Origin of the sequence: Pseudomonas sp. EpS/L25, assembly GCF_001512295.1 — a bacterium.
Lineage (GTDB): Bacteria > Pseudomonadota > Gammaproteobacteria > Pseudomonadales > Pseudomonadaceae > Chryseomonas.
Genome location: NZ_LNUP01000011.1, coordinates 565,781 through 680,517 on the forward strand (window position 1 = coordinate 565,781; position 114,737 = coordinate 680,517).

Below are 114,737 nucleotides of genomic sequence, written 5' to 3' on the forward strand. Positions count from 1 at the left end.
TTACCGTGATGGCCGTCCGGGTAGACCGCATTGCGCCCATAGGCGAAGTCGGTCCACATGGAATCGGCCAGGAACTCATATTGCGGCGCCGCCGGCCAGTTCTCGAAGCGCAACGGGTGCTTTTCGTGGGTGCCCAGTACCTCCTGCAAGAAGACAATGTCCGCTGACACCGTCCGCACCGCCTCCCGCAACTCCGGCAAGATGAACTTGCGGTTGAATGAGGTGAAGCCCTTGTGCGTGTTGATGGTCAGGACCTTGAACGAAAAGCACCCGTTGCGCTTCGAGAACTGGCCGGCGGCGCCGCAATATGAGTTCCTGGCCGATTCCATGTGGACCGACTTCGCCTATGGGCGCAATGCGGTCTACCCGGACGGCCATCACGGTAATGCGGTGCTGTCGAAGTTTCCCATCGTCAGCTACGACAACTTCGACATTTCCATCGCCGGTCCGGAAAAACGCGGGATGCTGCATTGCGTCCTGCGGATTCCAGATCAGGCGCTGGACCTGCACGTGATCTGCGTGCACCTGGGATTGCGCGAAAAGCACCGGCAGATGCAGATGAAGCTGATCTGCGAGCACGTCCATTCCCTGCCCAGTGACGCCCCTGTCGTCGTGGCCGGGGACTTCAACGACTGGCGGCAGAAGGCCAACGATATCCTCGGCCAGGGTGCAGGCCTGGAAGAAGTGTTCATGAAGACCGCCGGGCGACTGCCCAAGACCTTTCCGGCCAAGCGCCCCCTGCTCTGCCTGGACCGCATCTACACACGCAACGTCAGCGTCGGACGCCCACAGGTGCTGGGCAATCAGCCGTGGTCGCACCTCTCCGACCACGCGCCCCTGGCTGCGGACTTCCACCTATGAACTTCGAATGGCGGGACGGAAACCGCATTGCCTTGCTGGAAAACGGCGAGGACTTCTTTCCCCGGGTCTTCGAGGCGATCCGCGCGGCCGAGCGCGAGGTCATCGTCGAGACCTTCATCCTCTTCTACGACAAGGTCGGCAAAGCGCTGCAGCAGGAATTGGTGGCCGCGGCCAAGCGCGGCGTCCAGGTGGACATCACCGTGGACGCCTATGGCTCCCCGGATCTGCCGCGGGACTTCATCGACGAGATGGTCCAGGCGGGCGTGCGTTTTCGCTACTACGATCCGCGGCCGCTGGTCATGGGCATGAGGACCAACCTCTTCCGTCGCCTGCACCGCAAGATCGTGGTGGTGGATGCGCGCCTGGGTTTCATCGGTGGCATCAACTATTCCGCCGAACACCTGGGGGATTTCGGGCCCGAGGCCAAGCAGGATTACGCCGTGGAAGTCGAAGGCCCCATCGTCGATGACATCCACCGCTTCGCCCGCGATGCGATCAACTCTCCCGAGGAAACCCACCGCTGGTGGGGCAAGCGCTCGCAGAAGCCGGCCGACAATCGTCACCCGGGCAACGCCCAGGCGTTGTTCGTCTATCGCGACAACGACCAGCACCGTGCCGACATCGAGCAGCACTATCTGGAGATGCTGCGCAACGCCAAGCGCGAAGTGGTCATCGCCAACGCCTACTTCTTCCCTGGCTATCGCCTGCTGCGCGAAATGCGCAATGCCGCCCAACGCGGTGTCCGGGTAGTGCTGATCGTCCAGGGCGAACCGGACATGGCCATCGTCAAGGTGGGCGCCCAGATGCTCTACAACTACCTGGTCAAGGCCGGTGTGGAGATTTACGAGTACTGCCTGCGGCCCCTGCACGGCAAGGTGGCGACCATGGACGAGCACTGGTCCACCGTGGGTTCGAGCAATCTCGATCCCCTGAGTCTGTCACTCAATCTCGAATGCAATCTGATCTTCCATGACCATGCCTTCAACCGTGAATTGCGTGGTCGGCTGGAAACCCTGATCCAGCATCACTGCGAGCACGTCGACAGCAGCAAGGTGCCCAAGCGCACCTATTGGCACCTGGCCAAGACGATGCTGGTCTTTCACTTCCTGCGCCACTTCCCCGCCTGGGTCGGCTGGCTGCCCGGTCACACCCCCAAGATCGAACTGGTGAGTCCGCCGGTGCAGCCCGAGCTCGAAACCCAGGACCGGGTCGATTCCTCGATCTCAAGGTATCCCCAACGATGAGCAGCCACAGCGACACCCTGGACCACGCCGATGCGGAGGCAGGCCAGCAGGCCGCCGACAAGCCGCAGAACAAAGGCTGGGTTCTGGCCAAGAAGATCCTGACCTGGGTGTTCCTGATCGCGGTGGTGGTGCTCTTGGTGATCTATGCCCGCAAGGTCGACTGGGGCGAAGTCTGGAAGGTCTTTACCGGCTACCAGTGGACCACCCTGGCCATGGCCGGCGGCCTCGTCGTGCTCTCGTACATCATGTACGGCTGCTACGACCTCATCGGCCGCGCCTACTGCGGGCACAAGCTGGTCAAGCGCCAGGTGTTCCTGGTGTCCTTCATCTGCTATGCCTTCACCCTCACCCTGAGTACCTGGGTCGGCGGCATCGGCATGAGGTATCGGCTGTATTCACGGCTAGGGCTCTCCAGCGGCACCATCACCCGCATCTTTTCCCTGAGCATCGCCACCAACTGGCTGGGCTATATCCTGCTGGCCGGGGGCATCTTCGTCAGTGGCGTGGTGGACATGCCCTCCAACTGGTTCGTGGGCGACACCACCCTGCGGCTGATCGGCGCCGGCCTGCTGGCCTTCATCGTCTTCTATCTGGCGGTCTGTACCTTCGCCAAACAACGCGAATGGACGGTACGCAAACAGCGTCTCGCCCTGCCCTCGCTACGCATGGCCTGTCTGCAGCTGCTGGTGTCCTCGATCAACTGGATGGCCATGGCCGCCATCGTCTATCTATTCCTCGGCCGCCAGGTGGACTACCTGCACGTATTGGGCGTATTGCTGCTGTCGAGTATCGCCATGGTGATCGTCCATATCCCCGCCGGGGTCGGCGTCCTGGAAACCGTGTTCATCGCCCTGCTGGCCAACGATGGCCTGTCCCAGGGCAAGATCATCGCCGCCCTGCTTGGCTATCGGACGCTGTATTTCATCATCCCGTTGCTGATCGCGGCGGTGCTCTACTTCGGCTTGGAAGGCCGCGCCAAGAAGCTCAAGGTAAGCAATGACCGGCGCGAAGAACGCAAGCAACAGGAAGCCAACAGCCACTGACGGCAATCAGCGATTGTTGGGTTGGTGCATTGAGATCAGCCGATAGAACTGCACCTTCCCGCCTTCGCTGGCAGGCCCCTCGGCGTCGCGCAGCCGGGCGCCAGCCTTGAAATACAGGTGGTGGCTGCTCCAGGCGCTGTCCAGCTGCAGACCTAGATCACCGGTACGAGAACCTGCGCCGTGGGCGCGCACGGTGAGGACGCCGTTGCGGGCCAGCTTGATGTCGTAACTGAAGCGACTGGCCAGCGGCAGGCGTTCCAACAGGATCACGTCCTTGGGGTTGTCGTCCGGACTTTCTCGCAGACGGGCGATCAGCTTGCCTAGCTCCTGGCCCTTGTCGGTCATCGCGCTGTCCACCTGGTAGACCAGTTGCAACAGGGCCTCGGCCGGTTTCAGCGGTGCACTGGACTGATCCTCGATCTGGCTGAGGATGACTTCGGGCCGCGAGGGCACCTGCTGCACGGCGGCCTCGGCCTGCAACAGGGCATCGGCCTCGCGATACTTCCAGGAATAGGCACTGCCGTCGGGCCGGGTTTCCCGCAGCTCGGTGGCGGGATAGTCGTAGAAGGCCTGCGGGGTGCCGGTGACCGGAACCCAGAACACCAGGGAACCGCCCTCACCCCGGTAGAGATAGAGGCTGCGGAAATTGCTGCTGTTCAGCTCGGCGGTGGTTACCTGGGCCACGGGCAAGGGCACAGGTACCGTCAGATTCCATTCGGCGAGATCGATCATGGGGTTCTCGGTTGCCAGACGCCTGACAAGCATCGCGCAGTTCGGCGATGCTGTCAGCGTGACGCGCCTGTCCCGGGCGCTTCTAGGGCGATCAGCCGTGTGGCTTGAACACCAGCAGGCCGAGTGGCGGCAACTGCAGGTTCAGCGACGCCGGCTGGCCATGGGCGGCAATTTCCTCGGCGGCAACGCCACCACCGTTGCCCAGGTTGGAGCCGCCGTAGCGCTCGGCATCGCTGTTGAAGATCTCCTGCCAGTGGCCCAGGGACGGCACGCCCACCCGGTAATCATGTCGTGGAACCGGGGTGAAGTTGGCGATCACCAGCAGCGGACGCTGCTGGGCATCCTTGCGTAGCCAGGCGAAGACGCTGTTGCCGTTGTCGTCGCCTACGACCCAGTCGAAGCCCTCGGGCAGGTGATCGCGCTGATGCAGGGCCGGTTCGTGGCGATAGAGATGGTTCAGATCCGCCAGCAACCGCTTCACGCCACTGTGGGTACCGTGTTCGAGCAGGAACCAGTCCAGCTCACGGTCATGGCTCCACTCCCGCCACTGGCCGAACTCGCAGCCCATGAACAGCAGCTTCTTGCCCGGATGGGTCCACATGAAGCTGAGGTAGTTACGCAGGTTGGCGAATTTCTGCCAGATGTCACCCGGCATCTTCTCTATCAACGAGCCCTTGCCGTGCACCACCTCGTCGTGGGAGATGGGCAGCACGAAACGCTCGGACCAGGCATAGACCAGGCCGAAGGTCATCTGGTGGTGGTGATACTGCCGATAGACCGGATCCTCTTCCACGTAGTGCAGGCTGTCGTGCATCCAGCCCATGTTCCACTTGAAGTCGAAGCCCAGCCCGCCTTCGCTCGTCGGTGCGCTGACGCCCGGCCAGGCGGTGGATTCCTCGGCGATGACCAGGGCACCGGGCGCCTCTTCGTGGACCACCTCGTTGAGGTGGCGCAGGAAGGCGATGGTCTCCAGGTTCTCACGCCCGCCATGGACATTGGGAATCCACTCGCCCTGCTTGCGCGAATAGTCGCGATAGAGCATGGATGCCACCGCATCCACCCGCAGGCCATCGATATGGAAGTGCTTCAGCCAATGCATGGCCGAGGCCAGCATGAAGCCATGCACCTCGTGACGACCCAGGTTGTAGATGTAGGTGTTCCAGTCCTGGTGGAAGCCCTCGTAGGGATGCTCGTATTCGTAGAGTGCAGTACCGTCGAAGCGGGCCAGGCCGTGTTCGTCGGTGGGGAAATGCGCCGGTACCCAATCGAGGATGACGCCGATGTCGGCCTGGTGGCAGGCGTCGACGAAGGCGGCGAAATCGGCCGGCGTGCCGAAGCGCGAGGTGGGCGCGAATTGGCCGAGCGGCTGGTAGCCCCAGGAGCCACTGAAGGGGTGCTCCATGATCGGCAGCAGCTCGATGTGGGTGAATCCCATCTCGCGGATGTAGGGAATCAGGTGCTGGGCGAGCTCGCGCCAATTGTAGAGACGGCCCTCATCGCCCCCCTCGCGACGCCAGGAGCCGGCATGCAGCTCATAGATGGACAGCGGCGCTTCCACGCCCTGGCGTTCGCGCCGATGGGCCATCCAGTCCTGGTCGTGCCAGGTGAAGGGCTTGTTGTCGGCCACCACGGACGCGGTGCGCGGCGGCAGCTCCGCGGCCAGCGCAATGGGATCGGCCTTGAGCGGTAGCACGCCGTGCTGGCCGAGGATCTCGTACTTGTAGGCGGTGCCGACCGGCAGGCGCGGGACGAACAGCTCCCAGACCCCGCTGTTGGCGCGCAGACGCATGGGCAGGCGGCGCCCATCCCAGGAGTTGAAGTCGCCCACCACCGATACCCGCCGGGCGTTGGGCGCCCAGACGGCGAAGCGCACGCCTTCCACCCCGTCGACCTGGCAGCGCTGGGCACCGAAGGTCTCGCCGAGGTTACGGTGGCGTCCTTCGTTGAACAGATAAAGATCGGTCTCGCCCAGCAGCAGGTCGAAGGAGTAGGGATCCTCGGTCTCCTGTACCCCGCTCGGCCAGCGGATGACCAGCTTGTAGGGCGCGGCGTAGTCCAGCCGCGCGATGAACAATCCGGGCACGCGCCCGGGCTGCATCTGGGCCAGGGAACGGCCGCTCATGCGGTCGACGAGTTCGACGCCCAGGGCGTTGGGCAGGAAGGCGCGGACGATCACCCCGTCGCCGTCGGCATGGGGGCCGAGGATGGCGAAGGGATTGCCGTGCTCGCCACGTGCCAGCGACTCGGCCTCCGCGGCCGAGAGCCGGGCGTCGTCCAGGGGGACGAAGGGGGCGGTGATGTGATCGGTCATGCGCGGGCTCCAGACAAGAGGGTCTCGACGATGGCAGCGACGCCACGTAGCGGAATGTTGATCCAGGTGGGTCGATTGGCGGCTTCGTAGCCTATCTCATACACCGCCTTTTCCAGGCAGTAGAGATCCAGCGCCGCCTGTTCGCCACGCTCGCCCCACTTGTGGCCGATATCGGCCGCAGCAGCGCGGTAGGCGTCCAGGAAGGCCGCGTAGGACGAGGTGCGATAGGTCTCCGCAGCCTGGGCCCGCAGGCGCAGGTGCTCTTCCGAGGTGTCGGCGCCGGCATTGCTGGATTGGGTGACCATGGCCGCCGCGTAGTCGAAGGAGCGCAGCACTCCGGCGACGTCCTTGTGCGGGCCGTACTTGCCGCGGCGCTCTTCCAGCGACCGCGCCGGCTCGCCTTCGAAGTCGATGAGGATGGCATCGTCCTGGGCCACCAGCACCTGACCCAGGTGCAAGTCGCCGTGGACACGGATACGCAACCCGCCGGCCACGTCCCCGGCCAGGGCTTCGATGCGCTTGGCCAGGGCGGCGCGCTTGCCGACCAGGCCTTCGAGCAGTTGCTGACTGGTGACATCCAGCTGGTCACGCATGCCTTGCAACGTATCCAGGGCACCGTCCACCTGCTGGCGGACCCGCTGCGCCAGGGCCTTGGCCGCCTTGGCATCCACCTTCTCGGGCGCGAAGGCCGGGTCACTGGTGGGCTGGGCCAGGACGAGATGCATCTCGCCGAGACGCTTGCCCAGGACCCCGGCGAAGGCGATGAGGTCGCCCATGGCGGTGAACTCGTTCTCCACTCCCGAGATACCACCGCTGAGCAGATCGCGGGTGACGCGATCCAGGGTATCCAGGCTCCATTTCCAGGCATCGCCCTGGTTGTGGATGTGCTCCTGCACCAGCATCAGCACATGGGGGGTGCCATCCGGCGCGATACGCTGGGCCACGGCATGGGTAGCGGCAATATTGGCGAACCCGGCCTGGGCCAGGAAGCGACCCATCTCCACCTCGGGATGGATGCCCGGTGCCACCTTGCGGATCAGCTTGAGCATCAGGTGATCGCCGACGATCAGCGAGCTGTTGGACTGCTCCACCCCCAGGTGCTTGATCTCGACCTCGGGATCCAGCGTGAAATCGGTGTCGTCGTAGACCTCGAAGCTCAGCTCACCCGCTGGCGAAGCGATCCTGGCGCCCTTGCGGAAGGCATCGAACACCCCGTGAACGAAGCTGGTGAGGGCGAAGGCATCGGTGACCAGGCCCACGCGCCGCACGTGGCGGATCCGCGAGATGGCCAGCTGGGTAGCCAGCGGACTGCAGTGCTGGTCTTCCTCGGCGAGGAAGCCGAGCGGCAGGGCATAGCGCTCCTCGCCCTTGGCGTTGGTCACCACCACTTCGCTGAACATCACCGGCAGCTTGGGCGTATTGATCTGGGCGGCGTAGTCCAGGCGCACGCTGGCGATGGCCTCGTCCTTGGAGCCGAACCAGCGACGCTTGGGCAGATAGACCGGCAGCACCTCTTCGAAGATGCGCCGCGGTTCGCCATCGAGCAGTTCCTGCAGGTTGCGCTTGATGACCACCGTCTGGTAGTCGGGCATCGGAGCCGGCGGCTCGGTGTGCCAGGCGGGCATCTGCTCGTTGCCGGCCAGGTAGAACCAGTAGAAGCCATAAGGCGGCAGGGTCAGCATGTAGGGCAGTTGGCCGATGGGCGGGAAGGCACTGCCGCCGATCATCTCCACCGGCACCTGGCCGACGAAGCTGGACAGGTCCAGCTCCACCGCCTGGGCGGCGCGGGAGACATTGGCGACGCAGAGAATGGTCTCGTGCTCGCCCTGGGCATTGGTGAAGTCCCGCAGGTAGGCCAGGATGCGCCTGTTGGTAGGCGACAGCATCTTCAGGGTGCCGCGGCCGAAGGCCTTCTGCTGCTTGCGCACGGCGAGCATGCGCCGCGTCCAGTTGAGCAGCGAGTGCGGATCGCGGGACTGGGCCTCGACGTTGATCGCCTGGTAGCCGTAGAGCGGGTCCATGATCGACGGCAATACCAGGCTGGCTGGATCGGCGCGAGAGAAGCCGCCGTTGCGGTCGACCGACCACTGCATCGGCGTCCGTACGCCGTCGCGGTCGCCCAGGTGGATGTTGTCACCCATGCCGATCTCGTCACCGTAGTACAGCGTCGGAGTGCCGGGCATGGACAGCAGCAGGCTGTTGAGCAGTTCGATGCGGCGACGGTCACGCTCCAGCAGCGGCGCCAGGCGCCGGCGGATGCCCAGGTTGATACGCGCGCGGCGGTCCGAGGCGTAGTAGTTCCAGAGATAGTCCCGTTCGCGGTCGGTCACCATCTCCAGGGTCAGTTCGTCGTGGTTGCGCAGGAAGATCGACCACTGGCAGTTCGGCGGGATTTCCGGGGTCTGGCGCAGGATGTCGGTGATGGGGAAGCGGTCTTCCTGGGCGATGGCCATGTACATGCGCGGCATCAGCGGGAAGTGGAAGGCCATGTGGCACTCGTCGCCATCGCCGAAGTACAGCTGGGTGTCTTCCGGCCACTGGTTGGCCTCGGCCAGCAGCATGCGGTCCGGGTAGTTGGCGTCGATTTCGGCACGGATCTGCTTGAGCACCGCATGGGTCTCGGGCAGGTTCTCGTTGTTGGTGCCGTCGCGCTCCACCAGGTAGGGAATGGCGTCCAGGCGCAGGCCATCGACGCCCATGTCCAGCCAGTACCTCATGATGGAGATGACCGCCTTCATGACCTGCGGATTGTCGAAGTTCAGATCCGGCTGGTGCGAATAGAAGCGGTGCCAGAAGTATTGGCCGGCGACCGGGTCCCAGGTCCAGTTGGACTTCTCGGTGTCGAGGAAGATGATGCGGGTGCCGTCGTACTTCTGGTCGTCATCGGACCAGACGTAGAAATTGCGCGCGGCCGAGCCCTTCTTGGCACGGCGGGCGCGCTGGAACCAGGGGTGCTGGTCGGAGGTATGGTTGATGACCAGCTCGGTGATCACCCGCAGACCCCGAGCGTGGGCCTCGGCGATGAAGCGCTTGGCATCGGCCATGGTGCCGTAGTCGGGGTGGATGCCGCGGTACTCGGCGATGTCGTAGCCATCGTCGCGGCGCGGGGACGGATAGAACGGCAGCAGCCAGATGGTGTTCACGCCCAGGCTGGCGATGTAGTCCAGCTTGTCGATCAGGCCGGGGAAATCGCCGATGCCGTCGTTGTTGGAGTCGAAGAAGGACTTCACGTGCACCTGGTAGATGACCGCGTCCTTGTACCACAGCGGATCGTCGATGAAGGCGGCAGGTTTGCGGGAACGAGCTTTATTGGGTTTTGCCATGTCGTCTGTTCCTTAACAGGGCGTTCGAATCGAAGGCATGCACCGGCCGCTCGGGCGGCTGGGGGTAAGAAGGAAGCCGGACGGCGCCAGCACAGGGCTCTGCCCTGCTCCACGCCGCCCGGTCCGCCTGGTCATAGCGTCAATGGGCCGGCTGGATGCGCCAGATGCCGAAGGGCATCGCGGGCTCCAGACGCGTCCATTGGGTCTTGCCGTGCCAGGCCCAGCGGTGGCCGGTCATCAGGTCCTCGCCGTGGGTGGTGGCGTGGTCGTCGAGCCCCAGCTCCCATAGGGGCAGCTCGAAATGACCTTCCTGGGCATTGAAGGGATCCAGGTTGATGGCGACCAGGACGAAGTTGCCCAGGTCGTCGGTACGCTTGCCGAAGTAGAGGATGTGGTCGTTCCAGCAGTTGTAGATCTTCAGTCCCAGGTGGGTCTGCAGAGCGGGGTTCTGCCGGCGGATACGGTTTAGCTGGGCGATCTCCGCCATGATGTTGCCTGGCGCGTAGAAGTCGCGCGGCCGCAGCTCGTACTTCTCCGAATCCAGGTACTCCTCCTTGCCCGGCGTGAGCGGCGCGCCCTCGCAGAGTTCGAAGCCGGCGTACATGCCCCAGAGACCGGAACCCATGGTGGCTAGGGCCGCGCGGATCAGGAAGCCGGGTCGGCCACTGGTCTGCAGGAAAGCCGGATTGATGTCCGGGGTGTTAACGAAGAAATTCGGCCGGTAGCAGTCGCGCAGCGGCGCCTCGTTGAGCTGGGTGAAGTATTCGGTCAGCTCGGCCTTGGTATTGCGCCAGGTGAAGTAGGTGTAGCTCTGGCTGTAGCCCACCTTGCCCAGGCGCGCCATCATCGCCGGCTTGGTGAAGGCTTCGGCGAGGAACATGACGTCGGCGTCACGGCCGCGGATATCGGCGATCAGCCATTCCCAGAACGGCAGCGGCTTGGTATGGGGGTTGTCGACGCGGAAGATCTTCACGCCCTGCTCCACCCAGTGCCAAACCACGTCTCGCAGCGCCAGCCAGAGGTCCGGGATGGCGTCCTTGGCATAGAAGTCGACGTTGACGATGTCCTGATACTTCTTCGGCGGATTCTCGGCGTAGCGCATGGAGCCGTCGGGCCGCCAGGAGAACCAGCCCGGATGTTCCTTGAGCCAGGGGTGATCGGGCGAGCACTGGATGGCGAAGTCCAGGGCAATCTCCAGGCCATGATCCGCAGCGGCAGCAACCAGGGCGCGGAAATCTTCGAGAGTGCCCAGCTCGGGATGCACGGCATCGTGACCGCCATCCGGGCTACCGATGGCATAGGGGCTGCCGGGCTGGTCGGCACCGGCGCCCAGGGTGTTGTTCTTGCCCTTGCGATGCGCCAGGCCGATCGGATGGATCGGCGGGAAATAGAGCACGTCGAAGCCCATGTCGCGTACGCGCGGCAATTCGCCAATGACATTGCGGAAGGTGCCATGGCGCTGGGGATCGTCGGTGATGGAACGAGGAAAGAGTTCGTACCAGCTGGCGAACTCGGCGCGCAGCCGTTCGATGTCCAGCGGGTACTCGATGCTATGGGTCAGGTGAACATAGGCATCCACCGGCGCCATGGCCTGGCTCGCCTCGCTAGCCAGCAGGACGGCGACCTTGTCACCCTCGCTGCCGGCCTGATCCAGGCGCTGCAACAGCGCTTCCAGCGGACCGCGCTGCTCGCCTTCGGCGCGGGACAGCGCCTGCTCCACATGGATACGCCCTTCCTGCAGTTCCAGGTTCAGCGGCACAGCGGCGGCATGCTTTTTCTCGATCTCGTAACGATAGGTACCCCAGACGTCCCACCAGGCCTGCACCACGAATTCATAGCGCCCCACTGACGGCGGCGTGAACTGCCCGCGCCAGAGGTCGTTGGTTTCCAGCACCAGCGGTGCCTGCTGCCAGTCCTCCTCGCCTTCGCGGCGCCAAAGGATGGCGGCGGCCAGCTTGTCGTGGCCATCGGCGAAGATCTTGGCGGTGACCTCGACGACCTTGCCGGCGATGCCCTTGGCCGCGAACTGTCCGTTGTCGACCGCCGGCGTGACCGCTTCGATGGCGATGCGCGGCGTCTGGGCAGCAGTAGCGGGATCAAGGGAAAGGGTGGAAAAAGAACCGGGGAGATCGGTGTTCGACATCGAGCCTGACTCCATCTTGAGACGCGTGAACGTTGGAACACGTGAAGGGACCGCAGCGCCATGACGCTGCGATCCTGATCATGATCCCGCTGCTGCCTGGCGCTATCCGGCCAATCCAAGCGCTTGGCGCTTTGGAACGCTCTGCCAAGGCTGCACAGCGGAAAGCCTGGCGCCGTCGGAAACGCCTTGGTCCAGCAGCCGCCTAAGCCCCTCACGAGACGGGCATGCGCGGGTGTGTCTGAAAGAGTCTGAGCCTTGGGGCTGAACAAAAGTTCAGCGTTCGGACAGTGGGTGACAATCCTCATTAATATCGATAAAAGCCGAAAAATCAGTAGCTTAGGCGATTTTATTAACGTCAATTATCCTACCTGGCACCGCCGCCGGGCATTTCTCGATGTATCACCAGCCGCATCTGTAGAACGAATGATTGCGTGATAATCGACCTGCAAAGAAGACGCTAAGCCTTTGATAATAAAGCTAAGGCGTATAGGGAAGATCACGCTTATGAGCGCTACGTCTGTAGGTATTGAGGATAATCTCCCGTGTCGCCGGGCTCACGGTCTTGCCTTCGAGGAAATCATCGATCTCGGCGTAGGTGATGCCAAAGGCGTCCTCGTCCGCCTTGCCTGGCGACAGGGACTCGAGGTCTGCGGTGGGCACCTTGTGCACCAGGGCATCCGGCGCCCCCAGCCATTCGGCAATGGCACGCACCCTGCGCTTGTTGAGGCCATGCAACGGAGTCAGGTCACAGGCGCCGTCGCCGAACTTGGTGTAGAAGCCCATCAGGGCTTCCGCCGCGTGATCGGTACCTATCACCAACCCACGCCGTGCACCCGCCACGGCGTACTGGGCGATCATGCGCTGGCGCGCCTTGATGTTGCCCAGGGTGAAGTCTTCGTGCAGCTCGTCGTCGAAGGCCACCCGCGCTTCCCGCACCGAGGCGAGCATGGCATCGCTGGCTGGCTTGATATTGACCGTGTGGGTCTCGTCGGGCTGGATGAATTGCAGGGCGCGCTGGGCATCCTCCTCGTCACGTTGCACGCCATAGGGCAGACGCATGGCGATGAATCTCAGCCGGGCATTGCCGCTCTCCTGCCGGGCGCGTTCCACGGCCAGTTGTGCCAGGCGACCGGCGGTAGAGGAATCCACCCCGCCACTGATGCCCAGCACGTAGCTTTCCTGGCGACTCTCGAGCAGGTAATCCTTAAGGAACAGGATGCGCCGCTCCGCCTCGCCGGCCGGATCGAAGTGCTCAGGTACCTGCAGGGCCTGGATGATGTCGCGCTGAAGGACGTCGTCGGTCATCGGGCATTCTCCTTGGATTCGCGTTCGAGACGTTGATGATAGGCCACCACGGCGCCCAGGCTGTGGCGTGCGGCAGCCAGCTGGACGGCTTCACGGTCGCCGGGGAAATGCCGAGTCTCGGCATAGAGCACGATGTCGTCACCGACCCGAAAGCCCCAGGCGAAGCAGACGGTTCCCGCCGGGATGCCGTCGGCATCGTCCGGGCCGGCCAGGCCGGTGTTGGCGATGGCGATCTGCGCCGGACTGTCGCGCAGCGCTCCTGCGGCCATCTCCCGGGCCACGGCTTCACTGGTGAGGTTGTAGCGCTCGATGGTTTCCGGCTTCACCCCCAGTAGGCGCTGCTTGGCCTCGGGGGAATAGACGACGTAGCCGGACTCGATGCAGCTGCCGCTGCCGGGGATCTCCGACAGCAGGCCGACAACCTTGCCCGCGGTGCAGGACTCCGCGGTGGTCAGTTGCAGTTCGCGGGTCTTGAGATAGTCCAGCATGGATTCGATATCGTTCATGGACGTCTTCCAACAGAGGGTCTTCACCCCCGTTGGAAGAGCGGCGTTTTGCGGAAGTTCGGTGCCTGCCGCCGCCGGATTTCCCAAGTCGGCCGGGGTGTCGATGTCCCGATGGATACCGGCATCCGCCACCTCCAGCTCTAGCACCGAATCCAGGCGCAGCAGCCGTTTCGCTCCCTCGTCGCCGCCGAGGGCAGTCAGCGCAGCGGCATAATTCCGACCAAAGAGCACCGGGTGTCCACGCCGTCCCCGATGAACCGGCACGACGATGCGCTCGGGCCGAAGGTGATCCAGCAACAGGTGCGCGGTAGTCGTCGTCACGAAGGGCATGTCACCCAGGGCGACCAGCCAGCCGGCGGCATTCCCGGTCGCCTGGACGGCCGCCGCCAGGCTGTCGCCCATGCCGGTAGTGGCCAGGCTCAGGACGTCCACGCCCTCCTCGCGGGCCAGCTCGGCCCGCCAGGGCGCAGCGGTGGATACCACCGCCAGGCACGGCAAGCCGGTGGCCTTCCAGGTTCTCAGGGTCGACCGCAGGACGCTCAGCCCAGGAGTCCCCGGTAGCAGCGCCTGGAGCTTGTCTCCCCCACCGGCGGCGCGAAAGCGCTGGCCCGCACCGGCGGCCAGGATCAGGACCTGGATCGCCGCCATGCTCAGGCGACCTGCTCCACCGCCATCAGGGCACGTTTCTTCTGGGTCAGGGCAATGCCGTTCTTGACCGCCACCACCTCGGCCAGCAACGACAAGGCGATTTCCGGCGGCGTATGGCTGCCGATGTGCAGGCCGATGGGCCCATGCAGGCGGTTGATGGCCGCCACCGGCAGCTCCAATTGCAGCAGTCTTTCGCGGCGCCTGTCGTTGTTGCGCAGCGACCCCAGGGCACCGACGTAGAAGGCGTCCGATTGCAGCGCCGTCAACAGCGCCAGGTCGTCCAGCCGCGGATCATGGGTCAGGGCCACCACGGCCGTGCGTTCGTCGGGGCGGATCGCCAGCACGGCATCGTCCGGCATGCCGGGGATGAAACGTGCCTGGCGCGAGGCCCAACCCAGGCGGAATTCCTCGCGGGGGTCGCAGACCAGCACCTCGAAATCGAGCATGGCGGCCATGTCGGCCACGTACAGCGAGAGCTGCCCGGCGCCGATCAGCAGCAGGCGCCAGCGCGGACCATGGACCAGGCGCAGCCGTCGGCCGTCCAACGAGACGGGCTCGTCCTGGGTCGCCGGAGAGATCCGCACCTCGCCGGTGGCCAGATCCAGCTCGCGCAACGCCAGCTCATGGTCGTCACAGCGCTGCAGCAACTGCGCCAGCCAGTGCCAGTCCTCGACGCGCTCCTGTACCAGGCGTAGGGTGCCGCCACAGGGCAGGCCGAAGCGTGCGGCTTCGTCGCCCGAGACGCCATAGGTGATGACCTCTGGGCGCTCACCGGCGAAGTGACCAGCGTGCAGACGGGCGATGAGATCGTCCTCGATGCAGCCACCGGACACCGAACCGCACACCTGGCCATCGTCCCTCAGCGCCAGCATCGCACCCGGCGGACGCGGCGAGCTGCCCCAGGTCTGCACCACGGTGAACAGGCTCACGCCCTGCCCGGCCTGGCGCCAGGCCAGGGCGGTGCGCAATACCTCTTGATCGACACTGTCCACGCCTTGCTCCTCTCTACCCTGCACCCGCGTTGGCGAAATCGCCGCTTCGGGGGTAGAACCCGACGGCGGAGCGGGGTTCCCTGAGGCGGAACCCCGAGGATCGCTGGCCTATCCATAGCAGACAACCCTCCTGGAGCACGCCCATGCCCCGTTCGATCTGGAAAGGCGCCGTCAGCTTCGGCCTGGTGCACATCCCCGTTTCCGTCGTTTCCGCGACCCGGCCCTCGGGGCTCGACTTCGACTGGCTGGACGACCGCAGCCTGGACCCGGTCGGCTACAAACGCATCAACAAGAGCACCGGCAAGGAAGTGCCCAGCGAACACATCGTCAAGGGCATCGAGCACGGCAAGGGCCAGTACGTGGTGCTCAGCGACGACGAGATCCACGGCGCCCTGCCCGAAGCGACCCGCACCATCGACATCCTCGCCTTCGTCGAGGCGCGGGAGATTTCCATCCTGCACTTCGAGAAGCCCTACTATCTGTCGCCGGACAAGAACGGCGAGAAGGTCTATGCCCTGCTGCGTGACACCCTGAGCGCCGCCGGCAAGGTCGGCGTGGCCAACCTGGTGATGCATACCAAGCAGCATCTCGCGGTGATCATGCCACTGGGCGATGCCCTGGTGCTGAACACCCTGCGCTGGGCCGACGAGGTCCGCTCCGCGGAAGACGTGGGCCTGGACGGCCTGGGCGCCAAGGTGACCAAGAAGGAAGTGGACATGGCCCAGCGCCTGGTGGACGACATGACCGAAAAATGGGACCCGGCCCAGTACCACGACACCTTCAAGGACAACGTCATGGCCCTAGTCGAGCGCAAGCTCAAGGACGGCAAGCTCGAAGCCGTCACCGCAGAGCCTGCGGCCGAGGACAGCGGTGCCGAGGTCATCGATCTCACCGAACTGCTCCAGCGCAGTCTGGGCGGCAAGGGCAAGGCATCGGCCAAGGGCAAGACCGCCAGCCGCGCCAGTACCAGCCGCCGTAGCTCGACCGCCAGCCGCCCACGCAAGGCCAAGTGAGGATCGCCGCCATGGCCCGTTCCACCAGCGAGTACAGCCGCAAGCGCAACTTCGCCATCACCGCCGAACCCCGCGACGATGGCAGCCCAGCCAGGCGCAAGGCCAAGGGCGGCGCAAGCTTCGTCATCCAGAAGCACGACGCCCGCAGACTGCACTACGACTTTCGCCTGGAACTGGATGGCACCCTCAAGAGCTGGGCGGTGCCCAAGGGGCCCAGCCTCGATCCCGGCGAGAAACGCCTGGCGGTGCAGGTGGAGGATCATCCCCTTGCCTACGGCAGCTTCGAAGGCAGCATACCCGAGGGCCAGTACGGTGCGGGCGACGTCATCGTCTGGGATCGCGGTGAATGGCAGGCCGAGGGTGACGCCACCGCGGCCTATGCGGCCGGCAAGCTCAAGTTCGAACTCCGGGGCGAGAAGCTCCACGGTCACTGGACCCTGGTTCGCACGCGCCTGAAGGGCAATGGCGACAAGACCCAGTGGCTGCTGATCAAGGAGCGCGACGACGAAGCACGAGACAGCGCCGACTACGAGGTCACCGTCGCCGAGCCCGACAGCGTGTTGAGCGACAAGACCCTGCCGCGCCTGGACACCGGCAGGAGAACCCAGACGGTCGCCAAGCCGGAGACCACCCAGGTGCCGGCTCGCAAGCGTACGGCCAAGGCGCGCAAGGCCAAGCCACCCGACAGCCTGGACGCCCAACTGGCGACCCTGGTCGACAGCCCACCTGCCGGAAACTGGCTGTACGAGGTGAAGTACGACGGCTATCGGCTGTTGGCTCGCATCGTGGACGGCGAAGTCCATCTCTTCACCCGCAGTGGCAACGACTGGACCACACGCCTACCCGAACAGGGCCAGGCCCTGGCCGCGCTAGGCCTGGAGAACGCCTGGCTGGACGGCGAGATCGTGGTGACCGACGAGCGTGGCGTTTCCCGTTTCCAGGCACTGCAGAACGCCTTCGAGACCGGCAAGGCCAGCCGTATCCACTATTACCTGTTCGACGTGCCCTATTTGAACGGTGCCGACCTGCGCGAGCTGCCGCTCGAACAACGTCGGGAACTGCTCGGCACGCTGCTGGAAGAACGCAATGACAGCGACCTGCTGCGCTTCTCCGAGGCCTTTGAGGTCCCGGCCGATCGCATCCTCGCCAGTGCCTGCGAACTGGGCCTGGAAGGCGTGATCGGCAAGCGTCTCGGCAGCCCCTATCGCTCCCGGCGTAACAAGGACTGGATCAAGCTCAAGTGCGCTCACCGCCAGGAGTTCGTCATCATCGGCTACACCCCGCCCAAGGGCGGTCGCCAGCACCTGGGCGCCCTGCTGGTGGCCCTGCATGACGACCAGGGGCGCCTGCGCTATGCCGGCAAGGTCGGAACCGGCTTCACGGCGGCGACCCTCGCGGAACTCCACGCACGCTTCCAGCCGCTCATCGTCGCCAAGCCGCCCGTAGCGAATCCGCCCAGGGGCGCTGCCTATCGCCAGGTGACCTGGCTCAAGCCCGAGCAGCTATGCGAGATCGCCTATGCCGAGCTGACCGAGGACCTTATCGTTCGCCAGGGCGTGTTCCATGGCCTGCGTGACGACAAGCCCGCCCGCGAGATCGGCCTCGAACGCGCCCAGCCGGCCCAGGCGGCCGAGCGACCTACCGCCTCCGCCAGGCGCAAATCCGCTGGCAGGCAGCAGGACGCCGAGGTGGCCGGCGTACGCATCAGCCATCCGCAGCGGGTCATCGACGAAGCCAGTGGTGCCAGCAAGCTGGATGTGGCGCGCTACTACGCGGCCGTGGCGGACTGGCTGCTGCCGCACCTGGCCAACCGGCCCGTAGCCCTGGTGCGCACGCCCGACGGCATCGCCGGCGAGCAGATATTCCAGAAGCACAAGCAAACCCTGGCAATTCCCCACATCCGCGAACTCGACCCCGCGCTGGACCCGGGCCATGCCCCCTTGATGGCCATCGACAGCCGCGATGCCCTCGTCGGCGCGGCCCAGATGGGCACGGTGGAGCTACATACCTGGAACGCCACCGCCGACCGTATCGAGCGGCCTGATCGCTTCATTCTTGATCTCGATCCCGATCCCAAGCTGCCTTGGGCGCGCCTGCTCGAGGCCACCCACCTGGTCCTGACCCTGCTCGACGAGCTGGACCTGCAAGCCTTCGTCAAGACCAGCGGCGGTCGTGGGCTGCACCTGGTGGTGCCCCTGGAACGTCGCCACGACTGGGATACCGTCAAGGCCTTCGCCCAGGCGGCGGCGCAGCATCTGGCCAATACCCTGCCCAAGGTCTTCGTCGCCAAGATGGGGGAACAGAATCGCCAGGGCCGCATCTTCGTCGACTACCTGCGCAATCGCCACGGCGCCACCACGGTCAGTGCCTTCTCGCTGCGCGCCCGCCCGCATCTGGGCGTATCGGTGCCCATCGCTCGTGCCGAGCTGGAACGACTGGAACGAAGCGACCAGTGGCACTTCGACACCCTGTTGGCCCGTATCGAAGGGCTCAAGGACGATCCCTGGGCCGGCTACGCCGGGGTGCGCCAGAGCCTCACCGCAACACGACGCAAGCGACTGGGCGTGGGCTGAGACCACACCTGCCGTCGCCAACGTATCGGCTAAGCGAAACCCGCCGTCGGTCCCCATGGTCTGCACTAACGAGCGCCATCGTGGATGGCGCCGTCGCCAGCCACGGGATGGAACCGATGTCGATCGATCTGGACAGCCTGCAGGACACCCTCGACGAGTGGGCCTATGACGAGGTCACCCCAGCACTGCTGCAGCACCGCCTCCATATTCTCAATCAGCGCGGTCTCGACCGCCTGCCGCTGCCAGGCCAGGGGCAGACCCTGGAGCGTTGGCGCGCCCTGACCAAGGTAGCCAATCACGATCTTGGCCTGGTCAAACTCTACGAAGGCCACACCGATGCCCTCGCTATCCTCAGCGAACTGGATGGTTTCGTACCGCCGCCCGCGAGTCTGTGGGGCGTCTGGGCCGCCGAGCCGCCGGATGCTCGCCTGTTGGTACGCTACGGCGCCGACAGCATGGTCACCCTGCACGGGCGCAAGTCCTGGTGCTCGGGTGCCTCCCTGGTCAGCCATGCCCTGGTCACCGCCTGGATGGACGATCATCCGATGCTGGTGGCGGTGGAGCTGAACCAGCCGGGCGTCGAAGTTACCCAGGATGGCTGGCGTGCCATCGGCATGCAGGCCACCGGCAGCGTCGACGTCCTCTTCGATGGTGCCGCCGGCGTCCTGGTCGGCGCGCCCGGTCGCTATCTGCATCGTCCGGGCTTCTGGCACGGGGGCGGCGGTATCGCCGCCTGCTGGTACGGCTCGGCGACCGCGCTGGCCAACACCCTGCGCGCCTACTGCAAGCGCCATCGCGAACCCCACGCCCTGGCCCATCTGGGCCACGTGGACGCCGCCCTGTTGGGTGCGGCGACCGCTCTGCGTCAGGCGGCGGAGTGGATCGACCGCAATCCCGAGGCCGACGCCCGCTACCCCATCTGCCAGTTGCGCGCCTTGGTCGAGCAATGCGCCGAAATCGTCATCCGCCATACCGGTCGGGCGTTCGGCGCCGCGCCCCTGTGTCGCGATGCCTACTGCGCGCGCCACATGGCCGACCTGCCCGTCTACCTGCGCCAGAGCCATGCCGAACGGGACCTGGCCGTGCTGGGTGATCTCAATCTGCTGGAGGGTGCACCTTGGCAACTGTAGGGGATCGCCAGATCGAAGGTGCGGGCACCACGCCCGAAGCCTGGGCCCAGTGGGCGGGTTTTTCCAACATGGTCGAAATCGGGGCTGCGCAACTCGTCCCGGCCGGTCACCGTGCGGTGGTCGTCGCCCCCCATCCAGACGACGAGATTCTCGGCTGCGGTGGCGTGCTCCATCTGCTCGGCGAACTCGGCCGGCGGCTCGCCCTGGTGGCGGTCACCGATGGCGATGGCAGCCATCCGCATTCCAGCCTCTGGCCTGCCAGCCGGCTGCGCAACACCCGGCCGCTGGAGACCCGCGAAGCCTTGCGCCGGCTGCGTCTGGAACGGGCTACCGTGACGCGCCTGGCGATCCCCGATGGCCAGGTCAGCGAGCAGGAAGAGGCGCTGACGCAGCGCCTGCTGGATGTCCTCACGCCACAGGACGTGGTCTTCGTCACCTGGCGCCTGGATGGTCATCCCGATCACGAAGCCACCGGCCGTGCGACCCTCGCGGCCTGCCAGCAACGCGGCGCCCGCTGCATCGAAGTACCGATCTGGACCTGGCACTGGGCCACGCCCGGCGATGCGCGGGTGCCCTGGGAACGCGCGCATCGCCTGAATCTCGATGAAGAGGTGCTGGCACTGAAGAAGCAGGCGGTGAACGCCTTCGGTAGCCAGCTGAGTGCGGATGCCAGCACCGGCCAGGGCCCCATCCTGCCGCCCCCGGTGGTCGCCCGCCTCACTCGCGCCTGGGAGGTCTACCTGCTGTGACCGTCTCCATGAGCTACTTCGACTCGCTCTACGCCAACAGCACCGATCCCTGGGATTACCGGCACCGCTGGTACGAAGCGCGCAAGCGTGACCTCACCCTCGCCAGCCTGCCCCACCGACGCTACGCCAGGGGTTACGAGCCGGGCTGTTCTACCGGCGAGCTTTCCCGGCGCCTGGCCGAGCGCTGCGACCAGTTGCTGGTTAGCGATGGCAACGCCACCGCGGTGGCCACGGCCAGCGCCCGACTGGCCGACCAGAGCCATGTCGAGGTCCGTCACCTGCTGCTGCCGGAGGAGTGGCCGAGCGGCACCTTCGATCTAATCGTCATCAGCGAGATCGGCTACTACCTGGGCGCGGTCGACCTTGATGCCCTGCTGGAAAGCGCCCGACGTGCCCTGCTGCCCGGCGGCGTCTTGCTCGGCTGTCACTGGCGGCACCCCATCGATGGCTGCGTCCTGACCGGTGACGAGGTGCATGAACGCCTCGCTGCCCTGCCCGGCCTCCATCGCCTGAGTCACCTCGAAGAAACCGATTTCGCCCTGACCCTCTGGTCCTCCGACCCCACCTCCGTCGCCCGCCGGGAGCAGCTTCTATGATAGGTGTCGTGATACCCGCCCATAACGAAGAGCAACACGTCGAACGCTGCCTGCTGTCGGTGCTTCGCGCAGCCCGGCATCCCGCCTTGCAGGGGGAGGACGTGGAAATCGTCATCGTGCTCGACAGCTGCACCGATGGCACAGCCGAGATCGTCCGGCACCTGCCGGTGACCGTGCTGGAAGTCTGGGCCTGTAATGTGGGCATGACCCGCGCGACGGGGGCCGCTCACCTGATCCAGCGCGACGCCCGCTGGCTGGCCTGTACCGATGCGGATTCCGAAGTCGCGCCCGATTGGCTGGCCGCGCAACTGGCCTATGGCGCCGACGCCGTGTGCGGCGTGGTGGAAGTGGACGACTGGACCCCGCACTCACCCAGCCTGCGCGCCCGTTACGAAGCGGCCTACCATGACCGTGAAGGCCACCAGCACATCCATGGCGCCAACTTCGGCATCGCCACCGCAGCCTATCTGCGCGCCGGCGGCTTCCCCGCCATGGCGGCGAACGAAGACGTCAGCCTGGTGGCGGCACTCAAGGCCGATGGCGCCGACATCGCCTGGAGCAACAGCGTCCGGGTACGCACCAGTTCACGACTGGACTGTCGCGCCCGCGGCGGCTTCGGTGACTACCTGAGCCTGCTCGGCGCCACTGCCTAGCGTACCGTGCCTGGCAACACCTCACGAGCCTGGCATATCCAATCGCCGCCATGGCGGCCCGCCGATGCGATGGCTCCTACCAGCGCGTCCGTACCCGTAGGAGCAGCTGTCTGCTCGCATTATCGCGGCCATGGGCCGCTTGTGTCTTGGCTTGCCGTTAGGATGGAGGTGAGAGCAGCAGGGGGCAGGCTGTAGGGCCGCAGTGTTTCGAGCACGTGTAGGAGCCGGTCCCGCCCCCTGCTGACCTTACCGTGATGGCCGTCCGGGTAGACCGCATTGCGCCCATAGGCGAAGTCGGTCCACATGGAATCGGCCAGGAACTCATATTGCGGCGCCGCCGGCCAGTTCTCGAAGCGCAACGGGTGCTTTTCGTGGGTGCCCAGTACCTCCTGCAAGAAGACAATGTCCGCTGACACCGTCCGCACCGCCTCCCGCAACTCCGGCAAGATGAACTTGCGGTTGAATGAGGTGAAGCCCTTGTGCGTGTTGATGGTCAGGACCTTGAACGAAAAACCCTGTTGCGCGTTCGTCATGCCTGGCGTTTCCTCCGCTTGGTCTGGGTCAGCTCGAACAACAGTACCGAGCGCCCGGTGACCTGATAGGTATCTCCGAAATTGAAGACGTCGCCGGCATCCAGGTCGGGCTGGTTGGTGTCGAGCTGCAACGACCAATGTTCGCCCATGGGCACTTCCGGCAGGGTGAAATCCACCACGTCATAATGAGCATTGACCAGAATCAGCAGCGAGGTATCCGCCCCCTTGCGACGAATACCGGTCGGCTGGGCACGACCATCGAGCAGGATGCCCATGCACTTGTTGCTGCCGTCCTGCCATTGCTCCACACCCATCTCGTCGCCACTGGGCTGCAGCCAGGTGACGTCCTTGACGCCCAGTTCCTCGTTGTAGACCCCGGTGAAGAAACGGCTACGGCGCAGCAGCGGATAACGGCGACGCAGGTCGATCAGGTTGCGCACGTATTCCTGCAGCTGGGCGCTCTTCTCGCTGATGTCCCAATTGACCCAGCCGATCTCGCTATCCTGGCAGTAGGCGTTGTTGTTGCCACCCTGGGTACGGGCGAATTCGTCACCCGCCAGCAGCATGGGCGTGCCTTGGGAGAGGAACAGGGTGGTGAGCAGATTGCGCATCTGGCGATAGCGCAGCTCGATGATCTCCGGGTCGTCGGTCTCGCCCTCGACGCCGCAGTTCCACGACAGGTTGTGGGAGTGACCGTCCTTGTTGTCCTCGCCGTTGGCCTCGTTGTGCTTGTCGTTGTACGACACGGTATCGGCGAGGGTAAAGCCATCGTGGGCGGTGACGAAGTTGACCGAGGAGTAGGGCTTGCGGCCGCGACGATTGAACTTGTCGCCGGAGCCGAGGAAGATCTTCGCGAAGTCGCCGATCTGGTCCTCGTCACCCTTCCAGAAGGCGCGGGCGGTGTCGCGGAAGGTATCGTTCCATTCCATCCAGCCGGGTGGGAAGTTGCCTACCTGATAGCCGCCGGGGCCGCAATCCCAGGGCTCGGCGATGAGCTTGGTCTCGGCCAGGATCGGGTCCTGACGGCAGGCATGCAGGAAGCCGCCGCCTTCGTCGAAGCCATGGGGTTCACGGCCGAGGATGGTGGCCAGGTCGAAGCGGAAGCCGTCCACGCCCATCTCGGTGGCCCAGTAGCGCAGCGAGTCGGTCACCATCTGCAGCACGCAGGGATGGCTCATGTTCAGGGTGTTGCCGGTGCCGGTGTCGTTGATGTAGTAGCGCGCATCGTCGGGCATCAGCCGGTAGTAGTTGGCGTTGTCGATGCCCTTGAGCGAGAGGGTCGGGCCCATCTCGTTGCCTTCTGCGGTGTGGTTGTAGACCACGTCGAGGATCACCTCGAGGCCGGCGTTGTGCATGCGCGCGACCATCACCTTGAATTCACCGATGGACTGGCTGGCCATGTAGCGCGAATGCGGGGCGAAGAAGGCCAGGGTGTTGTAGCCCCAGAAGTTTCTCAGGCCCTTCTCCAGCAGGTGGTTGTCGTCGAGGAAATAGTGGATCGGCATCAGTTCGACGGAGGTCACCCCGAGGGACTTGATGTAGTCGATCACCTCGCTTTCCTGCAGGCCGGAGAAGGTGCCGCGGGCGTTCTCGGGGACTGCCGGGTGCTGCATGGTGTAGCCGCGCACATGGGTCTCGTAGAACACGGTACGGTCGCGCGGCACGCGCGGATGGGTGGTGTTGCCCCAGGTGAAGGCGGGGTCGATCACCCGGCAACGCGGCATGAAGGGTGCGCTGTCACGCTCGTCGAAGGAGAGGTCGCCGTCGGGATGGCCGATGGTGTAGCCGAACAGAGCGTCGTTCCATTCCAGCTCGCCGACGATCTGCTTGGCATAGGGATCGATCAGCAGCTTGTTGTGGTTGAAGCGATGGCCATTCTGGGGCTCGTAGGGACCGTGTACCCGATAACCATACAGGGTGCCCGGGCGGGCGTCGGGAAGGTAGCCGTGCCAGATCTCGTTGGTGAATTCGGGCAGTTCGATCCGCTCGATTTCTTCCTTGCCTTCGTCGTCGAAGAGACAGAGTTCCACCTTGGTGGCATTGGCCGAGAAGATGGCGAAGTTGACGCCGGAGCCATCCCAGGTAGCGCCCAGGGGGTAGGGCAATCCTTCGCGCACACGAGACTTGGACTTGCTGATAAAGGCGGTCGCTTCGGTTAACGGCTTGTTGGACTCGGATGAAGTCATTTCGACGCTCTCGGGATAGCTAGGAAGGAAGTCGCTCTAATTCGGCTCTCAATAGCCGCCGGTGGCTGAATCGATACAGATCCGGCTACCTGCATATGAAAGGCCCGACGCAGCGCAGTTCCGGGGCGCCTGAGCGAACCGACAAAGCGTTTTTTTTCAGGAAAAATCCAGGAATTCGATGGGAGACGAAGCCGCTCGCGAGCGGTGGGGAGGCCTGGCCGAACGGCCAGGCCGAAGCACATCACATCACATCACTCGCTGGCGGCCGGTTTGGCTGCTGCGGGTTTGGCCCGGGAAGCACGCGGCTTCTTCGGCGTGGCGGGCGCTACGCCCACGCCAGTGGCTTCGACGGCCGCGTCAGACTTGACCTTGCTCGCACTGGTCTTGGCGGAGGTAGCCTTGCTGGTGCTGGGCTTGACCGCCTGCTTGGCCTTGGACACCACCTTCTTGGCAGCCGCCTCGACCTTTTCGGTCACGGACTCACCGGCAGCGGCCGCTTCGGTCGCAGCCTTCTCGCTGCCGCTCTTGGTCTTGCCCGTGGTGCTGGTCTTGCCCGTCGCCGGCTTGCTGGTGGTGGTCTTGGTCGCGCGGGGCTTCTTGGCGACGGTCTTCTTGGCCACACCTTCCTGTTCGGCTTCGTACAGTCGGGTCGCCATCTCCCAGTGGCGATCGTGTTCATGCGCCGGACGCCCTTCGGACTCCCAGATCTGATAGGCGAGCTGCTGGATGCGTTCGTCTTTTTGGGTCATTGCGGTGCGGCTCCTTGAGTGATGTCTTGTGTGCTGAGCAATCCAAGCGGAAAACGTGCCAGAACCTCGCCGACGGATAGCTCTTTCTTCTGGTCATGGACAGATGAGGGAGCGAAAGTTTCCCCGAAACGGTACATGGACAAGGTTTCCGGAAGTTTTATCCGGGTGTCCTGCCAGACATCCGCGGAAAAGCCGATTTTTTCGCCGTCCAGGAGCAGGTTCGACGCCTGCAAGGGCACTATCACGATCACCGCCTGCTCTTCCCAGGTGCGGGCGAAGGCCAACACCTGCGCAGCCTTGGTCCCTTCCACGCTCAGGGGCACGTAGCGACCTTCGGTGAACAGTTGCGGACAGCCCTTGCGCAGTTGCAGCACCGCGGCCAGCACCTGTTGTTTCACCTCGCCGCTGCGCCAGTCGGCCAGGGCAGCGACCGCGGAGTCGTGAGCGGCCAGGGCTCGTTGCCGTGGGGCATAGTCCACGGCGCGGCGATTGTCTGGCTCCACCAGGCTGAAATCCCAGAATTCCCCGCCCTGGTAGAGATCGGGCACGCCCGGTGCGGTGTTGCGCAGCAGCAGCTGGACGAGGCCATTCAGCGCACCAGCCGGAGCCAGGGCGTGCACTGCGGTGACGATCTCCTCACGCAACGAAAGGTACTGGGCATCGGTGAGCAGACCTTCCAGGAAGGCCTTGCAGGCCGCTTCATAGTCGGCGTTGGGCGCCCACCAGTCGGACTCCAGCTTCTCTTCGCGCAGGGCTTTTTCCTGCCACTGCAGCAGGCGCTCCAGATAGGCGTCGAGCCCCTGGCGGTCGTCGGCTTTCAGGGCCAGCGGCCAGCTGGCGAGCAGCGTCTGGTAGAGCATCAGCTCATCGCCCCGGGTGGGGGCGGGAGCATCGTTCCACTGGCCACGCAGCGGAGCGGCCTGCTCCATCCAGCGAGTGACCTGGGCGATGTACGCCTGGGGTGCCTCCGAGACCACCGCGAGCCGCGCGCGAGTGTCTTCGCCGCGCTTGTGGTCGTGGGTGGCGGTGGTCAGCATGTTGCGCGGGAAGTGCTCGGCGCGCCAACCGCTGGCCTCGTGGAAGGCACTGACCGGCTGGGCGAAATGCTGGGGATCGAAGCCCACGTCATTGCGCGAGAGCAGCGGTGCGGAGCGATAGCAGGCGGTGTCCTCCACGGCCTTGGCGGCGATGGGCGAGGTGAGCTGCTGGAACTTGGTGATGGCGCGGCGTTGTTCGCGACGAGCCACGCTGCCCACCGGCTTGTGGCGTGGTGCATCGCCGCCCAGCCACGCACGCAGTTGCTCCAGCAGCGGTTGCTCCGCCTCGCCGACCTGGGACCGTGCCGCTTCCAGCGCAGTGTCGAACCACTGCGCATCGTTGCCGACGAAACCCGCGGCTCCGGCATAGGTGCGATAGACCTTGAACTGCACGATCAGCTCCAGCAGCACCCGGCGGATGGCGCCCTGGCTGGTGTCGCGCGTCCGCCAATCCTGCTGGGCCAGCAGGTGCAGGGTGTGCACGGCGGATTCGAATTCGCTGTTCAGCGCCGTGGTGAGTACCAGGCGGCGGGCTTCGCGTACCTCCTCCAGAAAGTCCTCGGTACGGCCGGTGGTTTCCGCCCAGAACTTACGTAGCGAGGCTTCACCGCTGGCGGCATGCTGCACCGCCGACACCTCGTTCATGAATTCGTAGCCGGTGGTGCCGTCGATGCCCCAGCCTTCGCGCAGGTGTTCGCCTTCGGCGAGGATCTTCTCGATGTAGATCGGGAAACCGTCTTCCGGCGCGCCACCGGGCCGCTGGGTGCACAGGTCGTCCACCCGGCGCCGCAGCTTGCGGCAATAGGCACGTGGATTGGCCAGGCCGTCGATATGGTCGAGCCGCAGGCCATCCAGCAAGCCTTCGCCGATCAGGCGGAAGATCAGCGAGTGAGTCTCCTCGAACACCTCGTGGCGCTCCATGCGCAGGCCGCCCAGCTCGGTGATGTCGAAGAAGCGCCGCCAGTTGATATCGTCCGAGGCGGTACGCCAGCTGGCCAGCCGATAGTGCTGGCTTTCCAGCAGGGCGTGCAGGCGCTCCTGATTGGTTGGCTGGCTACCGTCGAAGGCGGCGAGCGCCTTCTCGATGGCGGCCGCGACGGCAGGCTCCTTAGCGGCATCGGCCAGCTGCCGTTGGGCGCCCCGAGCTTCTTGCTGATCCTTGGCGCGTGCCGAGAAGGCATCGGCGAACAGGCTCAACTGGGGCAGATCGCTCTCGCGCAGGATCTGGCCGTAGGTGCCCGGATTGATGGGGAAGTGGTGGGCGTAGTACTCCACGCGGAAAGCGCCTTTTTCCGCATCGAACACCAGCTTGAGTTCGCCCGCTTGCAAGACGTTGCCATAGGCGTCGCCGAGGAAGGGCAGCAGCACCTGGCCTTGCAGGTCCGGGTCCGGACCGTACCAGTTGATGTCGTAGAAGCCGGCATAGCGGCTCTGGCGACCCCATTCGAGGATGTCCAGCCACCAGGCGTTTTCCGAGCCGCCGACGTTGGTGTGGTTGGGCACGAAGTCGGCGATCAGGCCCATGCCGTGCTCGCGCAAGCGGGCGACCAGGCGGCGTAGCGCCTCTTCACCGCCCAGCTCGGGGTTCACGCGGGTCGGATCGACCACGTCGTAGCCGTGGACGGAGCCGGCGCGGGCGGTGGTGATGGGAGAGGCGTAAAAGTGGCTGATGCCGAGGTTGGCATAATACTCGACCAGAGGCAGGGCATCGTCGAAGGTGAAGTCCTTGTGGAACTGCAGGCGTACGGTAGCGCGCAAGCGACTCATCGAGTGTTCTCCGGATTGTTACGAGCAGAGCTCAGCACGCGCAGGCGCCGTTCGGGGGTAGCAGCGTCCAGCAGGCGCTCCGCGGGAGCCTCCCAGCGGCGCAGCCAATTGGGATGTTCGTTGGTGGTGCCGGGCAGGTTGGCCTGTTCCAGCTGGCCCAGGGCGTCTTCCACCGGCAGGATGATCAATGGGGCCGGGGTTCGACCGATGAAGTCGATGGCGGCATCGACCGCCTGTTCGACGTTCTCCGGGCTGTTGTCGTCCAGCTGCAGCACCTTGGCCAGGTGCTGGCGATCCTCGGCGCGCTCGGCGAGGCGATCCTGGCGGGAGGTGCCGTCGGGCAGCAGATTCAGCTGTTCTTGCCAGTCGGCATCGCGGCCCCGCCACCAGCCGGTGAGGGTCGGCAGGTCGTGGGTGGTGGGCGTGCCCATGGCCGTGTTCGACCATTGAGCGGCGCGCTTGAAGGGCTGCCCATCGCGCTCGAACAGCAGCACCTGCATACCCATGATGGCGCGGTCGGCCAGCCGTTCGCGGAAGCCCTCGGGCACCGTGCCCAGGTCTTCGCCCATCACCACGCAGCGATGGCGCCAGGACTCCAGGGCGACCAGCCGCAGCAGGTCGTCGATGGGGTAAGAGAGATAGGCCCCGTCGGCCGGGGAAGCACCTTCTGGGACGAGCCAGAGGCGTTGCAGACCCATCACGTGATCTATGCGCACGCCACCGGCGTGGGCGAAGTTGGCCCTGAGCATCTCGATGAAGGCGCGGAACCCGTGCTTGACCATGCCGGTAGGGGAGAAGGCGGAAATACCCCAGCCCTGGCCCTTCTGGTTCAACAGGTCGGGCGGACAACCGACGGTGACCGAGGCCAGCAATTCCTCCTGGCGGCTCCAGGCCTGGCTGCCACCGCCATCCGCCCCGACGGCGATGTCGGCGATCAGGCCGATGCGCATGCCCGATTCACGGCACTGCCGTTGCGCCGCCGCCAGTCCTTCGCTGGCCAACCACTGGGTGAAGGCATGGAACTCCACGTCCTGGGCGTGGCGCTCGGCGAATTCGGCCACGGCCGGATTCTTCGGATCGCGATATTGCTGCGGCCAATGCTGCCAGCTGGGCGAGGCGTCACCCTGCGTGAAGGAGGCATGCAGGGCTTCGAAGCGGCAGTGATTCTCCAGTGCCTCGCCGCCCTCTCGGCGGAAGGCAGCGAAGCGCTCGTGCAGATCGGTCGCGGCGGTGCGGAAATCCAGATGCAGGGCACGCAGCAGGCGCAGGCGCAGCTTGGCCAGCGCGGGCCAGTCGATCAGTTCCAGCTGTTCGAGGCGTTCGGCTTCGGCCTGCAGGCCACTACGGTCTGCGGCCTTGCGTACTGCCTCAAGACCCAGCACCACCTCTGGTGCCGCATAGAGCACGTTGAAGAACACCCGACTGGAAGGCGAATAGGGGCTGTAACGGCGGCCATCGGCGCTGAACATGGCATGTAGCGGGCTGATGGCCAGGGCATCGGCGCCCTTGGCCGCCGCCGCACGAGCGAATTGCACCAGCCCTTGCAGATCCCCGGCGCCGCTGCCGCCTTCACGTCTCAGGCTGTAGAGCTGTACGGCCAGGCCCCAAAGATGGGCATTGGCGTCACCGGTGGCGTCCTCGATGGTGAAGCAGCGCTCCGGCGCTACCGCCAGGGTCAGGCGCGCGCCATCGATGTCCGCCTGGTGGTAGCCGGTTACGGCGATGGCAGCCAGTTGGCCCTGGTCATCCACGGTGCCTTCCAGGCGCTCGCCATTTTCCAGTTGCACCTGGTAGCGGACGCCACGCTTGAACTGATCAGGCGTACCGACCGGCTTGCCCACCTGGGCGGTGATCAGGGGCGGCAGGTGATGCTTGTCACCGACCTCCGCCAGCTGGCGCAGGCTGGCGTCGATGTCCGCGTCGCTGTCGGCAGGCAGCTCGATGGCCTTGAGCAGGTTACGCAGCGCTGCAGGACTCACTCGTTGGCGCTGGCCGTCATAGGCGGTCCATTCGATGGAAATGCCGGCCGCCTTGGCCAGTTGTTCCAGGCGATCCTCGCTCATGCCTTTTTCTCCAGCCAGACCAGCGCGGAATGGGCGGCCAGTTGGCCGTCCTGACGGAGCGGCGTGGCAGCTGCGTCACTGCTGTGCAGCAGCTCGCCTGCCGGTGCTCCGGTCACTTTCACTGGCGCGTCGCTCAGGTTGAGTTCGATGGTCAGGCGGCTGCCGTCGGCCAGCATCCAGCGCGCGCGCACGGCGCGGTCGGCCAGAGCCTCGGCGCCGGCGGCACGGGCGCCTTGCAGGCGCGGGAACAGTTCGCGGCGACGGATCTCCAGCAGCTCCCGGTAGAGTCCCAGCCAGGCCGCATGGTCGGGCTGATCGGCTTCGCCGAAGTTGGGCTTGGAATCCTCGAAGGTCCCGGGCGCATTGGGATCGGGAATCTGCTGCCGATGTTCCTCGCTGGTGAAGAAGTCGAAATCCTTGAATTCGTTGCGCCGGCCATCGCGCACCAGCTCCGCCAGTTCGTCATTGTGGCTGGTGAAGAACAGGAACGGCTGGCGGCTGCCCCATTCCTCGCCGATGAACAGCAGCGGGATCATGGGGCTCAGTAGTAGCAGGGCGGTGGCCGCCTTGAGCGCGGGCTCGGGCGCCAGCCGCGTCAGGCGCTCGCCGAAGGCGCGGTTGCCCACCTGGTCGTGGTTCTGCAGGAAGATGATGAAGGCGCTGGCGGGCAGGTCCTTGCTCGGCTCGCCGCGGGCCTTGCCGTGGCGCGTTTCTTCGCCCTGGTAGATGAAGCCTTCGCCCAGGCAACGCACCAGCTTGGCCGTGGCGTCCCGGGTGAAGTCCTGGTAGTAGCCTTCGTCTTCCCCGGTCAGCAGCGGATGGATGACGTTGTGCCAGTCATCGGTCCACTGCGCATTGTAATGCTTGCCGCCGAGCAGGGTCGCGGTGTTGTCCTCGTTCTCCAGCATCAGGTGGACATGGCGCCCAGGCTCCACGGTGGCGCGGATCTCCTCGGCCATTTCCTCCAGAAAGCCCTTGTCGCCAATGGCGTGCACGGCGTCGAATCTGAGGCCGTCGAAGCGGTACTCCATCAGCCACAGCAGCGCGTTGTCGATGAAGTAGCGGCGGACCGCATCCTGACGGAAGTCGATGGCGGCGCCCCAGGGAGTATGGATGTCCTCGCGGAAGAAGCGCTCGGCATAGGCGTGCAGGTAGTTGCCGTCCGGGCCGAAGTGGTTGTAGACCACGTCCAGGTAGACCATCACGCCGTGAGCGTGGGCGGTGTCGATCAACGACTTGAGATCGTCCGGCGTGCCGTAGGAGGCCTCCACGGCATAGGGCAGGACTCCGTCGTAGCCCCAGTTGCGACCGCCAGGGAATTCCGACAGCGGCATCAGCTCGATGGCGGTGATGCCCAGGGCCGCCAGGCGCGGGACGAGCTTCTCGACGCCGGAGAAGCCTCCCAGGGTGCCGACATGCACTTCGTAGATGACGCTCTCGTGCCAGGGCCGGCCGCTCCATTCCACGGTCTGCCAATGGTAGGTGGTGGGGTCGATGACGATGCTCGGCTCGTGCACGTCGCCGGCCTGGGCGCGAGAGGCGGGGTCCGGCACCAGCAGGTCGCCGATCTGATAACGGTAGCGCGTGCCCGCGCCGCACTGGGCCTCGATCCCGAACCAGCCGTCACCCCGGGCTTCGAGCGCCAGGGTCATGCCGCCCTCGAGCGCCACGGACACTGCGTCCGCGCTGGGCGCCCAGAAGTGGAAGAGGGTGCGATCCTTGCCCAGCAGGGTGGCGCCGGCACGGGTCCGCCAGGCGTAGCCCCCGGTCGTTGCGGCTGCGTCGCGAGAAATGTCAGTCATGAATGGATAACTCCCGAAACCGGAGGGCAGAAAAAGCGCTGCGGCCCTGATGGCCGCAGCTGCTGTTATGACCGGTGGGAGTCGCTCAAAGTTGAGCGGGGCAGGCGCTTTTCGTCGGTCTTGGACCCAGAAAAGGCGCCGGCCAGGCGGCGTTCGATCTCAGGCGTGGGCCTGGCGCTGTTGTTGAGCGTGAACGCCGATCATGTCGAGGTAGAGCGAAGCGTAGGGTTTGGCGCATTCGGACCAGAAGAAGGGGCCCTGCATGGCGCGGCGACGCATGGCGAACAGCAGGTCCTGCCGCTCGAACACTCCAAGAGCGCGGTCGATGGCGCCGAGGTAGTTTTCCAGCGAGAGCGGAGTGAACAGGAAGCCCGTGGTGCCGTCTTCGATGCTGTCGGCCAGGCCACCGGTGCGGGTGGCGATCGGCAGCGAGGCGAAGCGCTGGGCATACATCTGGCTCAGGCCGCAGGGTTCGAAGCGCGAGGGCATCAGCAGGAAGTCGCTACCCGCGTACATGCGCCGGGCTTCGGTTTCGCAGAAGCCGATGTGGGCGCTGACCCGGCCCGGATAACGCAGGGCCAGGGCCCGTACCTGCCGCTCGATGTGCTGCTCGCCACAGCCGATGATCATCAGCTGGCCACCACGGGCGACGATGTGATCGGCGGCCTGGATGGTCAGGTCGATGCCTTTCTGTTGCACCAGGCGCGAAACCACGGCGAACAGGGGGCCGTTGGACGGCTCCAGGCCGAATTCCTCGCGGATGCGCGCGGCGTTCACCGCCTTGCCTTCCCAGTCCGACTCGGTGAACTGCTGGCACAGGTGCGGATCGCTGCAGGCGCTCCAGCCGTCGTCGATGCCATTGAGCAGGCCGGTCAGCTTGCCTTCGTGTGCCTTGACCTGCAGCAGGCCTTCCAGGCCATAGCCGAATTCCGGCGTGGTGATTTCCTGGGCGTAGGTATGGCTGACGGTGGTGATGTGGTCGGCGTAGACCAGGCCCGCCTTGAGGAAGGACACCTTGCCCCAGAACTCCAGGCCTTCCATCTGGAACGCATGCTCGGGGATGTCCAGGTCGGCGAGCACCGAGGCCGGGAACAGCCCCTGGTAGGCCAGGTTGTGGATGGTGGTCAGGCAGGGCGTGGTCGAGCCTTTCCAGCGCAGGTAGCCAGCGGCGAGACCGGTCTGCCAGTCATTCAGGTGCAGCAGGTCGGGAACCCAGCGAATGGAGGCGTCGCCCAGGGCGAAGTCGGCGGCGGCACTGGACAGCCGGCCGAAGCGAATGTGGTTGTCCGCCCAGTCGACGTTGTCGAGATCGCCATAGGGATTGCCCTGGCGCTCGTAGAGTTCGGGGCAGATCAGGACGTAGACGACCAGGCCGTCTTCCAGATTCACGCGGCCGACGTCACAGGCGGGCATGGCGCCGCGGGCGGCGATGCGACCTACCATCTGCATGCGATCCTTGACCGCGGCGATGACCTGGCGATAGCCCGGGATCAGCACCCGTACGTCATGGGACGCGGCGAGGGCGCGGGGTAGGGCGCCGGAGACCTCGCCCAGGCCACCAGCCTTGACGAAATCGGAAATTTCCGGGGTGACGAAGAGAATGCGCTTACGACTTTCGACGACGGAACTCAGCGTCAGCTGAGGTTCTTCCGAACGTCTGCGAGGAGTGCTGGATCTGGTGGTGCGAGTGGCAGTTTCAACGGGCTCAAGAGCCCCAAATTTCCCCACGACGGCGTTTGCCATGGTGCGCTCCCAATGCAGCGAGTTCGAGACTGAGGTTTACCTGATTGCTTCTTTCCTGAAGCTCGATGCTTCCTGGTTCAAAAATGCCTACAGCCGAGCTGCTACAGCCTTTTTGCCGGTCACCTCTTCCGAGATGTCTGGAGTTGGGCGAGAACTGCTTCGCGAAATTCCAGATTGCTCTCGCACTGACTCACGGACGACGTCACAAGTTTCCCGCGCGAATGTTGCCGTCTTGTTTGCCTTTGCGAGATGCGTGCCCGAATGGCCAGGGTGTCGCCGATGGACTGCGGAGACATGCCGGGGATGAACCGCTTGATCATCACCCGATCGGCGAAAATGACTGACGATTCAAACTTCTGGTTGGCGGGCGACGGGCTCTTGCCTTTCGTCGGATTGTATGGTCGGTAGGCTGTCGCGACGGCCCAGCTCGGTTCGCAGCTTGGGCAGGCAGAGCGGGAATTCGCGATTGATGAAGGTAATCAGCCGCTCGCGGACGAAACAGCGCAGGTCCCAGTTCTTCGAAGAATCACCGGAACTCACCAGCACGCGGATCTGCATGGATTCGCTGGAGGCATCCGTCACCTGCAGCACACAGACCCGGCCATCCCACAAATGGGGCACTTCCGCGCAGGCGCGTTCCAATTCGGTGCGAATGGGCGCCAAGGGCAGGGAATAGTCAACCCAAACGAATACCGAGCCGATCAAGCTCGAGGAGGAGCGTGTCCAGTTCTGGAAGGGGGTCTCGATGAAGTACTGCAAGGGCACTACCAGGCGCCGATCGTCCCAGATGCGTACCACCACGTAGGTGCCGGTGATCTCCTCGACGCGACCCCATTCGCCCTCGACGATCACCACGTCATCGAGTCGAATCGGTTGGGTCACGGCGATCTGCAAGCCGGCGATGAGATTGCCCAGCACCGGCCGTGCCGCGATGCCGGCCACCAACCCGGCGACCCCGGCCGAAGCCAGCAGGCTGGCGCCCACCTGGCGCACGGCGGGAAAGGTCATCAGCATCAGGGCGATGCCGATCAGCAGCACGACGAAGCTCAGGCTGCGTACCAGGACGCGATTCTGCGTCTGGATGCGGCGGGCTCGGAGATTGTCGACCACGTCTACCGGATTGCGCAGGGCGATGGTAGCGCCCACCGCCTTCACGGCCCGCAGGCCTAGCCAAGTGAAGGCGGCGATGCTGAGCAGACCGGTGACGTGCTGTACGGCGCGCAACAACGGCAGGGCATCGGGTGCTGAATTCCAGACACCCTGCAGCACCACGAGGGGCACCGCGAAACGCGCCGGTTTTTCCGTGTACTTCACCAGATTACGGGCGAGCAGGAAGGGGTTGGCCAGGCGGCGAATGGCGGCGAAGGCCACGGTGAGGGCGATGGCACTAATCGCCAGGGCGACCACTGCGGCGATCAGGGTGGTGACCCAGGGGGCTTGCAGCCAGCCCGTCCAGTCGATGGCCGTCATGCGCTTTCCTCCAGCAGACGGCTTCCCAGGATCCGTAGAGCTGGCGCGTCGGAATCGCGGGAAGCCCTTCGAGATACCTGGTGTCCGACTGGCGGGAATTGACCCCGGTTCCCCTCCCAGACTACCCCGACCCGGGAAGCTGGATGGTAATACCACCCCTATAGTTTTGTTTCGAGTGTCTTCTCGTTGGTTTTTCTGCCGGCTGGCGCGGCGCAATGTCGCAGGGTGGGGCTAGGCTGGAAGGACGGATGGGCGGCGCGCAGGTAGCCTGTCCGGTGCCATAGGGCCCTTGCGCGCTACTGGGAAAAGCCGAACGCGGCGCGTTGCTGCGGACGAAGCGATGAGCCTTGAGACCCCCGCGCTGCGAGGAAACTGCCCGCGCGCCCTGGATGAGGGTAGAATTCGCGCCCCAACAAGACACGTCCTGTCGAACGGCGGACCTACGAAGATCGAGATGGATTTATGAAACCAGTGGTAGTGGTCGTCGAAGACGAGAACATGTTGCTCGGGCTGATGGAGGAGGTGCTCGAAGGCGAAGGCTTCGAGGTGCGGACCTTCGGTACCGCGGATCAAGCCTGGGAACACCTGTCGAGCGCGCGACCGACCCCCGATCTGCTGATCACTGACGTCCGCATGCCCGGCGCCATCGACGGTCTCGAGCTGGCGCGGCGCGTCAAACAGCAGTTGCCCGGTCTGCCCATCATCGTCTCTTCGGGCTACTTCGAAGAGCTGCAGCCCGAGCGCGCGCCGGACATCTACTACCTGCCCAAGCCTTGGCGCTTCGATGACCTGCTGGCTGGTTGCTTCCGCTTCCTGAATCAGCGCAAGGCCTGATGTCCCTCGCGGTCCAAGGCAGGACCGCTTGCTCCAGTGTCAGCCAGAAGTGGGGCGAGGCCCCGCGAGCGCGAGATCGCGGGGCTTAAGCTGATTCCATTTAGTTATTTATTTTCTGATCTTTAGATCGTTTAGCTTGGCCTCCAGCTCGCGTCGCTTCGACGCGTCATGCGCTCCGATGGGCGCTAGACAAGGAGGCCTGCAGTGAATTCCCTCATCAAATCCCTGGTACTCGCGGTCAGCGCCTTGGCGCTGGTCGGCCCGGCCCAGGCCGCTGATCTGGTGATCGGCTACCAGACCGGCGTCGACCCCTCCAAGGTGGCCCAGGCCGATGGCCGCTACGAGAAGGCGGTCGGTCAGCCGATCGACTGGCGGCGGTTCAACAACGGTCCGGAGGTCGTCGCCGCCCTGGCCTCCGGTGACGTACAGATCGGTAATCTCGGCTCCAGCCCCCTGGCTGCCGCCACCTCGCGCAAGCTGCCGCTGGTGACCTTCCTGGTCTCGACGCAGATCGATTCGGCCGAGGCGTTGGTGGTGCGCAATGGCAGCGGCATCGACAAGCCTGACCAACTGGTGGGCAAGACCATCGCCACCCCCTTCGTGTCCACGTCCCACTACAGCCTGCTGGGCGCCCTCAAGCACTGGGGCGTGGACCCCACCAAGGTCAAGATCGTCAACCTCAACCCCACCGAGATCGCCGCGGCGTGGCGCCGGGGCGACATCGATGGCGCCTTCGTCTGGTCGCCCGCCCTGGGCGAGATCAAGAAGAACGGCAAGGTGCTGACCGATGCCGCCCAGGTGGGCGCCTGGGGCGCGCCCACCTTCGAGGTATGGGTCGCCCGCAAGGACTTCGCCGAGCAGCATCCCGAGATCGTCAGCCAGTTCGCCAAGGTCACCCTCGAGGCCTTCGCCGACTACCAGGCTCACGGCAAGCAGTGGGGGCCGGCTTCGGAGCAGGCGAAGAAGATCGCCCGCCTCACCGGCGCCGACGCTGCCGACATTCCCGAGTTGCTGGCCGGCTCGCGCTACCCGGACGCCCAGGCTCAGCTCGGCCCCGAGCTGCTCGGCGGCGGTACGGCCAGGGCCATCGCCCGGACTGCGGAATTCCTCAAGGAACAGAAACGCATTCCCGCGGTGCTCGCCGACTATTCGCCCTACGTGAGCGCCGAGTACGTTCGCAGGGCGCAGTGATCCCCCCTCTTCACGCCACGACTCGCCCCTCTTCGGAGGGGCTTTTTTCCTTTCGACAGGAGCCGGTCATGAGTCGACTCAGCCTGGAACAGGCCAACCTCGCGTTCGTCCGCGCGGGCCGGACGCAGCCGATTCTGCAACATCTCGATCTTTCCATCGCCAAGGGCGCCGCCATGGTGGTGCTGGGTCCCTCCGGGTGCGGCAAGTCCAGCCTGCTCAACGTCCTCGCCGGCTTCCAGCCGCTGGATGGCGGACGGGTGCAGCTCGATGGACGCACCCTGGAAGGGCCGGGCGGAGAACGCGGGGTGGTGTTCCAGGACGATGCCCTGATGCCCTGGCTCAATGCCAGGGAGAATGTCGCCCTCGGCCTGCGTCTGCGCGGTCTGGCCCGGACCGAACGTGAGCGCAAGGCGCAGGAGATGCTGGAACTGGTGGGGCTGGGGCAGCACGGTGAACATGCCGTCGGCGAGCTGTCCGGCGGTCAGCGCCAGCGCCTCGGGCTGGCTCGTGCCCTGGCGGTGGACCCGGATTTCCTGCTGCTGGACGAGCCTTTCGGCGCCCTCGATGCCCTGACCCGAGAGCGCATGCAGGTCCTGCTGCTGCAGGTGTGGAAGCGCACCGGCAAGGGGCTGTTCCTGATCACCCACAGCGTCGACGAAGCCCTCTTCCTGGCCACCGATCTGCTGGTGCTGGATGGTCCGCCGGCACGGGTCGTCCGGCGCCTGGACGTGCCGTTCTCGCGGCGCTACCTGGCGGGCGAACCGGTCCGCGAGATCAAGGCCGATCCGCGCTTCGCCCTGTTGCGCCAGGAACTGCTCGACCTCTTCCTGCAGGAGACGCCCGACCATGTCCTCTGAAACCCTGACGACCCCAGCGCAGGGGCTGCGGGAAAAACGCCGCTTCCCGCTGGACCGCCGCCGCGTCGCTCCCCTCGGCACCCTGGCCGCCGTGGTGGCGCTCTGGTGGACCGCGACCCACCTCGGCTGGGTGGACACGCTGTTCCTGCCGTCCCCCGAGCAATTGGTCGTGGCCCTGCAGGGACTGCTCGCCGACGGCTACCTGGATGCGAGCCTCTGGCAGCACCTGGGCACCAGTCTGCTGCGGGTGCTCGCTGCGCTGCTCGCCGCCGTGCTCACCGCGGTACCCCTGGGTATCGCCATGGGGCTCAACCCGACGCTGAACGCCGCCCTGGACCCGCTCGTGGAGTTCTATCGACCGATTCCGCCGCTGGCCTATCTGCCGCTGATGGTGATCTGGTTCGGCATCGGCGAGCTGTCCAAGGTGCTGCTGATCTATCTCGCGCTGTTCGCACCGCTGCTGATAGCCACCGTAGGCGGGGTGCGCCGGGTCGATCGTGCCCGCATCCAGGCCGTGCGTTGCCTGGGCGCCTCGAAAGGGCAGGTGGTACGCCACGTCATCCTGCCCAGTGCCTTGCCGGACATCCTCACCGGTCTAAGGATCGCGCTCGGCGTGGGCTGGTCGACGCTGGTGGCCGCCGAGCTGATCGCCGCCAACCGTGGCCTCGGCTTCATGGTGCAGTCGGCCGCCCAGTTCATGGCCACCGACGTGGTGGTGGTAGGCATCCTATTGATCGCCAGCATCGCCCTGTCCATCGAACTCGGCTTGCGCGCCTTGCAGCGGCGCTACGCCGGCTGGAAGTGAGGAACAGCCAGATGACCATTACCTTCGAACGTCTCAGTCCGGCACTGGGCGCCCGTGTCCACGGTCTGGATCTGCGCGAGCCCCTGACCGCCGCGAGTCACGCGGCGCTGCACCAGGGGTTGTTGGAACATCAGGTGCTGTTCCTGCGCGACCAATTGCTCACACCGCGCCAGCAGCGGGACGCGGCCGCGCATTTCGGCGACCTGCACATCCATCCGATCTATCCCAAACACCCCGAGCAGCCGGAAATCCTGGTACTGGACACCGAACTCAACGACCTGCGCGACAATGCCCTCTGGCACACCGACGTCAGCTTCATCCAGACGCCGCCGCTGGGCTCGCTGCTCAGTGCCCGGCGGTTGCCGCCCTATGGCGGCGATACCCTCTGGGCCAGCAACTCGGCGGCCTACGCCGCGTTGTCCGCGCCTATCCGCGAGCTGCTCGATGGCCTGAGTGCCTGGCACGACCTGAGCAAATCCTTTCCGCTGGAACGTTTCGGCCAGACTCCGGACGCGCTGGAACGCTTCAATGCGGCGCGCGCGGCCAATCCGCCGGTACGCCATCCGGTGGTACGGGTACATCCGGAAACCGGGGTGAAAGGGTTGTTCGTCAGCGAGGGCTTCACCACCCGCATCGTCGAGCTGGGGGAGAGCGAGAGCGATGCCCTGTTGCGGCTGCTGTTCGCCCATGCCGCGCGGCCGGAATTCCAGGTGCGCTGGCAGTGGCAGGTGGGGGATCTGGCCTTCTGGGACAATCGCATCACCCAGCACTACGCCTGTGACGACTATCGCCCCCGGCGACGCGTGATGCACCGGGCGACCATCCTCGGTGATCGGCCGCGAGGACCGCGAGAGGCGATCTGAAAGAAAGGACTGCCGGCACCCGGGTCGCTGACCTCGGCGCGGCTAAGGCGAGGGGTCAGTTGCCCAGGACGTCGACCAGGCCGAGAACGAAGAACAGCACGATGCAGACCACGGCGACCACCACGGGGATGAAGCGCGGATCCTTGATCGCCTTCCACACGACCTGACGATTGCTGCGGGACTTGTCCATGACGCCACTCCTGTGCGAAAGCCTGGAAGCTTACTGCATCGGCGCTCTTGGCGAGTAGCGCCTTGGTCGGCTCTGAAGGGTGCTTCGGCGGTTGGGGCGACCGCCGCTACACCTCGGCGGCTCAGGCCACCCCGATCTTCCATTGGGGCGGCGGTGCGGTCCCGTTGACCGCGAAATCGCCGACGATCCGGTCCTTGTAGATGCGCGGATTGTGCGAGGCGAGGGTGCGGGCATTGCGCCAGAAGCGATCCAGCCCCTGGGGCCTCAGGGTCGCCGAGGCACCCAGGGCATCGAACAGCCGTCCGGAGGCGTCGATGATGAGATCAGTGACCACGTTCAGCGCCTGGCAGACCTCCAGCTCCGCCAGGGCTACCGCCTGATCCTCGGCGGCCTGGTCATCCGCGTGGCGCAGGTCATGCACCCGCTGCAGCGCCTCGGCGGTCTTGAGGGTGATCACCCCGGCGCAGTAGGCAGCACTGCGCACCTTGCCCACCACCTCGAGGACTTGCGGGTCCTGGCTGACCCGGTCGGCGTTGCCGATAGTGAAGGTGCGGGTGCGGGCAGCCACCGCCGCGGCGACCTCGTCACTCATCGCACGGCCCATGCCGGCGAGGTTGGCCAGGTGGAAGACCTGGAAGAAGCCCGGTGAGTAACGGAAGCGTTCACTTACCGCCACCACGTCCTCCGGCGCTACCCGCACGTTGGTGAAGGTCGCGGTACCGCTGGCGGTGAGGGTCTGGCCAAAGCCATTCCAGTCGTCCACCACCTCCACGCCAGGGGCGTCGCGCCGCACCGTGGCCATGACGCGGTCGCCGGCGTCGTCGGTGGCGCCCACGTCGATCCAGTCGGCATACAGTGAGCCGGTGGTGTAGAACTTGGTGCCCGAGAGCAGCAGCTGGTCGCCGTCGCGCCGCAGGCGGGTACTGAATTCGGCGCGGCGGGCATCGCCCACCTCGCTGGAGGCGGGGCCGAGGGTTTCGCCGGCAGCGATGCGGGCGAACCAGCGCGTGCGGCGGGCGTCGTCGTCGCTGTTCAGCAGGCCTTCGACGAAGCCCATGTGGCCACGCAGCGCCTGGACCAGGTTGGAATCCGCTTCACCCAGTTCGATGAGCAGGGCGAACAGCTCCGGCAGGGTGACGCCCGCGCCGCCGTGCTCGACGGGCAGGCGCAGCGCGGTGAAGCCTGAGGTCTTGAGCCAGTCCAGTTCCTCGACGGGCAGGCGACGCTGCACCTCGCGCTCGATGGCGCCGGCGCGGATGCGCTGGAACAGGGGACGAAAACGTGTCGAGAGTTCGGCATGGCGAGGGGAGGGGCCGGCGCCCCAGCCGGAGGAAATGACGGTCATGCTCGGCAAGGTCCTTCTGGTGGTGGCAGGGAAAGACGCGATCAGCGAAGTAGCGGTAAAAACGCACGGCGAAACGTCAGCTGGGCATCGCACGGTGAAGAGGGGAGTCGTCGCGATGGGGGGCAGGCGACGACCCTGGCGTCGATGCCGCCTTTGTCCGGTCGGCCGAGTGAAACGCGACAGGATGTCAGCTGGCGTGAATCGTCATCTCAGTCTAGAAGTTTGGCGGGTGATGTCGCCAAGCCTGAATCGAACTAAGGAGATGCCTTTGGCTAGGTGTCGTTCCGCTGTACGCGGAGCAACACGTGCTCGCCATTACTCGGGCCTGTACGAAAATGCCTGCACTCCGTGATGCTTCGTTGAAAACAGGTCGGAATGCTTATTTACCCTCGCACACTCTGCTGCCTCGCTGATTGTCGCCTTGCCTGACCTTCGCTCGGCGACTTTTCGTACAGAACCTTAGGCGTTTATTGCTGTTCATCTATTCGTGTACCGCGGGTTAATGGCTTGTATCGCGGCGGCGTTCGACAACCTTTCAACTACTGTCCATTGCCGAACAGCCTATGTTCGCGAGGCGATCTCGGGTTTTCCCCAGGCATGAGGTAATGCCGCAAGGTTATTGGGCGAAAGTCCTTCGCTTATTTACTGTCACCTCCTCTTCGTTGTTATCGGGGGCAGGAGTGACGGTCTATCTGGATACGCGGCAACGCCGCCTGGTGAAGTTGTTGCGAGGAACCTTCACGGCGCGCAGCGAATGGCCGACCTGGGTACTGTTGTTCAGCGTCTATGGCGGCTGGCTGACGTTGGTCAGTGCCTGGTCCTGGGCCGGCTACTGGGTGCTGCCGCCGCTGGTCCTCGTCCTGGTGTTGCACCAGTCCTTGCAGCATGAACTCATCCACGGACATCCCACCCGTTGGCAGCGGCTCAATGCGTTGTTGGCCTATCCGCCGCTCGGCCTGTGGTTCCCCTATCCGCTCTATCGCGATAGCCACCTGCAGCACCACCAGCGTGAGCATCTCACCGATCCCCAGCGTGATCCGGAAAGCCGCTATCTCGATGGCGAGCTCTGGGAGCGCCGGGGGCCGCTGGGGCGCGGACTGCTGTGGCTGGACAAGACGCTCGCTGGTCGACTGCTGGTGGGGCCGATCTTGTCGCTGCATGGGACGCTTTGCCAAGAGGTTCGTCGCTGGCGCCGCGGTGAGCCGGCCGTGCTGCGGGTCTGGCTCCTGCACCTGGCGCTGACGGCGCTCCTATTGTTGGCTGTCCAGCACCTGGCCGGAATGCCGGCGGCGGTCTATGTGCTGGGCGTCGCCTGGCCAGCCCTGGCGCTGACCCTGGTCCGTTCCTTCTACGAGCATCGCCCCGCCCAGGATCCGGCGCAGCGCTGCGTGCTCAACGAAAGCCGCGGGCCCCTGCGGCTGCTGTTCCTCAACAACAGCCTGCATCTGGTGCATCACGATCTGCCAGGCCTGCCCTGGTACCAGATTCCCCGTGTCTATCACGCCAGGCGGAAGGCCTATCAGGCCCGCAGCGGTCATTTCGTCTTCACTGGTTACCGCGACCTGGGCCGCCGTTTCGCCTGGCGCCCGGTGGATGCCCCCCTGCATCCCGCGGCGCCCATCATGCCGCGACCGGTAGCGGATCAGCAGCGGCCCTGCGCCTACAGCCTACCCTGGTAATACCACCCCTAAAAGAATCGTTGGAACTACACGACCCTGACGGCGCGTCCGGTAATCAAAAGCGGGGCGGAATCGGACGTCTGCTAGAGTGCGGCCTTCGCGGATTCGGAGGGCTGGACGTGCGGGAAAAGACCTATGAGGTGATCGTCCTGGGACTGGGCGCCATGGGCGCCGCCACCCTCCATCAACTGGCCAGGCGGGGCGTGAAGGTGGCGGGAATCGATCGCTATTCGCCGCCCCACGACCTGGGTTCCAGCCATGGCGCGACCCGTATCACTCGTCAGGCGGTGGGCGAGGGCACTGCCTATGTGCCCTTGGCGCTGCGTTCGCACGAGCTATGGCGGGAGTTGGAGGCGGAGCGCGGCGTGAAGCTGTTCGAGCAATGCGGGGTGCTGATCATGACGGCTAGCGCCACGACGACGAGCCACCATGGCCGGCCGGATTTCACCCGGGCCACCCTGGAGCTGGCGCAGCGCTATGGCATTCCACACGAAGCCTGGGACGGTCCTGGCATTCGCCGACGCTTTCCCCAGTTCCAGGTGGAAGATGATGCCCTGGGCTACTTCGAGCCCGGCGGCGGCTACCTCTACCCGGAGGCCTGCATCCAGGCGCAGCTGAATGGCGCCCGGGAGCGCGGTGCTCAGGTGTTCACCGGCACCACCATCGAGCAGGTGGTCCAGGACGGGCAGGGCGTGCTCCTGCGTTCGGCCCAGGACACCTGGCGGGCCGAACGGGTCATCGCCGCCGCCGGCATGTGGAGCGCCGAACTGCTTGGCGCGCCCTTCACGGATCTGCTGCGCGTCTGCCGGCAGACCCTGCACTGGTTCGAACTGGCCGAGCCCGCGCGATTTCCGGCCGATTCGCCCTGCTTCATCCTGGCGCATGGCAGTGGCGACAGCGATCTGTTCTACGGTTTCCCGCCGCTCCCCGGCGAGCACTCGGTGAAGGTCGCCACCGAACAGTACTTTAATAATACCACCCCTATAAAGATTGACCGGTCACTTCATCCGGACGAATCGAGCAGGCTGTTCAGTAATCAAGTGGAGCGGTGGGTGGGCGGCCTGTCGCCGCGGGCGGTGCGCAGTGCGGTCTGCGCCTATACCGTCACGCCCGACTTCGGCTTCATCGTCGACGAACATCCCACGCTGCCGGGCGTCACCGTGGTCAGTGCCTGTTCCGGGCACGGGTTCAAGCATTCCGCTGCCCTGGGAGAGGCCCTGGCGCAGCGAGTGGTGGAGGGACGCAGCGCTATCGATCTGAGTGCCTTCGCCCTGAAGCGGTTCGACTAGCGGTTGCGTACCGTCAGGGTGACCAGGCGAGTGACCACCAGGGCGATGTACATCACGCCGGAGAATTGCCCGAGCATCACCAGCGAGCGGGCCATGGGACGGATCGGATAGATATCGCTCAGACCAACGCCGGAGAGGATGGCGAAGCTCACGTAGAGCAGTTCCGTCCAGGTGCGCGGGGCGGTGGCATCGTTGGCCGCGGTGAAGCTGCCAGGTTGCAGCATCTGGCAAGCGGAAAAGGTGTGGGCGAAGGCCCAGGCCAGCAGGGTGAAGGTCGCGCCCACGGCGAAGAGTTCGTCGGTGGTGGCGCGCTGATCTTCCATCATATAGGCGATCAGGCTGCCGGCCGTATAGAAATAGAAGACGGCATCCAGGATCGCCAGGGTAACCACGAACTGGTGCTCGCCCCGCCATTCGATCAGCACCGTGAGGACCAGGATGCAGCCCGCCAGGATGAAGCCCAGCCACTGGATGGTCGGGCTGCGTCTTACCATGCGCAGGGCGGTGGCCAGGACGATGATGCCGAAGGCGCCGACCAGGGCACGCCCATGCTCCTGATGTTCCACCAGGGGGTAGAGCAGCAGCCCGAGCAACTGGATGAACAGCAGGTTGGCGGACGGGTAGCGGACCAGGTAGTGCAGCGGGGTCTTCATCGGGGCTCGGGCAGCGGTTCAGGGGGGGGCAAGCGTAGCGGTTGCCGATCGGCTGCGCCATGACGAGCGAACGCCATTGGGATGGCGTGCGCTCGTGGTGGTCCAGCCTCAGGCGCTCCGGCGACGGGTAGCGGGCAGCAGGATGGTCAGCACGCCCAGCAGTGGCATGTAGGAGCACAGCTGGTAGACGTATTCGATGCCGCGATGATCCGCCAGCGCCCCCAGGCCGGCCGCAGCGATGGCGCTGAAACCGAACATCAGGCCGAAGAAGACCCCGGCGATCATGCCGACGTTACCCGGGACCAGTTCCTGGGCATAGACCACGATGGCGGAGAAGGCCGAGGCCAGCACGAAGCCGATGATGACGCTGAGCACGCTGGTCCAGAACAGGTCCACGTAGGGCAGGGCCAGGGTGAAGGGCGCCGCGCCGAGGATCGAGAACCAGATGACCGCCTTGCGCCCGATCCGGTCGCCAATGGGGCCGCCGAGGAAGGTGCCGGCCGCCACCGCGCCGAGGAAGAGGAACAGGTGCAACTGGGAGCTGGCCACCGACAGGCCGAAGCGCTCGATCAGGTAGAAGGTGAAGTAGCTGGTGATGCTGGCCATGTAGATGTACTTGGAGAACACCAGCAGGGCCAGTACGATCAGGGCGAAGGTCACCCGACCGCGCGACAGGCCATGATCCACCGGCCGCCTGGCGTCCCTTCGCGCTGCGCAGGTGGTTGCGGTACCAGCGCGACAGGCCGTATTGCACGCCGATGGCGAAGACCGCGAACAGGCTGAACCAGGCGACGTGGGTCTGGCCGTAGGGAATGACGATGACGGCGGCCAGCAGCGGGCCAATGGCGGTACCGGCGTTGCCGCCTACCTGGAAGGTCGACTGGGCCAGGCCGAAGCGACCGCCCGAGGCCAGCCGCGCGACTCGCGAGGTCTCCGGATGGAAGGTGGAAGAGCCGACGCCGATCAGCGCCGAAGCGGCGAGGATCGCCGGAAAGCTGCCGACGAAGGCCAGTAGCAACACGCCGATCAGGGTGCAGACCATGCCCGCCGGCAACAGGTAGGGCTTGGGATGACGATCGGTGTGGAAGCCGATCCAGGGTTGCAGCAGCGAGGCGGTGATCTGGAAGGCCAGGGTGATCAGACCTATCTGGGTAAACGTCAGACCATAGCTGTCCTTGAGCATCGGATAGATCGAGGGCAGCACCGATTGGATGAGGTCGTTGACCAGATGGGCGAGGGCGCAGGAGGCGAGAATCCCCATGACCAGCGGTGAGGCCGTCGTGGCGCTGGCGACAGCGCTTTCGCCGGCTGTGATCGGGGAGGCAGAGGAAACGGCCATGCAGGTATTACCCTTATTATTTATGTCCAGCCCCTCACTGTGGCATCCTGTTAAATCGGAATCCAGCGCTAGTTACCGGATGTTTCCAGGGGCTGATCACGGCAGTGCGAGTCCTGTGGCTCGATGCGGTGTTCGATGGCTCCGATCCATCCTGTTTCTGCCTCTCGCAACGGCCTAACCATGACTGTCAAAGATCCACTGCTGCTCGACCAACAACTGTGCTTTTCCCTCTATTCGGCTTCGCTCGCCATGACGCAGCTCTACAAGCCGTTATTGGAAAGCATGGGCCTGACCTTCCCGCAATACCTGATCATGCTGGTGCTCTGGGAGCATGACGGCCTCACGCTCAAGGAACTGTCCAGCCGCTTGCGTCAGGATTCGGGGGCCCTGACGCCGGTGGTCAAGCGTCTCGAAGGGGCGGGGCTGGTCACTCGGCGGCGCAGTGCGGAAGACGAGCGCAACCTGTCCATCGAACTCACGGCGAACGGGCGTGCCCTGCGCGACCAGGCCAACGGCGTCAACAGCCGGGTGCGGGAAGTCTGCGCCCTGGGTGATGCCGGCCTCGACGACCTGCGCGAGACCCTGGTGCGACTACGCAGTCGTCTCGATCAGGAAGGCGACACGAATTCCTGAACCAACCTCGGGCTGGGGGTTCCCATGGCTACAGCCGCTCGGGGATTCGTATGACCTTTACCTACCAGCCTGACCGCGACTACCTACTCGTCGACCTCGCCAGCGGCCGCACCGCAGGGAAGCTGCTGCGGGGCGAACTGCACATCGCCGCGGGCTGCGACAGCGAAGATCCGCGCACCTACGCGCAGCTGCTCGGCGGAACGCTCCGTAGTACCCTGGGCGACGAGGTCGGTCAGCGCGAAGGTGACATCCTCACGCTGAGACGCACCGGCATCAAGCTGCGGCTGGTCCCCGTGGAAGTCGCCTGCGATTGAGCGGCGGCGCGACGCCTGGGTGAGGCGTCACCTGTCCATCTAGATCGCTCCGGAAGGTCGGAAGGCATCATCCAGAGACGAGGTCGGATGTCTATCATGGACACTGGCCTTTTGTAATCAAGCCGACATCTGGCTTCCCTAGTCTTCGCGCATTATCGTCTTCTGGTAGTGGCGACCATGCTCCGTCTTTTCGCTCCCCTGCGTCGTTTGTCCCGCCGCTCCTGGCTGAGATCGCTCAGGACCGGCCCGCGGATGCTGTGCTCCTTCACCTTCGCCGCCGTGCTGCTGGCTGCTCTTGGCAGCTTCTCGCTGTGGGAAATGCAGCAGTTGCGGCGCCAGGCGCTGATCATGGAGGAAGACTGCCTGCCGAGCATCGCCATCGCCGATGCGCTGGCGGTCAACCTCGGGAAATTGCGTAACCAGGCATCGGTGGTGTTGCTCAACGCCGAGGACCTGGGCGCAGTGGCCATGAGCAAGATCACCCTGGAGCAATTGGTGAACGAGACCGACCAGCTGTTCCGTGACTATGACGCGGTGATCACCGATACCACCGAAGGCGATTCGGTCAAGGCGCTGCACGAGGCCTACCAGCCCTTCGTGGCCGGTCTGCGCCAGGAGGTGCAATTGATCGAGCAGCAGCAGATACCCGCGGCGCGGATGCAGCTGGATACCGTGGTGGGCCTCAAGGGTGACCTGATGGACATGCAGGTCCAACTGTTGCGCGAACTGAACAAGCAAAGCGCGGCCCAGGCCAAGGAGCGCGCCGAGAGCCAGTTCGTCAAGGCCCGTACCATCGTCTGGTCGGCCATTGGCAGTGCCATCGTGCTGCTGTTGCTACTGGCCTGGCGCCTGACCCGTAGTGTGGTGCAGCCCCTGCGCCAGGCCGTGGAGATCTCCACCGGCATTGCGGCGGGCGATCTGCGGCAGCACATCGAGCCCCAGGGGCGGGATGAAGCGGCCATGCTGCTGCTGGCCCTGGAGCGCATGCAGGGCAACCTGCGCGAGGTGCTGGCGCGGACGGGCGATGCCTCCGAACAGCTGGCCTCGGCATCGACGCAGATGTGCGCGGTGATGGAGGAAAGCTGTGTCAGCCTGGAGCGGCAGACCGCCGAGATCCAGCAGGCGGCGGTGGCGGTCAACCAGCTGAACCAAGCGGTGCAGGCCGTCTGTGAACACGCCATGTCCACCTCCGAGGAGTCCCGGCGTTGCGTCGACCAGGCCCATGAAGGCAAGGCACAGGTGCAGGAGACGCTGACCGCCATCACCGAGCTGGTGGGCAACGTGGACGAGGCCGCTGCCCAGGCCAAGCATCTGGCGGAGCAGTCCAAGGGTATCAGCAAGATGCTCGACGTGATTCGCGAAGTGGCCGAGCAGACCAACCTGCTGGCGCTCAATGCCGCCATCGAGGCGGCGCGCGCCGGTGAGGCCGGACGTGGCTTCGCGGTCGTGGCGGACGAAGTCCGCGGCCTGGCGCGGCGAACCGGTGAATCGACTCGCGAGATCGAAGGCCTGATCGGCGGCGTGCAGCAGGTCAGCCAGAAGACGGCGGTGGCGCTCGACCAGAGCCGCGTCCAGGCCGGTCAGACCCGTACCAAGGCCGAGGCCACCTGGCAGGTGCTCGAAGGTATCACCCAGGCCGTGGCCGCCATCGAGCGGCGCAACGATGCGATTTCCGCGGCTACCCAGCAGCAAACGGCCACCACCGAAGAGGTCGACCGTAACCTGACGCTGATTCGTGATGCCGCTACCCAGACCTCCGCCGGTGCCCAGCAGACCAGTGTCAGCAGCCATCAACTCTCGACGCTGGCCGCCGACCTGCACGGCACCTTGCAGCGTTTCGTGGTCTAGCGCCTCACGCCAGCGCCTCAGGCGGCCAGCATCACCCGGTCGCGCCCCTGCTGCTTGCCCAGGTAGAGCGCCTGGTCAGCGCGCTCCAGGGCGCTGGCGAAGGCTTCGCAGTCACGGATTTCGCAGACCGCCAGGGTCGCCGTGACCCGTTCCGGGCCGCGCTCAAGGGGCTGGGTCACCTCGACCAGGCGTTGCCGGATGCGCTCCGCGACGGTCCAGGCCACGCTGGTCGTGGCACTGGGCAGCAGCACGAGGAATTCCTCACCGCCCCAGCGGGCGGCGAGATCCGACTGCCGGACCTCGCGACGAATGACGTCGGCGATCCGCTGCAGTACCAGATCACCACAGTCGTGGCCGAAGCGGTCGTTGATGTGCTTGAAGTGGTCGACATCGAACAGGATCAGGCTGCCGGTGATGCCCTGGCCGTTGGCTGCCCGATCGAGAATGCGCCGGCGATTGTAGAGATTGGTCAGGCTGTCGTGGCTCGCGGAATGCAGCAGGTCCAGCTGCATCTTGGTGCTGTAATGGAAGGAGGCGCCTGTGCCATAGAGCAGCAGCAGGAGGGCGCTGATGATATTGCCGGTGCCGAACAGTTGCATGGCCGTGGGAGGCAGCCCCGCTTGCGGGTGCAGCAGGTAGCCGCCGGCGAGCGTGACCAGGATACCCATCACCAGCAGCAGGTGCCGCTTGGGTGCCGTGCGGTAGTTGTAGATGACGATCGGCAGGATGCACAGGACGTAGTAGTGGAAGTTGCTGTCCCACCCCAGCTGCCAGGTGGCGAGCCAGGCATGGGCGACGATCTCGCTGCTCATGAGCAGGCTCGCGGAGCGATAGCGGCGGCGGCGCAGGGCGGTCAGGCAGCCGACGTACATGGCAACGCTGAGCACGTTGGCGCAGACCATCAGGGGCTTGTCGAGCAGGGCGAAGACGACCAGCAGCGTCAAGTGGATCGCCATGGCCGCCTGGACCACGGGCCTGGCGACGCACCAGAATTGCTCCAGGGAATCCTGCAGGGCCTGGTTGCGGTCGCGAGACGAAAGGGTGGGCATGAGAGGGACCCGTCAAGAAACATTGCGCTAATAGTAACGGTACTAAATAGTAAGCTTAATGGCATAAGGCTATCGAAGGTAGGTCGCTAGCCGAACGGAGGCCTTTGGGCGCCCAACGGAGTCGTTGGGCGTGACCTGGTGGTCATTTCCGGTAAGTCATCGAGACCTATGTTCCCGGGCCGTTCGCCCTGGTCAGGATAAGGTGTCCGTTGCCCGCGCCAGGCTCAGCCGCCAAGGCGCTGGCTGATACCCCGGGCGGTGTCCCGCAACCGCGAGGCGGCGATGCCCTCCAGATCCGCGGTGAAGCCCGGGGCGGCGCCGACCACGGTGAGCACGCCGGCCAGCCGTCCGCCGACACCGAACAGTGGGGCCGACAAGGCATTCACGCCCGCCATGAGCAGCCCCTGTACCGGCTGGATGCCGGTCTCGCGCAGGCGGGCGGCTTGCGCCTGGAGCTCTTCGGCGGTCGGCGCCGCCGGCAAGCGCAGGGCCTCCTGGCGCAGCGCCCGGGTTTCGGCATCCGGCAGGAAGGTGTTGAACACCAGTCCGGTGGACGATCCGAGCAGCGGCAGCACCGAGCCGACCTGGGTGACCAGGGTGACGGCGCGGACGGCCTGCTCGACCAGCACCACCGTCGGCCCCTGATTGGCCCAGACCGCCAGGAAGCAGGTCTCGCCAACCTCGTCGCGCAACGCCGTCAGCAGCGGCGCGGCGATCTTCACCACGTCCAGGCGGCCCAGGGCGGCCAGGCCCACGAACAGCGCGGCCTGGCCGAGTCCGTAGTGGTTGGTGCGCGGGTCCTGCTCGGCGAAGCCGCTGGCGATCAGTGCCTGCAGGTAGCGGTGCACCTTGCTGGCGGGCATGTCCAGATGATTGGCGAGTCGGGAGAGGGAGGTGGAAGGCGCCAGTTCGGCCAGGGCCTTGAGGATGTCGGTGCCGACCTCGGCTGCCTGGACTTTCTGCCGCCGCGGAGAGGCCTCTTCGGGAATGTTCGTCATCTACTGGACCGCACGGGGAAAGGCGGAGTTATAGCTTGACGCCTCCCTCTTATTCAATTTACTTTTTGCGTAAACCTATTACGCAAAATGGATAGGCCATGGACGCACAACAACAAGAAGGCGCTCCCCTGGATTATCAGTCGGGCTTCGGCAACCACTTCAGCTCCGAGGCGCTGGCCGGTGCCCTGCCGGTCGGCCAGAACTCGCCCCAGCGCGCGCCCTACGGGCTTTACGCCGAGCAGCTTTCCGGCACCGCCTTCACCGTGCCGCGCGGTGAGGCGCGCCGAACCTGGTTGTATCGCCTGCGCCCTTCAGCGGCCCATGGTCGCTTCGAGCGTTCGATCGCCCAACTGACCGGTCGCGAGCTGGGCGCGCCGACGCCCAATCGCCTGCGCTGGAATCCCTTGCCGCTACCCGAGCCGTCCACCGACTTTCTCGCCGGTTTGGAACTCGTGGCGGCGAATGCCGTGGGGGAGCAGGTGGAAGGTACGAGTCTCTATCGCTACGCCGCGAATACCACCATGCAGCGCGTCTTCTACGACGCCGACGGCGAGCTGCTGGTGGTGCCGGAGCAGGGGCGCCTGGCGCTCGTCACCGAGCTGGGCGTGCTGCACCTCGAACCGCTGGAGATCGCGGTGATTCCGCGCGGGATGAAATTTCGGGTGGAGTTGCCCGACGGTGGACCGGTGCGGGGCTACCTCTGCGAGAACCATGGCCGTGCGCTACGCTTGCCGGAGCTGGGGCCCATCGGCAGCAACGGCCTGGCCAATCCGCGGGACTTCGAGGCGCCCGTGGCGCGCTTCGAAGACGTGATGACGCCCACCTGCCTGGTGCAGAAATTCCTCGGCGAACTCTGGGAAACCGAGCTGGATCACTCGCCGCTGGACGTGGTGGCCTGGCATGGCAACAACGTGCCGTACAAGTATGACCTGCGCCGCTTCAATACCCTGGGGACAGTCAGCTTCGATCACCCGGACCCCTCGATCTTCACGGTGCTGACCGCGCCGGGCGGCACCGAGGGTATGGCCAACCTCGACTTCGTGATCTTTCCGCCACGCTGGATGGTGGCCGAGAACACCTTCCGCCCGCCCTGGTTCCACCGCAACCTGATGAACGAATTCATGGGCCTGATCCAGGGCACCTACGACGCCAAGGCCGGGGGGTTCGCCCCAGGCGGCGTCTCCCTGCACAGCTGCATGAGCGCCCACGGCCCCGACCAACTGACCACCAGCAATGCCGTCGCCGCGGAGCTGCGGCCCCACAAGATCGAGAACACCATGGCTTTCATGTTCGAGACCGGCCGGGTGCTGCGACCCAGTCGGCACGCCTTGGCTTCACCGCAGTTGCAGGCCGATTACGACGCCTGCTGGGCGGGTCTGGCCAAGACCTTCGTGCAGCCCGGTGAAGGAGGGCGGTCATGAGCGCGGAACCGCATAGCTGGGTCGTGTCGGCCAATGACCACCCAGATTTCTCCCTGCACAACCTGCCGCTGGGTATCTTCAGTCGTGGCGAAGAGCGGCCGCGTGGGGGAATCGCCGTGGGCGATCTCATCCTCGACCTGGGCTTCGCCGTCGAAGCCGGCCTGTTCCAGGGCCAGGCGCAGCGGGCTGCCGAATTGGCGAGTCAGGAGACGTTGAACGCCTTCTTCGCGGCCGGCAAGGCGGCTCGGGTCGCCCTGCGCCAGGCCGTGCAGCGGCTGCTGAGGGCCGACCATCCGCAACGCGAGGACCTGCAGGCGTTGGGCGAGCACCTGCTGGTCTCCCAGTCAGACTGCCGGATGCATCTGCCGGCACGGGTCGGCGACTACACCGACTTCTACGTCGGCATCCACCACGCCACCCAGATCGGCAAGCTGTTCCGGCCGGACAATCCGCTGCTGCCCAACTACAAGCACCTGCCCATCGCTTATCACGGGCGGGCTTCCACCCTGGGGGTTTCCGGCGAGGCCTTCAGGCGGCCCAAGGGCCAGATCTTGCTGCCGGGGCAGGACGTACCGAGCTTCGGACCCTGTCGCCGGCTGGATTACGAACTGGAGCTGGGGATCTGGATCGGGCCGGGCAATGCCCAGGGCGAGCCCGTCGCCATCGGCGCCGCCGCGGCGCACATCGCCGGCTTCTGCCTGCTCAACGACTGGTCGGCACGGGATATCCAGGCCTGGGAATACCAGCCCCTGGGGCCCTTCCTGTCCAAGAGCTTCGCCAGCACCCTGTCGCCCTGGGTGGTCACGCCGGAAGCCCTGGAGCCCTATCGCGTCGCCCAGCCGCCGCGGCCCGCCGGTGATCCGCAACCCTTGCCCTACCTGTTCGACGAACAGGACCAGGCCAGCGGCGCGCTGGAGCTGGAGCTGGAGGTGCTGCTGCTCACGCCGGCGATGACCGACCAGGGCCTGCCGCCCCAGCGCCTGGCCTTGAGCAACACCCTGAATATGTACTGGACGGTGGCGCAGATGGTGGCGCATCACACGGTCAATGGCTGCGCTCTGAATCCCGGCGACCTGTTCGGCTCGGGTACCCTGTCCGGACCCGACGCAGACAGCTGCGGCAGCCTGCTGGAACTCACCCAGGGCAGCAAGCAGCCCTTGCAATTGCCCAGCGGCGAGACGCGCACCTTCCTCGAGGACGGCGATGACGTCATCTTCAGGGCCCGCGGTCACCGGCCCGGCCTGCCGGGCATCGGCTTCGGTGAATGCCGCGGGCGGGTGTTGGCGGCGGACTAGGCGCGCGCGCCTGGCTTCAGGAAGGTCGCTCGGGTGCCGCCGTTGACTTTCCTCTCGCCCTAGGCGCAGATTCCATAAAACGTAATCAAATTACGCATAACAACAATAGCGAAGGCAATCGCGGGGCAGCCCTGATGGACCTTTACACCTACTACCGCTCGACGTCGGCCTACCGCGTGCGCCTCGCCCTGGCCCTGAAGGGGCTGGACTACCAGGCCGTGCCGGTCAACCTGGCGCGCGACGCGGCTGAGCAGCGCCAGCCGGCCTATCGGGCGCTCAATACCCAGGGTCGCCTGCCGTGCCTGCGGACCGACGACGGCGCCGTACTGATCCAGTCGCCGGCCATCATCGAATACCTGGAAGAGCGCTATCCGGCAGTGCCGCTGCTGCCGGCCGACCCGCTGCTGCGGGCCCGTCACCGCGGTATCGCGGCGTTGATCGCCTGCGATGTCCAGCCGCTGCACAACGTCGCCGTGCTGGACCGCCTGCGCGGGCTGGGCCTGGAAGAGCCGGCCATCCTGCAGTGGATCGCCCACTGGATCGAGGAGGGCCTGACGGCTGTCGAGGCGCAGCTTGGCAAGGAGGGCTTCTGTCTCGGCGCCGTGGGGCTGGCGGACGTCTATCTGCTACCCCAGGTCTATGCCGCGCGGCGCTTCGACGTGGACCTGTCGCGCTACCCCCGCATCCTCCGCGTGGAGGCCTTGGCCTGCGCGCATCCTGCCTTCCAGCAGGCCCACCCCGCGGTCCAGCCGGACGCGCCAGCGCAGGTGGCCTCGTGAAGCTCCTGGGCTGCCAACTCATCCTCGGCGACTTTCTTGCCCGTAGCGTGCGCGGCATCTCCTGTGCGCCGCCCTTGACCTGTGTCTAGGCCTCCCACCCAGTCCAGTCGCCAGTCAAGGAGCCAATCATGGCCGATCTGTTTGAAAACCCCATGGGCCTCATGGGTTTCGAGTTCATCGAGTTCGCCTCGCCCACGCCCGACGTCATCGAACCCGTGCTGGAAAGCCTGGGTTTCCGTCATGTCGCCAATCACAGGTCCAAGGACGTGGTGCTGTTCCGCCAGGGCGACATCAACGCCATCGTCAACCGTGAGACAAGCGGCCATGCGGCCTATTTCGCCGCCGAGCATGGCCCCTCGGTCTGCGGCCTGGCCTTCCGTTGCCGGGATTCCCATCACGCCTACGCCAAGGCCCTGGAGCTGGGCGCCCAGGCGGTGGACATGCCCACCGGACCGATGGAGTTGCGCCTGCCGGCCATCAAGGGCATCGGCGGCGCGCCGCTGTACCTCATCGATCGCTACGAAGAAGGCAGCTCCATCTACGACATCGATTTCGTCTTCCTGGACGGGGTGGAGCGCAAGCCCTTCGGCGCCGGGCTGAAGGTGATCGATCACCTGACCCACAACGTCTATCGCGGGCGCATGGCCTACTGGGCCGACTTCTACGAGCGCCTGTTCAACTTCCGCGAGCTGCGTTACTTCGACATCAAGGGCGAGTACACCGGCCTTACCTCCAAGGCCATGACCGCACCGGATGGCCTGGTGCGCATCCCGCTGAACGAGGAATCCTCCAGGGGCGCCGGGCAGATCGAGGAGTTCCTCATGCAGTTCAACGGCGAGGGCATCCAGCATGTGGCCTTCCTCACCGATGACCTGGTGGCCACCTGGGATCGGCTCAAGGCCTTTGGCACCCGCTTCATGACCGCGCCGCCGGAGACCTACTACGAGATGCTCGAAGGGCGCCTGCCCGACCATGGCGAGCCGGTGGCGGAGTTGAAAGCCCGCGGCATCCTGCTCGACGGCACCTCCGAAGGTGGCGAGCGCCGTCTGCTGTTGCAGATATTCTCCCAGACCCTGCTGGGGCCGGTGTTCTTCGAATTCATCCAGCGCAAGGGCGATACCGGTTTCGGCGAGGGCAACTTCAAGGCGCTGTTCGAGTCCATCGAGCGCGACCAGGTCCGCCGCGGGGTGCTGAGCGCCTCGGACTAGCCAGGCTGCTCGTCCCATCGGCTTGCCCGGCGCTGGGGCCCCCTCTAAGGTGACGGCGCGCCATACCGGCGTACCTTGACCTCGGAGGTGGCCATGGAGCTGAGCCAGAACCTGGCGCAGGAGATCGTCGAGCGCGCCATGCGTATCCTGCCGGGCAACGTCAATGTCATGGATGCGGCCGGGCTGATCATCGGCTCGGGCGATCCGGCGCGGCTGTTCACCCGCCATGCCGGTGCGCGCCAAGTCATCGCCGAAGGCCGCGCGGTGGCGCTGGATGCGGCGACCGCGGCGCGCCTGCCTGGCGCCCAGGCGGGGATCAACCTGCCGCTGTATCGCCAGGGCGAGCTGGTGGGGGTGCTCGGGGTGACCGGGGAGGATGCCGAGCAACTGCGGCTACCGGCGGAGCTGCTGCGCCTGACGGCGGAAATGCTCATCGAACAGGCGGCCGGGCAGCCGCCCGCAGCGTCCCTGATGAGCGCGCCCTTGCTACGCCAATTGCTGGCCCCAGGCGCGGCGCCCGAGCTGAGCCGCCACGCGACGCTGTTGGGGCTGCGCCCGGAGCTGCCGCGTGACGTGCTGTTGCTGGAGTTCACCACCCCTGCGCCCACCTTCGGCGAGTGGGCTCAGCGGCGAGTGCAAGGCAGTTGGTGCCTGCCACGCGAGGAACGCCAATGGCTCTGGTATCGCCCCGGTACGGACGCGCCCCAGGCGCTGCTGGCAGTGTTGCCAGACCAGGGCTGGTCGCTGGAACGCAGTGCCTGGATCAACGAGGCCCGCCCCTGGCAAGGGCTGGCCGAAACGACGGGCTGGGCGTTGGCACTGCTCAAGGTGGCGAAGCGGCTGAGACCGGAGCTTACCGAGCTGGCCCGGGATGACCTGGCCTTGCCGACCTGGCTGCAAAGCCAGGCAGCCTGCACCGATAATGCCTGGCTGCTGGAACCCCTGTCGCGCCTGCGGCAGGCCGATCGTGACGGCCAACTGCTCGCGACGCTGCGCGCCTGGTTCGCTGCGGACGCCAGTCCCCAGGCCTGCGCTGAAGCGCTGGGGCTGCACCGCAACGGCCTGCGGCACCGGCTGGAGCGCATCCAGGCGCTGACCGGGCGTGATCCGCGGCGCTTCGCCGAGGCGACCGAGTTGTATTGCGCGTGGCTGCTGATGGATGCTGATTAGGCAAGTGCACAGGCCTTGCTGATTCTCATTGGGCGTTTGTCCCGTTGTGGTCTTCTACGTTCCGGGGAAGACTTGGAGCACAACAACGGAGAATCGCCCCATGAAGATCGTCATCGCCCCGGATTCCTTCAAGGAAAGTCTGACCGCTGCCGGCGTCGCCCGCGCCCTGGCCCGCGGCTTGCGCCAGGCCTTGCCCGAAGCCGAGCTGATCGAGTGCCCCCTGGGTGATGGCGGCGAGGGCACGCTGGACGCCGTCCTGGCTGCCACGGGCGGTGAAGTACGCGAGAGACAGGTCACCGGCCCGCTGGGCGAGCCGGTGACCGCGCGCTGGGGCTGGCTGGCCGAGCAGCGTACCGCCTTCGTCGAGATGGCCAGCGCCAGCGGCCTGGAATTGGTGCCCAGGGCGCGGCGCGACGTGCTGGTCGCCACCTCCCGCGGCACCGGCGAGTTGCTGCACGCGGCGCTGGACGCCGGCGCCGAGCGCCTGGTGCTGGCCATCGGTGGCAGTGCCACCAACGATGGCGGCGCGGGGCTGCTGCAAGCTCTGGGCGTGCGGTTGCTGGATGAGCAAGGGCGGACGCTGGCACCTGGCGGGGCGGCCCTGGCACAGCTGGCGCGGATCGAATTGTCGCCGCTGCATCCCCGCCTGGCGGAGGCAGAGGTGGTCATCGCCGCCGATGTCGACAATCCCCTTTGCGGCCTCCAGGGTGCCAGCCACATCTTCGGTCCACAAAAGGGCGCCTCGCCCGCGCAGGTGCGTCAGCTCGATGACGCCCTGGCCCATTTCGCTTCGGTCACCGCCGCGACCCTCGGTCGCGACGTTCGCGAGCAGCCCGGCGCTGGTGCTGCCGGTGGAGTAGGCTTCGCCGCCCTGGCGTTTCTGGGTGCCACCTTCCGCCCCGGCGTCGAGGTGGTGGCCGAACTGGTAGGTCTAGAGCAGGCGCTACTGGGCGCCGACCTGGCGCTGACCGGGGAAGGGCGCCTGGACGGCCAGACCCTGAGAGGCAAGACTCCGGCCGGCGTGCTGCGCCTGGCCCGTCGCCATGGCGTGCCGGTGGTGGCGGTGGCCGGGTCCCTGGGGGAGGGCTATGAGGCTCTATATGAACGAGGCCTCGCCGCTGCCTTCAGCCTCGTTCCCGGGCCGCTGAGCCTGGAGGAGGCCCTGGCCCAGGCCGACATGCTGCTGGGGCGCACGGCGCGGGATATCGGGCGGCTCTGGCGGACCGCGAAAGGCTGACGCCCGCTCAGTCCGCTTCGCCAGCTGGGTCGTCGAGGTGGTCGATGCGCTGGAAGCGTTCCACCAGGAAGTCGATGAAATGCCGCACCTTGGCCGATAGGTGATGGTGCTCGGAATAGACCGCATAGACGTCCGCCGAAGGTGGCCGGGCGTCTTCCAGCACCCGGCGCAGGCGTCCGCTGCGTACGTAGCGGGCGATGTCCCATTCCGCCCGGAGCAGGATGCCGCGGCCCTCCAGGGCCCAGTTCAGGGCGACTTCGCCATCGTTGCAGCTCAGGTTGCTGCGCACCTTGACGCTGCGGGTGCGCGAGCCTTCGAGAAATTCCCAGACGCCATGGATGCTGTCGTTCTGCCGCAGGAAGATGCAGTTGTGGGTAGTCAGATCCTGCAGCCGCTGCGGCGTGCCGTGGCGCTCCAGATAGAGCGGCGAGGCGCACAGCAGCCGGCGATTGCTGGCGATGCGCCGGGCGTGATAGCCAGCATCGGGCGCCACGCCGAAGCGGATGCCCAGGTCCAGGCCATGGGCAGCCAGCTCCATGGGGTGGTCGCTCAGCAGCAACTGGGTCTCCACCTCCGGATAGCGATCGATGAAGGCCGCCAGCGCCGGGCCTATGTAGCGGCGACCGAAGCCCAGGGAGGCGTTCACCCGCAGCAGGCCCTTGGGCTGGCCGCGGCGACTGGCGACCATGTCTTCCACTGCCTCGATGTCACCGAGGATGCGTCCGGCATGGCGGAAATACAGCTCGCCCTCGGGCGTCAGCCCCAGTGAACGGGTAGTGCGATTGACCAACCTTACCCCGAGACGCTTCTCCAGAGCGGCCAGTCGCTTGCTTACCGCCGGCGGGGTGACGCCAAGTTCGCGCGCAGTGGCGGCGAGGTTGCTCTGCTGGGCCAGCAGGTGGAAGAAGCTGAGGTCCTGAGGGCGACTCATTGTTAACCTCAATTCACTTAAGTGATTATTTGAGGTGAATCCTAGCTCAGATTTCACTACCTATACTCGGCCCAACGCTGCCAGTCGGCGTCCCACCCAACGACAAGAACACAGGGCCCAGCCATGAAGAACTACAAGATCGCAGCCATTCCCGGGGACGGTATCGGGGTCGAAGTCATCACCGCCGGCCTCGAGGTCCTCGACGGCCTGGCCAAGCGCCTGGGCGGTTTCGCCTTCGACGTCAGCCACTATCCCTGGGACTCGGAGTACTACCTGGAGCATGGTCATTACATTCCCGCAGGAGGGCTGGAGGAGATCAAACAGGCCGATGCCATCTTCTTCGGTGCAGTGGGTAGTCAGAAGGTGCCGGACCACATCTCCCTCTGGGGGCTGCGCCTGCCGATCTGCCAGGGTTTCGACCAGTACGCCAACGTCCGGCCGGCGCGGGTGTTGCCAGGGGTGAAAAGCCCGCTGACCAATGGCCAGGCCATCGACTGGGTGATCGTGCGGGAGAACTCCGAAGGCGAGTATTCCGGCAGTGGCGGGCGGGTCCACCAGGGGCTGCCCATCGAGGTCGCCACCGAGGTCTCCACCTTCACCCGCGTCGGCGTCGAGCGCATCCACCGATTCGCCTTCGAACTGGCCCGTAGCCGGCCGGCCAGGCACCTGACCCTGGTGACCAAGTCCAACGCTCAACGTCATGGCATGGTGCTGTGGGACGAGGTGTTCGCCGAAGTGGCCAAGGATTATCCGGACGTCCGTACCACCCGCGAACTGGTGGACGCGGTGACCACCACCATGGTGCTCAAGCCGGGCAACCTCGACGTGATCGTGGCCACCAACCTGCACGCCGACATCCTCTCGGACCTGGCCGCGGCGCTTTCCGGCAGCCTGGGCATCGCGCCCACCGCCAACCTCAATCCCGAGCGTAGCTTCCCCTCGATGTTCGAGCCCATCCACGGCTCTGCCTTCGACATCACCGGCAAGGGCGTGGCCAATCCCATCGCGACCTTCTGGACCGCCGCGCTGATGCTCGATCACCTCGGCGAGCGCGAAGCCAGCGCCCACCTGATGCGCGCCATCGAAGAGGTCACCGCCAGCGGTCTGCACACCCCGGACCTGGGCGGCACGGCCACCACGCGCCAGGTCACCGACGCCGTACTCGAACTGATCGCCCGCTAGAGCGGCGGCGCCACCCGCGGCCAGGCGGCGCGGGTGGCCAGCGCCCGCACTTCCATCGGGGCCCGCTCGCACGGGTCGCCTCCATTACAAGAACAACAGTGGACCTCCCATGAAGCGCCTACTCGGAAAACTCTACGTTCAGGTCGTCATCGCGGTCATCGCCGGTGCATTGCTCGGCGTCTTCCATCCCGATTTCGCCACCTCGCTCAAACCCATCGGCGATGCCTTCATCAAGCTGATCAAGATGCTGCTGGCACCGGTCATCTTTCTCACTGTGGTCACCGGCATCGCCAAGATGAACGACATGAAGGAGCTGGGTCGGGTAGGCATACGTGCCTTCATCTACTTCGAGGTGGTATCCACCCTGGCACTGATCGTCGGCCTGGTAGTGGTCGATACCTTCAAGCCCGGCGCCGGCATGAACATCGATCCGGCTACCCTCGACAGCTCGGCCATCGCCAGCTACACCGAGGCGGCCAAGCACGAGTCCTTCATCGCCTTCATGCTGCAGATCATTCCCAACACCCTGGGGGACGCCTTCGCCAAGGGCAACATCCTGCAGATCTTGCTGTTCTCCATCCTGCTCGGGGTGGCGCTGGCACGCTGTGGCGACAAGGGCAAGCCGATCATCCGCTGCCTGGACAGCCTGATGCACGGCATGTTCGGCATCGTCAACATCGTGATGCGCCTCGCGCCGCTGGGGGCTTTCGGTGCCATCGCCTTCACCATCGGCAAGTACGGCTTCGGTTCGCTGTTCTCCCTGGGCAAGCTGATGGCCTGCTTCTACCTCACCTGCATCCTGTTCGTCGCCCTGGTGCTGGGGCCGATCTGCCGCGTCGCCGGCTTCAGCCTGTGGCAGTTGCTCAAGTACCTCAAGGAAGAGCTGTTCACCGTGCTGGGCACCAGTTCATCAGAGTCGGTGCTGCCGCAGATGATCCGCAAGATGGAGAATGCCGGTTGCTCCAAGCCGGTGGCCGGCATGGTCATTCCCTCGGGGCTGACCTTCAATCCGGATGGCCAGGCCATCTACTACACCGCTGCGGCCACCTTCATCGCCCAGGCCACCAATACGCCGCTGAGCCTGACCGACCAGCTCATCATCATGGCCGTGCTGATGCTCACCTCCAAGGGGTCGGCTGGCGTCACGGGGTCGGGATTCATCACCCTGGCGGCGACCCTGGCCAGCCTCGGTACCATCCCGGTGGCGGGCATGGTGCTGCTGCTGGGCGTGGATCGTTTCATGTCGGAGGCCCGGGCCATCACCAACACCATCGGCAATGGCGTAGCGACCCTGGTCATTGCCCGCTGGGTCGGGGCGCTGGACATGCATCGACTGAAGGCCGCGCTGGATGGCAAGCCGATTCCTGCGCCGGAGGCCGAGGTTCAGGATCGCGTGGCGGTGGCCGAGCCAGGCCTGACGGCGTTGAGCGGCAAGGCGCTCTAGGAAGGTCACACTGGTCGGGTGGCGGGATTTACCTCATGCTGGGCGTCTCGCTCCCCGATCAACTGGCGCCATGACCACGTCCTCGATCCCGCGTAGCTGCCTGCTGGCCGCTGCGCTGCTAATGATGCCACTGGGCTTCGTCCAGGCGGCCATTCCCAGCCTCAAGCCCACTGCCTCCTGCGTGCGTAGCGCCTTCGTGCTGCGTTGCCAGGACGGGCAGGGTGGTTGGTACGGCGTGACGGTGCAGGGCAACGATACCCTGATGCGCGGCTTCGATGCGGCGTCCGGCCTGACCTGGGCGCAGACCAGCACGCGCCTTGGGCGGTTGCAGTTCTTCAGCGGGCTGAGCAGCGACGGTAACCTCTGGCTGGGGCGCACCCGGCAACTGGGCTGGAACGTCATCAGTCGCTTCTCCACCTCCCAGGGTGATCGTGCCCGCACCAGCTGCAATCGTGTGTCTGGATGCGAGTGGCGCTAGCACCCGAACTCCGCGCGTCACCAGTTGGCGTCCGTCATTCGCGCTCGTCTCGCTTGCGGCGTCGATAGGCGCCGGGCGGCAAACCCTGCTCCTTGGCGAAGGCGCGGACGAAGGCGGCCACCGAGCGATAGCCGACCCGTTCGGCCACGGCTTCCACGCTGTGGTTGGCATCCAGCTCCTGGCAGGCGCGGCGCATGCGCAGGGCGAGCAGCACCTGCCCCGGGGACTGGCCGCCGGTTTCCTGAAACTTCTTGCAGAAGGCCGAGCGCGACAGGCCGGTGACGGCGGCCATGTCCACCAGCGACCAGGGCTGCTCGGGGGCGGCGATCAGCCGTTCCAGCAGGGGGCCGAACTGAGCGTGGCGGGCCAGGGCCACCAGGCCGCCATGGCGCTGGTCAGGGTCGTTCAACTGGTCGCGCAGCACATAGAGGAACAGCAGCTGGCCCAGGCGCGCCAGGAGGGAGGCCGAACTGTGCACGGCGCCGGCTTCCTCACGGATCAGTTGGAAGAGGGTGCGGGCAGCCTGGGCGTTCTCGTCCGCGGCGCGCAGGACGATGACTGCCGGCAGGGCGCTGACGATGAGGCGCGACAGGCCACCGGCGAAATCGAAGAAGCCACAGACCAACCCGGTCCCTTCACCGGCTCTTTCGTTCAGGGGGCCCAGGGTACCGCGGGGCAGTTCGCGGGCCTCGACCTGGTGGGCACTACTGGCCAGGCGAAAGGGCAGGTCGTGCAGCAGGAAGATCGCATCCCCGCTCGCCAGCGGTCGCACCGGTTCGTCGTCCAGATGCAGCCAGCACTCACCCTCGACCACCAGATGGAAGCTCGCGCGTGCCTGTCCCTGGGTAGACGCCTGCCAGGCACCACAGTAGCGACCGGCGTGAAAGAGGCTGGCGTCGCATTCGAGGCTGTCCAATAACCATTCGGTCGAAGCACTGGAAAAACTCATCTAAGCGTTGGACTCATGAGCAAGGGATGGCGACTTTAGAATATGGAAACCCATTCTTATTACCAAGAAACTTGTCGACATCCCCTCTGCCTGTCCCGGAGTCGAAGCTATGTCCCGTCTGCCGATCCTCACCCCCGACACCGCGCCGGATGCTGCCCGGCCCTTCCTGGAGAACGCCCGCCAGGCGTCCGGTTTCATCCCCAATCTGCTGGGCGTGCTCGCCAATGCGCCGGCGGCGCTGGAGACCTATGTCACGGTGTCCGGGCTCAACGCCAAGACCAGCCTGAGCCTGGCGGAGCGGGAGGTGGTGCAGCTGGTGGCGGCCACGACGCATGGCTGCGACTTCTGCGTGGCCGGGCATACCGCCGTCGCTACTCACAAGGCCAAGCTGGACGCAGCGACCATCGCTGCCCTGCGCAGCGGCGCGCCGCTGCCTGAGCCGCGGCTAGAGGCCCTGGCCGCCTTCGCTCGTGCGGTCATCGCCCGGCGCGGAGCGGTGACGGATGCCGAGTTGCAGCGATTCGTCGCGGCGGGCTACACCGCGGCTCAGGCGTTGGAGGTCGTGCTCGGCGTGAGTCTGGCGACCCTGTGCAATTTCGCCAACGTCCTGGCGCAGACGCCCCTGAACCCGGAGCTGGCGGCCTATCGCTGGGAGACGGTCCATGGCTGAGTCTGCACTACGCCAGGCGGCTCCGGTCGGCGACACCCTGGCGGATTGGCTGGACGAGCACGCCGAGGCCCTCGATCAGGGCCTTCTCGATCCCGAGAGCTTGTTGCCGCGGTTGGCCCAGGATGGTCGCTTCGGTCTCGGCGTCGCGCGCGAGCTGGGTGGCGCGGGGGGTAGCCTGGGGCAGGCGGTGGAAGGCATAGCCGGTCTGGCCGAGCATTCGCTGACCGCGGCCTTCGTCTGCTGGGGGCAGCGGGCCTTCATCGAATACCTGTTGCAAAGCCCCAACACGGCGTTACGCGAGCGCTTGCTACCTGGACTGCTCCGCGGCGAGCTGGCCGGCGCCACCGGCCTGTCCAATGCCATGAAATTTCTTTCCGGCCTGGAAGAGCTGCAGATCGAGGCCCGGCGCGACGGCAGCGGTTGGCGGCTAAACGGCCGCATGCCCTGGGTGACCAATCTGCGCAAGACGGGTTTCGTGGTAGCCGGCGCCGTGGCCCGCCAGGGTGAGCAGCGACCCTTCGTCGCTGCCTTGCCCAATCGGGTCGCCGGGCTGCGCCGGTCCGCCGATCTGCAGTTGCTGGGCCTCCAGTCCAGCAACACCGCCGCCCTGGACCTGATCGAGGTGCCGCTCGACGAAGACTGGCTGCTGCACGGGGAGGCGCATCGCTATCTTCCGCGGGTACGCCCGGCTTTCCTGGGTTTGCAATGCGGCCTGGCCATTGGCCTGGCCCGGCGGAGCCTGGCCGAGGTCCGGCAGGTACAGGGAGAAGGGCGCCGCACCCTGCAGGACGAACTCGAACCCCTGGAGGCCCGGCAGCTCGAACTCGAGGCGCGACTGCTCCAGGGACTGGCGGACGAGCGTTTCATCGCACAGCCGGCGGAGCTGTTCCGGCTGCGCATCGGTCTGGCCGAACAGGCCGCGGCGGCGGTCCAGCTGGAGCTTCAGGCCCGCGGTGGCGGCGCCTATCTGCGTGAGCGCGGCGATGCCTTCTCGCGGCGCTGGCGGGAAGTCGCCTTCGTGCCCATCGTCACGCCCAGCCTCACCCAGTTGCGCGGTGAACTGGCCCGCCATGCCGCTCTCGAGGATGGCGCATGACCGTCGTGCTCAGTGCCCGCGGCCTGGCGGTGGGTTATCCGCAGGCGGGCGGTTGGCGACCGGTGCTGGAGGACTTCGCCCTGGACGTGGCGCCCACCGAGGTGGTCAGCCTGCTCGGACCCTCGGGGGTGGGAAAATCCAGTGTGCTAAGAGCCCTGGCAGGCCTGCAACCGGCGGCCCAAGGCGAGGTGCGGCTGCTCGGTGAGCCGCTGCTGCGCCCGCATCCCCAGGTGGCAGTGGCCTTCCAGGACCCGTGCCTGCTGCCCTGGCTGACGCTGCGGGACAACGTCGCCTTCGGCCTGGATTTTCGCCGCCAGCCGCGACTGCCGGCGCAACAGGCACGCCAGCGGGTGCAGGACGCCATCGCCGCGGTAGGTCTCGCCGCTGCCCAGGAGCGCTATCCGGCCGAGCTTTCCGGTGGCATGGCGCAGCGCACCGCGCTCGCGCGCTGCCTGGCGCGCCAGCCCAAGGTGCTGCTGCTGGACGAGCCCTTCGGTGCCCTCGATGAAGTCACCCGGGGCGACATGCAGCAACTCCTGCTGCAACTGGTGGCGCGGCAGGGTAGTGCCGTCGTGCTCATCACCCACGACATCGACGAGGCGCTGCTGGTCTCCGACCGGGTTCTGCTACTGGGCGACCACCCAGCGCGGATCATTGGCGAGTGGCGCATCGAGCTGGCGCAGCCGCGCACCGACGCCATCGAGGCCCTCGGCGCCCTGCGTATCGAGATCCTGCGAACCCTACGGCGGGCGAGCCGACCCAACCCCCCACTTCCCGCAGCGGAGTCTGCCCATGTGCCTGCACGATCCCCGTCCCTCGCGCCGTGAATTCCTCAAGCTGGCCGCGCTGTTCAGCGCCGCCGGTGCCTTCCCCCTGTTGCGCAGCCTGGAGGCGCGCGCCGCGGCCGAACCCGATGCGCCGGTACGCATCGGTTACCTACCCATCACCGACGCCACGCCGCTGCTGGTGGCCCATGCCCGCGGGCTGTTCGCTGCCGAGGGCGTCCAGGCGGAGAAGCCCGTGATGCTGCGCAGCTGGGCGCAGGTGATCGAAGCCTTCCTCGCCGGACAGGTGAACGTCATCCATCTGCTGTCGCCGATGACCGTCTGGGCGCGCTACGGCAGCCAGGTGCCGGCCAAGGTGGTGGCCTGGAACCATGTCGATGGCTCGGGCCTGACCGTGGCGCCGGATATCCAGGAGGTGCGCCAGCTCGGCGGGCGCAACGTGGCGATTCCCTTCTGGTATTCCATCCACAATGTGGTGCTACAGGAATTGCTGCGCCAACATGGACTCAAGGCGGTGAGTCGTCCGGCCGAGGCGAGTTTGGCGAGCGACGAGGTCAATCTGCTGGTGCTGGCCCCCGCGGACATGCCACCGGCGCTGGCCAGCCGCCGCATCGCCGGCTACATCGTCGCCGAACCCTTCAACGCCCTGGCCGAGAGCCAGCAGGTCGGGCGCATCCAGCGCTTTACCGGCGACATCTGGCGCAACCACGCCTGCTGCGTGGTGTTCATGCACGAACGTGACCTCAACGAGCGTCCGGAGTGGTCGCAACGGGTGGTCAACGCCATCGTCAAGGCCCAGGCCTGGACCCGGGAAAACCGCGCTGAAGCGGCCGCGCTGCTGTCCCGCGAGGGCAGTGGTCGCTATACGCCCCATCCGCGCGGCCTGCTGGAACAGGTGCTGGTGCCGAACGCGGCAGCACGGAGTCGCTACCTGGGTGACGGTGCCATCCGGCACGCCGCCTGGCCCGAGGCGCGCATCGATTTCCAGCCCTATCCCTTCCCCAGCTATACCCGGGAACTGGTGACTCGCCTCAAGAGCACCCTGATCCAGGGCGACGCCGGCTTCCTCGCCACCCTGGACCCGGAGCACGCCGCCACCGACCTGGTCGACGACCGTTTCGTCCGCCAGGCCATCGCCGCGGTGGGCGGCATGGGCACCTTCGGCCTCGCCGAAGGCTTCGCCCGCCAGGAGGAGATCAGCGTGTGAGGAACCGACGCCTCGAACGTATCCTGCTCGGTGGCACCGGTCTGCTGGTACTGGTCGTACTCTGGTGGGCCGCAGTGCAGGGGCTTTCGGCGCCGGGCAGCCTGGTCCGCCGCTTCGCCCCCGGCACCACCTTCGTCAGTCTCTGGCAGCTGCTGGCCAGCGGCGAGTTGTGGCCGCACGTCCTGGTCAGCCTGGAGCGGGTCCTGATCGGCCTGGTCCTGGCCGTGCTGGTGGGGGTACCCCTGGGCTTGCTGGTGGGCGCCTGGCGCGCCCTGGAATTCGCCACTACCCCGGCCTTCCAGTTCCTGCGGATGATCTCGCCGCTGTCCTGGATGCCCTTGGCAGTGATGGTAATGGGAGTAGGGGACAAGCCCATCTATTTCCTGCTGGCCTTCGCCGCGGTCTGGCCGATCCTGCTCAATACCGCCGCCGGTGTGCGCGGGCTGGACCCGCGCTGGTTGCAACTGGCCCATAGCCTGAGCGCCACCCGCTGGGAGGTCCTGCGGCGGGTGATCCTGCCCGGGGTGCTGGGCCAGGTGCTGACCGGCGTACGCCTGGCGATCGGCATCCTCTGGATCGTGCTGGTGCCCTGCGAGATGCTCGGCGTCAGCGCCGGCCTGGGCTACTACATCCTCGACACCCGCGACCGTCTGGCCTACGGCGAGCTGATGGCGCTGGTGCTGATGATCGGTCTGCTGGGTTTCGCCCTGGACGTCCTGGCGCGGCAGCTGCACCAGCGCTTCCTGCCGCGGAGGCAGTTCGAAGAATATGGTTAGAGTGAAATATTATGTCGCCTAACCATTCGATCTATTCATAAAGAATCTGGGTATTTGGTTCGTTTTCTACCCTGGGGCAGCATGCCTAGCCTCCGTCGCACAAGATGCCAACCAGGATAGGAGCCCCGATGGACCTCGAGAACCTCAGCCGACGCCGCTTCATTCGACAACTGACCGCCGTAACCGCCGTGGGCGCCCTGGGTGCCAGCCTGTTCGGCTGCGACGACAAACCGGGTACCCAGGGTGGGGCGCCGGCCGTGATTGGCCAGCGCTCGGACCAGATGGTGCCCTTCCGCTATCCCGACAACCCCACCTTCGACCTGGTCTACGTCGCCGATTCCCTCGGCTACTTCGCGGGTACCCGGGCGCGTCCGCAGTACGTCGGTAAGGTCGCCGCGCCGCAGATCATCCCGCTGGTGGGAACCGGGCAACTGGATTTCGGCACCCGCATGGTGCCCCTGGTCATCTCCGCCATCGCCAGTGGTCTCGACCTCAAGGTGGTGGCCGCTGGCGGCAAGACGCTGCAGGAAGCGCCGCACATGAAGTACTTCGTGCGCGACGACTCGGGCATTCGCACACCCAAGGACCTCGAAGGCAAGACCGTGGGGTTCAACAGCTTCGGTGCCTGCGCCGAGTTCGTCACCAAGAAGTACCTGCGCCAGCAGGGGGTGGATGTGGACCGCATCAAGTGGGTGGTGGTCCCGGACGTCCAGGCCGAGCAGACCTTGGCCACCGGCAACATCGACCTGGCGATCATCCATCCGCCCACCTCCGGCAGCGCCGAGCACAATCCCGCCCTGCGCAAGCTATGGAGCGACTTCGACCTCGACGAGGGACTGGGTGGCATGGCGCCCTACAGCGCCCATGGCCGCTTCCTGCGCGACCATCCCGAGGCCGCGCGGGACGTGGTCCAGGCCCTGGCCAAGGCGGCCAACTGGGTCAACCAGCATCCCGACGACGCGCGCAAGATCACCGCCGAGCGCCTGGGCATGAAGCTGGAGCTGGTCGAACGCTTCGCCTACGTCGACGATCTGGTCATCACCGAGCCGCCGATCCAGTACTACATCGACATCCTCGAACACGAAGGCAAGCTCAAGCCCGGCGCGGTGCAGGTCAAGGACGTCTACACCAATGCCTTCAATCCCTTCGCCCAGGGTACCGTCTGATGAGCGCCAAGATCATCGCCCGGGGCCTGGCGATGGCCTATGACGGTCGCAGCGAAAGCGGCGCCCAGGAGCAGGTGCCGGTGCTGCAGGACTTCGACCTGGAGGTACGCCAGGGCGAATTCCTGGCGGTGCTGGGTCCCTCCGGTTGCGGAAAGTCCACCTTCCTCAACATTCTCGCCGGGCTGGCGCAGAAGACCTCGGGCGAACTGAGCATCGACGGTCGGCCGTTGCAGGGCATCAATCCACACCAGGGTGTGGTGTTCCAGGGCTATGCGCTGCTGCCCTGGCGCTCGGTACTGGACAACATCGCCATCGGCCTGGAGATCCGCGGGGTGGGACGCCGCGAGCGGCTCGAGAAGGCGCGGGAGTATCTGGCGCTGGTAGGCCTGGAGGGGCAGGGCGCGCGCTACCCCCATGAGCTCTCCGGCGGCATGCGCCAGCGGGTCGCCATCGCCCGTTCCCTGGCCTATGGGCCGGACGTGCTACTGATGGACGAGCCCTTCGCCGCGCTGGACGCCCAGACCCGCGAGCATCTGCAGGACGAGCTGCTGCGCATCTGGGACGGCCAACGCAAGACCATCGTCTTCATCACCCACAGCCTCGACGAGGCGATCTTCCTCGCCGACCGGGTCGCGGTGATGACGCCGCGCCCGGGGCGGGTCCACCGGCTGCTCGATATCGACCTGCCGCGCCCGCGGGCGGCCGAGGTGCGCAACACCCCAGCCTTCGCCGCCTTGCGCCAACAGGCTTGGGAGGCTCTGCGCGGGTTGCCCGAGCCCGTTACGCAAAGACCCTCGCGGCGTGAGGAGGTGCGGGCATGAGTCTGGTACGCCGTTCCCGCCGACTGCTCGACGGCAGTCTCGGCATCCTGCTGTTCCTGGCGCTCTGGGAGGCTTTGCCGCGGTTGGGCCTGGTCAATCCCGGCTATCTGAGTCCGCCCTCGGTGGTGCTGCAGAGCATCCTCGACCTGGCCCGCGACGGCAGCCTCGCGCGGCACCTCGGCGCCAGTTTGCTGCGTTCGCTGGCCGGACTGCTGCTGGCGATAGGCGCGGGCGTGTTCCTGGGGCTGCTGATGGGCTGGTTCATGCGCCTGGAGCGACTGCTCGATCCTTTGCTGCAACTGTTTCGCCAGACCAGCGCCCTGGCGCTGTTCCCGGTGTTCATTCTGTTCCTGGGCATCGGCGAGGCCTCGAAGATCGCCATCATCTTCTGGGCGTCCTTTTGGCCGATCCTGCTGAGCACCATCAGCGGCGTGAAGCAGGTGGATGCGCTGCTGGTGAATTCGGCGCTGTCCATGGGCGCCAACCGGCGCTTCCTCTTCCTCAAGGTGGTACTGCCGGCGGCGTCGCCGTCGATCTTCACCGGCATCCGCCTGGCCGGCGCCTATTCCATCACCGCGCTGGTGGCCGCCGAGATGATCGGCGCCCATTCGGGGCTGGGCTTTCTCACCCTCAACTCCCAGGAGGTGTTCCAGATTCCCAGCATGTACGCCGGCATCCTGCTGCTGGCGGTGGTGGGCCTGGCGCTCAACGCGGTGCTGGCCCTGCTGGAGGCGCGGCTGTTGCGTTGGCGACGTGGCTTGTCGGCGCGCCCTTGATCTCGACTCGCTCCGCTCGGGGAGGCTCAGCCCAGTGCCTGGGTAAGCAGCGCGAACTGCTCCAGGCCGTCGCGGGAGACCGGTGCCTCGCCCCTGGCCATCTGCTCCACTTCATCGACCTGCGGGACGCCCAGCTCCAGGAGCCAGGGATTGAGACCACTGCGCGCCGTCACGTCGAATCTCACGTAGCGACCTTCCGCCTGGCGCAGCAGGGTGAGGATCAGCGCCTTGGCCTGCTCGGTGGATTCGGCGATCACCGGGCCGACCGAGAGGCCGCGGCCGTAGGGACGCAGCAGGGCGAAGCCGCGCAGCTGGCCCTCGCGCTCCAGGCCAACGAGGCGTTCGGCCTGGGGCAGCAATTCCCGCAGCAGAACGGTGCGGTCCAGGCCACTGGCGAGCTGGGCAAGGCGTTCCAGTTGTGGGGCCGTCGCCGAGGTCAGCTCGCGCACCTGGCTTTCCAGCGGATGCCGTTCAGCCACGGCGGGCAGCGTCGCGATCTGGTGCTGGTAGATGCGCTCGTAGGATTCGAAGCCCTGGCTGCGGTAGAGCGGGGCGCCGCGCAGCGTGGCGACCAGCAACGGCGTGCGGGTGCCGGCCAGTTGCAGCAGGCCGTCCATGAGGCGGCGCCCATGACCTCTACCCTGGTGGCTGTCGGCGACGATCACCAGGCCGATGGTGGCGTAGTCGCCCTGGGGTACGCAGAAGCCGGTGCCGAACACCCCCTGATCGTCTTCCAGCACCAGGCCTTCGCCGTTGTGGAAGAGGCACTGCCAGTCCTCCAGGCGATGGGGCCATTGCAGGGCCTGGGACAGGCGGTGGGCGGTGGCGAGGTCGGTTTCGCGCAGGGGTCTCAGGGTCGCGTGGGACACGGCAGGGCTCCGGTTCGGGTCTGGCTGATTCAGGCGCCAGCCTAGCAAGACCCGACGGCAGATTCGGTTGCCGGCGGGTAGGCGCATCAATGGGAGGCGCTGAAGGTCCGCAGCAGTTCGGCAAAAGATGGCGGCGTGCGCGCCTAGCATGGGGCCAAGCCCACAGCCCTAGCGGAGCGCGCCATGGCCTCGTTCGACCCCAGAGCAATAGCGGTTCGTTGTGCCCATTTCAGCGGCGGTCGTACCCGCGACGCCCGTGCCGAACTGGAGGTGTTCCGGCCTTCCGATGGTGGCTTCCAGAGCGGCCTGCCGTGCGCCTCGGCGGATCTGGTGGACGAGGTGGTGGAGGGCACCTGGCGCGCCTGGAAGGCCAGCGACTGGGCGACGCGCCCCCCACGGGAGCGTGCCCGGGTGATGCGGCGCTGGGCCGACCTGGTGGAAGCCGATGGCGAGGTACTCGGTCCTCTGGAAGCGGTGGGTTCGACCCGTCCGCTGCGTGAGGTGATGGCCTGGGACATTCCCTATGTCGCCGAGGGCATCCGCTTCTTCGCCGAATTCGCCGACAAGCACGGTGGCGAGGTGGCGGCCACCGCCACCAGCCACCTGGGCCTGCAGATCACCGAGCCCTATGGCGTGGTGGGCGCCATCGCCCCCTGGAATTTCCCCCTGAGCATGGCCGGCTGGAAGATGGCGCCGGCGCTCGCCGCCGGCAATGCGGTGGTGATCAAGCCTTCGGAGCTGACGCCCTTTTCCATCCTGCGCCTGGCCGAGCTGGCCGTGCTGGCGGGCCTGCCCGCCGGCATCCTCAGCGTGGTCCAGGGCGATGGCCGGGTGACCGGCGACGCCCTGTGCCGCCATCCGCGCATCGGCAAGATCACCTTTACCGGTTCCACCGGAACCGGGACCGCCATCATGACCGCCTGCGCCGAGAGCGGGCCCAAGCCGGTGACCCTGGAGCTGGGCGGCAAGAGTCCGCAACTGGTGTTCGCCGATGTCCCGGATCTGGCCCGCACCGCCCGCAGCGTGGCCGCTGCCATCACCGGCAACGCCGGCCAGGTGTGCGTCTCGGGCTCGCGGCTGCTGGTGCAGCGGGCAGCCCTGGAGCCGATACTGGACGGCATCCGCGCCGCCTTCGCCGAGCTGCGGCCCGGGCCGACCTGGTCGGCCGAGGCCACCCTGGCGCCGATCATTTCCCATCGCCAGGGCCAGCGCATCCAGGACATCGTCACCCGCAGCCGGGCGGCCGGGGCGGAGATCCTGCTCGGTGGCGCGCTGGAAGAGGGGCTGGGTGGCGCCTATTATCAGCCGACCTTGATCGCTGGCGTCGGCGCGGACAACCCCGCGGTGCGCGAAGAGATCTTCGGCCCGGTGCTCACCGTGCAGGTGTTCGACGACGAAGCCGAGGCCCTGGCGCTGGCCGACCATCCCACCTATGGCCTGGCGGCGGGCGTGCATACCGCCGATCTCGGTCGGGCACTGCGCCTGACGCGGGCCCTGGAAGCCGGCACCGTCTGGGTCAATCGCTACGGTCGCAGCCACGACTGGATCATCCCCACCGGCGGCTACAAGCGCTCCGGGATCGGCAAGGACCTGGGCCGCGCGGCCTTCGAGGCCAACCTGCGCAGCAAGAGCGTGCTGATCGACCTTGAGCACTCCTGAGGCTTCCGCAAACAATGCTGAGGGCTACCGGCAAAACGGCTTTTTCTGTCTTCCACGATGCCTGAAAGCGGACATTCATCAGGCCTGCCGATGCTGTAATGCTTGCCAGGGACGCCGCCCGCGCCCCAGCCTCCACTCACGACTTTCCGTCAAAGGACCCTTGCCATGACTGCCTTTCGGCCCAAGTACATCACCTTCGACTGCTACGGCACCCTGACCCGTTTCCGCATGTCCGACATGGCCCGCGAGATGTTCGCCGACCGCATTCCCGCCGAGGCGATGGACCAGTTCTGCAAGGACTTCAACGGCTATCGCTTCGACGAGGTGCTCGGTGCCTGGAAGCCCTATTCGGAGGTGCTGTACGCGGCGGTGGAGCGCACCTGCAAGCGCTGGGGCATTTCCTTCACCGACGCCGAGGCCAACGCCTACTACGAAGCGGTGCCGACCTGGGGCCCGCACCCGGACGTGACCGCCGGCCTGGCCAAGATCGCCGGCAAGATCCCCCTGGTGATCTATTCCAACGCCGCCGACGAGCAGATCATGGCCAACGTCGACAAGCTGGGCGTGCCCTTCCACCGGGTCTTCACCGCCGAGCAGGGCCAGGCCTACAAGCCGCGCCTGGCCGCCTTCGAATACATGCTCGACAACCTCGGCTGCGGCCCGGAAGACGTGCTGCACGTGTCCTCGAGCTTCCGCTACGACTTGATCCCGGCGGACTACATGAACATCAAGAACAAGGTGTTCGTGAATCGCGGCCACGAGCCGAGCACGCCGTTCTACCGCAACACCGAGATCAAGGACATCGGCGGCCTGGCCGCGGTGGTCGGTCTCGAATAACCCCCTGAGCTGCCGGAGCGCCCGCCCATGAGTCACGGCCCAGCATCGTCCGATTCCTACTGGCTCGCGACCGCGCCGGGTTTTACCGGCGCTACCCCCGGACCGGTGGCAGGCGAGGTGGACGTCGCCGTCATCGGCGGCGGCTTCACCGGGCTCTCCGCGGCCGTGGCGCTGCGCCAGCGGGGTGCCAGCGTGGCGGTGCTGGAGGCCGGCCGGGTGATCGGCGAGGCCTCCGGGCGCAACGGTGGCCACTGCAACACCGGTGTCGCCCAGGATTACGCGGTCCTGCACGCCAGCCTGGGCGCCGAGCGGGCCCGGGCCTTCTACCAGGCCTATGCCGATGCCGTGGCCAGCGTCGAGGCGGTGATCGCCGAGGAGGGCATCGCCTGCGACTTCCACAAGGCGGGCAAGCTCAAGCTGGCGGCCAAGCCGCAGCACTACGACGGCCTGGCCCGCACCTGCGAGCTGATCCGCACCGAAGTGGATGCGGAGGTGGAGCTGCTCGGCCCCGAGCAGGTGCGCACCGAGGTGGCCTCCGACGCTTTCCATGGTGGGCTGTTGCAGCGCAACGGCGCCCAGATGCACATGGGGCGCTTCGGCGTCGGGCTTGCGGAGGCGGCGGTGCGGCGCGGTGCCCAGGTCTACGAAGGGGCGGCGGTGAGCGATTTGCAGCGGCTGCCCGACGGCAGTTTTCGCGTGGTCAGTGCCCGCGGCGAATTGCGCGCCCGGCAGGTACTGGTGGCCACCGGCAACGCCCGCATCGGTCCCTTCCAATGGTTTCGCCGCCGCATCGCCTCGGTGGGCAGCTTCATCATCGCCACCGCGCCGCTGCCCAAGGCGCAACTGGACGCCCTGCTGCCCAACCGGCGTACCTATGTGACCAGCCGCATCATCGGCAACTATTTCCGCACCACCCCGGATCATCGCTTGATCTTCGGCGGCCGGGCGCGCTTCGCTCTGTCCGACCCGCGACAGGACGCCAAGAGCGGCGCCGTGCTGCGGGCTGCCCTCGGGCAGCTGTTTCCGACCCTGGCCCAGGCGCCCATCGATTATTGCTGGGGCGGCCTGGTGGACATGACCGCCGACCGCCTGCCGCGGGCCGGCGAGCGGGATGGACTGTTCTACGCCATGGGCTACAGCGGCCACGGCGTGCAGATGTCGGTACACATGGGCCGGGTGATGGCCGAGGTGCTGGAGGGCCGCAGCCAGGCCAATCCCTGGCGGATGCTCGACTGGCCGGCCATTCCCGGTCATTTCGGCAAACCCTGGTTCCTGCCGCTGGTGGGGTTGTATTACCGGGTGCAGGATCGGTTGCACTAGCGTGGCGATCACCGAGCCGCCAGCTCGCGTCCGTCTTCGACGGTGCGCGGGCTGGCGGCTTTTGCACGACTGGGCGCTGCGAGGTCTGGCCGCGGGCGGTTTCCCGCTTAGCAGAAACTGCCGTGTGCGGGCCGCTTGGCGAGCTGTCCCGCGCCGGCCCAGCCCTTGGCGAAGAGGTGTTTGCCACCGGCGAGACGCCGCCGGAGCGCGCCAAAGCCGGGCATCGGCGCGGCCCATGCGCCGCGGCGAAGCACACCGCAAAGAATGCTGAGCCGGTCGGGCAAAACGATCTTTTCTATCTCGCCGCAGGGGCAATACGACGGTAATCGGCGAGGGCCCGGTGCTGTAATGACTCAGGCCGCTGGATAGCGCGGCCACGAGGACAGCACCGCGCCCCCGGGGAGGGGGGTGCGGACTGGCGACAGAGCCCCCAACGAGCGAGCCGACATGACCGAGAAAAAGACTGGAAGTCCCCTGATAGGTGCTGCTGAGAGCGTTCGGGCCTTCGAAGCCCTGCACCGGGGCCTGTCGCGACGCGATGCGTTGCGCCTGCTGGGCGCCGCCGGGTTGCTGGCGACCGGGGTGGGCAGTCTGCTCGGCCGTGATGGCCGGGCCTTCGCCGCAGAAGATGCGGTCAGCGCCACGCCGCGCCGCGGTGGGCGGGTTCGCGCCGCCGCCGCGGGTTCGTCCACGGCCGATACCCTCGATCCGGCCAAGGGCTCTTTCTCGGGCGACTACGCCCGCCAGTACTTCTTCTACAACGGCCTGACCGTCTTCGACAGCCACCTCGAACCCCAGATGGCCCTGGCCACCAGCGTCGAGACCCAGGATGCCCTGATCTGGACGATCAAGCTGCGCCAGGGCGTGCAGTTCCACAATGGCAAGACCTTCGACAGCGCCGACGTGGTCTACTCGCTGCTGCGCCACAAGGACCCGGCGGTAGGCTCAAAGGTCAAGGCGCTGGCCGACCAGTTCGCCGAGGTCACCGCGGTGGCGCCTGACGAGGTGCGCATCCGCCTGGTCTCGCCGAACTCCGAGTTGCCGGCGGTGCTGGCGATCTCGCCATTCCTGATCATCGCCGATGGCACCAAAAATTTCTCCACCGCCAATGGCACCGGGCCCTTCAAGGTCAAGGAATTCAAGCCGGGCGTGCGCACCGTGGGTGTGCGCAACGAGAATTACTGGAAGTCCGGCAAACCCTATCTGGACGAGATCGAGCTGATCGGCATCGGCGACGAACCCTCGCGGGTCAATGCGCTGCTGGCCGGCGACGTCCAGCTCACCGTCTCGGTGGACCCGCGTTCCGCGGAGCGCCTGAAGCAGAGCGGCAAGCTCAAGATCGTGGCCAACACCTCGGGTGCCTATACCGACCTGATCATGCGCATCCCCAACCGGCCGTTCAACGACCCCAACGTGGTCGAGGGGATGAAGCTGCTGTTCGATCGCGAGCAGATCCTCAAGTCGGTGTTCCTCGGTTACGGCACCATCGGCAACGACCAGCCGATCATGCCGGGCTCGCCTTACTATGCGGCGGACCTGCCACAGCGGCCCTACGACCCGGACAAGGCCAAGTTCCTGTTCCAGAAGGCCGGTATCGCCGGGGCGCGGATGCCCCTGGTGACCTCCACCGCGGCCGACAACGCCAACGAGATGGCCCTGGTGCTGCAGCAGTCGGCGCGCCAGGCCGGGCTCAACCTGATGGTCAACCGCGTCAGTGCCGACGGCTACTGGGACAACCACTGGATGAAGGACCCGCTGGGCTTCGGCAACATCAATGCCCGACCCACCGCCAACATCCTGCTCTCGCAATTCTTCAAGTCCGATGCGCCCTGGAACGAGTCCGGCTGGAAGAACGAGCAATTCGACCAGTTGCTGGTGGCGTCCCGCGGCGAGACCGACCTGGCCAAGCGCAAGCAGATGTACGCCGACATGCAGCTGCTGATCCACCAGCACTGCGGCATCGGCCTGCCGATCTTCACCAGCTCCATCGATGCCCATTCGCCCAAGCTGGGCGGCTACGGGATCATTCCCATCGGCGGTTTCATGGGCTACATGTTCGCCGAACACGTCTGGCTGGAGGCCTGACCCGCCGTACCTGACGGTGGTCCCGGGCGGGTAGGTCCGGGACCGCCGTCGCATGCTTTCGCAGGAGGTGATCTTGGATCGTTCCGTCGTTCCCCTCATCGCCAGGCGCCTCGGTGGCGCATTGCTGACGCTGTTCATCGTCTCGCTGCTGGTGTTCTTCGTCTCGGCGCTGCTGCCGGGCGACGCCGCCCAGCAGGCGCTGGGCCAATTCGCGTTGCCCGAGCAGGTCGCCGCACTGCGCGCCCAGATGGGCCTGGACCAGCCGGCGCTGCTGCGCTACGTCCACTGGCTGGGCGGCCTGCTGCACGGCGATCTCGGCCAGTCCCTGGCCAGCCAGATGCCGATCAGCGCCTTGATCGGCGATCGCCTCGGAGGTTCCTTGATGCTGGCCGGGGTGACCGCCCTGGTGTCGGTGCCCCTGGCGCTCGGGCTGGGAATCGTCTCGGCGATGAACGCGGGTGGGTGGCTGGACCGGGCGCTGAATGTCTTCACCCTGGGCATCGTCGCGGTGCCGGAATTCCTGGTGGCGACCCTGGCGGTGCTGGTCTTCGCCGTGCACCTGCAATGGACCTCGGCGCTCACCTTCGCCCACGACATCGCCGGTCCCCTGGACTTCCTGCGCGCCTATGCGCTGCCGGTGGGCACCCTGTGCTGCGTGATCGTGGCGCAGATGGCGCGCATGACCCGCGCCGCCCTGGTCGACCAACTGCAGAGTCCCTATGTGGAAATGGCCCGGCTCAAGGGCGTGGGCCCGGTCCGCGTGGTGTTGCGCCACGCCTTGCCCAACGCCGTGGGTCCCATCGCCAATGCCATCGCCCTGAGTCTTTCCTACCTGATGGGTGGGGTGGTGATCGTCGAGACCATCTTCAACTATCCGGGCATTTCCCAGTTGATGGTGGACGGTGTCGCCAGCCGCGACCTGCCGCTGATCCAGGCCTGCGCCATGCTGTTCTGCTGCGCCTACCTGGTACTGATGACCCTGGCGGATCTCTGCGCCATCCTGTCCAACCCGAGGCTGAGAACGCTATGAGCCGACCCGTGACTTCCGTGCGTCCCGCAGCTGTCCTGCCGGTGGACGGCAAGACGCTCGACGCCCAGCTTTCTCCGCCCCGTGCCCGGCGCCGCGCCGGTCTTTCGCTGACCGGGCTCCTCGGCGGCAGCCTGGTAGCATTCTGGTTGTTCGTCGCGGTCTTCGGCACCTGGCTCGCGCCCTACGATCCGGGTGCCCTGGGTGATAGCGCCGTGCTCGCCGGCTACAGCCTCGCCCACCCCCTGGGAACCGACTACCTGGGGCGCGACGTGCTCAGCCGCATCCTCGACGGCGCCCGCTTCACCGTGGGCCTGGCGCTGGTGGCCGCGGTGCTGGCCTGCGCGGTGGGGACCGGCCTCGGTCTGCTGGCGGCACTCTCGAGGCGCTGGGTGGACGAGCCGTTGTCGCGCCTGATCGATGCGCTGATCTCCCTGCCGAGCAAGATGCTGGCCCTGGTGATGGTCTCCGCCTTCGGCTCCTCGGTACCCCTGCTGATCGTCATGGCGGTGGTGGGCTACGCCCCGGGCTGCTATCGCATCGCCCGCAGCCTGGCGATGAACCTCACCGAGTTGGAATACGTCCAGGTCGCCCGCACCCGCGGCGAGGGCCGGCTGTACATCGCCCTGCGGGAAATGCTGCCCAACATGCGCCTGCCGCTGCTCACCGACCTGGGCCTCAGGTTCGTCTACATCGTGCTGCTGCTCAGTGGCATGAGTTTCCTCGGCCTCGGGGTGCAGCCACCCAATGCCGACCTCGGCTCCCTGGTGCGGGAAAACATCGGCGGCCTGGCCGACGGCGCCCCGGCGGTGCTGATGCCGGCCCTGGCCATCGGCACCCTGACCGTGGGCGTCAACCTGCTCATCGACCGTTTCGGCGCCCGGCGCCGGGGAGGGCGCTGAGATGGAACCGCTGGTAGAGGTCAAGGACCTGCGCGTGGTCGCCCAGGGCGGAGACGGCGGCGAAACCCCCATCGTCAAGGATGTCGGCTTCAGCCTGGCCAAGGGCGAGGTGCTGGCGCTGATCGGCGAGTCCGGCTCGGGCAAGACAACCATCGCCCTGTCGCTGCTCGGCTATGCCAGAGCAGGGTGTCGGCTGGCTGGCGGTTCGATCCGCGTCGGTGACACCCAGGTGCTGGAGCTGGACGCCGCTGGCCTGCGCCGCCTGCGCGGTCACACCGTGGCCTATATCGCCCAGAGCGCGGCCGCGGCCTTCAACCCGTCGCGCCGGTTGCTGGAACAGATCATCGAAAGCGCCCTGATCCACGGCGTGCTGACCCGCCGCGAGGCCGAGGCGCGGGCGTTGCAGCTGTTCAAGGAACTGGCACTGCCGGACCCCGAACACATCGGCGAGCGCTATCCGCATCAGGTGTCCGGTGGCCAGCTGCAGCGGCTGATGGCCGCCATGGCGCTGATCACCGATCCAACCCTGGTGATCCTCGACGAACCCACCACGGCGCTGGACGTGACCACCCAGATCGAGGTACTGCGGGTGTTCAAGCAGGTGGTGCGCGAGCGCGGGGTGACCGCTATCTACGTGTCCCACGACCTGGCCGTGGTGGCCCAGATGGCCGACCGCATCCTGGTGCTCAACGGCGGCGAGGTGTACGAGAATCGCCGCACCGAGCGTCTGCTGGCGAGCGCCCGGCATCCCTACACCCGCAGCCTGCTGGCCGCGGCGCAGCCGGAGCCCCTGGCCGAGCGTGGCCTGCCGGTGGGCGAGACGCGTCCGCCAGTGCTGGAGGTCCGCGATCTGGTCGCCGGTTACGGGCCGATGGATGCCGAGGGGTTGCCACGCTACCGGGTGCTGGAAGGCATCGATCTGCGTATCGCACCGGGGCAGGCCCTGGGCGTGATCGGTGAGTCCGGCTCCGGCAAGTCGACCCTGGCGCGGGTGATCGCCGGCCTGCTGCCGCCGGCGCGGGGTAGTGTGCACCTGGGCGGCGAGCCCTTGCCCCCGGGCCTGGACGGACGGTCCCGCGAGCAGTTCCGCCAGGTGCAGCTGGTTTACCAGAACGCCGATACGGCGCTGAACCCGGCCCATAGCGTGGAGCGCATCCTCATGCGTCCACTGGAGACCTACCACGCCTTCGACAAGGCCACCCGCCAGCGCAAGGTCCGCGAATTGCTCGACCGGGTGCAGCTGCCGGCGAGCCTCGCCAATCGGCGGCCGGGCGAGCTTTCCGGCGGCCAGAAGCAGCGGGTCAACCTGGCCCGCGCCCTGGCGGCCGAGCCCGAGCTGATCCTCTGCGACGAGGTCACCTCGGCCCTGGATACCGTGGTCGGTGCGGCCATCCTCGATCTACTGGTGGAGCTGCGCCGCGAACTGGGCCTGGCCTACCTGTTCATCAGCCACGACATCTCCACCGTGCGCAGCCTGTGCGACGAGGTGCTGGTGCTCTATGCCGGCCAACCGGTCGAGTTGGGCACCCCGACGACGCTGCAGCAGCCACCGCTGCATCCCTACACCGAACTGCTCACGGCGTCCGTGCCCGCGCTGCGCCAGGGCTGGCTGGAAGAGCAGCCGATCCGCAGCGTGGCACCGCTGGCACCGGCGAGCCAGGCCAGCGGTCCGCTGTGCAGCTTCCTGCGGCGCTGCCCGGTCCGCATCGAAGGCCGCTGCGACCGCCTGCCGCCCCGCCCGCAAACCCTGGCGGGTGGCAATCGCATCCTTTGTCATCATGACGGCGAGACCCTGCAGCGCCTGCAGGGCGGGGCCGTGTTGCACACCCAAGGAGTTCGCGCATGACTACCCGCTTCCAGCGCCTCGGCGAGACCGGCCGGCCGCAGGTCAGCCTCACGGTGGACGGCCTGCCGGTCACGGCCCTGGCCGGCGATACCCTCATGGTCGCCTTGCTCACCAATGGTCCGGCGCTGCGCCGCTCCGAATTCGGCGACGACCGCCGCGCCGGCTTCTGCCTGATGGGCGCCTGCCAGGATTGCTGGGTCTGGACCGCCGCGGGCGAACGCCTGCGCGCCTGCGGGACCGAGGTCCGCGAGGGCCTGCAGATCCTCACCGAGCAACCGGAGGTCGCATGGAACCTGGCCTGAAGCAACCCCGCGTGGTCATCGTCGGCGCCGGCCCCGCTGGGGTGCGCTGCGCCGAGACGCTGCTGGCCGCCGGTCTCACCCCGGTGGTGATCGACGAGAATCGCCGCGACGGCGGCCAGATCTATCGCCGCCAGCCCGAGGGCTTCCAGCGCCCCTATGCCACTCTCTACGGCAGCGAGGCGGGCAAGGCGGAAGACCTGCACCGCACCTTCGATGGCCTGCGCGGACGCCTCGACTACCGGCCCGACACCCTGGCCTGGCATCTGCACGAGCGCACCCTCTATACCGTGCAGGGCAATCGCCAGCGCACCCTGGAGTACGATGCCCTGGTGCTCTGCACCGGCGCCGGTGACCGGCTGCTGCCGGTGCCGGGCTGGAACCTGGCCGGCACCTATACCCTCGGCGGCGCCCAGATCGCCCTCAAGGCCCAGGCGGTGTCCATCGGCCGCCGGGTGATCTTGCTCGGCAGCGGCCCCTTGCTCTACCTGGTCGCCAGCCAATACCAGCAGGCCGGGGCCACGGTGGCCGCGGTGCTCGATACCGCGCCGCTGCGCCTGCGCGCCCTGGCGACGCCCAAGTTGCTGGCCCGGCCCGGCGTAGCCTGGAAGGGCGTGCAACTCATGGCCTCGCTCAAGCGCGCCGGAGTGCCGCTGCATTGCGGCGTGACGCCACTGGAGATTCTCGGCGATGCCGAGCAGGGCGTGCGCGGCGTGGCCTTCGCCGATGCCCGCGGCTTGCGCCAGGAGGTGGTCGGCGACGCGGTGGGCCTGGGCTATCACCTGCGCCCCGAGACCCAATTGGCCGATCTCGCTCGTTGCGCCTTCGAATTCGAGCGCGCGACGGGGCAGTGGGTGCTGCAACTGGATGACGAGGGGCGGACCTCCACACCCGGCGTCTACGCCGCTGGTGACGGCGCTCGGGTGAGGGGGGCCGACGGTGCCGAACTGGCTGGCCGCCTGGCCGCCTGCGCGGTGCTGGCGGATCTGGGGCGCACGCCGCCCGTGGACGTCGCCGGGCGCTGCCGCGAAGCCCTGGCGGTGCAGGAGCGCTTTCGCCTGGGGCTGGCCGAGGCCTTTCCCTGGCCTGCCCGGCAGATGGCCAGCCTGCCGGATGCCGCGGTGGTCTGCCGCTGCGAGGACATCACCGCCGGTGAACTGCGCGCCGTGGTGCGCGAGAAGGGCGCCCGCGAAGCCAACAGAGCCAAGGCCTTCAGCCGGGTCGGCATGGGCCGCTGCCAGGGTCGCTATTGCGCCCAGGCCGGCGCCGAGATCATCGCCGCCGAATCCGGCGTGCCGGTGGAGGCCGTCGGCCGCCTGCGCGGCCAGGCACCGGTGCGGCCACTGCCGCTGGGTATCGTCGCCAGCGAAGAGGAGCTTTCGTCATGAACCAGACCACCAGTCACCGGGCAGACATCATCGTGGTCGGCGCCGGCATCATGGGCAGCGCCAGTGCCTTCTTCCTGCGTCGTCGCGGCCTTTCGGTGCTCTTGCTGGAGCGCGACCAGGTCGGTCGCTTCGCCAGTGGCACCAACTTCGGCAACGTACGACGGCAGGGGCGCTACCTGTGCCAGGTCCCCCTGGCCACCCGCTCCCGCGGCCTTTGGGGCCAGTTGCCGGAGCTCATCGGGGATGACCTGGAATTCGTCCAGCGTGGCCACCTTAGGGTCGTCTACGATCCGGCACGCATCGCCATGCTGCGCGAATACGCCCAGGCGCCGGAAGTCGCCCCCCTGGGACTGCAGATCCTCGAAAGCGATGCCCTGCACCAGAAGTTTCCCTACCTGAGCCGCGAGGTGGTAGCGGGCTCCTACGCGCCCTACGACGGCCACGCCAATCCGCGCCTGGCGGCACCGGCCTTCGCCCGCGCCGGGGTACGGGAGGGCGTGAACCTGCACGAAGGCGTGGAGATCACCCAGGTCGCCAAGCCGGACGGCGACTTCCTGGTGCAGGCGAGCGATGGCCGCCGGTTCCGGGCGCCCCGCCTGCTGATCACCGCCGGTGCCTGGGGCAGCCGGCTGTCAAGTCAATTCGGCGAACCGGTGCCCATCGAGACCCATGGCCCGCAGATGGGCGTGACCGAGCCCTTGCCCTATGTCTTCCGCGAAACGGTGGGGGTTTCCTCGCCGCGTATCGACGAGACCATCTACTTCCGCCAGATTCCGCGCGGCAACGTCATCTTCGGCGGCTGCTTCCGCACCCGACCGGACCTGGATACCCGTCTGGCCCGCGCCGAACCCCACGGGCTGCTCAACCAACTCGCCCAGCTGCGGCGCCTGGCGCCGGCCCTGGGACGGGTCAACGTGATCCGTACCTGGAGCGGGGTGGAGGGCTACATCGCCGACGACCTGCCGATCATGGGGCCGAGCAGCCAGGTGGACGGTCTCTACTACGCCTTCGGCTTCTGCGGCGCCGGCTTCCAGCTCGGCCCGGGCGTGGGTGACACCATGGCCGAGCTGATCGCCACCGGCCGTACCGAGACGCCGCTGGCGGCCTTAGACATCGGCCGCTTCGCGCAACCCCGCAGCGAGAGCCTCGCCGGATGAACAGCCAGGACCTGCTGCGCACCCTGATCGGCTTTCCCACCGTCTCCGCCGACTCCAACCTGGCGCTGATCCAGCATGTCCAGGGGCTGCTGGAAGCCGACGGCATCTCCTGCCGACTGGTGCTCGACGAGAGCGGGCGCAAGGCCAATCTCTTCGCCAGCGTCGGCCCGAGCGACGTACCCGGCGTGCTGCTCTCCGGCCACACCGACGTGGTGCCGGTGGAAGGCCAGGCCTGGACTCTGCCTCCCTTCGCGGGCACCTTGAAGGACGGGCGCATCTATGGGCGTGGCGCCTGCGACATGAAGGGCTTCGTCGCCTGCGCGGTGGTGGCCCTGCTGGCCGCCGCCCGGGGAGCGCCGCTCAAACGCCCGTTGCAACTGGCCTTGTCCCACGACGAAGAGATCGGCTGCGTCGGGGTCCGCCGCCTGCTGGACGTGCTGGAGCTGGCGCCGGTGCGCCCCTTCCTCTGCATCGTCGGCGAACCCACGGACCTGCAGGTCGCCCTCGGTCACAAGGGCAAGGCCGCGCTGCGCGCCCACTGCCATGGCCAGGAGGGCCATTCCTCACTGGCGCCGCTGCACGTCAATGCCATCCACCTGGCCAGCGACCTGGTCGGCGCCCTGCGCGCCAGCCAGCGGCACCTGGCGGAAGAGGGCGCGCACGACGCGGCCTACGATATTCCCTACACCACCCTGCATGTCGGGCGGATCGACGGCGGCAAGGCGCTGAACATAGTGCCCAACCGCTGCACCCTCGACTTCGAGATCCGCCACCTGCCGGCGGACGATCCCGCCAGCCTGGTCGCCGCGCTGCAGGAAACGGCGGACAGCCTGGTCAGGGAGGCACGGCGAACCTCAGCCAAGGCCGCCATCGAGATCGAGAGGGTCAACGCCTATCCAGGCCTGGACACGCACCCCAGTGTAGAAGCCGTGCGCTTTCTACAGACGCTGGTGGAGCCTGGTACCGCCCAGCTCAAGGTAGCCTTCGGCACCGAGGGCGGGCTCTTCGCCAATCGGCTGGATACGCCAGTGGTAGTCTGCGGCCCCGGCAGCATCGAGCAGGCGCACAAGCCGGACGAGTATGTCGAGCTGAGCCAGCTGGAGGCTTGTGATGCCTTGCTGGCACGGTTGCGGGTGGCGCTGAGCTGAGCCACCCCTACGGCTACCTAGTAGCCGCGCTGCCGGTCCACCAGGCCTGACAGCGGTTCGCCACGCTGGTGCCGCCGTATATTGTCCAGCAAAACCCCGAAGGCCGTTTCCGGAACGGTCATGGCGCCCACATGAGGCGTCAGCCAGATCCGCGGGTGCTGCCAGAAGGGATGGCCTGCCGCCGGCGGCTCCGGTTCCATCACGTCCAATACCGCCTGGCTCAGCTGACCGCCGTCCAGCGCCGCCAGTAGATCGGCTTCCACCAGTTGGGCGCCCCGACCCAGGTTGATCAGGCTGGCGCCGCGGGGTAGGGCGGCGAACAGGTGGGCGTCGAGGATGCCACGGGTTTCCCCGGTCAGCGGCAGCAGGCAGATGAGGATTTCGCAATCGGCCAGGAAGGCGGGCAACTGTTCGGCGCCGGCATGACAGTGCACGCCTGGCAGGTCATGGACCGAGCGCGACCAGCCCGAGAGCGCGAAGCCGAAGGTGGCGAGGCGCTCCAGCACCGCCTGGCCGATCTGGCCGAGGCCGAGCACGCCCACGCGCCGGCTCTGCGCCGTCACCAGGGCGTGCTCCTGCCAGCGCCGGGCGCCTTGCTGGTCGAGATAGCGCGGCAACTGGCGATGCAGCGCCAGCACCATGAGCGTCGCGTACTCCACCATGCCGGCGACGATACCAGGGTCGAGCATTCGCACCACCGGCAGCTCCGGCGGCAGTAGCCCCAGGTCGAACTGGTCGACGCCGGCCGAGGTGGCGAACAGTACCTCCAGATTGGGAAAGCGGCGGGCCAGGTCTTCCGGCGGCTGCCAGCAGGCCAGGTAACGGATCTCTTCCAGGTTGCCCACGTCCGGCCACTGGCGAAAGGCAATATCGGGCGCGCGTTCCTGGAACAGGCGTTGCCACGCCTGGCCGCGTTCGGGATCGGCCTTGTAGAGCAGCGTCATGGGGAGGTCTCCGGCAAAGCTCAAGGATGGCGCAAAGGGGCGGTAGTTTGTCCCGAAATCCCAGGCACCGCCGCCATGATCGGTGGTGCGGTGGATACTGCGCCGCAGCGCTGAAAAACGGCAGCTTCTGTGTTGCCTCGCGGCAGAAACGCCATAACCCAGGCGGCTTGGCGGTCGATACTGGCCTCGTCCGCGGCACTCTCGCCGCGCCTCTAGACGTGAGGATTCGCCATGCCCTTGCTGCACTACTGCCAGCCGCCCGGTGATCGCCAGCTACCGCGGGCGCTCCAGCCCCTGCACGATGATCCCCTGAGCGCCGGCCGGGCACCGCACCTGCACGATGGCCGCCTGGGCTATGTCATGGGCAGCGCAGTCAGCCACTCGGCTGACTGTGAGCTGGACGACTATCCCTGGGTGGAGGTCAGCATCATCGAAGCTGGGGAGTTGCAGCTCGAATGGACCGGTGGTGCCTTGCAGCTCAAGGCTGGCGATGCCTTCGTCCTGCCACGTGGCCTGAGCTGCCGCTGGCACCACAGCGGCGAGCTGCGGCGCCTGTTCATGGCCTTTCCCGGCCGCGCCAGCGAAGGCCCCATGCCCCAGGTGCCGCTGCTGCTGGATCCAGCCGCCGTCCGCGAACCTTCGCCGCCGCCAGCGGCCAGCGTCCTGCTCAGCCCGGAACCGACGGCCACTGGTTGCGACCTGTTCGAAAGTGGCGGCGGCGCCCTGCGGGTGGGGATGTGGGAATGCACGGCGTATACGCGCAAGGCGGTGAGCAATCCCCACTGCGAGCTGATGCTGCTCTATACCGGCGCCGTGACCCTGACGGTCGAGGGTGACGCGTCCTGCCAGGTCAACGCGGGCGAGGCGGTGCTGGTGCCCGCGGATACACCCATGGCGTGGGATAGCCGGGAGACGGTGCGCAAGCTCTATTGCATCCTGCGCTAGTGTGGTGTTTCAGAAAAAGGCAGAAAAAGCGCCGCCGGAAGTGTGTAGATGACTTCTTAAACACCACACTAGGTTTTGCACGAAAAGCCGGTGCGGGTAGAGTTGCCGCCATGATTGGCTAGAGGTCCGTATGGACAAGCGTTAAGAGCGCTTCGACGCATCCTGGGAATTGATCAAGGATCTGGCTGCTCATCGAGCGGATGTTCGGCTGAATGAAGGAAAGTCACAAGATCGACAAGCGTTACGAAAAACTGGCATAAATTTTTGTTGCGATGATGAACTTTGCTTGCACACTGCGCTGTCTACGGCAGGCTGTATTTTAATAGAGCCTAGCCTTTCAAAAGGGGCTGTCCATGCAACCACAACGCAATACCTATTTTAAATCCTCAAAGGGCCAGATGCTCGCCATTTTCATCATGAATGCCGTACTGCTCGAACGCCTATCCCGCCTGGCCAATCGGAGCATGGCCCCGATACGATCAATTTTGTTAGTTGGAAAGACGACTATGCGATTCTTTCCGGTGCCGCGACACCTAATCAAGTACAGTGTAATGCAGACATTCGTTGCTACAGTGACGATTGGCTTCGCCGTACCCGCGTTCTCCCAGGCGTTGCAATGCGATCATCCGCTGCCTGCCCAGCCGGCTGTGGACACTCCCGCCTCACCTGTGCATATGCAGTCCTTCGGTCTACGCCAGACGCGTGACGCCTTCACCGTCGATACTGGTGGCGGCCTCGTTTTCACGGTGCGGCGTCAAGCGCCAGATGGCTCGGGAAAGGGCGTTGGCAACATTGTCTCACTCGTCTATCGGGGCGTCGAATATCAGGATTCTCAAAAAGGCAGCCAGATCAATTCAGGCTATTCCGGCCTATATGATGATCAGTCCTCGGTGACTGTTGACGCCGCACAGGTTGATGATGATCACATCAAGGTGACCGTAAGGGCAGGTGCGCTCACCCAATATTACCTGGCTCATCGAGGGAAGGCTGCTATCGTCATGGCGACCGTCTTCTCCAAGGAGCCGAAACTAGGGTTGGTGCGTTTCATAGCGCGACTCCGTCGTGACGTCTTGCCCGAAGGGCCGCCGTGCAGCGACCTCAACGGAACAAATCGCACAGTCGAGGCGCACGATGTGTTTGGCTTGCCGGATGGTGAAACGCGTTCAAAACACTACTCGAACATACGCTTGCAGGACTGGCGCTATTTCGGTGCAAAGGGGTCGTACGGCGCGGTATGGATGGTACGCGACGGGCAGGAGGGAGGATCAGGTGGTCCTTTTTACCGCAGCCTGCTCGACCAAGGCACTGTGCAAGACCAAGAACTGACTTACATCGTCAATTACGGTGAGGTTCAGACAGAGCCGTTCCGAACAAACATTCCTGCAAGCTACGCACTGGTATTCACGGATGGGGCGGCGCCAGCACCGCTCGATACGACGTGGCTCGAGCGAATGGCGATATCAGGCTGGGTCGGTCCTGAAGACCGTGGGGGAGTGATCGGTGCCGGTTTAAATGGCATGGATTCCGGTTATCCTTATACGATTGGTTTCGCAAATGCTGCTGCGCAATACTGGACGAATTCACAAGGCGGGAGTGGTCGTTTCGAGAGCCTCTCAATGCTGCCTGGAACTTATCGCATAACTGTCTATAAAGGGGAACTCGCGGTAGCGGAGCGGGAGGTCACGGTGAAACGTGGCGGCATTACCCGCTTGGACGCGATACCAATTGTAAATGATCCAGCGCGTACTCCTGCGATCTGGAGGATCGGACATTGGGATGGCATGCCAACCGGGCTGTTGAACGCGGACAAAGTGACGATCATGCATCCGTCTGACCGGCGCATGGCACCATGGCAGATTGCAGAATTTACTATCGGGCGCTCTGCTGACGCGACCTTTCCCGCATATCAGTGGGCTGACGTCAACAGTCCCATCCGCATCCACTTCCGGCTTTCGCCGCATGAGTTATCGGCGATGACGTTACGTGTTGGTATTACCATCGCCTATGCAGGCGGACGTCCCGCAGTCTCCGTCAATAAATGGGCCGCCCCCAACCAACCGCCTTCAGTACAGCCCAGTAGTCGCAGCCTGACGGTGGGTTCCTACCGCGGCAACAACACGATCTTTAGTTTCCCAATCCCCATCTCGGCACTGCAGGCGGGTGATAATGTAATCGATCTCTCAGTCATTAGCGGTAAGAAGGGAAGCGGCTTCCTTAGCGCCGGCATCAGCTATGATGCCATCGATCTGGTTGCCACTCCGGCGCACTAAACATGATCGCTAGCCATACCGATAACGGTAAGTTCAGGTTGAAGCGGTGTGGTATTTCAGACGTAAAGTTCATATGTCCATGATCTGGTCTTGTGGAGGTGCTGCTTACGAACCTAGGAGCCAGACCTGAGAGCAGGCCGCCCGCTGCTCCCGTCGTGCCGCTCAGGTAATGACAAGAAACTCATGAGCGTTGCTTAGGAAACACCACACTAGGTTCTATACGAAAAGTGCCTGCGCATCGGCGATGCTTCGTTGAAAAAGGCGTCGCCTGACCTTCGCTCAACGACTTTTCGTACAGGATCCAAGAGGGCGCTCCGGCAGCCAGGCGCTGGCGGAGCGTCGAGGCGAGGGTGGTCAGCCCGCCTTGATCAGGCTGCGCAACGGCAGGGCGTTCTTCACCACCGGTGACTTGATGACGATGTAGCTGAAGTACTTCTCGATACCCACGTTGCGGTCGAGGATGGATTCCATCAGCTCCTGGTAGTGGCCGATGCTGCTGCACATGAAGCGCAGCAGGTAGTCGTAGCCGCCGCTGATGAGGTGGCATTCGAGGATCTCGTCCACCCCGCGGATGAAGGATTCGAACTTCACGAAGTCGGCGCGCTTATGGTCGGCGAGGGTGACCTCGGTGAAGACCGTCACCGAGTTGGCGATCTTGGCCAGGTTGACGTGGGCCTCGTAGCCGCTGATGTAGCCGGCCGCCTCCAGGCGCTTGACCCGCTGCAGGCAGGGGCTGGGCGAGAGGCCCACGGCTTCGGCCAGGCTGACATTGGTCATCCGCCCATCCTTCTGCAGTTGCACCAGGATGTTGATGTCGATGCGGTCCAGTTTCGTTGCGGCGTCCATCGTCGTTCCTCGCAGTCGTGAACGGCAGGCTCAGGCACGCAGGGCGGTCTGGTGGGCATGCACCAGATCGGCGAGACTCGCGTACTCGCACCGCGTGCCATCCAGGGCCTGCCGCGAAAGGTTCCAGGGCCGCGAACGGTCGCGGCGCAGGGTACACAGCGGAAAATCCACCAAGGGGTTCCAGGGGTCGTCCGGTTCGCTGCCGCGTACCGGCAGCAGATCCTCACGCGCCAAGCCCAGCGCTTCCAGGGTGTCATCCAGCGCCAGGCGCAGATCGCCACCCCGGTTGGGCACCACAGCGGCGAAAACGTCGGGTAAGCGCGCCGTGACCGCTGCCGCTTCGCCGTCATCGGGCGAGGCCAGCAGCACCAACCGATAGAACTTGCTTAGGTACTGCAGGGCGCCGGGTGCATCCTCGAACACCGGCCAGCACGACGTGGCGTTCCCAAAAGCCACGCTGGCATCCAGATCGGCATCCTGCTGCAACTCTTGCGCCAGGCGTTGGTGGATGCGCAGGTGCAGGCTGATCTGGCTGGCGCCCGGAGTCGCCTGGCGCAGTTCGCGGGCCAGGCGGTGATAGCTGCCGAGCAGCCAATCGGGATGGGTGCTCAGCCCCGCCTGCGCCACAAGAGGGCGCAGGGCTTCGAGGATGCCTCCTTCGCGGTCGATCAGGGTGCCGTAGCAGGAAAAGCCTATGGCCTGGTAACGGGTGATTCTCATGGTTGGTTTCCCCTTGGCGCCGCTCTGATGGTGCCGGGCGGCGTTACGTTCAACCTCAAAAGCCATTCACGATCTGCTGCGCGTCGGCCAACTGCGTTGAAAATGCCCTGGATCGCCAGCCCGGTCGAAATGCTCATTTACCGCCTGTTAAACTGCGCTTTCTCAGGCAGTTTTGTCTGTTTGGCGCTAGCTCGCCAAATCGTGAAGGCCTTCTCAGGCACCGGCCTGGGCGAGGGCTTGGCCGAACATCTGCAAGGCTTCGGCCAGTTGGGCGTCGGTGGTGACCAGGGGCGCCAGGAAGCGGATGACGTTGCGCTCCACACCGCACTTGATCACCAGCAAGCCGGCCTGGCGAGCGCCCTCGATGACCTGCTGGGCCAGGGTGGCGTCCGGGCTGTGCCCATCCGCGCCGACCATCTCCACCGCCAGCATGAAGCCGCGGCCGCGGACCTCGCCGATGCGTGGATGCCGCCGCTGCAGCTCGAGCAGGCCGCTGCGCAGCTGCTCGCCGAGGGCGACCCCACGGGCGACCAGGTCTTCTTCTGCGAAGATATCGAGCACCGCCAGGGCCGCGGCGCAGGCCAGGGCGTTGCCGCCGTAGGTGCCGCCGAGACCGCCGGGCAGGGGGGCGTCCATGATGGCGGCGCGACCGACTACCCCGGAGAGCGGCAGGCCACCGGCCAGACTCTTGGCCACCGTCACCAGGTCGGGCTGGACGCCGGTCTGCTGGAAGGCGAAGAGGCTGCCGGTGCGGCCGAAGCCGGTCTGGATCTCGTCGGCGATGAGTACGATGCCGTGCTGGTCACAGAGGGCGCGTAGCGCCTGGAGGAACTCCACGGGCGCGGGGCGGAAGCCGCCATCGCCCTGCACCGGCTCGATCAGGAGGGCGGCCACCTGGTCGGGAGCGACCTGGGTGGCGAACACCTCGCGCAGCCCGGCCAGGGCTTGCTGGGTGTCGACCCCGCGGAAGGCGTCGGGGTAGGGCGCGTGGTAGATGTCACCTGGGAAAGGGCCGAAGTTCTGCTTGTAGGGCTGGGCGAAGCCGGTCAGGGTCACGCCCAACAGGGTGCGGCCATGGAAACCGCCACGAAAGGCGATCACACCCGGTCGCCTGGTGTGGGCGCGGGCGATCTTGATGGCATTTTCCACGGCTTCGGCGCCCGAGGTCAGCAGCAGCGTCTTGTAGGCTTCGCCGTTGCCGATCAGGGTGTTGAGCCGGCTGGCGAGTTCCAGGTAGGGCTCGTAGGCCATCACCTGGAAGCTGGCGTGGGAGATCTCCCCCACCTGGCGGCGCACGGCCGCCACCACCCGTGGGTGGTTGTGACCGACGTTGAGCACACCGATGCCGCCGACGAAGTCGAGGTAGCGGCGCCCGTCCACGTCCCAGACTTCGCTGCCCTGGGCACGGGCCACCACGACGGGATGGGCGGTGATGATGCCGCGAGGAACGCTCTGTTCGCGATCACCCAACAGGCGGTCGGTGGCTTTGGCAGCGGAATTCATGCAGGGATCTCCTGGCAGGGGCGAGGGTTCCAGCCTACGCAGGCCGCGGGGTCGGTAACGCTGAAGTTGCCGGCCCCGGCATCGCGATCGGCTGTTTTGCTCGGGGGCGGCGGCATTTTCGGTTGCCGGCCAGCCCTGGGTTTCAGCCCAGCCCGCCCAGGTGCCAGGCCTTGACCTCCAGGTACTCGTCCAGCCCCAGGTGCGAGCCCTCGCGGCCCAGGCCGGATTGCTTCACGCCGCCGAAGGGCGCGACCTCCATCGACAGGATGCCGGTATTGAGCGCCACCATGCCGAACTCCAGCTGTTCGCCCACCCGCCAGGCACGGCGCAGGTCCTGGGTGTAGTAGTAGGCGCCCAGGCCATAGGGCGTGGCGTTGGCCAGCGCCAGCGCCTCGGCTTCGTCGCGGAAGCGGAACAGCGGCGCGACCGGGCCGAAGGTTTCCTCACGGGCCAGCAGCATGTCCGCGCTGGCGCCGGTGAGTACCGTGGGGACGACGAACTGGTCGCGGCCGCTGGGCAGGCCGCCGAACAAGACCGTGGCGCCCTGGGTGAGGGCGTCGTCGACATGGCGGGCGACCTTGTCCACCGCCTGGCGATTGATCAGCGGGCCGAGGGTGACGCCGGCCTCCAGGCCGTTGCCCACCTTGAATTTGGCGACCTCGGCGGCCAGGCGCTCGGCGAAGCGGTCATGGATGCCGTCCTGCACCAGGATACGGTTGGCGCAGACGCAGGTCTGGCCGGCGTTGCGGAATTTGCTCTGCAGCACCCCGGCGATGGCCAGGTCCAGGTCGGCGTCGTCGAAGACGATGAAGGGGGCATTGCCGCCCAGCTCCATGCTGGTGCGCTTCACGGTGGCGGCGCACTGCGCCAGCAGCAGCTGGCCGATGCGGGTGGAGCCGGTGAAGGACAGCTTGCGCACCGCCGGATTGCCGGTCAGCTCGCCGCCGATGCCCATGGGCATCCCCGTGAGGACGTTGAATACCCCGGGCGGAAAGCCGGCGCGGTCGGCCAGTTCGGCCAGGGCCAGGGCCGAGAGCGGGGTGAGGTCCGAGGGCTTGACCACCACCGGGCAGCCGGCGGCCAGGGCCGGGGCGGCCTTGCGGGTGATCATGGCATTGGGGAAGTTCCAGGGGGTGATGGCGGCGGCGACACCCACTGGCTGACGCAGCACCAGCACCCGACGATCCCGCGCGGGGGCCGGCAGGACCTCGCCATAGCTGCGCCGGGCTTCTTCGGCGAACCATTTGACGAAGCTGGCGCCGTAGGCGATCTCGCCCCGGGCCTCGGCCAGGGGCTTGCCCTGTTCCAGGGTCATCAGCAGGGTCAGGTCCTCCTGGTGTTCCAGCATCAGCGCGTGCCAGCGCTCCAGCAAGGCTGCGCGCTCGGCTGCCGGCCGCTCGCGCCAGGCCGGCCAGGCCGCTTCCGCCGCGGCGATGGCGCGGGCGGTTTCCGCAGCCTCCAGGGCGGCTACCTGGGCGATGGTCTCGCCGGTGGCGGGGTTGTCCACGGCGAAGGTGGCGCCGCTGTCGGCGGCTATCCAGTGGCCGTCGACATAGGCGGATGCTTTGAATAGGCGGGGGTCCCGCAGATCGAGGTGCAGCGGCATGGTGGCGTTCCCAGTGGCAGGTCAGGCCCTGAGTCTAGGGAGCGGTGGCGGTGGCGAATGCCGAAATCGACCGCTGCGAGCCGGCGCCGGACGCGTTCGCGGCGCTGTTGCCGCAGTTCGTGCGGTGGTCTCCTGGTCCGCCGCTACTGATCGTCCAGCCCCTTCACCGCCAGGTCGAGGAAGTTGGCCAGGGCCTGGAGGCGGGCACTGCGCTGCTTGCGGGCAGGGACCAAGAGGGTGATGGGGGCGCTGTCGAAACGCCACGCCGGCAGCAACCGGACCAGGGCGCCGCGCGCGATGGCATCGGCGACGTCCCACTGGGAACGCAGCACGATACCCAGGCCCTGTTCGGCCCAGCGGCGGGCCACGCTGCCATCGTTGGTGAGCAGCGCCGGTTCGATGCGCAGCGTCTGGCGCTGCTGGTCGTTGCGCAGTTGCCAGAGGGTCACGTCCTCGTCGTTCTCGCGGATGCAGATGCAGCGGTGGCGCAGCAGCGCCCTGGGCTCCTGCGGCAGGCCGTGCTGGTCCAGGTAGGTCGGACTGGCGCAGAGCCAGCGTTCGTTGTGGGCCAGGGTCTTGGCGATCCAGGAGCTGTCGTCGATGGCGCCGATATGGATGACCGCATCGCTGTCGTGCCGGTCGGGCCAGGGGGTCTCGCGCAGGTCCAGTTGCAGGCGCAGCTGCGGATGCAACACGGCGAAGCGCGCCAGCAGCGGGGCGATGCGCTGGCGGCCGTAGCCGAAGGGCGCGGCGAGGCGCAGGGTGCCTACCAACTGATGATTCTGGCGGGCGAAGGTGTCGGGCAAGGCCTCGAGGCGGTCGAGCAGTTCGCTGCATTGCTGGGCGAAACGCTCGCCATCGGTGGTCAGGCTCAGTCGTCGGGCATCGCGATTGGCCAGGGCCACCCCCAGCCGTGCCTCCAGCTTGCGCAGGCGGGTGGAGAGCGCGGGCGGCGAGACGTTGAGGGCGCGCGCCGCCGCGCTGAGGGATTCACAGCGGGCCAGGAGCACCATCAGGCGCAGGTCTTCGATGGCGATCATTAATCTTGGCTAAAGGAATGGATCAGCAGGATTGAACCACAGGTTCACGATGGGCGACTACAGTCCGCCCATCGCCCACCGGTCGAGTCCTTGCCATGACCCTCTCCCTGCTCACCCTCGATACCCCTGCCGCGCTCATCGACGAGTCACGGATGACGCGCAACATCCACCTCATGCAGGCGCGCATGGACGCCCTCGGCGTCCGCCTGCGGCCCCATGTGAAGACCAGCAAGAGCGAGGCGGTCATCCGCCGGCAACTGGCGGCAGGTGCCCAAGGCGTGACCGTTTCCACCCTCCAGGAAGCCGAGGCCTGTTTCGCCCTGGGCATCACCGACGTGCTCTACGCCGTGACCATCGCCCCGGCGCGGCTGGAACGGGTCAGCGCGTTACGGCGGCAGGGTTGCCGGATAGGCATCCTGACCGACAGCCTGGCCGGGGCCCAGGCCATCGTCGCGGCCGGACAGCGCTACGACGAAGCCTTCGAGGTCTGGCTGGAGATCGACTGCGATGGACATCGCGCGGGCCTGCCGCCGGACGATCCCCGGCTGGTGCAGATCGCCGAGCTGCTGAGCGCGGGCGGCATGCGCCTGGCGGGGGTGCTCACCCATGCCGGCTCCAGCTATGAGCTGGACGACCCCCGGGCGCTGCAGGCCCTGGCCGAGCGGGAGCGCGCCTGTTGCGTGGCGGCGGCCGAGCGGCTGCGTGCCCAGGGGCTGGCCTGTCCGCAGGTGAGTATCGGCTCGACGCCCACGGCGCTGTCGGCTCTGGATCTGGCCGGGGTTACCGAGGTCCGCGCCGGGGTCTACGTCTTCCAGGACCTGGTGATGCACAACGTCGGCATCTGCCAGGCCGAGGACCTGGCGCTGAGCGTCCTGACCACGGTGATCGGCCATCAGGTGGAGAAAGGCTGGGTGTTGGTGGACGCCGGCTGGATGGCCCTGAGTCGCGACCGGGGCACCCAACGGCAGCGGCGTGACTTCGGCTATGGCCAGGTCTGCACCCTGGACGGCCGCTGGCTCGACGGCGCCCTGCTGACCGGTGCCAACCAGGAGCATGGCATCGTCAGCTTCGCCGGGGGCGACCCGACCGACCTGGAGCGACGCTTCCCGGTGGGCAGTCGCCTGCGCATCCTGCCCAACCATGCCTGCGCCACCGGCGCCCAGTTCGAGCGTTATCACGCCGTGGATGCCAGCGGCGCGGTCACCCCCTGGAGTCGTCTGCATGGCCGCTGAAGCGCGCTTCATCCAGACAGCGGCCGCGGCGCCACCGGGCGGCCACTATTCCCAGGCGGTGGTCTACCAGGGGTTGCTCCACGTATCCGGGCAACTGCCGGTGCGACCCGACGGCAGCCATGCGGTCGCGGCGAGTTTCGCGGAGCAGGCCCAGATCACCCTGGACAACCTCTGCGCCATCCTGGCCGCAGCGGGGCGGGGGCCGCAGGATCTGCTCAAGGTGACCGTCTATGTCGTCGGCATCGAGCACTGGCCGACGTTCGACCACCTCTATGCCGGGTACCTGGGCGAACACCGACCGGCGCGGGCGGTGGTGCCGGTACCGCAGTTGCACCATGGTTATCTCGTCGAGATCGAGGCGCTGGCGCGCGCCGACTGATCGCCCGTCACTACCTGGGAGCTACCCTCATGCTGCTGGACCCTTCGTTGCACCCCTTGATCGATCGCCAAGTGACCCGCTGCTGCTATCTCGCCGGCCGCTGGGTGCCGGTGCCTGGCGCTGCCCGGGCCACGGTGACGGATCCCGCGACCGAACGGCCGCTCGCCGAGGTGGCCCTAGGCGGCGCCGCGGAAGTCGACCAGGCCGTGCAGGCCGCCCGCAGCGCCTTCGACGCCTGGTCCGGGCGGACGCCCGCCGCTCGCGCCCAACTGCTGGAGCGCCTGCAGACCCTGCTGGCACAGCGTGCCGACCCCTTCGCCCAGGTGATTTCCCGGGAGATGGGCGCGCCCCTCGCCGCGGCCCGGGCGCTGCAGGTGCCCCTGGCCCTGGAGCACCTGCGCGTGGCGCGCGAGGTGCTGGGTGACTACGCCTTCGAGCGCGCCGAGGGGGCCTTGCGCATCAGGCGTGAGGCCATCGGCGTCTGCGCCCTCATCACGCCCTGGAACTGGCCGCTGTACCAGATCACCGCCAAGGTCGCGCCGGCGCTGGCCGCCGGCTGCACGGTGGTGCTGAAACCGAGCGAGCTGGCCCCGCTGAGCGCGCTGCTGTTCGCCCAGGCGGTCCATGACGCGGGGATACCGGCGGGGGTGTTCAACCTGGTCAACGGCGACGGCCCCACGGTCGGCGCAGCGCTGGCCGGGCATCCCGACGTCGACATGATTTCCATCACCGGTTCCAATCGCGCCGGGGTCCAGGTGGCCCAGGCCGCCGCCGGTACGGTCAAGCGCGTGACCCAGGAACTGGGCGGCAAGTCGCCCAACCTGCTGCTGCCCGATGCCGACCTGCCAGAGGCGGTGGCCAAGGGCGTGCTGGCGGCCTTCCGCAACAGCGGCCAATCCTGCAGCGCGCCGACGCGGATGCTGGTGCCTCAGGCGCAGCTGGCCGAGGCAGAGCGCCTGGCGGCGGCCACCGTGGCCAGTCTCGTGGTCGGTGATCCCCAGGCGCCCGCGACGACCCATGGCCCCCTGGCCAATGGCGCTCAGTTCGCCCGGGTGCAGGAGCTGATCGAGAGCGGCCTGGCGGAGGGCGCCCGGCTGGTCTGCGGCGGACCGGGGCGCCCGGGCGGTTGCACCACCGGTTTCTATGCGCGCCCCACGGTATTTTCGGCGGTTACCTCCGGGATGCGCATCGCCCAGGAGGAGATCTTCGGGCCGGTGCTTTGCCTGCTGCCCTACAGCTCGCTAGACCAGGCCATCGCCATCGCCAACGACAGCCGCTACGGCCTCAGCGCCCACGTCCAGGGCCGCGACCCCGAGCGGGTCGCCGCGGTGGCGGCCCGTCTGCGCGCCGGGCAGGTCCATCTCAACTATCCGGCCTGGAACCCCTGGGCACCCTTCGGCGGCTACAAGGGCTCCGGCAACGGGCGCGAATATGGCGTCCACGGTCTGGAGGAATACCTGGAGACCAAGGCGGTCCTCGGCCACTGAGGGTGTCAGGCGAACAGCGGATTGTCCCTGAGCGCCGCTACCGCCAGGTCGATGAAGGCCCTTACCTTGGCCGGCGCCTGGCGGCCTTCGGGGTAGATGAGGTGAATCGGCAGCGGCGCCTCCTCGTGCTCGGCGAGGACGATCTGCAGCGCGCCTTCGGCCAGGGCCGGCGCGATCTGGTAGTGCAGGACCCGGGTGAGGCCGTGACCGGCCCTGGCCGCGCCGATGGCAGCCGCGTTGGTGTTGCAGTGCAGCAGCGGATCGACGCTCACCCGTTGGCCGCCGGCGAAGCGCCATTCCGGTGATGACCAGGCGCTGTGGGACACCAGGATGCGGTGCTCGCGCAGCGCGGCAGGGGTACCGGGCACCCCATGCGCCTGCAGATAGGCGGGGGCGGCGCAGACTACCCGGCGCACGCTACCCACTTGGATGGCGGTGAAGCCCGAATCGGGCAGATGACCGATGCGCAAGGCGACGTCCATGCCTTCCTCGACGATGTTCACCGGCCGGTCGACGAAGAAGGTGCGGGCGCGCATCTGCGGATAGCGTTCCAGATAGTCCAGCACCAGCGGCAGCACGTGCAGTTGCCCGAACAGCAGCGGGGCGGTGATGGCCAGGGTGCCGACCGGCTTGGCGTAGTGACCGGCCGCGGCCAGCTCGGCTTCGCCGATATCGGCGAGGATGCGCCGGCAATCCTGCAGGTAGCGGGCGCCGGCTTCGGTGGGCCTGACCGAACGAGTGGTGCGCACCAGCAGGCGCGCGCCAACCAGTTCCTCCAGCGCGGCCACCAGGCGGGTCACCGCCGGCGCGCTCAGGTGCAGCTCCCGGGCGGTACGGGCGAAACTCTCGGTTTCCGCCACCTTCACGAACACGCGCATCGCCTGCCAACGATCCATCTGCCTCGCCGTCCTGTCCTGTCGACCAGGCTCCATGGTAGTCAACTTCCGGCTGCCTGGATCACAGATCGAGCTCCAGACGGTCGGTGCCAGCCGCCGGCACCGCGCAGCACAGCAGCGCCTCTTCGGCTGTGACCCGCGCCGCCGGTTCCCACGCATAGGTGACGGCACCGCCGAGCAGTCGCGTCCGGCAGCTGCCGCAATGGCCCTCGCGGCAGCTGAAGGCAGGGTCGAGGCCACGGGCTTCGGCCAGTTCCAGCAGCGAGCCCGTCGCGGGCGTCCAGCGCGCTTCCTTGAGCGAGGCGGTGAAGACCACCGGCACGCTGTCCGTGGCCACGGCCGGACGCTCGGGCGCCACCGCTCCCGGAGGGAGACTGCGGCGCAGCGCCGCCGGGCCGAAGGCTTCGGCATGGATGCGCGCGTCCTCGATGCCGTAGCCGCGCAGGCCGTCGTAGAGTGCCTGGGCGAAGGCCGCCGGGCCGCAGAGGTAGAAGGCGTGATCGCCGAAGGGCAGGAAGCGGCCCAGCACGCCCACGTCGATCCGCCCGGCCACCTCGTAGTCGGTATCCGCCATGGCCCCGCGGGTATCGCTCAGCGCCCGCACCAGGCGCACCGAGCCCCCGGCGGCGGCTACCAATTCGGCCAGCTCCGCCTCGAAGGCGCGCTCGGTCTTCGAACGGGCGCCGTAGAAGAGGGTGATCCGGCGCTGGCGCTGGGTCCGGCGTCCTTCGTGGACCAGGTGCCTGAGCATCGCCAGCAGCGGGGTGATACCGATGCCCGCAGCCAGCAGTACCAGGGACCGGTCGGCTGGCGCCGCCAGGGTGAAGTCCCCCGCCGGCGGGCGCGTGTCGAGCAGATCGCCTTCGCGCAGCTGGTCATGCAGCCAGGTGGACACCAGACCCTCGCGCTTGACGCTGATGCGGTAGTGTCCATCGGCCGGCGCGCTGGAGAGGCTGTAGCTGCGCAACGCCGGGGCCTCGCCGGCGGCCGGGATGAGGCGTACCGGCAGGAACTGGCCGGCCTGGGCGGGTGGCAAGGCGGTGCCGTCCGCCGCGCCGAGGTGGAAGGAGCGGATGGTGGCGCTCTCCTCGACGACGCGGATGACGCGCAAGGGACGCCAGCGGTTGCCGAGTTCCCGGCTCAGCAGACGCTCGCGCGCCTGCGCCCAGCTGCCGGTCAGTTGGCTGCTGTCCGACTCACCCCCGGCCCGCGCCCGCCAGCGCAGGGTCAGGGCGGCGCGACGCCGGACGAGACGTTGCGGGCGAAAGGTCCAAAGGCGCTCGGCGCCCTCGAAGGCGGCGATTTCCGGCGCGTCGAACAGCACCTCGGCCAGGCCACTGAGCTGCAGCAGGTCGCCGCTCTGGTCGTCGACGAACAGCAGCCCGGCCTGGCCGTTGACGGCGATGTTGCCCAGGGTGTTGAAGAACAGGTTGCCGTTGAAGTCGGGAATGGTCAGCACGCCCTCAGCGTCCACCCGGACGAAGCCCGGCTTGCCGCCGCGGTGGGAGACGTCAACCCGGCGGCGCCCCTCCTGCTCGGCATAGGAGGCGACGAAGAAGGTATCGGCTCCCTCGATCAATTGCCGTGCAGCCTCGTCCAGCGCCCTGAGGTGTTCGGCGGCCGGGGTGTTCGCCGTATCTGGCGGTTGGGGGGGTTGCAGGTCGCGCAGCTGGATGTAGCTCGGACAGTTGCCGAAGCTCTGGTCGACGGTCACCCGCAGTCCCTGGGGCGTCAGCTCGACCTCGCCGTTGACGCGGTTGCGGCGCCGGGTGTGCAGCTCGATGCCCAGCAATCCCACGGCCGCACCATCCGCCAGGCCCGCACCGGCCGGATCGCCTGCCGGTAGGCCGGCCGCGATGTCCAGCCGCGTCGGGGTCGGTGCGTTGACGAAGCCCGGCGCACCTTCCAGGAGCGTCGCCCAGGCCGCGCCGGTCACGTCCACGCTACCCAGCACCAGGAAGGGCAACTGCTGGTAGAAGGCGCGGTGCTGGTCGGGCATGAAGCTACGGATCACCCGCGGGCCGACCTCGGCCATCCGCTCGCGGACGCCGACGCGCTCCTGCAGGGCGGTTTCGCCGGGGTGCCAGGTGGGCAGCGCGTTCAGTGGCGTGCTCATCGACGGTGTTCCTCACGGTGGGGAAGGCGGGTGATCCGGCCGGCTCAGGCGCGCAGACCGGCAGCCGTCTGTGGGAAGGCCACGAAGCCCGGCAGTGCCTCCACACGCTGCAGGAAGGCGCGCACGGCGGCGTAGGGCGCCAGGTCCACGTTGCCTTCCGGTGCCCCGGCCAGGTAGCTGTAGAGGGCGACGTCGGCGATGGTCGGATGATCGGCGGCCAGCCAGTCGCGGTGGGCGAGATGATCTTCCAGCCGCTTCAGCAGGACCTGGGCACGGGCGATGACCTCCTCGGCATTCAGACGAGCGCCGAATACCGTGATCAGCCGCGCCGCTGCCGGACCATAGGCCAGTTCGCCCGCGGCCACCGACAACCAGCGTTGGACGGCGGCGGCCCCGGCCGGGTCTTCCGGCAGCCAGTCGGTGCGGCCCAGTTTCTTCGCCAGGTAGACGAGGATGGCATTGGAATCGGCGACGACCACGCCGTCGTCCTCCAGCACCGGCACCTGGCCGAAGGGGTTGAGGGCGAGGAACGCCGGGGTGCGGTGCTCGCCGGCCGCGAGGTCGACCTCGACGAGTTCGGGCGCGAGCCCCAGCAACGAGGCGAACAGCACGGCGCGATGGGCATGACCGGACAACGGAAGATGGTAGATCTTCATGATCCAACTCCTGGCAGGCATCGGGCCGAGGGTGGTCCCGATTCGTGCTACCAGCTTGGGATCAGAGCGCTTTCGTGGGAATCGGCCTTCTCGTCAGTTCAGCATTCCGCAAAATGGAATGACGCGACAGATGACCTTGCGTAAGCCGCGCTTACTTCTCTTACAAAAGCACAGATGGCCTAAGCCTACGCCTACGATGGTGTCGGCAACCCCCTGGATCAGCAAGCGACCACGGCCGAACTGGACCCGAGCCGCTGGCGTTACAACGCCTTCAACCAACTGGTCAGCCGCAACGGCATCGGCTACCGCTACGACAAGGACGGCCACCTGCTCGAACAGGGAACCCTCCAAAGCGATGGCACCCTGGGCCAGGGCAGCGCCAGCCCCTACAACAAAGCATCTAATCCTAGCGTGCATCCTGATGATGGCCCGGCGATTCAGATGGACCCATGGGACTATAAAATGACTAGTAGTTATGGGGGCGGACCGGACGCAAAAAACTACAGGAATGACATTAAGAATCTGATTGACTCTGGTGACGTGCAATCAGCAATGACAAAAGAAATTATGGATGTACGTAACGCTGCTAGGTTGGGTTCTGGGGATGGCACAAAATACAACGGGCTATAGGGCAGATGTTGAATTATGCAAAATCTAAAGGATGGCTAAGCAAATGATGATGAAAGATTTAGATGTGTTGAGTTACGAAAAGGTTGGGCCTTGTTATTTCAATAAAACCTCTTCTATGGAGTTTGTCGATTTGTTTGGAAAGCCTCTTGGTAGCAGATTTTTGAAATGGGGTAGTCAAAACTTAGAGCTCCATTATGAGGGCGTTATTGCCAGGTTTGAAAAAGAAAGTGGCCTATTTTGTGATATTACTTTTTTTAGGGATTTCCTGCCTGGTTTTTCGCTCAATGGCGTTTTGTTTTATCGGGAGGATGATGTTTTGTTAAAACTTTGTGAGATGGACAGTAAGCCGATGGAAGAGTTGGGCTTTGTTTGTTTTTATTCATTGGGTGTCATGATCTCTGATGCGGAAAGAGATGGCTCTTTCGCTTCAATAAATTTTTGCAATAAGGTTCCTGAGTGTAATGGTGACGCAAAACCTTTTGCCTATAAGGTTGGTTAAATATTTTGGTATCTTGGCCGTTTTGCGGGCTTTTATTTTTGGTTTGGCGTGAGCTGTATTGCATAGCTTTTATATTTCTAATTTAGAGGTTCGATGAGGATGTTTTATGAGTAGGCAATGGATTGCAGCACTACTAACCCTCTGGTGCCTAAGTGTCCATGCAGAAGACCAACTCTGCTCTGTGGTCCTGATCGAGATCACCTAGGAGGCGACCTTCGAGCGTCAGGGGTTCGAAGCTACGATGCGGATCAACAACGGCCTCGATTCGGTGGTCCTGAGTCAGCTCAGAATTTAGGTGCCATATATTGAGGTTGGTCGTGAAATACAGGTCCGGAGAAGAAGTTAAGGTCGGCGATAAAGTAAGAATAGGGAGTGCTAACCTTGGTGTGGTGGTTGGGGTGATTGAAGACGGTTCTTATGCTCAAGGGTATCAAATAAGTGATTGGTCATATCTTGAGGTTGGGTTGCTTGTGGTTTCAAGACGTTATGGTTTGTTTCATTATCCGGAATTTGATGATGAAATTGATTTTCTTGCAAGGGCTGTATGATCTTGCCATTTGGTAATGGGTGTTTTGTATGCGGCGTGGGCTATTTTTTCTGAGATTGTAGTTCAAGACTCTAGTGGGATCGGCTGGCGCGAAAATTAAATAACCTTGTCGGGTTTGGGCGAAAAAATGATGAAGCAATGGATTGCAGCACTATTGACCCTCTGGTGCCTGGGCGCCCACGCAGAAGACCAACTCTGCGCCGTGGTCCTGATCGAGATCGCCCAGGAGGCGACCTTCGAGCGTCAGGGGTTCGAAGCCACGATGCGGATCAACAACGGCCTCGACTCGGTGGCCTTGAGTCAACTCAAGATCCAGGTCTCCTTCGAGGATGATTCCGGGCATGTGGTCAAGGCCAGTTCCGATCCAGACGCGACCGATGCCAGCTTCTTCATTCGCTGGACGACAGCCAGAACGTCGATTCCATCCAGTCGGGCGCCGATGGTGCCCTGACCAATGGCGTGATTGCCGCCAAGGCCAGCGGGGTGTTGCGCTGGGTGATCATCCCCACCGCCGGCGCGGCGAGTACCAGCCTGGGCGGCAAGCGCTACAACGTGGGCGCCAGCCTGAGCTACAACGCCGGCGGCAAGGTCGAGTCCCTGTCCGTAGCGCCCGACACCATCACCGTGAAACCCCAGCCGCAACTGACGCTGGACTACTTCCTGACCAAGGAAATCATCGCCGACGATGCCTTCACGTCGGTGATCGAGCCGCCGGAGCCCTATACCCTGGGTATCCGCATTCGCAACAGTGGTCGCGCCGCTGCCCAGAGCGTGAAGCTGGAGTCCAGCCAGCCCCACATCGTCGGTAACGACATGGGGCTGGCCATCAACTTCAAGATCACCCAGAGCTTCGTCGACGAGGCGCCCGCGGCACCGACCCTGCTGCTGGATTTCGGCACCATCGCCCCCAGCCGTAATCGCGTGGGACGCTGGCTGATGGAAAGCTCCCTCTCCGGGCGTTTCATCGATTTTTCCGCCTCCTAAGGAGCGGTGTATCGGCGTCAATGCTTCGATATTTCAGACATCGTTTCGCGGATTCAGCCGCAAGCGAAGGCCAACACCCGCCCCAGCATGGCATCGCAGCCATCCAGCTGCGCCTGGGTGATGAATTCGTCCGGCTTGTGCCCCTGGGCCATGCTGCCGGGGCCGCAGACCACGGTGGGAATGCCGGCCGCGGCGAACAGACCCCCTTCGGTACCGAAGGCCACCGTGCCGAAGTCGCGGGAGCCACAGAATTGCGCGACCCATTCGGCCGCCTCGCTTTCGACGGCGGTATCCAGACCGGGATAGTTGGAGAGCTCGGTGAAATTCACGGCGCTCTGGTCGCTGATGGCGCGCATGGCCGGCAGCAGCGTCGCTTCGGCATAGTCCCGCAGCTGGTGGATCACCTGGTACGGGTCCTGGGCGGGCAGGGTGCGGATCTCGAAGTCGAAGGCGCAAGCCTGGGGCACGATGTTCAGCGCCTGGCCCCCGCCGATCAGCCCGGTCTGCACCGTGGAGAAGGGCGGATCGAAACGGGCGTCCCGTCGCTCCGGTACCTTGAGGGCCTCGCTCAACCGGCCGAGTTCGACGACCAGGTGGGCGGCGTACTCCACGGCGTTGACCCCCCTGGGCGCATAGGCCGAATGACAGGCCGCGCCGTGCACCTGGCAGCGCATGGCCACCTTGCCCTTGTGGCCGAGCACGGGCTTGAGTTCGGTGGGCTCGCCGATGAGGCACAGCAGCGGCTTGACCGGACGCTGCGCCAGCTGGTCGAGCAGGCTGCGTACCCCCAGGCAGCCCACCTCTTCGTCGTAGGACAGCGCCAGGTGCAGCGGGCGACGCAGGGGGGCGCGGACGGCCTGGGGCACCAGGGCCAGCAGGCAGGCCAGATAGCCCTTCATGTCGGCGGTGCCACGGCCATAGAGCCTGCCTTCTTCTTCACTGAGTTCGAAGGCGGGCCGGGTCCAGGCCTGGCCGTCTACCGGCACCACGTCGGTATGCCCGGAGAGCACGATGCCCGGGACGTCCGCCGGTCCCAGGGTGGCGAATAGATTGGCCTTGGTGCCCTCGGCGTTGTAGATCAGCTCATAGGGCACGCCGAAGCCGTCCAGGTAGCCGGCGACGAAGTCGATCAGCGCCAGGTTCGACTCGCGACTGATGGTGTCGAAGGCCACCAGCCGGGCCAGCAGTTCACGGCTGGCGCTCATCGGTCGTCTCCCGGTACGCCGTAGCCGGGGGCGAGATCCGGGCGTACCGCGCGGTCGAGGTAGTCCTGCAATTGCGGCTCATAGGCGCGCCACAGGGCTGCCAGTCCACCGATGGGGTCCGTCTCGGCCCAGTCGACGCGCAGATTGACGATGGGCCAGCTGGGCTCGCCGACCACCAACAGCGCCGCCGAATGCACCGGACCGGCCTCGCCACCGGCGGCCAGCGCCGCCTGCATGGCCAGCAGCAGGCGCTCGGCGAGGGCGCCCTGGGTGCTTTCGAAATTCTCCACCAGCGCATCCACCACCGCCGGGCTCGCCAGCATATTGCCGGCGCCCACGCAATTCAGGCCGCTACGGGCCTGGTGCACGCCCAGGGTGTGGGCACCGCTGTGGTGGGCACTGCGGCCTTGGGCGTCGATGACGGTCACCTGGCGATACTCGGCGTAGTCGTCGCCGGCCAGGCTCTGGGCCAGGGCCGCCTCGGGTGTCAGACCTTGAGCCAGTCCATCCAGGGTGCGCGGCCCCAGGGCCGGCAGGGTGATGTTCTGCGAGCTGACCGCGCCGACACCGGGCTGCAGCCAGGGGCAGCGGGCACCCACGGCGATGCTCGAAGAGCTGATGGCGATGCCGAACTGGCCGGTCTCGGCGCAGCGGGCGGTGAGGGAGAAGGTCATGGCGGGGCCTCAGTCGGGAATGACGGCGATGACGTCGATTTCCATCAGCCACTGGGGCTGCCCCAGGGCCGACACGACCAGGCCGGTGGAGATGGGGAAGACGCCCTTGAGCCACTTGCCGACCTCCTGGTACACCGGCTCGCGGTAGCGCGGATCGATGAGATAGGTAGTGGTCTTGACGATATGGCTGAGGTCGCTGCCGGCTTCTTCCAGCAGTTGCTTGACGTTCTTCATGGCCTGTTCGGCCTGGGCCCGGGGGTCACCCAGCCCGACCAGGTTGCCCTCGAAGTCGGTACCCACCTGGCCGCGCACATAGACGGTATTGCCGGCGCGCACGGCCTGGCAGAGGTCGTTGTCCAGGGTCTGGTTGGGGTAGGTGTCCTTGGTGTTGAACATGCGGATACGGGTGTGGGTCGGGGTGGCCATGGTGGGCTCCTGGTCTCGAAAGGGGTTCAGGCGGTGCGCGACTGCTGGGGGTGGGCAGTCGTCTCGACGCTGGGACGGTAGTCCTGGTAGCGCCGGTGGATGGCGATCTGGTCGGCCACATGGCGCGCGTCGTGCCAGCAGCCCCAGATGAAGGCCGAGCCGCGGCGGCTGAGCCAGGGCAGGCCGACGAAGTAGATGCCCGGCTCGGCACCGACCCCGCGCTGATGCCTGGGCTTGCCGTTGTCGCCGAAGGTATCCACCTGCAGCCAACTGAAGTCGGTGGCGTAGCCCGTGGCCCAGATCACCGAGGTGACGCCGGCGGCCTTCAGGTCCAGCTCCTCGAGCGGTTCGCGGATGCAGGCGGCGTCCGCCACGCGCTCGCGGGCGGCGGGTTCTTCGGGCAGGTCGAGACCGTGGCGGGCGGCATAGGCGTCGGCGGCGTCGAGCAGGGCGAGGTAGTTGGCATCGCCGGCGTCGAGATTCTGGTTGAGGTCCGGGCGGAAGCGCACCACACCGTCGACGAAGGTGTCGGTGAGGCCAACCAGGGTCATGCCGGCCTGGGCCAGGCGGCGGAAGTCCACGGTGTGGCCGCCACGGGCGCCGCTGACGGCGATGGTCACGTGCTCGCGGCCCGGCTGCATGGTCTCGGTGTCCCAGAGGCCGAGCACGCCCAGCCACCAGCAGAAGTCACGCCCGCGATAGGCCCGTGGCGGCCGGTCGTGCGGGCCGACGGAGAGATAGACGCGCTTGCCGGCGTGCAGCAATTCCTCGGCGATCTGCACCCCCGAGGAGCCGGCGCCGACCACCAGCACCGCGCCGTCCGGCAGTTGCTGCGGGTTGAAGTACTGCGCGGAATGGATCTGGTAGAGCCCCTCGTCCTTGGGCGCGATGGCTGGGATGACCGGCTTCTGGAAGGGCCCGGTAGCCACCACCACGCGCTGCGCGCTCAGGCTGCCCGCGGAGGTCTCGACCAGGAAACCGCCCTGGCCCTCCTGACGGCATACCCGGGTGACGACGACACCGGTGCGGATGGGCGCGCCGATCTGCCGGGCGTAGGTCTCGAAATAGGCGGCGATCTCGTCCTTGCCGGGGAAACCATCCGGCGGCGTCTGGAATTCCAGGCCGGGGAAGCGATCGTGCCAGGCCGGGCCGTTGGCGACCAGGGAATCCCAGCGACCGGTGCGCCAGGCTTCGGCGATGCGGTTCTTTTCCAGCACCAGGTGTTCGATGCCCAGGCGGCCCAGGTGCTCGCTCATGGCGACGCCGGCTTGGCCAGCACCTATCACCAAGGTATCGATAGCGGTCGGTAAGGTGGACATGAGGGTACCCTTCGGCCGCTCCATGGGGCACGGCCGTCATCTAAGCAGTAGGAAAGCGAAGCGCGAACGTCTTAGGCGGGCGTTCGTGTCGCGGTGGTCAATCCAGCACGGAGGGGTCCTGCTGAATCATCAGTTCTTTCATCTCGGCGAAGTGCTGCTCGGAGAAGTCGGTGATGCCTTCCCAGGCCCGGGCGGTCTTCTCGGCGACTTCGTCGGACAGCACCTTGAGCGGCTGGCCGGTGGACCAGGCGGTGACCAGGATCTGGCAGGCGCGCTCCAGGGTCCAGATGTCGTCGAAGGCCTGGCCGATGGTGGGGGCGATCACCATGACGCCATGATTGCCCATCAGCAGCCGCTGCTTGCCGTCCAGCAGACTGGCCAGGCGCGCACCCTCGGCCTCGGTATCGGCCATGCCACCGTAGAGTTCGTCCACCGCGATGCGATTGAAGTAGCGTGCGGTGTTCTGGTCGATGGGCGGCACCTCGGGCTTGGCCAAGCAGGCCACCGCCGTGGTATGGACCGGGTGCAGGTGCAGCACTACCCCCGCCTCCGGCAAGCGGCGGTGGATCTGCCCGTGGATCGACCAGGCGGTACTGTCCACGTCGGGCCGCTCGGCGCCCAGGGGATCGTCCGCGTCCAGCAGCAGTAGGTCGCTGGCGCGGATGCGCGAGAAGTGCTTCCACTTGGGATTGATCAGGAAGCGCTTGCCGTCGGCGGAGACGGCGGCGCTGAAGTGGTTGGCGACGGCTTCGTGCATGCCGAGGTGGGCGATGACGCGAAAGGTCGCCGCCAGATTGATGCGCAGCCGTTCCTCGTGAGAAAGTGCCATGGTCGTGACTCCGGAAGGCTCAGGGCTTGGGCATCAGGGCGGCGATGTCCGCCTCGGTGGGCGCCTGGAAGTTGTATTTCTTCAGCAGGGCGGCGTACTCCGGGGTGGCGCTGTACTGCTTGAGCGCGTCCACCAGGGCGGTCTTGACCGCGTCGTTGCCCTTCTTCACGCCGAAGCCGTTGAGCACCGGATAGATCAGGGTATCCGAGGAGATCACCACGCGATTGCCCAGCTTCTCCACCAGGCCGCGGGCTACGGCGGCGTCGGTGATCTGCGCCTCGACGGCCTTGGACAGCAGCGCCTGGGTGGTCTGGGGATCGGTGCCGTATTCGCTCACGGCGATGGGCTTGAGGCCGTTCTTCACGCAGTACTCGTCGGACAGCTTGTGCAACTGCTGCAGCCAGGAGGTGGCGCCCATGGAACCGATCTTGTGGCCGCAGAAGTCTTCCGGTTTCTTGGGCTGATAGTTGCTGCCCTTGAGCGCGATGATCGATTCGCCGCTCTTCAGGTAGGGGATCATGTCGATCACCTTGAGGCGGTCCGCGGTGATGTACATGGACGAGTTGGTGATGTCGAAGCGCCCGCCCTGCAGACCGGTGATCAGGTTGGGGAAGCGGGTGTCCAGCGTTTCCACGGTGCGCCCCATGATCTTCGCCAGGCCGTCGACGAATTCGATGTCGAAACCCGCCGGCTTGTTGTCCTGCACGTATTCGTAGGGGAAGAAGGTCAGGTCGGAACCGGCGACCAGCTTGCCTGGCTGCAGGAAGTCGGCTGAGGCCAGGCTGGAAGCCAGGGCCAGGGTGACGCCCAGTACGGCGGTGGAGAGGATTCGAATCGAGGCGCTGCTGAATCTTTGCATGGCGGTGCTCCTTGAGGGGTAGGAAAGATCAAACGGCGGCCTGGTCGAGCCCGGCCTGTTGGACGAAGAAGGAGGCGCCGCGCGGTTTCTGCGGCAGGCGTACGCTGTTGGCCACGCTGCGCACCAGGCCGCTTTCCTGGCCGGCTACCAGCATCCCGGCGTGCTCGCTAGGCAGCGGGTTCTCGCCGAAGGGCAGGGCGTCCTCGGCGGCGTAGACGGCGATGAACAGGGTGCGCGGCAGCTCGGTCTGGTTGGGGCTGGAGGCGTGCAACAGGCGGGTGTGCATGAAGCATACCGAGCCGGCGGGGCCGAAGCAGGCCACGGGATCGCCACAGTGCTCGGCCACCACGCCGTCGTCGACCGCCCCGGTGAAGCGGCCGTCCTGCCAGTGCGACCACAGCGGGCCCTTGTGGCTGCCGGGGATGACCGTGAGCGGACCGTTTTCCGGAGTCACCTCGCTCACCATCAGCAGCGCGGTGACCACGTCGTCGTTGCTGTGCGGGGTGAAGAGGAAATCCTGGTGCCATTTCACCTGGGTGGCGGTGTGCGGCAGCTTCGAGTTGATCTTGCTGTGGTGGAAGCGGGTGCCGCTGCCGCCGATCAGTTGGGCCGCGACCTGGGCCATGCGCGAGGTGAAGGCGACCTGGCGATAGGCCGGGGAGATCTCGGTCGGCGAGTTGACCCGGCGCAGGGACGGGTGATCGGGCCGATGGTCCAGTTCCACGTCGAAGCGCGCCCGGCCATCCTGGGTCTCGCCCCAGGCCTCGGCGTGGCTGCGGCTGTCTTCCACCCAGCGCTCGAAATCGTGCTGCAGGGCGGCGATCTCCTCGGCCGTCAGCAGGTTCTCGACCACCAGGTAACCGTTCTGGTGGAAACTATCCAATTGCGCTTGCTCGATCATCTCTGTTCTCCGGAAGCCAGGGTGGGGGTCAAGCCAGGGACACGTCCTTGAGGAAGGCCTCGACACGCGGATGCTGGCCGTTACGCAGTACCTGGGGCGCGTCGTCGCAGACCACGCGACCCTTTTCCATGAAGACGATGCGGTCAGAGACCTTGAAGGCGAAGTTCATCTCGTGGGTGACGATCACCATGGTGATGCCCTCGTTGGCCAGGGCCTCGATCACCTGCAGCACCTCGTTGACCTTCTCCGGGTCCAGCGCCGAGGTGGGCTCGTCGAACAGCATGATCTGCGGCCGCATCATCAATGCCCGGGCAATGGCCACGCGCTGCTGCTGGCCGCCGGACAGCTGGTGCGGATACTTCCAGGCATGGTCGAGCATCCCGACCTTGTGGAGCAGGGCATAGGCCTGCTGCTTGAGCGCCGCGGGGGTATCCAGGCGGTGGTAGCGGGGGGCGAGCAGCAGGTTGTCCAGCACCGTGAGGTGGGGGAAGAGATTGAAGCTCTGGAACACCATGCCGATGTCCAGGCGATGCTCGGCGTGTTCGATGAAGCGTGGCTTCTGGGCGCCGTCCTTGCGCAGGTGGATGAAGGGCTGGCCGTTGATGCGGATCTCGCCGTTGTCCAGTTGCTCCAGGCCGTTGAGCAGGCGGATCAGGGTGGTCTTGCCGGAGCCCGAGGGGCCGATCACCGAGACCACTTCGCCGGGCTGGATCTGCAGGTCGACCGAGCCCAGCACCTCGACGTCGTTGTAGGCCTTGTGCAGGCGGGCGGCCTGCAGCGCCGGGGTGGCGGCGTCCCACTGCGGCTTGGCGCTGGCGCTGGCGGTGGAGGCCTGGGTGGCCAGGGCCAGCACCTGCTCATCGGGGATGCGCACCACCTTGCGCTGGGTGACGTCGAGGAAGCGCTCCAGGCGTTTGAGCAGGAAGTCGAAGAGGGTGACGATCAGCACGTAGTAGAAGGCCACCGCCACCATGGTCTCCATGACCAGGAAATTCTGCGAATACAGGCGCTGGCCGACCATCAGGATCTCGGTGAGGGAGATCACCGAGACCAGCGAGCTGAGCTTGACGATGGAGATGTATTCGTTGGCCAGCGAGGGCAGGGCCACGCGCAGCGCCTGGGGAATGACGATGCGCCACTGGGTGCCGAGAAAGCGCAGCCCCAGGGCACGGGCCGCCTCACCCTGGCCCTTGGGGATCGACAGCAGGCCACCGCGGTGGATCTCGGCGACATAGGCCGTCTCGCTGATAACCAGGCCGATCAGCCCGGCCCAGAAGGGATCGGCCAGTACCACCGAGGTAGCCGGCACCGCCTGGGGCAGGTTGTAGATGAAGATCAGCAGCACCAGCAGTGGCACGCTGCGGAAGAACCAGATGTAACCGCGGGAGGGAAGGCTGAGCGCCGGATACCGTGACTGTTTTGCCAGGGCGATGAAGAAGCCCAGGGCAATACTGATGATCCAGGTGAGGGTGCTGAGTTTGATGACCGTCCAGGTTGCCAGCCAGAATTGAGTGTCGCCGATGAGGCTGAACATGTAGTTCCAGTCGAAAGTCATGGGAGCCAACCTGTCGCCATTTCAAGGAAAATGCGCACTTTCGAAGTGTTCGCACTGTTGCCGAGAACAGAATTGGCGTCCGCCAGACTTACCGTCAATTAACAAATTACGGGGCGTTGCTTAGGTTTTTCCTAAGTAGGAAGAGGCAGCATTTTGTTCTGCGCGATATACGCCCCAAGGCAGGGCAAGATGCAATCGCAGGGGCACGAAGTGAGGTCTTTTGGTGCGTTTTACTGCCGGAGAGCACCGCCATTGCTTGCCTGCTGCCGAAGGCACGGAACCGGGAAAGACGGGCCTTGGAGCCTAGCCGCAGGGAGTGGCATGGCTTTCGCTTCGATAACTGCTTCTATGCAGAGAAGTAGTCTGCAAAGTTTTATCCTATGGATGCGTCATGACTCGTTTCACCCTGAGGCAGCTTCGCTATTTTGTCGCGGTAGTCGAGGAAGACAGCATCGTCGAGGCGGCGCGGCAACTGCACATTTCCCAGCCATCCATTTCCGTGGCCATCAAGAATCTCGAAGAAAGTTTCGAGCAGAAGTTGTTCATCCGCCATCATGCCCAGGGCGTATCTCTTACCGCTAGCGGTCGCCGGCTGTACGAGAAGGCCAAGGAGCTGCTGCGGCTGTCCTACGAGCTGGAGCAGAACGCCCGGGCCGAGAACGAGATGGTCTCGGGCACCGTGGCCATCGGTTGTTTCGAATCGGCGGCGCCGCTCTACCTCCCCAAGCTGGTCGCCGGCTTCAAGCGGCTCTATCCCGAGATCACCATCCAGCTGCACGACGGCGAGCAGCACGAACTCATGCACGGCGTGCACCGTGGTCGCTTCGACCTGGTGTTCCTCTACGATCTGGAGTTGGGCGACTCCATCACCAAGGAAAAACTCAACGCTCCGCACAAGCCCTATGCGCTGCTGCCCGCCGCCCACCCCCTGGCGGGCAAGAAGGCCGTGACCCTCAAGGAGCTCAGCCGCGAACCCATGATCCTGCTGGATGTGGTGCCCAGTCGTAACTACTTCATCGACATCTTCAAGGAGAAGGGCTACCACCCCACGGTGGCCTACAGCTCGCCCTCCATCGAGATGGTGCGCTGCATGGTGGGGCAGGGCCTGGGCTTCTCCGTGCTGGTCACCCGGCCGACGACGGACATCACCTACGACGGCAAGCGCCTGGCCCAGGTCAACATCCACGACGACATGCCGGCCTCCACCTTCATCATGGCCTACCTGCGCAACAACGAACCGAGCAAGGCGACGCGGCTGTTCATGGACTATTGCCGTGAGATTGACCTTTCCCCGCTGCCGGCGGAGAGCCTGGCGCGCTGAAACTCATGCAGGCCCTTTCCCCTCTTCCAGGCGAAAGGGCAGGGTAGACGGTTTCCGGGGTGGTCCTCGATGCGCCATGTAAAGTAGAATCAATATCATCTAGATATCATCGACCAGGTAGCACCGGGCATGAGTGACATGGCTGGCGAGTCCTCCCGCACCCTTCAGGCCCTCTATCGCGACCATAGCGGCTGGCTGCAGGCCTGGTTGCGGCGGCGGTTGGGCAGCGAATGGGACGCGGCCGATCTCAGCCAGGAGACCTTCCTGCGTCTGCTGCGCAATCCCGAGATGCTTGGTGAGTTGCAGGAGCCGCGGGCCTATCTGGTGACCATAGGCAAGCGTCTGCTGATCAACTTCCAGCGTCGACGCAGCCTGGAGCAGGCCTACCTCGACGCCCTGGCGGAACTGCCCGAAGCCTGCGCGCCCTCGCCCGAGGAGCGTTGGGTACTGCTGGAAACCCTGCAGGCCCTCGATGAGCTGCTCGACGGCCTGCCCGCGACGGTGCGCCATGCCTTCCTGCTCAGCCAGCTCGAAGGCCTGACCTATCGCGAGATCGCCGAGCGCCTGGGGCTCTCCGAGCGCACCGTCAAGAGATACATGGCACAGGCCTACGAGCATTGCCTGCTGGCGGAGCTGTGCTGAACGCCGCCCAGGACCGCCGGCGGGCGGCGATCCGCGAGGCGGCGGGCTGGCTGGCGCTGCTGGAATCCGGTGCCGCGGGTGAGCGCGAACACCAGCAGCTGCAGGAGTGGCGCGAGGGCCATGCCGAGCACGAGCGGGCCTGGCAGGCGGCCCTGGCGCTGCAGCAGCGTTTTTCCGCGGTGCCGTCACGGCTGGCCATGGCCAGCCTGCAGCCGCCCAGCCAGGGGCGTCGCACCGCCCTGCGCCAGTTGCTCGGCCTGGCGCTGGTGGTGCCCACCGGCTGGTGGCTGGCACGGACCCTGCCGCTGGCTGCCTGGAGCGCCGATGTGTCCACCGCCACGGGGGAACGGCGCAGCCTGACCCTGGCCGACGGCAGCCTGTTGCAACTCAATACGGCGAGCGCCGTGGACCTGGACGAAGCGCACCGACACCTACGGCTGGTCCGCGGTGAAGTCTCGCTGCAGGTCCCCGACAGCCACGCCATGACCCTGGATACCGGATTCGGCGTGGTGACGGTGCGCCAGGCCGAGGTCTGCGTGCACCAGCACGACGAGGGCTGTGATGTGCGCGTGGTTGGCGGCAGCGTCGGCGTGCAACCGCTGCATGGCCCCTGGCTGGAGCTGGGCAAGGGCCAGCAGCTGCGTCTGAGCGAGCTGGGTGTCGGCGCCATCGAGCCGTTTGCCGCGACCCTGCTGAGCTGGCGCCAGGGCGTCCTGATC

The 114,737-nt window shown here is 66.1% G+C and carries 99 protein-coding genes and 3 pseudogenes (1 of these 102 cut by a window edge); 60 read left to right on the plus strand and 42 right to left on the minus strand.

Annotated elements, in window-relative coordinates:
- Window positions 1-251 (minus strand): endonuclease/exonuclease/phosphatase family protein (locus tag AR540_RS11655; protein WP_442963787.1); only part of this gene is annotated, 251 nt, incomplete at its 3' end.
- Between AR540_RS11655 and AR540_RS11660 the strand changes: the two genes are divergently transcribed.
- From AR540_RS11660 to AR540_RS11670, 3 genes are read left to right on the plus strand one after another with little or no spacing between them, the layout of a single operon-like run.
- Complete coding sequence (locus tag AR540_RS11660; RefSeq protein WP_201786110.1) at window positions 157-861, plus strand: endonuclease/exonuclease/phosphatase family protein; 705 nt, start codon at window positions 157-159, stop codon at window positions 859-861. The two genes, AR540_RS11655 and AR540_RS11660, sit on opposite strands and share 95 nt — an antisense overlap.
- The gene (gene clsB, locus AR540_RS11665) at window positions 858-2,105 is read left to right on the plus strand and encodes a cardiolipin synthase ClsB (RefSeq protein WP_059229073.1); all 1,248 of its coding nucleotides are present in this window, start codon (window positions 858-860) and stop codon (window positions 2,103-2,105) included. The genes AR540_RS11660 and clsB overlap by 4 nt, the downstream gene beginning before the upstream one ends.
- Window positions 2,102-3,148 (plus strand): lysylphosphatidylglycerol synthase transmembrane domain-containing protein, encoded by a 1,047-nt coding sequence (locus tag AR540_RS11670; protein WP_059229075.1) that lies wholly within the window; start codon window positions 2,102-2,104, stop codon window positions 3,146-3,148. Before clsB ends, AR540_RS11670 begins: the two co-directional genes overlap by 4 nt.
- Before the next feature lie 6 nt (window positions 3,149-3,154).
- On the opposite strand, the gene AR540_RS11675 is transcribed toward AR540_RS11670, so the two are convergent.
- The 7 genes from AR540_RS11675 to AR540_RS11705 form a co-directional block, all read right to left on the minus strand.
- Window positions 3,155-3,880, minus strand: a complete 726-nt coding sequence (locus AR540_RS11675; RefSeq protein WP_059229077.1) for a polysaccharide lyase family 7 protein — start codon at window positions 3,878-3,880, stop codon at window positions 3,155-3,157.
- A 91-nt stretch (window positions 3,881-3,971) separates the two neighbouring features.
- Window positions 3,972-6,191, minus strand: coding sequence for a 1,4-alpha-glucan branching protein GlgB (gene glgB / locus AR540_RS11680; protein ID WP_059229080.1), 2,220 nt, complete (start codon window positions 6,189-6,191; stop codon window positions 3,972-3,974).
- Window positions 6,188-9,514, minus strand: coding sequence for a maltose alpha-D-glucosyltransferase (gene treS, locus AR540_RS11685; protein ID WP_059229082.1), 3,327 nt, complete (start codon window positions 9,512-9,514; stop codon window positions 6,188-6,190). Before treS ends, glgB begins: the two co-directional genes overlap by 4 nt.
- A gap of 139 nt (window positions 9,515-9,653) precedes the next feature.
- The gene (locus AR540_RS11690; RefSeq protein ID WP_059229084.1) at window positions 9,654-11,657 is read right to left on the minus strand and encodes an alpha-1,4-glucan--maltose-1-phosphate maltosyltransferase; all 2,004 of its coding nucleotides are present in this window, start codon (window positions 11,655-11,657) and stop codon (window positions 9,654-9,656) included.
- Between the two features lie 477 nt (window positions 11,658-12,134).
- On the minus strand, window positions 12,135-12,962 hold the full coding sequence (nadE, locus tag AR540_RS11695; protein WP_059229086.1) for an ammonia-dependent NAD(+) synthetase: 828 nt from the start codon (window positions 12,960-12,962) through the stop codon (window positions 12,135-12,137).
- Entirely contained in the window at window positions 12,959-14,116 is a 1,158-nt protein-coding gene (locus AR540_RS26280; RefSeq protein WP_082706980.1) for a nicotinamide-nucleotide amidohydrolase family protein, read from the minus strand. The genes nadE and AR540_RS26280 overlap by 4 nt, the downstream gene beginning before the upstream one ends.
- Window positions 14,117-14,118: 2 nt before the next feature.
- The gene (locus AR540_RS11705) at window positions 14,119-15,108 is read right to left on the minus strand and encodes an XdhC family protein (RefSeq protein WP_059229088.1); all 990 of its coding nucleotides are present in this window, start codon (window positions 15,106-15,108) and stop codon (window positions 14,119-14,121) included.
- 143 nt (window positions 15,109-15,251) lie between these two features.
- On the opposite strand from AR540_RS11705, the gene ku reads away from it, so the two are divergent.
- The 6 genes from ku (at window position 15,252) to AR540_RS11735 (ending at window position 21,822) form a co-directional block, all read left to right on the plus strand.
- On the plus strand, window positions 15,252-16,121 hold the full coding sequence (gene ku / locus AR540_RS11710) for a non-homologous end joining protein Ku (protein ID WP_059229090.1): 870 nt from the start codon (window positions 15,252-15,254) through the stop codon (window positions 16,119-16,121).
- Window positions 16,122-16,132: 11 nt separating this feature from the next.
- A complete protein-coding gene (gene ligD / locus AR540_RS11715) occupies window positions 16,133-18,694 on the plus strand; it encodes a DNA ligase D (RefSeq protein ID WP_059229092.1) in 2,562 nt (853 codons plus the stop codon).
- 116 nt (window positions 18,695-18,810) lie between these two features.
- Entirely contained in the window at window positions 18,811-19,824 is a 1,014-nt protein-coding gene (locus tag AR540_RS11720) for an acyl-CoA dehydrogenase (RefSeq protein WP_442963780.1), read from the plus strand.
- On the plus strand, window positions 19,812-20,573 hold the full coding sequence (locus AR540_RS11725; protein ID WP_236712049.1) for a PIG-L deacetylase family protein: 762 nt from the start codon (window positions 19,812-19,814) through the stop codon (window positions 20,571-20,573). Before AR540_RS11720 ends, AR540_RS11725 begins: the two co-directional genes overlap by 13 nt.
- Before the next feature lie 8 nt (window positions 20,574-20,581).
- A complete protein-coding gene (locus tag AR540_RS11730; RefSeq protein WP_065242543.1) occupies window positions 20,582-21,169 on the plus strand; it encodes a class I SAM-dependent methyltransferase in 588 nt (195 codons plus the stop codon).
- Window positions 21,166-21,822 carry a glycosyltransferase gene (locus tag AR540_RS11735; protein WP_059229097.1) on the plus strand — a complete coding sequence of 219 codons (657 nt, stop codon included), beginning with the start codon at window positions 21,166-21,168 and terminating at the stop codon, window positions 21,820-21,822. Before AR540_RS11730 ends, AR540_RS11735 begins: the two co-directional genes overlap by 4 nt.
- A 248-nt stretch (window positions 21,823-22,070) precedes the next feature.
- Here the strand turns inward: AR540_RS11735 and AR540_RS11740 are convergent.
- The 8 genes and pseudogenes from AR540_RS11740 to AR540_RS11775 all read right to left on the minus strand — a co-directional run.
- Window positions 22,071-22,355, minus strand: a pseudogene (locus AR540_RS11740) (endonuclease/exonuclease/phosphatase family protein); the annotation flags it as partial.
- On the minus strand, window positions 22,352-24,541 hold the full coding sequence (gene glgX / locus AR540_RS11745; protein ID WP_236712050.1) for a glycogen debranching protein GlgX: 2,190 nt from the start codon (window positions 24,539-24,541) through the stop codon (window positions 22,352-22,354). The gene glgX and the pseudogene AR540_RS11740, both read right to left, overlap by 4 nt.
- A 251-nt stretch (window positions 24,542-24,792) precedes the next feature.
- Window positions 24,793-25,290: a DUF2934 domain-containing protein gene (locus AR540_RS11750; RefSeq protein WP_059229099.1), complete on the minus strand. Its 498-nt coding sequence runs from the start codon at window positions 25,288-25,290 to the stop codon at window positions 24,793-24,795.
- On the minus strand, window positions 25,287-28,094 hold the full coding sequence (treY, locus tag AR540_RS11755; RefSeq protein WP_059229102.1) for a malto-oligosyltrehalose synthase: 2,808 nt from the start codon (window positions 28,092-28,094) through the stop codon (window positions 25,287-25,289). Before treY ends, AR540_RS11750 begins: the two co-directional genes overlap by 4 nt.
- Window positions 28,091-30,157: a 4-alpha-glucanotransferase gene (gene malQ, locus AR540_RS11760; RefSeq protein ID WP_059229104.1), complete on the minus strand. Its 2,067-nt coding sequence runs from the start codon at window positions 30,155-30,157 to the stop codon at window positions 28,091-28,093. The genes treY and malQ overlap by 4 nt, the downstream gene beginning before the upstream one ends.
- Window positions 30,154-31,959, minus strand: a complete 1,806-nt coding sequence (treZ, locus tag AR540_RS11765) for a malto-oligosyltrehalose trehalohydrolase (protein WP_059229106.1) — start codon at window positions 31,957-31,959, stop codon at window positions 30,154-30,156. Before treZ ends, malQ begins: the two co-directional genes overlap by 4 nt.
- Window positions 31,960-32,118: 159 nt before the next feature.
- Window positions 32,119-33,702, minus strand: a complete 1,584-nt coding sequence (glgA, locus tag AR540_RS11770; protein ID WP_236712051.1) for a glycogen synthase GlgA — start codon at window positions 33,700-33,702, stop codon at window positions 32,119-32,121.
- Between the two features lie 348 nt (window positions 33,703-34,050).
- Window positions 34,051-35,172 (minus strand): mechanosensitive ion channel family protein, encoded by a 1,122-nt coding sequence (locus AR540_RS11775; RefSeq protein ID WP_059229108.1) that lies wholly within the window; start codon window positions 35,170-35,172, stop codon window positions 34,051-34,053.
- Window positions 35,173-35,634: 462 nt separating this feature from the next.
- Between AR540_RS11775 and AR540_RS11780 the strand changes: the two genes are divergently transcribed.
- From AR540_RS11780 to tauD, 5 genes are all read left to right on the plus strand, one after another.
- The gene (locus AR540_RS11780) at window positions 35,635-36,006 is read left to right on the plus strand and encodes a response regulator (protein WP_059229110.1); all 372 of its coding nucleotides are present in this window, start codon (window positions 35,635-35,637) and stop codon (window positions 36,004-36,006) included.
- A gap of 204 nt (window positions 36,007-36,210) precedes the next feature.
- On the plus strand, window positions 36,211-37,197 hold the full coding sequence (gene tauA / locus AR540_RS11785) for a taurine ABC transporter substrate-binding protein (RefSeq protein WP_059229112.1): 987 nt from the start codon (window positions 36,211-36,213) through the stop codon (window positions 37,195-37,197).
- 68 nt (window positions 37,198-37,265) lie between these two features.
- Entirely contained in the window at window positions 37,266-38,054 is a 789-nt protein-coding gene (locus tag AR540_RS11790) for a taurine ABC transporter ATP-binding protein (RefSeq protein WP_059229114.1), read from the plus strand.
- Window positions 38,044-38,859 (plus strand): taurine ABC transporter permease TauC, encoded by an 816-nt coding sequence (gene tauC / locus AR540_RS11795; protein WP_059229117.1) that lies wholly within the window; start codon window positions 38,044-38,046, stop codon window positions 38,857-38,859. Before AR540_RS11790 ends, tauC begins: the two co-directional genes overlap by 11 nt.
- A gap of 11 nt (window positions 38,860-38,870) precedes the next feature.
- A complete protein-coding gene (tauD, locus tag AR540_RS11800; RefSeq protein WP_059229119.1) occupies window positions 38,871-39,722 on the plus strand; it encodes a taurine dioxygenase in 852 nt (283 codons plus the stop codon).
- A gap of 55 nt (window positions 39,723-39,777) precedes the next feature.
- On the opposite strand, the gene AR540_RS26220 is transcribed toward tauD, so the two are convergent.
- Together AR540_RS26220 and AR540_RS11805 are read right to left on the minus strand one after the other, a co-directional pair.
- On the minus strand, window positions 39,778-39,912 hold the full coding sequence (locus AR540_RS26220; protein ID WP_269085531.1) for a hypothetical protein: 135 nt from the start codon (window positions 39,910-39,912) through the stop codon (window positions 39,778-39,780).
- Between the two features lie 121 nt (window positions 39,913-40,033).
- The gene (locus AR540_RS11805; RefSeq protein WP_059229121.1) at window positions 40,034-41,257 is read right to left on the minus strand and encodes an acyl-CoA dehydrogenase family protein; all 1,224 of its coding nucleotides are present in this window, start codon (window positions 41,255-41,257) and stop codon (window positions 40,034-40,036) included.
- A 680-nt stretch (window positions 41,258-41,937) separates the two neighbouring features.
- On the opposite strand from AR540_RS11805, the gene AR540_RS11810 reads away from it, so the two are divergent.
- Together AR540_RS11810 and solA are read left to right on the plus strand one after the other, a co-directional pair.
- Window positions 41,938-42,936, plus strand: coding sequence for a fatty acid desaturase (locus AR540_RS11810; RefSeq protein ID WP_065242531.1), 999 nt, complete (start codon window positions 41,938-41,940; stop codon window positions 42,934-42,936).
- A gap of 164 nt (window positions 42,937-43,100) precedes the next feature.
- Window positions 43,101-44,225, plus strand: a complete 1,125-nt coding sequence (solA, locus tag AR540_RS11815) for an N-methyl-L-tryptophan oxidase (protein ID WP_059229740.1) — start codon at window positions 43,101-43,103, stop codon at window positions 44,223-44,225.
- On the opposite strand, the gene AR540_RS11820 is transcribed toward solA, so the two are convergent.
- Both AR540_RS11820 and AR540_RS11825 read right to left on the minus strand, forming a co-directional pair.
- Window positions 44,222-44,878: an ion channel gene (locus AR540_RS11820; RefSeq protein WP_059229123.1), complete on the minus strand. Its 657-nt coding sequence runs from the start codon at window positions 44,876-44,878 to the stop codon at window positions 44,222-44,224. The two genes, solA and AR540_RS11820, sit on opposite strands and share 4 nt — an antisense overlap.
- 108 nt (window positions 44,879-44,986) lie before the next feature.
- Window positions 44,987-46,217: pseudogene (locus tag AR540_RS11825) on the minus strand (MFS transporter).
- A gap of 180 nt (window positions 46,218-46,397) precedes the next feature.
- Between AR540_RS11825 and AR540_RS11830 the strand changes: the two are divergent.
- From AR540_RS11830 to AR540_RS26545, 4 genes and pseudogenes are all read left to right on the plus strand, one after another.
- On the plus strand, window positions 46,398-46,850 hold the full coding sequence (locus tag AR540_RS11830; RefSeq protein ID WP_059229127.1) for a MarR family winged helix-turn-helix transcriptional regulator: 453 nt from the start codon (window positions 46,398-46,400) through the stop codon (window positions 46,848-46,850).
- Between the two features lie 50 nt (window positions 46,851-46,900).
- Entirely contained in the window at window positions 46,901-47,164 is a 264-nt protein-coding gene (locus tag AR540_RS11835) for a hypothetical protein (protein ID WP_059229129.1), read from the plus strand.
- Between the two features lie 177 nt (window positions 47,165-47,341).
- Window positions 47,342-48,157, plus strand: a pseudogene (locus AR540_RS26540) (MCP four helix bundle domain-containing protein); the annotation flags it as partial.
- 78 nt (window positions 48,158-48,235) lie between these two features.
- Entirely contained in the window at window positions 48,236-49,012 is a 777-nt protein-coding gene (locus AR540_RS26545) for a methyl-accepting chemotaxis protein (RefSeq protein WP_442963788.1), read from the plus strand.
- 17 nt (window positions 49,013-49,029) lie between these two features.
- Here the strand turns inward: AR540_RS26545 and AR540_RS11845 are convergent, their stop codons facing one another.
- Complete coding sequence (locus AR540_RS11845) at window positions 49,030-50,061, minus strand: GGDEF domain-containing protein (RefSeq protein ID WP_059229135.1); 1,032 nt, start codon at window positions 50,059-50,061, stop codon at window positions 49,030-49,032.
- 224 nt (window positions 50,062-50,285) lie between these two features.
- On the minus strand, window positions 50,286-51,059 hold the full coding sequence (locus tag AR540_RS11850; protein ID WP_059229137.1) for an IclR family transcriptional regulator: 774 nt from the start codon (window positions 51,057-51,059) through the stop codon (window positions 50,286-50,288).
- Window positions 51,060-51,157: 98 nt separating this feature from the next.
- On the opposite strand from AR540_RS11850, the gene hmgA reads away from it, so the two are divergent.
- From hmgA to AR540_RS11880, 6 genes are all read left to right on the plus strand, one after another.
- Window positions 51,158-52,480 carry a homogentisate 1,2-dioxygenase gene (hmgA, locus tag AR540_RS11855; protein WP_059229139.1) on the plus strand — a complete coding sequence of 441 codons (1,323 nt, stop codon included), beginning with the start codon at window positions 51,158-51,160 and terminating at the stop codon, window positions 52,478-52,480.
- A complete protein-coding gene (gene fahA / locus AR540_RS11860) occupies window positions 52,477-53,775 on the plus strand; it encodes a fumarylacetoacetase (RefSeq protein WP_059229141.1) in 1,299 nt (432 codons plus the stop codon). The genes hmgA and fahA overlap by 4 nt, the downstream gene beginning before the upstream one ends.
- A gap of 134 nt (window positions 53,776-53,909) precedes the next feature.
- Window positions 53,910-54,554: a maleylacetoacetate isomerase gene (gene maiA / locus AR540_RS11865; RefSeq protein ID WP_059229142.1), complete on the plus strand. Its 645-nt coding sequence runs from the start codon at window positions 53,910-53,912 to the stop codon at window positions 54,552-54,554.
- 128 nt (window positions 54,555-54,682) lie between these two features.
- On the plus strand, window positions 54,683-55,762 hold the full coding sequence (hppD, locus tag AR540_RS11870) for a 4-hydroxyphenylpyruvate dioxygenase (protein WP_059229144.1): 1,080 nt from the start codon (window positions 54,683-54,685) through the stop codon (window positions 55,760-55,762).
- Window positions 55,763-55,855: 93 nt separating this feature from the next.
- Complete coding sequence (locus AR540_RS11875; protein WP_059229146.1) at window positions 55,856-56,932, plus strand: sugar diacid recognition domain-containing protein; 1,077 nt, start codon at window positions 55,856-55,858, stop codon at window positions 56,930-56,932.
- Window positions 56,933-57,032: 100 nt separating this feature from the next.
- Window positions 57,033-58,169, plus strand: coding sequence for a glycerate kinase (locus AR540_RS11880; RefSeq protein WP_059229147.1), 1,137 nt, complete (start codon window positions 57,033-57,035; stop codon window positions 58,167-58,169).
- 7 nt (window positions 58,170-58,176) lie between these two features.
- On the opposite strand, the gene AR540_RS11885 is transcribed toward AR540_RS11880, so the two are convergent.
- Entirely contained in the window at window positions 58,177-59,100 is a 924-nt protein-coding gene (locus tag AR540_RS11885) for a LysR family transcriptional regulator (RefSeq protein ID WP_059229148.1), read from the minus strand.
- A 123-nt stretch (window positions 59,101-59,223) separates the two neighbouring features.
- Here AR540_RS11885 and AR540_RS11890 point away from each other — a divergent pair, with 123 nt between their 5' ends.
- From AR540_RS11890 to AR540_RS11900, 3 genes are all read left to right on the plus strand, one after another.
- A complete protein-coding gene (locus tag AR540_RS11890; protein ID WP_059229150.1) occupies window positions 59,224-60,282 on the plus strand; it encodes a tartrate dehydrogenase in 1,059 nt (352 codons plus the stop codon).
- A gap of 109 nt (window positions 60,283-60,391) precedes the next feature.
- Entirely contained in the window at window positions 60,392-61,726 is a 1,335-nt protein-coding gene (locus AR540_RS11895) for a dicarboxylate/amino acid:cation symporter (RefSeq protein WP_059229152.1), read from the plus strand.
- Window positions 61,727-61,796: 70 nt separating this feature from the next.
- A complete protein-coding gene (locus AR540_RS11900) occupies window positions 61,797-62,204 on the plus strand; it encodes a hypothetical protein (protein WP_059229154.1) in 408 nt (135 codons plus the stop codon).
- A gap of 34 nt (window positions 62,205-62,238) precedes the next feature.
- Here the strand turns inward: AR540_RS11900 and AR540_RS11905 are convergent, their stop codons facing one another.
- Entirely contained in the window at window positions 62,239-63,153 is a 915-nt protein-coding gene (locus tag AR540_RS11905; protein WP_059229156.1) for an AraC family transcriptional regulator, read from the minus strand.
- 109 nt (window positions 63,154-63,262) lie between these two features.
- Between AR540_RS11905 and AR540_RS11910 the strand changes: the two genes are divergently transcribed.
- The 8 genes from AR540_RS11910 (at window position 63,263) to AR540_RS11945 (ending at window position 70,450) form a co-directional block, all read left to right on the plus strand.
- Window positions 63,263-63,823: a carboxymuconolactone decarboxylase family protein gene (locus AR540_RS11910; protein WP_059229158.1), complete on the plus strand. Its 561-nt coding sequence runs from the start codon at window positions 63,263-63,265 to the stop codon at window positions 63,821-63,823.
- Complete coding sequence (locus AR540_RS11915; protein ID WP_059229160.1) at window positions 63,816-64,919, plus strand: acyl-CoA dehydrogenase family protein; 1,104 nt, start codon at window positions 63,816-63,818, stop codon at window positions 64,917-64,919. The genes AR540_RS11910 and AR540_RS11915 overlap by 8 nt, the downstream gene beginning before the upstream one ends.
- Complete coding sequence (locus AR540_RS11920) at window positions 64,916-65,746, plus strand: ABC transporter ATP-binding protein (protein ID WP_059229162.1); 831 nt, start codon at window positions 64,916-64,918, stop codon at window positions 65,744-65,746. The genes AR540_RS11915 and AR540_RS11920 overlap by 4 nt, the downstream gene beginning before the upstream one ends.
- Window positions 65,712-66,911, plus strand: a complete 1,200-nt coding sequence (locus AR540_RS11925) for an ABC transporter substrate-binding protein (RefSeq protein ID WP_059229164.1) — start codon at window positions 65,712-65,714, stop codon at window positions 66,909-66,911. The genes AR540_RS11920 and AR540_RS11925 overlap by 35 nt, the downstream gene beginning before the upstream one ends.
- A 20-nt stretch (window positions 66,912-66,931) precedes the next feature.
- Window positions 66,932-67,687: an ABC transporter permease gene (locus AR540_RS11930; RefSeq protein WP_177339229.1), complete on the plus strand. Its 756-nt coding sequence runs from the start codon at window positions 66,932-66,934 to the stop codon at window positions 67,685-67,687.
- A 128-nt stretch (window positions 67,688-67,815) separates the two neighbouring features.
- On the plus strand, window positions 67,816-68,853 hold the full coding sequence (locus AR540_RS11935) for an ABC transporter substrate-binding protein (protein ID WP_153014223.1): 1,038 nt from the start codon (window positions 67,816-67,818) through the stop codon (window positions 68,851-68,853).
- The gene (locus tag AR540_RS11940) at window positions 68,853-69,674 is read left to right on the plus strand and encodes an ABC transporter ATP-binding protein (RefSeq protein ID WP_059229170.1); all 822 of its coding nucleotides are present in this window, start codon (window positions 68,853-68,855) and stop codon (window positions 69,672-69,674) included. Before AR540_RS11935 ends, AR540_RS11940 begins: the two co-directional genes overlap by 1 nt.
- Window positions 69,671-70,450 (plus strand): ABC transporter permease, encoded by a 780-nt coding sequence (locus AR540_RS11945; RefSeq protein ID WP_059229172.1) that lies wholly within the window; start codon window positions 69,671-69,673, stop codon window positions 70,448-70,450. Before AR540_RS11940 ends, AR540_RS11945 begins: the two co-directional genes overlap by 4 nt.
- 26 nt (window positions 70,451-70,476) lie before the next feature.
- On the opposite strand, the gene AR540_RS11950 is transcribed toward AR540_RS11945, so the two are convergent.
- Window positions 70,477-71,319, minus strand: coding sequence for a GNAT family N-acetyltransferase (locus tag AR540_RS11950; protein ID WP_059229174.1), 843 nt, complete (start codon window positions 71,317-71,319; stop codon window positions 70,477-70,479).
- A 183-nt stretch (window positions 71,320-71,502) separates the two neighbouring features.
- On the opposite strand from AR540_RS11950, the gene AR540_RS11955 reads away from it, so the two are divergent.
- The 11 genes from AR540_RS11955 (at window position 71,503) to argE (AR540_RS12005) (ending at window position 84,987) form a co-directional block, all read left to right on the plus strand.
- Window positions 71,503-72,978: an aldehyde dehydrogenase family protein gene (locus AR540_RS11955; RefSeq protein WP_059229176.1), complete on the plus strand. Its 1,476-nt coding sequence runs from the start codon at window positions 71,503-71,505 to the stop codon at window positions 72,976-72,978.
- 165 nt (window positions 72,979-73,143) lie between these two features.
- Entirely contained in the window at window positions 73,144-73,815 is a 672-nt protein-coding gene (locus tag AR540_RS11960) for a haloacid dehalogenase type II (protein ID WP_059229177.1), read from the plus strand.
- A gap of 27 nt (window positions 73,816-73,842) precedes the next feature.
- A complete protein-coding gene (locus AR540_RS11965) occupies window positions 73,843-75,135 on the plus strand; it encodes an NAD(P)/FAD-dependent oxidoreductase (protein ID WP_059229179.1) in 1,293 nt (430 codons plus the stop codon).
- A 447-nt stretch (window positions 75,136-75,582) separates the two neighbouring features.
- A complete protein-coding gene (locus AR540_RS11970) occupies window positions 75,583-77,220 on the plus strand; it encodes an ABC transporter substrate-binding protein (RefSeq protein ID WP_059229181.1) in 1,638 nt (545 codons plus the stop codon).
- Window positions 77,221-77,293: 73 nt separating this feature from the next.
- Complete coding sequence (locus tag AR540_RS11975; RefSeq protein WP_059229741.1) at window positions 77,294-78,250, plus strand: ABC transporter permease; 957 nt, start codon at window positions 77,294-77,296, stop codon at window positions 78,248-78,250.
- Window positions 78,247-79,149: an ABC transporter permease gene (locus tag AR540_RS11980; RefSeq protein ID WP_059229183.1), complete on the plus strand. Its 903-nt coding sequence runs from the start codon at window positions 78,247-78,249 to the stop codon at window positions 79,147-79,149. Before AR540_RS11975 ends, AR540_RS11980 begins: the two co-directional genes overlap by 4 nt.
- 1 nt (window position 79,150) lies before the next feature.
- Window positions 79,151-80,995, plus strand: a complete 1,845-nt coding sequence (locus AR540_RS11985; RefSeq protein WP_059229185.1) for an ABC transporter ATP-binding protein — start codon at window positions 79,151-79,153, stop codon at window positions 80,993-80,995.
- Window positions 80,992-81,297 (plus strand): (2Fe-2S)-binding protein, encoded by a 306-nt coding sequence (locus tag AR540_RS11990; RefSeq protein ID WP_059229186.1) that lies wholly within the window; start codon window positions 80,992-80,994, stop codon window positions 81,295-81,297. The genes AR540_RS11985 and AR540_RS11990 overlap by 4 nt, the downstream gene beginning before the upstream one ends.
- The gene (locus AR540_RS11995) at window positions 81,282-82,682 is read left to right on the plus strand and encodes an FAD/NAD(P)-dependent oxidoreductase (RefSeq protein WP_059229188.1); all 1,401 of its coding nucleotides are present in this window, start codon (window positions 81,282-81,284) and stop codon (window positions 82,680-82,682) included. The genes AR540_RS11990 and AR540_RS11995 overlap by 16 nt, the downstream gene beginning before the upstream one ends.
- Window positions 82,679-83,839, plus strand: coding sequence for an NAD(P)/FAD-dependent oxidoreductase (locus AR540_RS12000; protein ID WP_059229189.1), 1,161 nt, complete (start codon window positions 82,679-82,681; stop codon window positions 83,837-83,839). The genes AR540_RS11995 and AR540_RS12000 overlap by 4 nt, the downstream gene beginning before the upstream one ends.
- Window positions 83,836-84,987, plus strand: a complete 1,152-nt coding sequence (gene argE, locus AR540_RS12005; protein WP_059229191.1) for an acetylornithine deacetylase — start codon at window positions 83,836-83,838, stop codon at window positions 84,985-84,987. Before AR540_RS12000 ends, argE (AR540_RS12005) begins: the two co-directional genes overlap by 4 nt.
- A gap of 17 nt (window positions 84,988-85,004) precedes the next feature.
- Here argE (AR540_RS12005) and AR540_RS12010 read toward each other — a convergent pair whose 3' ends face one another.
- Window positions 85,005-85,931 (minus strand): 2-hydroxyacid dehydrogenase, encoded by a 927-nt coding sequence (locus tag AR540_RS12010; RefSeq protein ID WP_059229193.1) that lies wholly within the window; start codon window positions 85,929-85,931, stop codon window positions 85,005-85,007.
- 231 nt (window positions 85,932-86,162) lie between these two features.
- Here AR540_RS12010 and AR540_RS12015 point away from each other — a divergent pair, with 231 nt between their 5' ends.
- The gene (locus AR540_RS12015; RefSeq protein WP_059229195.1) at window positions 86,163-86,876 is read left to right on the plus strand and encodes a cupin domain-containing protein; all 714 of its coding nucleotides are present in this window, start codon (window positions 86,163-86,165) and stop codon (window positions 86,874-86,876) included.
- A 353-nt stretch (window positions 86,877-87,229) separates the two neighbouring features.
- Entirely contained in the window at window positions 87,230-89,146 is a 1,917-nt protein-coding gene (locus AR540_RS12020; RefSeq protein ID WP_201786111.1) for a rhamnogalacturonan lyase B N-terminal domain-containing protein, read from the plus strand.
- 354 nt (window positions 89,147-89,500) lie between these two features.
- Here the strand turns inward: AR540_RS12020 and AR540_RS12025 are convergent, their stop codons facing one another.
- The 5 genes from AR540_RS12025 to AR540_RS12045 all read right to left on the minus strand — a co-directional run bounded on the left by AR540_RS12025 (window position 89,501) and on the right by AR540_RS12045 (window position 94,861).
- Complete coding sequence (locus tag AR540_RS12025) at window positions 89,501-89,992, minus strand: Lrp/AsnC family transcriptional regulator (RefSeq protein ID WP_059229197.1); 492 nt, start codon at window positions 89,990-89,992, stop codon at window positions 89,501-89,503.
- 30 nt (window positions 89,993-90,022) lie between these two features.
- On the minus strand, window positions 90,023-90,712 hold the full coding sequence (locus AR540_RS12030) for a haloacid dehalogenase (RefSeq protein WP_059229199.1): 690 nt from the start codon (window positions 90,710-90,712) through the stop codon (window positions 90,023-90,025).
- Window positions 90,713-90,925: 213 nt separating this feature from the next.
- Window positions 90,926-92,215: a 4-aminobutyrate--2-oxoglutarate transaminase gene (gabT, locus tag AR540_RS12035; protein WP_059229202.1), complete on the minus strand. Its 1,290-nt coding sequence runs from the start codon at window positions 92,213-92,215 to the stop codon at window positions 90,926-90,928.
- A gap of 142 nt (window positions 92,216-92,357) precedes the next feature.
- On the minus strand, window positions 92,358-93,821 hold the full coding sequence (locus AR540_RS12040; protein WP_059229204.1) for an NAD-dependent succinate-semialdehyde dehydrogenase: 1,464 nt from the start codon (window positions 93,819-93,821) through the stop codon (window positions 92,358-92,360).
- Window positions 93,822-93,964: 143 nt separating this feature from the next.
- Complete coding sequence (locus AR540_RS12045; RefSeq protein WP_059229205.1) at window positions 93,965-94,861, minus strand: LysR family transcriptional regulator; 897 nt, start codon at window positions 94,859-94,861, stop codon at window positions 93,965-93,967.
- Between the two features lie 95 nt (window positions 94,862-94,956).
- Here AR540_RS12045 and AR540_RS12050 point away from each other — a divergent pair, with 95 nt between their 5' ends.
- Genes AR540_RS12050 through AR540_RS12060 form a run of 3 tightly spaced genes read left to right on the plus strand, consistent with a single transcriptional unit; the run spans window position 94,957 to window position 97,959 of the window.
- Window positions 94,957-96,093: a DSD1 family PLP-dependent enzyme gene (locus tag AR540_RS12050; protein ID WP_059229207.1), complete on the plus strand. Its 1,137-nt coding sequence runs from the start codon at window positions 94,957-94,959 to the stop codon at window positions 96,091-96,093.
- A complete protein-coding gene (locus AR540_RS12055) occupies window positions 96,083-96,472 on the plus strand; it encodes a RidA family protein (protein WP_059229209.1) in 390 nt (129 codons plus the stop codon). Before AR540_RS12050 ends, AR540_RS12055 begins: the two co-directional genes overlap by 11 nt.
- A gap of 29 nt (window positions 96,473-96,501) precedes the next feature.
- Window positions 96,502-97,959, plus strand: a complete 1,458-nt coding sequence (locus AR540_RS12060) for an aldehyde dehydrogenase family protein (RefSeq protein WP_059229211.1) — start codon at window positions 96,502-96,504, stop codon at window positions 97,957-97,959.
- Between the two features lie 5 nt (window positions 97,960-97,964).
- On the opposite strand, the gene AR540_RS12065 is transcribed toward AR540_RS12060, so the two are convergent.
- From AR540_RS12065 to AR540_RS12075, 3 genes are all read right to left on the minus strand, one after another.
- The gene (locus AR540_RS12065; RefSeq protein ID WP_059229213.1) at window positions 97,965-98,855 is read right to left on the minus strand and encodes a LysR family transcriptional regulator; all 891 of its coding nucleotides are present in this window, start codon (window positions 98,853-98,855) and stop codon (window positions 97,965-97,967) included.
- A 61-nt stretch (window positions 98,856-98,916) separates the two neighbouring features.
- Window positions 98,917-100,971 carry a 2Fe-2S iron-sulfur cluster-binding protein gene (locus AR540_RS12070; RefSeq protein ID WP_059229214.1) on the minus strand — a complete coding sequence of 685 codons (2,055 nt, stop codon included), beginning with the start codon at window positions 100,969-100,971 and terminating at the stop codon, window positions 98,917-98,919.
- Window positions 100,972-101,015: 44 nt separating this feature from the next.
- Window positions 101,016-101,627: a glutathione S-transferase family protein gene (locus AR540_RS12075; protein ID WP_059229217.1), complete on the minus strand. Its 612-nt coding sequence runs from the start codon at window positions 101,625-101,627 to the stop codon at window positions 101,016-101,018.
- A gap of 673 nt (window positions 101,628-102,300) precedes the next feature.
- Here AR540_RS12075 and AR540_RS25390 point away from each other — a divergent pair.
- From AR540_RS25390 to AR540_RS12090, 4 genes are all read left to right on the plus strand, one after another.
- Window positions 102,301-102,756 carry a hypothetical protein gene (locus tag AR540_RS25390; protein ID WP_153014224.1) on the plus strand — a complete coding sequence of 152 codons (456 nt, stop codon included), beginning with the start codon at window positions 102,301-102,303 and terminating at the stop codon, window positions 102,754-102,756.
- Window positions 102,757-103,073: 317 nt separating this feature from the next.
- Window positions 103,074-103,304, plus strand: coding sequence for a hypothetical protein (locus AR540_RS25395; protein ID WP_153014225.1), 231 nt, complete (start codon window positions 103,074-103,076; stop codon window positions 103,302-103,304).
- Between the two features lie 126 nt (window positions 103,305-103,430).
- Complete coding sequence (locus AR540_RS12085; RefSeq protein WP_153014226.1) at window positions 103,431-103,754, plus strand: hypothetical protein; 324 nt, start codon at window positions 103,431-103,433, stop codon at window positions 103,752-103,754.
- Window positions 103,755-103,762: 8 nt separating this feature from the next.
- Window positions 103,763-104,287 carry a hypothetical protein gene (locus tag AR540_RS12090; RefSeq protein ID WP_059229222.1) on the plus strand — a complete coding sequence of 175 codons (525 nt, stop codon included), beginning with the start codon at window positions 103,763-103,765 and terminating at the stop codon, window positions 104,285-104,287.
- Between the two features lie 53 nt (window positions 104,288-104,340).
- Here AR540_RS12090 and argE (AR540_RS12095) read toward each other — a convergent pair whose 3' ends face one another.
- The 8 genes from argE (AR540_RS12095) to AR540_RS12130 form a co-directional block, all read right to left on the minus strand.
- The gene (gene argE, locus AR540_RS12095; RefSeq protein ID WP_059229224.1) at window positions 104,341-105,492 is read right to left on the minus strand and encodes an acetylornithine deacetylase; all 1,152 of its coding nucleotides are present in this window, start codon (window positions 105,490-105,492) and stop codon (window positions 104,341-104,343) included.
- Window positions 105,489-106,166 carry a DUF1028 domain-containing protein gene (locus tag AR540_RS12100; RefSeq protein WP_059229226.1) on the minus strand — a complete coding sequence of 226 codons (678 nt, stop codon included), beginning with the start codon at window positions 106,164-106,166 and terminating at the stop codon, window positions 105,489-105,491. Before AR540_RS12100 ends, argE (AR540_RS12095) begins: the two co-directional genes overlap by 4 nt.
- Window positions 106,167-106,175: 9 nt before the next feature.
- Window positions 106,176-106,592 carry a RidA family protein gene (locus tag AR540_RS12105; RefSeq protein ID WP_058763000.1) on the minus strand — a complete coding sequence of 139 codons (417 nt, stop codon included), beginning with the start codon at window positions 106,590-106,592 and terminating at the stop codon, window positions 106,176-106,178.
- Window positions 106,593-106,618: 26 nt separating this feature from the next.
- Complete coding sequence (locus AR540_RS12110) at window positions 106,619-107,911, minus strand: flavin-containing monooxygenase (protein WP_059229228.1); 1,293 nt, start codon at window positions 107,909-107,911, stop codon at window positions 106,619-106,621.
- 97 nt (window positions 107,912-108,008) lie between these two features.
- Window positions 108,009-108,740, minus strand: a complete 732-nt coding sequence (locus tag AR540_RS12115; RefSeq protein WP_059229230.1) for a class II aldolase and adducin N-terminal domain-containing protein — start codon at window positions 108,738-108,740, stop codon at window positions 108,009-108,011.
- 19 nt (window positions 108,741-108,759) lie between these two features.
- Window positions 108,760-109,599: an ABC transporter substrate-binding protein gene (locus tag AR540_RS12120; protein WP_059229232.1), complete on the minus strand. Its 840-nt coding sequence runs from the start codon at window positions 109,597-109,599 to the stop codon at window positions 108,760-108,762.
- Window positions 109,600-109,627: 28 nt separating this feature from the next.
- Window positions 109,628-110,500, minus strand: coding sequence for a phytanoyl-CoA dioxygenase family protein (locus tag AR540_RS12125; protein WP_059229234.1), 873 nt, complete (start codon window positions 110,498-110,500; stop codon window positions 109,628-109,630).
- 28 nt (window positions 110,501-110,528) lie between these two features.
- Window positions 110,529-112,055, minus strand: coding sequence for an amino acid ABC transporter permease/ATP-binding protein (locus AR540_RS12130; RefSeq protein WP_059229236.1), 1,527 nt, complete (start codon window positions 112,053-112,055; stop codon window positions 110,529-110,531).
- A 391-nt stretch (window positions 112,056-112,446) separates the two neighbouring features.
- Here AR540_RS12130 and AR540_RS12135 point away from each other — a divergent pair, with 391 nt between their 5' ends.
- From AR540_RS12135 to AR540_RS12145, 3 genes are all read left to right on the plus strand, one after another.
- Entirely contained in the window at window positions 112,447-113,376 is a 930-nt protein-coding gene (locus AR540_RS12135; protein WP_059229238.1) for a LysR family transcriptional regulator, read from the plus strand.
- 129 nt (window positions 113,377-113,505) lie between these two features.
- Window positions 113,506-114,018 (plus strand): sigma-70 family RNA polymerase sigma factor, encoded by a 513-nt coding sequence (locus AR540_RS12140; protein ID WP_059229241.1) that lies wholly within the window; start codon window positions 113,506-113,508, stop codon window positions 114,016-114,018.
- A protein-coding gene (locus tag AR540_RS12145; RefSeq protein WP_442963789.1) for a FecR domain-containing protein crosses the window boundary here: on the plus strand, window positions 114,015-114,737 show its 5' portion. The gene runs 222 nt beyond the window's last position; the window shows 723 of its 945 coding nt (coding positions 1-723); its start codon is at window positions 114,015-114,017; its stop codon lies off the right edge, out of view. The genes AR540_RS12140 and AR540_RS12145 overlap by 4 nt, the downstream gene beginning before the upstream one ends.

Coding starts and splice junctions, on each gene's coding strand:
- AR540_RS11660 (WP_201786110.1), top strand. CDS start 157: ATGTCCGCTGACACCGTCCGCACCGCCTCCCGCAACTCCGGCAAGATG.
- clsB (WP_059229073.1), top strand. CDS start 858: ATGAACTTCGAATGGCGGGACGGAAACCGCATTGCCTTGCTGGAAAAC.
- AR540_RS11670 (WP_059229075.1), top strand. CDS start 2,102: ATGAGCAGCCACAGCGACACCCTGGACCACGCCGATGCGGAGGCAGGC.
- AR540_RS11675 (WP_059229077.1), bottom strand. CDS start 3,880: ATGATCGATCTCGCCGAATGGAATCTGACGGTACCTGTGCCCTTGCCC.
- glgB (WP_059229080.1), bottom strand. CDS start 6,191: ATGACCGATCACATCACCGCCCCCTTCGTCCCCCTGGACGACGCCCGG.
- treS (WP_059229082.1), bottom strand. CDS start 9,514: ATGGCAAAACCCAATAAAGCTCGTTCCCGCAAACCTGCCGCCTTCATC.
- AR540_RS11690 (WP_059229084.1), bottom strand. CDS start 11,657: ATGTCGAACACCGATCTCCCCGGTTCTTTTTCCACCCTTTCCCTTGAT.
- nadE (WP_059229086.1), bottom strand. CDS start 12,962: ATGACCGACGACGTCCTTCAGCGCGACATCATCCAGGCCCTGCAGGTA.
- AR540_RS26280 (WP_082706980.1), bottom strand. CDS start 14,116: ATGGCGGCGATCCAGGTCCTGATCCTGGCCGCCGGTGCGGGCCAGCGC.
- ku (WP_059229090.1), top strand. CDS start 15,252: ATGCCCCGTTCGATCTGGAAAGGCGCCGTCAGCTTCGGCCTGGTGCAC.
- ligD (WP_059229092.1), top strand. CDS start 16,133: ATGGCCCGTTCCACCAGCGAGTACAGCCGCAAGCGCAACTTCGCCATC.
- AR540_RS11720 (WP_442963780.1), top strand. CDS start 18,811: ATGTCGATCGATCTGGACAGCCTGCAGGACACCCTCGACGAGTGGGCC.
- AR540_RS11730 (WP_065242543.1), top strand. CDS start 20,582: ATGAGCTACTTCGACTCGCTCTACGCCAACAGCACCGATCCCTGGGAT.
- AR540_RS11735 (WP_059229097.1), top strand. CDS start 21,166: ATGATAGGTGTCGTGATACCCGCCCATAACGAAGAGCAACACGTCGAA.
- glgX (WP_236712050.1), bottom strand. CDS start 24,541: ATGACTTCATCCGAGTCCAACAAGCCGTTAACCGAAGCGACCGCCTTT.
- AR540_RS11750 (WP_059229099.1), bottom strand. CDS start 25,290: ATGACCCAAAAAGACGAACGCATCCAGCAGCTCGCCTATCAGATCTGG.
- treY (WP_059229102.1), bottom strand. CDS start 28,094: ATGAGTCGCTTGCGCGCTACCGTACGCCTGCAGTTCCACAAGGACTTC.
- malQ (WP_059229104.1), bottom strand. CDS start 30,157: ATGAGCGAGGATCGCCTGGAACAACTGGCCAAGGCGGCCGGCATTTCC.
- treZ (WP_059229106.1), bottom strand. CDS start 31,959: ATGACTGACATTTCTCGCGACGCAGCCGCAACGACCGGGGGCTACGCC.
- glgA (WP_236712051.1), bottom strand. CDS start 33,702: ATGGCAAACGCCGTCGTGGGGAAATTTGGGGCTCTTGAGCCCGTTGAA.
- AR540_RS11775 (WP_059229108.1), bottom strand. CDS start 35,172: ATGACGGCCATCGACTGGACGGGCTGGCTGCAAGCCCCCTGGGTCACC.
- AR540_RS11780 (WP_059229110.1), top strand. CDS start 35,635: ATGAAACCAGTGGTAGTGGTCGTCGAAGACGAGAACATGTTGCTCGGG.
- AR540_RS11790 (WP_059229114.1), top strand. CDS start 37,266: ATGAGTCGACTCAGCCTGGAACAGGCCAACCTCGCGTTCGTCCGCGCG.
- tauC (WP_059229117.1), top strand. CDS start 38,044: ATGTCCTCTGAAACCCTGACGACCCCAGCGCAGGGGCTGCGGGAAAAA.
- tauD (WP_059229119.1), top strand. CDS start 38,871: ATGACCATTACCTTCGAACGTCTCAGTCCGGCACTGGGCGCCCGTGTC.
- AR540_RS26220 (WP_269085531.1), bottom strand. CDS start 39,912: ATGGACAAGTCCCGCAGCAATCGTCAGGTCGTGTGGAAGGCGATCAAG.
- AR540_RS11805 (WP_059229121.1), bottom strand. CDS start 41,257: ATGACCGTCATTTCCTCCGGCTGGGGCGCCGGCCCCTCCCCTCGCCAT.
- solA (WP_059229740.1), top strand. CDS start 43,101: ATGGGCGCCGCCACCCTCCATCAACTGGCCAGGCGGGGCGTGAAGGTG.
- AR540_RS11820 (WP_059229123.1), bottom strand. CDS start 44,878: ATGAAGACCCCGCTGCACTACCTGGTCCGCTACCCGTCCGCCAACCTG.
- AR540_RS11830 (WP_059229127.1), top strand. CDS start 46,398: ATGACTGTCAAAGATCCACTGCTGCTCGACCAACAACTGTGCTTTTCC.
- AR540_RS11835 (WP_059229129.1), top strand. CDS start 46,901: ATGACCTTTACCTACCAGCCTGACCGCGACTACCTACTCGTCGACCTC.
- AR540_RS26545 (WP_442963788.1), top strand. CDS start 48,236: ATGGAGGAAAGCTGTGTCAGCCTGGAGCGGCAGACCGCCGAGATCCAG.
- AR540_RS11845 (WP_059229135.1), bottom strand. CDS start 50,061: ATGCCCACCCTTTCGTCTCGCGACCGCAACCAGGCCCTGCAGGATTCC.
- AR540_RS11850 (WP_059229137.1), bottom strand. CDS start 51,059: ATGACGAACATTCCCGAAGAGGCCTCTCCGCGGCGGCAGAAAGTCCAG.
- hmgA (WP_059229139.1), top strand. CDS start 51,158: ATGGACGCACAACAACAAGAAGGCGCTCCCCTGGATTATCAGTCGGGC.
- fahA (WP_059229141.1), top strand. CDS start 52,477: ATGAGCGCGGAACCGCATAGCTGGGTCGTGTCGGCCAATGACCACCCA.
- maiA (WP_059229142.1), top strand. CDS start 53,910: ATGGACCTTTACACCTACTACCGCTCGACGTCGGCCTACCGCGTGCGC.
- hppD (WP_059229144.1), top strand. CDS start 54,683: ATGGCCGATCTGTTTGAAAACCCCATGGGCCTCATGGGTTTCGAGTTC.
- AR540_RS11875 (WP_059229146.1), top strand. CDS start 55,856: ATGGAGCTGAGCCAGAACCTGGCGCAGGAGATCGTCGAGCGCGCCATG.
- AR540_RS11880 (WP_059229147.1), top strand. CDS start 57,033: ATGAAGATCGTCATCGCCCCGGATTCCTTCAAGGAAAGTCTGACCGCT.
- AR540_RS11885 (WP_059229148.1), bottom strand. CDS start 59,100: ATGAGTCGCCCTCAGGACCTCAGCTTCTTCCACCTGCTGGCCCAGCAG.
- AR540_RS11890 (WP_059229150.1), top strand. CDS start 59,224: ATGAAGAACTACAAGATCGCAGCCATTCCCGGGGACGGTATCGGGGTC.
- AR540_RS11895 (WP_059229152.1), top strand. CDS start 60,392: ATGAAGCGCCTACTCGGAAAACTCTACGTTCAGGTCGTCATCGCGGTC.
- AR540_RS11900 (WP_059229154.1), top strand. CDS start 61,797: ATGACCACGTCCTCGATCCCGCGTAGCTGCCTGCTGGCCGCTGCGCTG.
- AR540_RS11905 (WP_059229156.1), bottom strand. CDS start 63,153: ATGAGTTTTTCCAGTGCTTCGACCGAATGGTTATTGGACAGCCTCGAA.
- AR540_RS11910 (WP_059229158.1), top strand. CDS start 63,263: ATGTCCCGTCTGCCGATCCTCACCCCCGACACCGCGCCGGATGCTGCC.
- AR540_RS11915 (WP_059229160.1), top strand. CDS start 63,816: ATGGCTGAGTCTGCACTACGCCAGGCGGCTCCGGTCGGCGACACCCTG.
- AR540_RS11920 (WP_059229162.1), top strand. CDS start 64,916: ATGACCGTCGTGCTCAGTGCCCGCGGCCTGGCGGTGGGTTATCCGCAG.
- AR540_RS11925 (WP_059229164.1), top strand. CDS start 65,712: ATGTGCCTGCACGATCCCCGTCCCTCGCGCCGTGAATTCCTCAAGCTG.
- AR540_RS11935 (WP_153014223.1), top strand. CDS start 67,816: ATGGACCTCGAGAACCTCAGCCGACGCCGCTTCATTCGACAACTGACC.
- AR540_RS11940 (WP_059229170.1), top strand. CDS start 68,853: ATGAGCGCCAAGATCATCGCCCGGGGCCTGGCGATGGCCTATGACGGT.
- AR540_RS11945 (WP_059229172.1), top strand. CDS start 69,671: ATGAGTCTGGTACGCCGTTCCCGCCGACTGCTCGACGGCAGTCTCGGC.
- AR540_RS11955 (WP_059229176.1), top strand. CDS start 71,503: ATGGCCTCGTTCGACCCCAGAGCAATAGCGGTTCGTTGTGCCCATTTC.
- AR540_RS11960 (WP_059229177.1), top strand. CDS start 73,144: ATGACTGCCTTTCGGCCCAAGTACATCACCTTCGACTGCTACGGCACC.
- AR540_RS11965 (WP_059229179.1), top strand. CDS start 73,843: ATGAGTCACGGCCCAGCATCGTCCGATTCCTACTGGCTCGCGACCGCG.
- AR540_RS11970 (WP_059229181.1), top strand. CDS start 75,583: ATGACCGAGAAAAAGACTGGAAGTCCCCTGATAGGTGCTGCTGAGAGC.
- AR540_RS11980 (WP_059229183.1), top strand. CDS start 78,247: ATGAGCCGACCCGTGACTTCCGTGCGTCCCGCAGCTGTCCTGCCGGTG.
- AR540_RS11985 (WP_059229185.1), top strand. CDS start 79,151: ATGGAACCGCTGGTAGAGGTCAAGGACCTGCGCGTGGTCGCCCAGGGC.
- AR540_RS11990 (WP_059229186.1), top strand. CDS start 80,992: ATGACTACCCGCTTCCAGCGCCTCGGCGAGACCGGCCGGCCGCAGGTC.
- AR540_RS11995 (WP_059229188.1), top strand. CDS start 81,282: ATGGAACCTGGCCTGAAGCAACCCCGCGTGGTCATCGTCGGCGCCGGC.
- AR540_RS12000 (WP_059229189.1), top strand. CDS start 82,679: ATGAACCAGACCACCAGTCACCGGGCAGACATCATCGTGGTCGGCGCC.
- argE (WP_059229191.1), top strand. CDS start 83,836: ATGAACAGCCAGGACCTGCTGCGCACCCTGATCGGCTTTCCCACCGTC.
- AR540_RS12010 (WP_059229193.1), bottom strand. CDS start 85,931: ATGACGCTGCTCTACAAGGCCGATCCCGAACGCGGCCAGGCGTGGCAA.
- AR540_RS12015 (WP_059229195.1), top strand. CDS start 86,163: ATGCCCTTGCTGCACTACTGCCAGCCGCCCGGTGATCGCCAGCTACCG.
- AR540_RS12020 (WP_201786111.1), top strand. CDS start 87,230: ATGCAACCACAACGCAATACCTATTTTAAATCCTCAAAGGGCCAGATG.
- AR540_RS12025 (WP_059229197.1), bottom strand. CDS start 89,992: ATGGACGCCGCAACGAAACTGGACCGCATCGACATCAACATCCTGGTG.
- AR540_RS12030 (WP_059229199.1), bottom strand. CDS start 90,712: ATGAGAATCACCCGTTACCAGGCCATAGGCTTTTCCTGCTACGGCACC.
- gabT (WP_059229202.1), bottom strand. CDS start 92,215: ATGAATTCCGCTGCCAAAGCCACCGACCGCCTGTTGGGTGATCGCGAA.
- AR540_RS12040 (WP_059229204.1), bottom strand. CDS start 93,821: ATGCCGCTGCACCTCGATCTGCGGGACCCCCGCCTATTCAAAGCATCC.
- AR540_RS12045 (WP_059229205.1), bottom strand. CDS start 94,861: ATGATCGCCATCGAAGACCTGCGCCTGATGGTGCTCCTGGCCCGCTGT.
- AR540_RS12050 (WP_059229207.1), top strand. CDS start 94,957: ATGACCCTCTCCCTGCTCACCCTCGATACCCCTGCCGCGCTCATCGAC.
- AR540_RS12055 (WP_059229209.1), top strand. CDS start 96,083: ATGGCCGCTGAAGCGCGCTTCATCCAGACAGCGGCCGCGGCGCCACCG.
- AR540_RS12060 (WP_059229211.1), top strand. CDS start 96,502: ATGCTGCTGGACCCTTCGTTGCACCCCTTGATCGATCGCCAAGTGACC.
- AR540_RS12065 (WP_059229213.1), bottom strand. CDS start 98,855: ATGGATCGTTGGCAGGCGATGCGCGTGTTCGTGAAGGTGGCGGAAACC.
- AR540_RS12070 (WP_059229214.1), bottom strand. CDS start 100,971: ATGAGCACGCCACTGAACGCGCTGCCCACCTGGCACCCCGGCGAAACC.
- AR540_RS12075 (WP_059229217.1), bottom strand. CDS start 101,627: ATGAAGATCTACCATCTTCCGTTGTCCGGTCATGCCCATCGCGCCGTG.
- AR540_RS25390 (WP_153014224.1), top strand. CDS start 102,301: ATGATGATGAAAGATTTAGATGTGTTGAGTTACGAAAAGGTTGGGCCT.
- AR540_RS12085 (WP_153014226.1), top strand. CDS start 103,431: ATGATGAAGCAATGGATTGCAGCACTATTGACCCTCTGGTGCCTGGGC.
- argE (WP_059229224.1), bottom strand. CDS start 105,492: ATGAGCGCCAGCCGTGAACTGCTGGCCCGGCTGGTGGCCTTCGACACC.
- AR540_RS12100 (WP_059229226.1), bottom strand. CDS start 106,166: ATGACCTTCTCCCTCACCGCCCGCTGCGCCGAGACCGGCCAGTTCGGC.
- AR540_RS12105 (WP_058763000.1), bottom strand. CDS start 106,592: ATGGCCACCCCGACCCACACCCGTATCCGCATGTTCAACACCAAGGAC.
- AR540_RS12110 (WP_059229228.1), bottom strand. CDS start 107,911: ATGTCCACCTTACCGACCGCTATCGATACCTTGGTGATAGGTGCTGGC.
- AR540_RS12115 (WP_059229230.1), bottom strand. CDS start 108,740: ATGGCACTTTCTCACGAGGAACGGCTGCGCATCAATCTGGCGGCGACC.
- AR540_RS12120 (WP_059229232.1), bottom strand. CDS start 109,599: ATGCAAAGATTCAGCAGCGCCTCGATTCGAATCCTCTCCACCGCCGTA.
- AR540_RS12125 (WP_059229234.1), bottom strand. CDS start 110,500: ATGATCGAGCAAGCGCAATTGGATAGTTTCCACCAGAACGGTTACCTG.
- AR540_RS12130 (WP_059229236.1), bottom strand. CDS start 112,055: ATGACTTTCGACTGGAACTACATGTTCAGCCTCATCGGCGACACTCAA.
- AR540_RS12135 (WP_059229238.1), top strand. CDS start 112,447: ATGACTCGTTTCACCCTGAGGCAGCTTCGCTATTTTGTCGCGGTAGTC.
- AR540_RS12140 (WP_059229241.1), top strand. CDS start 113,506: ATGAGTGACATGGCTGGCGAGTCCTCCCGCACCCTTCAGGCCCTCTAT.